The sequence below is a fragment of the Vibrio sp. 10N.261.51.F11 genome (assembly GCF_041471665.1).
GTDB classification, from domain to species: Bacteria; Pseudomonadota; Gammaproteobacteria; order Enterobacterales; family Vibrionaceae; genus Vibrio; species Vibrio crassostreae_C.
Genome location: NZ_JBFROW010000022.1, coordinates 1 through 82,802, shown reverse-complemented (window position 1 = coordinate 82,802; position 82,802 = coordinate 1). Strand labels below are relative to the sequence as shown.

68 protein-coding genes, 4 tRNA genes, 1 pseudogene and 1 other annotated feature are annotated in these 82,802 nt (G+C 44.7%); of the genes and pseudogenes, 29 read left to right on the top strand and 44 right to left on the bottom strand.

The annotated features are described in order from the left end of the window. The first annotated feature begins 326 nt into the window (after positions 1 to 326). A complete protein-coding gene (locus AB4351_RS08100) occupies positions 327 to 1,010 on the top strand; it encodes a hypothetical protein (RefSeq protein ID WP_372125610.1) in 684 nt (227 codons plus the stop codon). A 123-nt stretch (positions 1,011 to 1,133) separates the two neighbouring features. Continuing rightward, positions 1,134 to 1,727 carry a hypothetical protein gene (locus tag AB4351_RS08095; protein WP_372125607.1) on the top strand — a complete coding sequence of 198 codons (594 nt, stop codon included), beginning with the start codon at positions 1,134 to 1,136 and terminating at the stop codon, positions 1,725 to 1,727. Positions 1,728 to 1,938: 211 nt separating this feature from the next. On the opposite strand, the pseudogene AB4351_RS08090 reads toward AB4351_RS08095, so the two are convergent. Next, positions 1,939 to 2,013 (bottom strand): annotated as a pseudogene (locus tag AB4351_RS08090) (regulator); the annotation flags it as partial. A gap of 278 nt (positions 2,014 to 2,291) precedes the next feature. Here AB4351_RS08090 and trxB point away from each other — a divergent pair. The 3 genes from trxB to cydC all read left to right on the top strand — a co-directional run bounded on the left by trxB (position 2,292) and on the right by cydC (position 6,911). After that, complete coding sequence (gene trxB, locus AB4351_RS08085) at positions 2,292 to 3,251, top strand: thioredoxin-disulfide reductase (protein WP_050052961.1); 960 nt, start codon at positions 2,292 to 2,294, stop codon at positions 3,249 to 3,251. 161 nt (positions 3,252 to 3,412) lie between these two features. Next, on the top strand, positions 3,413 to 5,197 hold the full coding sequence (cydD, locus tag AB4351_RS08080) for a heme ABC transporter permease/ATP-binding protein CydD (protein WP_372125605.1): 1,785 nt from the start codon (positions 3,413 to 3,415) through the stop codon (positions 5,195 to 5,197). Next, positions 5,190 to 6,911: a heme ABC transporter ATP-binding protein/permease CydC gene (cydC, locus tag AB4351_RS08075; protein WP_372125603.1), complete on the top strand. Its 1,722-nt coding sequence runs from the start codon at positions 5,190 to 5,192 to the stop codon at positions 6,909 to 6,911. Before cydD ends, cydC begins: the two co-directional genes overlap by 8 nt. Before the next feature lie 342 nt (positions 6,912 to 7,253). Here the strand turns inward: cydC and AB4351_RS08070 are convergent, their stop codons facing one another. The 9 genes from AB4351_RS08070 to AB4351_RS08030 all read right to left on the bottom strand — a co-directional run bounded on the left by AB4351_RS08070 (position 7,254) and on the right by AB4351_RS08030 (position 19,217). Further along, positions 7,254 to 9,137, bottom strand: coding sequence for a methyl-accepting chemotaxis protein (locus tag AB4351_RS08070; RefSeq protein ID WP_017070254.1), 1,884 nt, complete (start codon positions 9,135 to 9,137; stop codon positions 7,254 to 7,256). 322 nt (positions 9,138 to 9,459) lie between these two features. Next, complete coding sequence (locus AB4351_RS08065; RefSeq protein WP_017060963.1) at positions 9,460 to 11,031, bottom strand: BCCT family transporter; 1,572 nt, start codon at positions 11,029 to 11,031, stop codon at positions 9,460 to 9,462. Between the two features lie 271 nt (positions 11,032 to 11,302). After that, positions 11,303 to 12,901, bottom strand: a complete 1,599-nt coding sequence (locus AB4351_RS08060; RefSeq protein ID WP_372125602.1) for a BCCT family transporter — start codon at positions 12,899 to 12,901, stop codon at positions 11,303 to 11,305. Between the two features lie 148 nt (positions 12,902 to 13,049). Continuing rightward, positions 13,050 to 13,688: a response regulator transcription factor gene (locus AB4351_RS08055; RefSeq protein ID WP_017060961.1), complete on the bottom strand. Its 639-nt coding sequence runs from the start codon at positions 13,686 to 13,688 to the stop codon at positions 13,050 to 13,052. Beyond that, complete coding sequence (locus AB4351_RS08050) at positions 13,681 to 15,036, bottom strand: cache domain-containing protein (protein WP_019821218.1); 1,356 nt, start codon at positions 15,034 to 15,036, stop codon at positions 13,681 to 13,683. Before AB4351_RS08050 ends, AB4351_RS08055 begins: the two co-directional genes overlap by 8 nt. Before the next feature lie 104 nt (positions 15,037 to 15,140). Then, positions 15,141 to 16,424 carry a TRAP transporter large permease subunit gene (locus tag AB4351_RS08045; protein ID WP_372125600.1) on the bottom strand — a complete coding sequence of 428 codons (1,284 nt, stop codon included), beginning with the start codon at positions 16,422 to 16,424 and terminating at the stop codon, positions 15,141 to 15,143. A 9-nt stretch (positions 16,425 to 16,433) separates the two neighbouring features. Further along, positions 16,434 to 16,979, bottom strand: coding sequence for a TRAP transporter small permease subunit (locus tag AB4351_RS08040; protein WP_017060958.1), 546 nt, complete (start codon positions 16,977 to 16,979; stop codon positions 16,434 to 16,436). Positions 16,980 to 17,176: 197 nt separating this feature from the next. Continuing rightward, entirely contained in the window at positions 17,177 to 18,271 is a 1,095-nt protein-coding gene (locus tag AB4351_RS08035; RefSeq protein ID WP_017060957.1) for a TRAP transporter substrate-binding protein, read from the bottom strand. Positions 18,272 to 18,824: 553 nt separating this feature from the next. Next, positions 18,825 to 19,217 (bottom strand): hypothetical protein, encoded by a 393-nt coding sequence (locus AB4351_RS08030; protein WP_017060956.1) that lies wholly within the window; start codon positions 19,215 to 19,217, stop codon positions 18,825 to 18,827. A gap of 220 nt (positions 19,218 to 19,437) precedes the next feature. Here AB4351_RS08030 and AB4351_RS08025 point away from each other — a divergent pair, with 220 nt between their 5' ends. Then, the gene (locus tag AB4351_RS08025; protein ID WP_372125598.1) at positions 19,438 to 20,238 is read left to right on the top strand and encodes a DUF2982 domain-containing protein; all 801 of its coding nucleotides are present in this window, start codon (positions 19,438 to 19,440) and stop codon (positions 20,236 to 20,238) included. Positions 20,239 to 20,349: 111 nt separating this feature from the next. Here the strand turns inward: AB4351_RS08025 and AB4351_RS08020 are convergent, their stop codons facing one another. The 15 genes from AB4351_RS08020 to nrfB all read right to left on the bottom strand — a co-directional run bounded on the left by AB4351_RS08020 (position 20,350) and on the right by nrfB (position 35,226). Further along, on the bottom strand, positions 20,350 to 21,003 hold the full coding sequence (locus AB4351_RS08020) for an MBL fold metallo-hydrolase (RefSeq protein WP_017060954.1): 654 nt from the start codon (positions 21,001 to 21,003) through the stop codon (positions 20,350 to 20,352). Between the two features lie 205 nt (positions 21,004 to 21,208). Beyond that, positions 21,209 to 21,757, bottom strand: coding sequence for a YcbK family protein (locus AB4351_RS08015; protein ID WP_017060953.1), 549 nt, complete (start codon positions 21,755 to 21,757; stop codon positions 21,209 to 21,211). Between the two features lie 197 nt (positions 21,758 to 21,954). Next, the gene (locus tag AB4351_RS08010) at positions 21,955 to 23,493 is read right to left on the bottom strand and encodes a murein L,D-transpeptidase (RefSeq protein ID WP_372125596.1); all 1,539 of its coding nucleotides are present in this window, start codon (positions 23,491 to 23,493) and stop codon (positions 21,955 to 21,957) included. Between the two features lie 80 nt (positions 23,494 to 23,573). Next, positions 23,574 to 24,662 carry a DUF1513 domain-containing protein gene (locus AB4351_RS08005; protein WP_372125595.1) on the bottom strand — a complete coding sequence of 363 codons (1,089 nt, stop codon included), beginning with the start codon at positions 24,660 to 24,662 and terminating at the stop codon, positions 23,574 to 23,576. Further along, on the bottom strand, positions 24,652 to 25,713 hold the full coding sequence (locus AB4351_RS08000; protein WP_372125593.1) for an imelysin family protein: 1,062 nt from the start codon (positions 25,711 to 25,713) through the stop codon (positions 24,652 to 24,654). The genes AB4351_RS08005 and AB4351_RS08000 overlap by 11 nt, the downstream gene beginning before the upstream one ends. Before the next feature lie 158 nt (positions 25,714 to 25,871). Further along, positions 25,872 to 27,260, bottom strand: a complete 1,389-nt coding sequence (locus tag AB4351_RS07995) for a di-heme oxidoredictase family protein (RefSeq protein ID WP_372125592.1) — start codon at positions 27,258 to 27,260, stop codon at positions 25,872 to 25,874. A gap of 110 nt (positions 27,261 to 27,370) precedes the next feature. After that, positions 27,371 to 28,630: an imelysin family protein gene (locus AB4351_RS07990; RefSeq protein WP_017063566.1), complete on the bottom strand. Its 1,260-nt coding sequence runs from the start codon at positions 28,628 to 28,630 to the stop codon at positions 27,371 to 27,373. A gap of 176 nt (positions 28,631 to 28,806) precedes the next feature. Then, positions 28,807 to 29,403, bottom strand: coding sequence for a GTP cyclohydrolase II (ribA, locus tag AB4351_RS07985; protein ID WP_009848836.1), 597 nt, complete (start codon positions 29,401 to 29,403; stop codon positions 28,807 to 28,809). A 249-nt stretch (positions 29,404 to 29,652) separates the two neighbouring features. After that, positions 29,653 to 29,829, bottom strand: coding sequence for a hypothetical protein (locus AB4351_RS07980; protein ID WP_017063565.1), 177 nt, complete (start codon positions 29,827 to 29,829; stop codon positions 29,653 to 29,655). A gap of 89 nt (positions 29,830 to 29,918) precedes the next feature. Then, positions 29,919 to 30,359 carry a heme lyase NrfEFG subunit NrfF gene (gene nrfF, locus AB4351_RS07975; protein WP_017066836.1) on the bottom strand — a complete coding sequence of 147 codons (441 nt, stop codon included), beginning with the start codon at positions 30,357 to 30,359 and terminating at the stop codon, positions 29,919 to 29,921. Next, positions 30,356 to 30,910: a DsbE family thiol:disulfide interchange protein gene (locus AB4351_RS07970; RefSeq protein WP_017063563.1), complete on the bottom strand. Its 555-nt coding sequence runs from the start codon at positions 30,908 to 30,910 to the stop codon at positions 30,356 to 30,358. The genes nrfF and AB4351_RS07970 overlap by 4 nt, the downstream gene beginning before the upstream one ends. Further along, positions 30,891 to 32,807, bottom strand: coding sequence for a heme lyase CcmF/NrfE family subunit (locus AB4351_RS07965; RefSeq protein WP_017066838.1), 1,917 nt, complete (start codon positions 32,805 to 32,807; stop codon positions 30,891 to 30,893). The genes AB4351_RS07970 and AB4351_RS07965 overlap by 20 nt, the downstream gene beginning before the upstream one ends. A gap of 167 nt (positions 32,808 to 32,974) precedes the next feature. After that, entirely contained in the window at positions 32,975 to 33,949 is a 975-nt protein-coding gene (gene nrfD / locus AB4351_RS07960; RefSeq protein ID WP_017063561.1) for a cytochrome c nitrite reductase subunit NrfD, read from the bottom strand. A 2-nt stretch (positions 33,950 to 33,951) separates the two neighbouring features. After that, a complete protein-coding gene (gene nrfC, locus AB4351_RS07955; RefSeq protein WP_017060985.1) occupies positions 33,952 to 34,638 on the bottom strand; it encodes a cytochrome c nitrite reductase Fe-S protein in 687 nt (228 codons plus the stop codon). A 3-nt stretch (positions 34,639 to 34,641) separates the two neighbouring features. Next, positions 34,642 to 35,226 (bottom strand): cytochrome c nitrite reductase pentaheme subunit, encoded by a 585-nt coding sequence (nrfB, locus tag AB4351_RS07950; protein WP_008222036.1) that lies wholly within the window; start codon positions 35,224 to 35,226, stop codon positions 34,642 to 34,644. 482 nt (positions 35,227 to 35,708) lie between these two features. Between nrfB and nrfA the strand changes: the two genes are divergently transcribed. After that, positions 35,709 to 37,139, top strand: coding sequence for an ammonia-forming nitrite reductase cytochrome c552 subunit (gene nrfA / locus AB4351_RS07945; RefSeq protein ID WP_372125590.1), 1,431 nt, complete (start codon positions 35,709 to 35,711; stop codon positions 37,137 to 37,139). A 125-nt stretch (positions 37,140 to 37,264) separates the two neighbouring features. Further along, positions 37,265 to 37,609 carry a rhodanese-like domain-containing protein gene (locus AB4351_RS07940; RefSeq protein WP_017063559.1) on the top strand — a complete coding sequence of 115 codons (345 nt, stop codon included), beginning with the start codon at positions 37,265 to 37,267 and terminating at the stop codon, positions 37,607 to 37,609. 25 nt (positions 37,610 to 37,634) lie between these two features. Here the strand turns inward: AB4351_RS07940 and AB4351_RS07935 are convergent, their stop codons facing one another. Together AB4351_RS07935 and gyrA are read right to left on the bottom strand one after the other, a co-directional pair. Then, positions 37,635 to 38,264 carry a tetratricopeptide repeat protein gene (locus AB4351_RS07935; protein ID WP_017066842.1) on the bottom strand — a complete coding sequence of 210 codons (630 nt, stop codon included), beginning with the start codon at positions 38,262 to 38,264 and terminating at the stop codon, positions 37,635 to 37,637. Positions 38,265 to 38,433: 169 nt separating this feature from the next. Next, positions 38,434 to 41,076 (bottom strand): DNA topoisomerase (ATP-hydrolyzing) subunit A, encoded by a 2,643-nt coding sequence (gene gyrA / locus AB4351_RS07930; protein ID WP_017072500.1) that lies wholly within the window; start codon positions 41,074 to 41,076, stop codon positions 38,434 to 38,436. 258 nt (positions 41,077 to 41,334) lie between these two features. Between gyrA and ubiG the strand changes: the two genes are divergently transcribed. The 4 genes from ubiG to yfaE all read left to right on the top strand — a co-directional run bounded on the left by ubiG (position 41,335) and on the right by yfaE (position 46,384). Continuing rightward, on the top strand, positions 41,335 to 42,078 hold the full coding sequence (gene ubiG, locus AB4351_RS07925; RefSeq protein WP_372125588.1) for a bifunctional 2-polyprenyl-6-hydroxyphenol methylase/3-demethylubiquinol 3-O-methyltransferase UbiG: 744 nt from the start codon (positions 41,335 to 41,337) through the stop codon (positions 42,076 to 42,078). 508 nt (positions 42,079 to 42,586) lie between these two features. Further along, positions 42,587 to 44,869, top strand: coding sequence for a class 1a ribonucleoside-diphosphate reductase subunit alpha (gene nrdA, locus AB4351_RS07920; protein WP_017060992.1), 2,283 nt, complete (start codon positions 42,587 to 42,589; stop codon positions 44,867 to 44,869). Between the two features lie 103 nt (positions 44,870 to 44,972). Further along, positions 44,973 to 46,106: a class Ia ribonucleoside-diphosphate reductase subunit beta gene (gene nrdB, locus AB4351_RS07915; RefSeq protein WP_372104694.1), complete on the top strand. Its 1,134-nt coding sequence runs from the start codon at positions 44,973 to 44,975 to the stop codon at positions 46,104 to 46,106. Next, the gene (gene yfaE / locus AB4351_RS07910) at positions 46,106 to 46,384 is read left to right on the top strand and encodes a class I ribonucleotide reductase maintenance protein YfaE (RefSeq protein ID WP_010438115.1); all 279 of its coding nucleotides are present in this window, start codon (positions 46,106 to 46,108) and stop codon (positions 46,382 to 46,384) included. Before nrdB ends, yfaE begins: the two co-directional genes overlap by 1 nt. Positions 46,385 to 46,556: 172 nt before the next feature. Here yfaE and napF read toward each other — a convergent pair whose 3' ends face one another. Beyond that, entirely contained in the window at positions 46,557 to 47,072 is a 516-nt protein-coding gene (napF, locus tag AB4351_RS07905; RefSeq protein ID WP_017060994.1) for a ferredoxin-type protein NapF, read from the bottom strand. Beyond that, positions 47,072 to 47,638 (bottom strand): molecular chaperone TorD family protein, encoded by a 567-nt coding sequence (locus AB4351_RS07900; RefSeq protein ID WP_372125586.1) that lies wholly within the window; start codon positions 47,636 to 47,638, stop codon positions 47,072 to 47,074. Before AB4351_RS07900 ends, napF begins: the two co-directional genes overlap by 1 nt. Positions 47,639 to 47,836: 198 nt before the next feature. On the opposite strand from AB4351_RS07900, the gene AB4351_RS07895 reads away from it, so the two are divergent. Genes AB4351_RS07895 through AB4351_RS07885 form a run of 3 tightly spaced genes read left to right on the top strand, consistent with a single transcriptional unit; the run spans position 47,837 to position 51,754 of the window. Continuing rightward, a complete protein-coding gene (locus AB4351_RS07895) occupies positions 47,837 to 50,275 on the top strand; it encodes a DmsA/YnfE/YnfF family dimethyl sulfoxide reductase (protein WP_017060996.1) in 2,439 nt (812 codons plus the stop codon). Between the two features lie 11 nt (positions 50,276 to 50,286). Beyond that, on the top strand, positions 50,287 to 50,907 hold the full coding sequence (locus AB4351_RS07890; protein ID WP_004733360.1) for a DMSO/selenate family reductase complex B subunit: 621 nt from the start codon (positions 50,287 to 50,289) through the stop codon (positions 50,905 to 50,907). 1 nt (position 50,908) lies between these two features. Further along, positions 50,909 to 51,754, top strand: coding sequence for a DmsC/YnfH family molybdoenzyme membrane anchor subunit (locus AB4351_RS07885; protein WP_017060997.1), 846 nt, complete (start codon positions 50,909 to 50,911; stop codon positions 51,752 to 51,754). Between the two features lie 174 nt (positions 51,755 to 51,928). Here AB4351_RS07885 and AB4351_RS07880 read toward each other — a convergent pair whose 3' ends face one another. After that, positions 51,929 to 53,167, bottom strand: a complete 1,239-nt coding sequence (locus AB4351_RS07880; RefSeq protein WP_017069172.1) for a CinA family nicotinamide mononucleotide deamidase-related protein — start codon at positions 53,165 to 53,167, stop codon at positions 51,929 to 51,931. A 210-nt stretch (positions 53,168 to 53,377) separates the two neighbouring features. On the opposite strand from AB4351_RS07880, the gene AB4351_RS07875 reads away from it, so the two are divergent. Together AB4351_RS07875 and AB4351_RS07870 are read left to right on the top strand one after the other, a co-directional pair. Then, on the top strand, positions 53,378 to 54,286 hold the full coding sequence (locus AB4351_RS07875) for a DUF3943 domain-containing protein (RefSeq protein ID WP_017069173.1): 909 nt from the start codon (positions 53,378 to 53,380) through the stop codon (positions 54,284 to 54,286). Positions 54,287 to 54,553: 267 nt separating this feature from the next. After that, positions 54,554 to 55,066, top strand: a complete 513-nt coding sequence (locus tag AB4351_RS07870; RefSeq protein WP_017061000.1) for a glycine cleavage system protein R — start codon at positions 54,554 to 54,556, stop codon at positions 55,064 to 55,066. Between the two features lie 73 nt (positions 55,067 to 55,139). On the opposite strand, the gene nspC is transcribed toward AB4351_RS07870, so the two are convergent. The 10 genes from nspC to uvrY form a co-directional block, all read right to left on the bottom strand. After that, positions 55,140 to 56,279 (bottom strand): carboxynorspermidine decarboxylase, encoded by a 1,140-nt coding sequence (nspC, locus tag AB4351_RS07865; protein ID WP_372125584.1) that lies wholly within the window; start codon positions 56,277 to 56,279, stop codon positions 55,140 to 55,142. Between the two features lie 199 nt (positions 56,280 to 56,478). Then, positions 56,479 to 57,732 carry a carboxynorspermidine synthase gene (locus AB4351_RS07860; protein WP_017069176.1) on the bottom strand — a complete coding sequence of 418 codons (1,254 nt, stop codon included), beginning with the start codon at positions 57,730 to 57,732 and terminating at the stop codon, positions 56,479 to 56,481. An 8-nt stretch (positions 57,733 to 57,740) separates the two neighbouring features. Beyond that, positions 57,741 to 60,680, bottom strand: a complete 2,940-nt coding sequence (locus AB4351_RS07855) for a pyridoxal phosphate-dependent class III aminotransferase (protein WP_372125582.1) — start codon at positions 60,678 to 60,680, stop codon at positions 57,741 to 57,743. Between the two features lie 1,081 nt (positions 60,681 to 61,761). After that, positions 61,762 to 61,837, bottom strand: a tRNA-Gly gene (locus tag AB4351_RS07850). A 32-nt stretch (positions 61,838 to 61,869) separates the two neighbouring features. Then, a tRNA-Leu gene (locus AB4351_RS07845) sits at positions 61,870 to 61,956 on the bottom strand. 80 nt (positions 61,957 to 62,036) lie between these two features. Then, a tRNA-Gly gene (locus AB4351_RS07840) sits at positions 62,037 to 62,112 on the bottom strand. Positions 62,113 to 62,148: 36 nt separating this feature from the next. Next, positions 62,149 to 62,222: transfer RNA gene (locus AB4351_RS07835), tRNA-Cys, on the bottom strand. Between the two features lie 266 nt (positions 62,223 to 62,488). Next, complete coding sequence (pgsA, locus tag AB4351_RS07830) at positions 62,489 to 63,046, bottom strand: CDP-diacylglycerol--glycerol-3-phosphate 3-phosphatidyltransferase (RefSeq protein WP_017061490.1); 558 nt, start codon at positions 63,044 to 63,046, stop codon at positions 62,489 to 62,491. A 46-nt stretch (positions 63,047 to 63,092) separates the two neighbouring features. After that, the gene (gene uvrC, locus AB4351_RS07825; protein WP_029235668.1) at positions 63,093 to 64,925 is read right to left on the bottom strand and encodes an excinuclease ABC subunit UvrC; all 1,833 of its coding nucleotides are present in this window, start codon (positions 64,923 to 64,925) and stop codon (positions 63,093 to 63,095) included. A gap of 15 nt (positions 64,926 to 64,940) precedes the next feature. Further along, positions 64,941 to 65,585, bottom strand: a complete 645-nt coding sequence (gene uvrY / locus AB4351_RS07820) for a UvrY/SirA/GacA family response regulator transcription factor (protein WP_004729778.1) — start codon at positions 65,583 to 65,585, stop codon at positions 64,941 to 64,943. Between the two features lie 426 nt (positions 65,586 to 66,011). On the opposite strand from uvrY, the gene AB4351_RS07815 reads away from it, so the two are divergent. Beyond that, positions 66,012 to 68,375, top strand: a complete 2,364-nt coding sequence (locus tag AB4351_RS07815; RefSeq protein WP_372125580.1) for a DNA polymerase II — start codon at positions 66,012 to 66,014, stop codon at positions 68,373 to 68,375. Between the two features lie 93 nt (positions 68,376 to 68,468). Here the strand turns inward: AB4351_RS07815 and AB4351_RS07810 are convergent, their stop codons facing one another. After that, positions 68,469 to 69,236, bottom strand: a complete 768-nt coding sequence (locus AB4351_RS07810; RefSeq protein WP_017061494.1) for a hypothetical protein — start codon at positions 69,234 to 69,236, stop codon at positions 68,469 to 68,471. A 137-nt stretch (positions 69,237 to 69,373) separates the two neighbouring features. Here AB4351_RS07810 and yeiP point away from each other — a divergent pair, with 137 nt between their 5' ends. From yeiP to AB4351_RS07795, 3 genes are all read left to right on the top strand, one after another. Then, a complete protein-coding gene (gene yeiP, locus AB4351_RS07805; RefSeq protein ID WP_017055115.1) occupies positions 69,374 to 69,943 on the top strand; it encodes an elongation factor P-like protein YeiP in 570 nt (189 codons plus the stop codon). Between the two features lie 10 nt (positions 69,944 to 69,953). Next, entirely contained in the window at positions 69,954 to 70,283 is a 330-nt protein-coding gene (locus tag AB4351_RS07800) for an HI1450 family dsDNA-mimic protein (RefSeq protein WP_004741258.1), read from the top strand. A gap of 147 nt (positions 70,284 to 70,430) precedes the next feature. Next, complete coding sequence (locus AB4351_RS07795; protein WP_137001116.1) at positions 70,431 to 70,913, top strand: RNA methyltransferase; 483 nt, start codon at positions 70,431 to 70,433, stop codon at positions 70,911 to 70,913. Between the two features lie 232 nt (positions 70,914 to 71,145). Here the strand turns inward: AB4351_RS07795 and rluB are convergent, their stop codons facing one another. From rluB to rnm, 3 genes are all read right to left on the bottom strand, one after another. After that, a complete protein-coding gene (rluB, locus tag AB4351_RS07790; RefSeq protein WP_017055112.1) occupies positions 71,146 to 72,180 on the bottom strand; it encodes a 23S rRNA pseudouridine(2605) synthase RluB in 1,035 nt (344 codons plus the stop codon). A gap of 159 nt (positions 72,181 to 72,339) precedes the next feature. Then, positions 72,340 to 72,960, bottom strand: a complete 621-nt coding sequence (locus AB4351_RS07785) for an L-threonylcarbamoyladenylate synthase (RefSeq protein WP_009848751.1) — start codon at positions 72,958 to 72,960, stop codon at positions 72,340 to 72,342. Positions 72,961 to 73,022: 62 nt separating this feature from the next. Continuing rightward, on the bottom strand, positions 73,023 to 73,877 hold the full coding sequence (gene rnm, locus AB4351_RS07780; RefSeq protein ID WP_017061496.1) for an RNase RNM: 855 nt from the start codon (positions 73,875 to 73,877) through the stop codon (positions 73,023 to 73,025). A 120-nt stretch (positions 73,878 to 73,997) separates the two neighbouring features. Here rnm and AB4351_RS07775 point away from each other — a divergent pair, with 120 nt between their 5' ends. The 8 genes from AB4351_RS07775 to AB4351_RS07740 all read left to right on the top strand — a co-directional run bounded on the left by AB4351_RS07775 (position 73,998) and on the right by AB4351_RS07740 (position 82,738). Continuing rightward, positions 73,998 to 74,123, top strand: coding sequence for a trp operon leader peptide (locus AB4351_RS07775; RefSeq protein WP_009848753.1), 126 nt, complete (start codon positions 73,998 to 74,000; stop codon positions 74,121 to 74,123). Then, positions 74,070 to 74,184, top strand: a sequence feature (Trp leader region). Its footprint overlaps the gene before it by 54 nt. Before the next feature lie 125 nt (positions 74,185 to 74,309). Further along, positions 74,310 to 75,899 (top strand): anthranilate synthase component 1, encoded by a 1,590-nt coding sequence (locus AB4351_RS07770; RefSeq protein ID WP_017063545.1) that lies wholly within the window; start codon positions 74,310 to 74,312, stop codon positions 75,897 to 75,899. Positions 75,900 to 75,901: 2 nt separating this feature from the next. Next, complete coding sequence (locus AB4351_RS07765) at positions 75,902 to 76,510, top strand: aminodeoxychorismate/anthranilate synthase component II (protein ID WP_372125578.1); 609 nt, start codon at positions 75,902 to 75,904, stop codon at positions 76,508 to 76,510. Positions 76,511 to 76,519: 9 nt separating this feature from the next. Further along, the gene (trpD, locus tag AB4351_RS07760) at positions 76,520 to 77,515 is read left to right on the top strand and encodes an anthranilate phosphoribosyltransferase (protein WP_017069985.1); all 996 of its coding nucleotides are present in this window, start codon (positions 76,520 to 76,522) and stop codon (positions 77,513 to 77,515) included. Positions 77,516 to 77,540: 25 nt separating this feature from the next. After that, positions 77,541 to 78,980, top strand: a complete 1,440-nt coding sequence (gene trpCF / locus AB4351_RS07755; RefSeq protein WP_372125576.1) for a bifunctional indole-3-glycerol-phosphate synthase TrpC/phosphoribosylanthranilate isomerase TrpF — start codon at positions 77,541 to 77,543, stop codon at positions 78,978 to 78,980. Between the two features lie 131 nt (positions 78,981 to 79,111). Beyond that, positions 79,112 to 80,302 (top strand): tryptophan synthase subunit beta, encoded by a 1,191-nt coding sequence (gene trpB / locus AB4351_RS07750; RefSeq protein ID WP_017063541.1) that lies wholly within the window; start codon positions 79,112 to 79,114, stop codon positions 80,300 to 80,302. Continuing rightward, the gene (trpA, locus tag AB4351_RS07745) at positions 80,302 to 81,108 is read left to right on the top strand and encodes a tryptophan synthase subunit alpha (RefSeq protein ID WP_017070760.1); all 807 of its coding nucleotides are present in this window, start codon (positions 80,302 to 80,304) and stop codon (positions 81,106 to 81,108) included. The genes trpB and trpA overlap by 1 nt, the downstream gene beginning before the upstream one ends. A gap of 310 nt (positions 81,109 to 81,418) precedes the next feature. Next, a complete protein-coding gene (locus tag AB4351_RS07740) occupies positions 81,419 to 82,738 on the top strand; it encodes a dicarboxylate/amino acid:cation symporter (protein ID WP_321163247.1) in 1,320 nt (439 codons plus the stop codon). Positions 82,739 to 82,802: the final 64 nt, after the last annotated feature.

The window sequence follows — 82,802 nt, the reverse complement described above, 5'->3', positions numbered from 1 at the left end:
GAATCGTTTGGTGATCACAAATGTTAGAGACTCTTCACTAACACGTTTATGCCCCACTTTCACTTAGTGCTTATACTCATTCACACCCTGTTCATAGGCTTTTCCCCTACTAAAAGTTGTCCATTCTTCTAATGCTGTTCGTTGTGAGCCTTCGTTTTGTATCAAGGGGGTAAATTCGACAGAACTATCAGTGACGAGTTAACCTCACTATATGTGACATATCAACTTATATTGTGAGCTAAATCGATAAAATCCTTTATGCCACCTGTTGCTAATAGATCACCTAAACATCATACTGTTTAGGTGTGAATTTAGAAAGGAATACGATGAAAGTTACACCTATTTGTTACGCTGTTCGTTGCTATTTAACTCTCTACGAAGTAACCAAGAGACGCCCGCCTCCCGGTTGTCTATGTGATGTCTTGACCCACTATTTAAACAAGGTCGAAGTTATCCACTTTGTTGAGTCACTATTAAGAAGAACGCAATCAAAAGGCATAGTTTCAAGAAGCAGTACTATTAGTATCAAAGATTGCCAAATAACAAACTGTGGTACAGCAGTAGATATGGACTCTGCTTCCTCTATTGATATCGATCATCTTGCTGTCACGAATTGTAATATGGGAATTAACGTAAAAAGTAATGCTAACGAGGAAATAGAAATGCCGCTAAACATAAAAAATAGCAATTTTAAACGAGTTGATACTGCCGTTAGAGCACCCGAAAAAATGATGGTTGATGTAGATAATTGTGATTTTGAGGATATAAAAATTGGTTTCGATTTTTACATTTCTGAGTCGGACTTATCAAAGCTTGGATTACCAAAAGACACACCTCAAGAGTTGCTTCTTGAAGTTGCTAAAATCGTTCGCGATGACAGCACTAAAGATAGCCAAACTGTAATCGACCAAATATCCCAATCAGCTTTAGTAAAATGGCTCAATGTTACTTCTGGCATTGTTACTGTAGGAACTCCGATCATTAGCAATTTGGCGACCTATTTTTCATAATTTGGATAGGTAATTCGAAGAGAAAAACAGGCTCTACTCGGAGTCTATCTAAGGCTTTACTTGCATATGTATAATGATAATAAATTTGTTTTTTATGAGAAGCAGTACTATCACGAATTGGACATGAAACAAAAAATAGACCTTAAACTACAAGCATTAATTGTCTTTGCGTTTGCTTGGTTAAACTTAACCTCATACATGGTTCAAGTAGTCGATGATAGTGGTGATCTTCTCGTTTCATACTCTTATTATTTTTTTGTTGCTATTTACCTTTTTCTTCTTGGTATGAGCCTCAGGTATTCAGTTTTTAGCTTTTATGGGAACGTATATCAATACATAGAAACCCCAAAGGTTTTTGATGATTACTATCAGGAAATGCATACCTACTATGAGAAGTATCATGACGGTGATAATCCAGCTGAACTTGAACTTAATAAATTCATTAAAGAAAACCTGATAAATTCTACGCACCATAATGCATTGTTAAATGATGCTCGCTCACAGAAGTCTTTCGAATCAACGAAATGGATGGTTATTTCATTCGTTCCATTCGTTATAGCTTTTATCATTTTTGTGTATTTCAAGCTGGATCTAACACACCCTACAAAACCTATTTTAATCGAAGAGAAAAATCTCACTGGAGCCTATAATTATGTCGAGCGACTCAACGCCACAAACACAGAAACCATCTCCGCCCCCAAAACCGTCAGGTATTAGGAGTGTAAAAAGTAATGTAGAAAAGCCGTTTTCTGCAAAGAATCCGCCACAATCCCCTAAAGGAAAGTAAAGGAATGACTGAAAAAAAACCCGCTTCTCCACCTCCTCCACCGAAGCCACCTTCGGGAGTTAGATTCGTGAAAGATGGAATACCATCAGCGCCGAAAAAGACCAAATAAAATTAGAAAGGCTCCTTCACGGAGCTTTTTTGTTACTTGATTTTTGCTATTGCCCTAGCGAGACCAAGTAAATGTGTGGAAGTCTTAATCTCTAACTCAAGCTGAATAGGATTTTCCTCACCCCAACTCATTTCGTTGGCTTGCTAGCATAAAAATTACAATTATTAATTTCTCGTTTAGCTTACTAAACACGCCACAACCCCTTCCCGCAAAGCCTTTAGGTGCTTTCACCGATCTTCCAGCCACGGAAACGTTTGTCTCCATTAAGTTCTAACGTATAACGATTAATTACACTTCTGCCCTTGTTTAACCTTTTATTGCCTCCATATTTTCCATACAATCCTAAGCGATTATAAATTAAAACAAATTCAATTTCGGAGTCCTCATGAGCGACGTAAAGCACTGTAATTTATTGATTCTTGGTTCTGGCCCTGCTGGCTATACAGCTGCAGTTTACGCTGCTCGTGCAAACCTAAACCCAGTACTTGTTACGGGTATGCAGCAAGGTGGTCAGCTTACAACCACAACAGAAGTGGAAAACTGGCCGGGAGATGCTGAAGGTTTAACGGGTCCAGCACTGATGGATCGCATGAAAGAGCACGCAGAGCGCTTTGAAACAGAGATCCTGTTCGACCACATTAACGAAGTAGACCTTTCAAACCGCCCTTTCCGTCTTAAAGGCGATTCTGGCGAGTACACGTGTGATGCGTTGATCATCTCAACGGGCGCATCGGCTAAGTACTTAGGTTTAGAGTCTGAAGAAGCATTCAAAGGCCGTGGCGTTTCTGCTTGTGCTACATGTGATGGTTTCTTCTATCGCAACCAGAAAGTCGCGGTTGTGGGTGGTGGTAACACGGCTGTTGAAGAAGCACTTTACCTGTCTAACATCGCGTCTGAAGTTCACCTAGTTCACCGCCGTGACACGTTCCGCGCTGAAAAGATTCTAGTGAAGCGTTTAATGGACAAAGTAGAGAACGGCAACATTGTTCTTCACACTGATCGCACGCTAGACGAGGTTCTGGGCGACGACATGGGCGTAACTGGCGTTCGTATTAAAGATACTCAGTCTGATAAGACAGAAGACATCGAAGTAATGGGCGCATTCATTGCTATCGGTCACCAACCAAACACTGAAATCTTCAAGGGCCAAGTGGATATGAAAGATGACTACATCATCGTTCAGTCAGGTCTTGAAGGTAACGCGACACAAACCAGCATCCCAGGCGTGTTCGCTGCAGGTGATGTAATGGACCACAACTACCGCCAAGCAATTACTTCTGCAGGCACAGGTTGTATGGCTGCATTGGATGCTGAACGCTTCCTAGATGGTCTTAACGATAAGTAAATCTGAGATTGCAGATTTGATTATCTGAACTCTCGCCTCAGTAGATGCAGGGCATCATCACAATTTGTTGTAAATCCCTAGAGCCCAGCGGTATATCCACTGGGCTTTCTTTTGTATACTACCCGCCCTCAACAAATAATAATTATCATTAAGCCTTCATAATGGATAAGAAAAAACAACGCAGCTTGAATAAGTGGCTTAAGCAACAGAGTAAGTTAGCGAAACGCTGGCTTATGATTGCGATTAGCCTTGGCGTACTTTCAAGCGTGTTTTTAATTGCTCAAGCAGCTCTTCTCGCCTCTATTCTTCACCAGCTGATCATCGAGAATGTCGATAAATCTGAACTGGTTGGTCATTTCGCAGGCTTGGCATTATCGGTCGTTGGCCGTGCTGGCTGTACATGGGGACGTGAGATCGCAGGTTATCGCTGTGGTGAACAGATCCGTGTTTACATCAGGCAACTCATCCTTGATAAGTTACGTGAGTTAGGCCCTGCTTATATCAAAGGCAAACCTGCCGGTACGTGGGCAACCCTGTTGCTAGAACAAGTAGAAGACATGCAGGACTTCTTCTCTCGTTACTTACCTCAAATGTCTTTATCGGTAATGATTCCATTCATTATTTTGGTCGTGGTATTCCCTGTAAACTGGGCAGCTGGCCTTATCTTCTTGCTGACTGCGCCACTGGTGCCGATGTTCATGGCATTGGTTGGCATGAAAGCAGCCGATGCAAACCGTAAAAACTTCAAAGCACTGCAACGTCTTTCTGGTCACTTTTACGACCGTTTGCAGTCAATGACAACCATCCGTCTATTTGACCGCACAAACGCTGAAACAGAAGTATTGAAAGGTGCATCTGAGGTGTTCAGAACGCGCACCATGGATGTATTGAAGATCGCTTTCTTGTCGTCTGCAGTACTTGAGTTCTTCACGTCTATCTCGATTGCGATGACGGCGGTTTACTTTGGTTTCACTTACATCGGCGAGCTTAACTTCGGCCACTACGGCGTTGGCATTACGCTATTCGCAGGTTTGTTTATCCTTATCTTGGCGCCAGAGTTTTACCAACCTCTGCGTGATTTAGGTACTTTCTACCACGCGAAGCAACAAGCGGTTGGCGCAGCTGAAAGTATTGTCGAGTTCCTAGAAACCGACATCACTAAGGTTAAATCAGGCGACACTCAGCTTGATCCGGCTCAAGGCATCAATATTGAAGCTCAAGATCTCAAAGTGTTAAGCCCTGAAGGTGTTCAACTGGTTGGCCCTATCTCGTTTGCACTGAATACTCGCCAATCGACTGCGTTAGTTGGTCCAAGTGGTGCGGGTAAAACAAGTTTGATCAACGCCATTCTTGGTTTCATGCCTTATGAAGGAAGCTTGAAAATCAATGGCATTGAACTGCGTGACCTAGACTTAGCCTCTTGGCGTAAAACGATTAGTTGGGTTGGTCAAAACCCGTTGCTACTGCACGGCACAATTCGTGACAACGTCACTCTAGGTAAGCACGATATCAATGACCAAGTTGTCGAGAATGCACTTGAGCAATCTTTTGCTAACGAATTCGTAAATGAGCACGGCTTGGATTACATGATTTCTGATCGCTCTGGCGGTCTGTCTGTGGGTCAATCTCAGCGTTTGGCTCTAGCTCGCGCAATGATTCAAGACGGTCAGTTCTGGTTGCTCGATGAACCCACTGCCAGCCTAGATACTCGTAGCGAACAGTTGGTAATGAAAGGCATCAATAGCAACATCGAAAGCCGCACTGCCTTACTTGTGACGCACCAACTTGCCCCGCTTCAATCGGTCGATAACATTCTGGTTATGCGCGATGGTGGTCTTGTTGAACAAGGTCATTACTCTCAGCTTTCGACTGCGGGTGGTTTATTCGAAGAGATGCTTAACGCGAACTTAGCTCAACAAGATAATAAGGGTAATTTAGATGCGTGATTTACTGCCTTACCTGAAACTCTATAAAAAGCATTGGTTTGGCCTATCGCTAGGCATGCTATTGGCTTTTGCTACTCTATCGGCTTCTATCGGCTTGTTAACGCTATCAGGCTGGTTTATTTCAGCTTCTGCGGTTGCTGGCCTTACGATTGCACGTGAAACCTTCAACTACATGCTACCAGGTGGTGGTGTACGTGGTTTAGCAATGAGCCGAACAGCGGGTCGTTGGGGTGAGCGTGTTGTGAGCCACAATGCGACATTCAAACTACTGACTGATCTGCGTATCTTCTTCTTTAAGAAGCTGGCTCCGCTGATCCCAGGTCGTATTTCAAACCTTCGTGATGCTGACCTACTGAACCGTTTGGTTGCTGATGTCGATGCAATGGACCACGTTTACTTGCGCTTAGTAAGCCCAGTGACGGTGGGTGTATTTGGGATCTTCTTCCTGACTCTGTTCTTGATGTGGTTTGATAGCTCACTAGGTTTAATCCTAGGTTCTATCCTTCTTATCATGCTGTTGGTTTGGCCAATCTTGTTCTACAAATTGGGTAAACGTAACGGTGGTGAACTGACACAGAACAAAGCTGATCTTCGTGTGACTACGTTAGATTGGATTGAAGGCTACAGCGAACTGACTCTGTTTGGTGCGGAAGAACGTTACCGTAATGCGATTCTAGAGACACAACAGAAGCTGATGGCGAATCAGTTTGTGAATGCCAACCTAACCGGTATGGCGTCAGCAGCACTGATGCTGTTCAACGGTTTGACACTTGTTCTTATGCTTTGGCTTGCGGCTGACGGTGTGGGTGGTAATGCACCAGACCCGTTCATCGCGCTAATGGCATTCGCAACCATGGCAAGCTTCGAGCTATTAATGCCAATTGCAGGTGCGTTCCAGCATTTAGGTCAAACTCTGTCTTCAGCACGTCGCTTGAACGAAGTTATTTTGTCGGAGCCTGAAGTTCAGTTTGCTGAAGAGAAACTCGACATCAACAAGCCGCTTGATATTACGTTCTCAAACGTGACGTTCAACTACCCTGACTCTGAGCGCAGTGTTCTGAACGCTGTTGACCTAACGATCCCTGCCACGCACAAGGTTGCGATTGTTGGTCAAACGGGTTCTGGTAAATCGACACTGATTCAGCTTCTAACTCGCTACTGGGACCCGAAAAAGGGTTATATCTCTATCGCGGGGATTGAGCTGACACAATGGAACGAGTCACAGCTTCGTGAATCAATCAGTGTGGTAAGCCAACGTGTCGACATTCTAAATGGTACTTTGCGTGACAACTTGTTGATTGCAAGACCAGAAGCGACCGATGATCACTTAGCGAATATCCTAAAAGACGTTGGTCTAGAAAAGCTGCTTGAGAATAACGCACTTGATAGCTGGTTAGGTGACGGTGGTCGTCAACTATCTGGTGGTGAGAAGCGCCGTATTGGCATCGCACGTGCGATTCTTCATGATGCCCCTATCCTGCTTCTCGATGAGCCAACAGAAGGCTTAGATAAGCAAACAGAACACAGCATCATGACGCTGTTCGAGAAGCACTTTGAAGGCAAGACGGTTATCTTCATTACGCACCGTTTGATTGGTCTAGAGTCGATGGATTCTATCGTTCTGATTGAACAAGGCGAGATTGTTGAAAACGGCTCTCACGAGAAGCTGTTAAACGAAGAAGGACGTTATTTCCAACTTCGTCAGGCAATCTAGCTTCCCCTTAAGCTATAAAGAAAACTATTCAAGGCCCGAGTTTATGCTCGGGCTTTTTGTTGTCTGTAATTCTCCTGAACTACACCCTTCTCCAATCAAACTTGGCCAGTCACTTACAATAAGTACTGACCTTGATGCCAATACCCAAACAGCTTAAAAACGACAAGCGAACGACCCTGCGATGGTTAAATTTATGGAGCAGTACTTCCCTACTCGTGCCAACCTTAAAGCGAAATTCCCTGGCTATCCGAATAACTAGTTAGGGATTCATAACTCTAACTAGCACGCACAAAAAAGCCGAATGTGATAATCACATTCGGCTTTTAAATTACGAGTTAGTGCTTAAAGCTTGAAGCGGCTGATTTCGCTTTCTAGCTCGTGAGACAGCTCAGAAAGTTGAGCGGCTTGCTCTGCAGCTTGGTGCGCTTCGTCTGCTAGCTCGTTAGATACGTCACGGATTCCTTCAGTATTACGAGTAATCTCAGACGTTACTGACGCTTGCTCTTCTGCAGCAGAAGCAATCTGTGTTGCCATGTCGCTGATGCGTTCAACAGCAGCATGGATTTGCGTTAGGCTTGCAGCCGCTGAGTTCGCGTCATCAACACTGGTTTCAGCAAGTGTACGGCTATCGTTCATGATGTTAACCGCTTTGCCTGTTGTACCTTGCAGCAACTCAATCGTTTGTTGAATTTCTTGCGTTGAACCGTGTGTACGTTGGCTCAGAACTCGAACTTCATCCGCTACTACTGCGAAACCACGACCTTGCTCACCGGCACGTGCTGCTTCAATAGCGGCGTTAAGTGCAAGTAGGTTCGTTTGTTCTGCAATACCTTGAATGTTAGACAAGATAGCGTTGATGCTGTTGCCGTGCTCTTCAAGCTCGAGAATCACGTTAGTTGCGATTTGAACTTCTTGAGCAAGGTTTTGGATAGAGCTTTGAGTCTGTGTTACTTGACCAGTACCGTGCTCACACGCGCCAACCGCTTCAGATGAGTTCTGTGCAGTATGGTCTGCGTTACCTGCGATCTCTTGTGTTGCTGCAGCCATTTCGTTAACGGCTGTTGCTACCATGTTGATCTCGTCTTGTTGCATTTGGATACGAGCACTACGTTCTTCAGCTTGAGAAGCCGTTTGACGTGCTTGGTTGCCTAGCGCAGCAGATACTTCGCTTAGCTTGATCACCATGGTGTGCATGTTACCCACAAAGCGGTTGAAGTTTGCTGCAAGCTGACCAATTTCGTCGTCGCTCTTAGGCTCAAGGCGTTGAGTAAGATCGCCCTCACCTGAAGCAATTTCTTCAAGTGCTGCTGAAACGCGGTTTAGGTCGCGGAATAGGAAGCTTACTAACCAAGACACGAGTACGATTACGATGAGCGTAATAACGACAGCAGTGATGATCAGCTGAGTAAGTAGCGTTGAGTGGTTCGCTTCTTCTGTTGCTTTGTCCATCTGAACCGCGAAGATCCAGTTAGTGTTAGGCACCTTCGTGAAGTAAAGCAGCTTGTCTGCGCCGCGCTCTTTGATGATCTCGATGCTACCCGTACGCACTGCGTTTTCGATGATAGGCATAGAGATATCGTTTGAAAGCTGGCTTACCGGCTTCAAGCTTAGTGCTGAATCTGGGTGTGCTAGGAATGTGCCGTCAGAGGCATCAATTAGCATTGCGTAAGCGTTGTCACCAACATCAAGGCTGATTACATCGTTAACCAACTGGTCGATCAGTACGTCTGCACCAACAACACCAACAAGTTGGCCGTTGTGGCGAACAGGTTCTGCGATCGTTACTAGAAGTGCTTTGGTGATTGCATCTTGGTAAGCCGTAGTAATGATTTGCTTACCTGCAGCGTTTGCTTCTTGGTACCAAGGACGTTGACGAGGATCGTAATCTGCACGATTACGTTCAGGATGTGAACGGTACATTCCACCTTCTGGAGTACCTAAAAAGATATCGTCAAAGCCACCCGCTACACGAGCTTGTCTAAGGAAAGGAACAACATCATCCTCTCGTGAAAAGTCATTAAATGCTGATGCGATATCAGTACGGATATCAATCCAGTTTTTAATACCTTCAGATGCTGCTTCAGATACGCTTTCAGCTCGTAGGTATACGCCATTACGAGTCTGTTCAAATAATTGGTTTGCTGACAACCAAGTCAACGCTGTAGCCATAACGACAACAGCAGATAGGCTAGCGCCTATCAACTTCTGCTTTAGTGTTAGTTTCATGTCAAAGTTTCACGAGTGGTGGGAAATCTCGCGCATACTACCCAATATTAGTATTAAATTCGAGCGATTTCACAATTTAATATTGGAATATAATTTTAAGCAAACCATAAGCTTACCTAATGTCAATTCCTTGGCTTGTCGCCAAATTTAAGGCGGCATTATCTCTACGGTTATTAGTATTTTTATCGCACTTCACATGTTAAAAAGAGACAAGAAAACACGGTAAAGAAGAAACAAAAAAGGCAGAAGAGTTTCCTCTTCTGCCTTCATATTATTTACCACTCTACTGTGTATAAATTGCAGTAGATTTCAGCTTAAAAGCCTAGCGCTTTTCTGTACGCATACCCATTAGCAAGCTCACACACATCAGTAATAGAATGATGGTGAATGGCAATGCTGTAGAGATTGCACCCGCTTGTAGAGCTTGTACTGCTTCAGTACCACCAACCCACAATAGAGCAACAGCAATAGCACCTTCTAGGAACGCCCAGAACACACGTTGAGGCACAGGCGTATCAACTTTACCACCCGCGGTGATGCTGTCGATTACTAGAGAGCCTGAGTCAGACGATGTAATGAAGAAGACTAGAACCAATACAACCGCAATGATTGAAAGCAGAGTCCCGAACGGCAGTGCATCAAACATTTGGAACATTGCTAGTGATACATCTGTTAGGCCGTCTTGACCAAGAATACCAACGTTATTCACGATTTGGTCAATCGCCATGCCACCGAATACTGACATCCAAATGATAGTCACTGTAGTCGGTACAATCAGTACTGCTGTGATGAACTCACGAACGGTACGACCTTTAGAAACACGTGCGATAAACATACCTACGAATGGAGACCATGAGATCCACCAAGCCCAGTAGAATACAGTCCAACCGTGCATCCACGTTTCATCTTCACGACCGTGAGGGTTACTCAACGGAATGATGTTTTCAATGTATGCCATCAATGTCGTTGGGATAGAACCTAAAGTCACCGCGTAGCCGATTAGAGCCACTAAGATAAGCAGTAGGAAAGCCACCAACATGTTGATGTTACTGATAACTTTAACGCCACCATCAATACCACGAAGTACTGATACTACCGCCAATAAAGTCACCGCTGTAATCACAATAACTTGCAGACCTAAGCCCGCTTCAATGCCGAATACATGCTGAATACCACTTGCCGCTTGTTGTGCACCAAGACCTAACGATGTCGCCAGACCAAATAGCGTTGCAAGTACAGCAAGAATATCAACAATGTGACCTGCCCAGCCCCAAGCTCTATCACCTAAAATTGGGTAAAAGATAGAACGGATAGAAAGAGGCAATCCCTTGTTGTAAGAGAAAAACGCAAGTGACAGTGCTACTACGCCATAAATCGCCCAAGGGTGTAGACCCCAGTGATACATGGTTGCGCCCAATGCCAGTTTTGCAGCTTCTGGTGTGTTTGGTTCAACACCTAACGGAGTTTCAAACCAACCCGTGAAGTAAGCCGCTGGCTCTGCCACACTCCAGAACATCAAGCCGATACCCATACCTGCGGCAAACAGCATCGATAGCCAAGAGAAGAATGAGTAATCTGCCGTCGCATCAACACCACCAAGGCGGATTTTGCCGTACGGAGAAACAATCAAACCTAAGCAGAAAATTACGAAAATATTACCCGACCAGATGAAAAGCCAATCAAACGAATTGATAATCTGGCCTTTAACGCCATCTAGCGCAGCCTTTGCTGAAGCGGTATCTGTAATAAGAACACCGATCAGGAACAAAGCGATAAGTCCCGCACTAATACCAAATACTGGGTTATGAACATCAAAACCCCATTTTTGGACGTTATCTTGACCGACAGTGTAATCCGTACTGTCGATACTGTATTTATCTATACCTTTAGTCATTATCCCTCTCTACGGAATTCTATTAGGGTCTATTGACCTCGTATTCCTTACTTACCTGCGACTTAATTACAAACTCGAACCTACGATCCAAGTAGTACAAGCTGTTGTCACAATAATTCAAATACTTGGATGTCTGAAGTTTAGCAGGTTAACTTGTTGTTTTCAGTAAACTAGAATCGGCTCGATGGAATTTCAAACAATATTCACGTAATTACTCAAGTTTATGACGAAAAAAAGGTCGACCCTGTCGACCTTTTTATCAAAAATACTTTTAACTCAAAGCATTTTGGTGCTTAACCAATTGATTTTCAGTTCGTAAACCTAGCAATAAGCTTAGGCACATAAGCAATAATATGAAGGCAAATGGTAGCGCCATCGATACCGTTCCAGCTTGCAGTGCTTGAATAGATTCCGTACCACCAATCCATAGTAGAACCGCTGCAATCGCGCCGCCCATCAACGCCCAAAATACACGTTGTGGAACCGGTGCATCCACTTTACCGCCAGAGGTAATGCTATCGATAACCAATGAGCCTGAATCAGAAGAGGTGATAAAGAACACCATAATCAAACCAATCGATACCACTGAAAGCACAGAGCTCATTGGCAGAGCATCGTAAGTATGGAAAAGAGAAAGTGTAATATCTTGCAGACCATTCACACCAATCTCGCCCACCTTGTTCGCCACTTGATCAATCGCGATGCCACCGAAAATAGCCATCCAGATGATGATTACTGTCGTTGGGATGAACAATACAGCAACGATGAATTCACGAATCGTTCGACCTTTAGAGATACGAGCGATGAACATGCCTACGAATGGTGACCAAGACATCCACCATGCCCAGTAGAATACCGTCCAACCTTGCATCCACGTTTCGTCATCACGACCGTGAGGATTGCTTAAGGGAATGAAGTTTTCAATGTAGCCCATTAGCGCGGTTGGGATTGCTTTAATACCCGCCATGCCACCAGCGATGGTAACGAAGATAAGTAAGCCCAAAGCAACCAGCATGTTCACATTACTCAGAAGCTTTACACCACCGTTGATGCCACGAACCACGGACATTGTCGCTAAGAAAGTAACCACAGCGATAACAATCAGCTGCATGCCAATACCGCCATCGGTACCAAATACATGGTTAATACCACTTGTTGCTTGTTGAGCACCTAAGCCCAATGAAGTTGCAAGGCCAAATAGCGTTGCAAGCACAGCGACGATATCAACAATATGACCAAACCAACCCCAAGTTCTATCACCCAAGATAGGGTAGAAAATAGAGCGGATTGATAGAGGTAAACCTTTATTGAAGGTGAAGAAGGCAAGCGCTAGAGCAACAACCGCGTAAATCGCCCAACCGTGCAGACCCCAGTTGTAGATGGTTGCACCAAGAGCCAACTTCGCCGCTTCAGGAGAGTAAGCTTCAACACCTAGTGGTGTTTCATACCAGCCAGTGAAGTAAGCTACTGGCTCAGCAACACCCCAGAACATTAAGCCAATACCCATTCCTGCGGCGAATAACATCGACATCCAAGATAGGTTTGAGTGCTCTGCTTTGGCATCATTGCCACCAATACGTATCTTGCCATACGGGGAGACAATGAGGGCAAAACAGAAAATTACGAAGATGTTTGCTGCCCACATGAAGAAACCATCGAAGTTACCAATGACTTTCCATTTGATTCCATCAAGCGCCGCTTTTGCGGTTTCAGGGTCTGCGACTAGAAGTGCCAACAGGAAGATAATGATCGCCCCTGCACTGATTCCAAATACTGGGTTATGAACATCAAAACCCCATTTCTGAACGTTATCTTGTCCTACTGTATAATCGGTATTTTCAATACTATACCTATCTTTTACAGGCTCCATGCTTCCTCTCTAATTTGCAGCGCACAGTTTGCAACATTGCATTCGGCGCTTAAATTTCGAAAAGAAGAATATCAACCTGTCGCAAAAATACTAAAAAACCTCCATAAAGGAGGCGTAAATTACACATTTAACGTTATTTAGCGTAAGATCAGTCCACAAGCCCGGAGCTGACCGCATATTTAGCAAGCTCTGCCGTAGAGTGAATATCGAGCTTATGCTTAATATTTTGCCTATGGGTTTCTACCGTTCGATAGCTGATATTCAGCGCCTTTGCGACCTCTTTACTGCTCTCCCCTTTTGCGACTAATTTCAGCACAGCCTCTTCACGTCTGCTCAATGGATTCTTGACAGATGGCGTGGGAGTAATCGGCTGAGTAAACAAATTCTGCGTGACTTTTTCACAGAAATAGGTCGATCCTTGATTGACCGTTTTGATTGCCTGTACCATTTTTTCAGCCGAAATCTCTTTCAACATGTAACCGACAGCACCCGACTGCATCACCTTCATGATGTATTCACGGTTGTTATGCATGGTCAGCATCAGGACCTTGGCTTCTGGGTCTTCTTCTTTAATCAGATGGGTGGCATCAATGCCATTCATGATAGGCATGCTGATATCCATCAACACCACATCAGGGCGCAGAGACTTAACGACCTCTACCGCTTCTAGTCCATTGCTGGCCGTACCTATCACGCTAATATCTGGCTCGAGTTCCAATCTCGCCATAAAGCCATCCAGTACCACTTGGTGATCATCAGCAATCACAACTCGAATAACTTCACTCATTCATTAATCCCTCTAGTGTCAGTAACACTGTAATTTCCGTTCCGAGGCCAATCTCACTCATCAATTCAAAGTCACCACCGATGAACTCCACTCGCTCTCTCATGTTACGCAGCCCGATCCCTCGTTTTTCCATCGCTTTATAGGTGTTGAAACCGACACCGTTATCTTGAATCAGTAGTTGCAACACATTACCAATTTGCTGAGCGATAACCGTTACTTTGGTCGCTTGCGCGTGTTTCTCGATATTATTCAGCGACTCTTGCACCACTCGATACAAGGTTGTCGCAGCCTCAGATTTCAACTTACCCTGTTGAGTGCTAAACAAGGTTTCTACTTCAATACCCGAATGCGCCTGAAAATCTAACAGTAATGAAGACAATGCCGCTTCTAAGCCTATGTCATCCAATGAACTTGGACGAAGTTGATGCGAGATGTGCCTCACTTCTTCGATCGCTCGCATCAGTGAATGCTGCGACTTATTCAAATGTGCTTTAAGGTCTTCATTTTGTAGCTTATTACCGAGCAGTTCCAAATGGCAACGACTCGACACTAATAATTGGTTAATACCATCATGCAACTCACGCGCTAGATGCTTCTTCTCGTCTTCTTGGAACATCACCGTCTTATGCGCCAGCTCCTTTAAGTTGTTATCAGCAATCCGATGTTCATGCATGTTAATAGCCAAGGTCAGCACGATGATGACCGCGACCGTTACGCTCAAAATCACCACAATCGAAAAGAACGTGGTTTCAATATTCTTATTTATCGCAGCCTGCATCGAAGCCACTTCTTGGTGTACGTCTTCAATATACAAGCCGGTGCCAATCATCCAGTCCCAACGCTCTAACCAAGCGGCGTAGCTCAGCTTAGACACCACCTCACCCGTCGAAGGCTTTTGCCACAAATACTGGTGAAACCCGCCTCCGGTTTGCGCTTCTCTTAACAGAGCCTCTATCAGAAAATCGCCATCTTCATCTTGCAGTTGGAGTAGGTTTTGGCCTATCAATTCTGGCTGAATTGGATGAACCAAGTTGGTCCCGTGGCGATCGTATGCGAAGAAGTACCCATCAGAGCCATATCTAAGTTTAGACAATATGGTTCGAACTTTTTTTTTGGCTTGGGCTTCTTGGATATTTGGATCGTTATAGACGTGTTCTATGGCGTCGAACGCGAGATCAACCGTGTCTTTGAGGGCGTTTTCACGCGACTTGATTAGGCTGTCTCTAAAGATCTCGACTTCTTTAGCGCCTAACGTCTTAGTCTGGTGCAGCGAGATCCAACTAATACTCGCCGTTACCAGCAGCAACGGGAGCAACGTCAGCAAAATCAGCTTGGCTTTTAGAGGCATTCCTTTCCCTCACAAAAAACGGCTTACTGAACATCAATAAGCCGTTTTACTTTAGCAATTTATAGATAGCCGTTGAAACATATCATTCACATTCTTGGCTTCACTCACATTCCATAGAAAGATGGGAAAGCGAGAAGTGATCCAAGTACGAGGATTTGAATCAGAATGAACGGCATCACACCTCGGTAGATGTCCTTAGTCGTCACGCCTTTAGGTGCTACGCCTTTTAAATAGAACAAACTAAAACCAAATGGCGGCGTTAAGAAGGAAGTTTGTAGGTTCATCGCAATAAGGATAGCGAACCATGTCATGTTGATGCCCATCAGTTCAGCAACTGGCGCAATGATCGGCACGATGATGAAACAGATCTCTACGAAGTCGATGAAGAAACCCAGAATCAGAATCACCAGCATGGTAATGATCAGGAAGCCCCATTTTTCACCTGGCAGTTGTAGCATCCACTCTTCAACCAGATAGTCGCCACCAGTGTAGGTAAACGCCATTGAGAATGCCGTTGCACCCAACAAGATAGCAAATACCATCGCCGTTACTTTCACCGTCTCTTTCGACGCCTCGTACACCATCGACCAACTAAATTGACCGTAAAGCAGTGCAAGTATCATCGCACCCGCGCCACCTAATGCGGCTGACTCTGTTGGCGTAGCAACACCTGCGAAGATAGAGCCCAGTACAACAATGATTAACGCTAGAGGCGGAAGAATCGCTTTCAGTGCATTAAACACTTCCTGCTTACGGCTGATGGAGTCATCACGTTCAATAGGTTGAGCCGCTTCAGGGTGTAGCTTTGCGTATATCAAGATATAAACGATGTACGCGCCGACCAGCATCACGCCCGGCCAAATCGCCGCTTGGAACAAGTCGCCTACAGGAACACCTAGAACATCACCCAATAGAATCAATACGATGGAGGGTGGAATGATCTGCCCTAGCGTACCAGACGCACAAATAGTGCCGCAGGCTAAGCCTTTGTCGTAATCGTACTTGAGCATTACAGGTAGGGAGATAAGTCCCATAGCAACAACAGAAGCACCAACCACGCCAGTAGAAGCCGCAAGTAGTGAACCTACTAATACGGTTGAAATCGCGATACCACCACGAACGCCGCCAAACAGTCGCCCCATAGACTCAAGCAACTGCTCAGCAAGCTTGGTCTTTTGTAGAACGAGCCCCATAAAAACAAACAATGGAACGGCCATCAGAACCGTGTTTTCCATAATGGATTGAATTCGATATGGCATGAAGGCAAACATTTCAATGCCCTCAGCCCAAACACCAAAGATTAACGCGATACCACCAAAGGTAAACGCCACTGGGAAGCCAAGTAAAAGCGCAAACAAGGCTACGAAAAACATTACTATTCCAATCATGTTCAGCCTCTACTTGTTTTTTGTATGAATATTGTTTGCATGGATAAGATGCGGATTAAAAATCTTATTCAGTGAATGCAGGATCAAACCTACGCCACTGAGTGCCATCAAAAAGAATGACAGCGGGATCATAGCTTTGATGATCCAGCGATACGGCAGGCCACCGGGATCGCCTGAGGTTTCACCCAGTTCATAACTCTCTTTGGCAACATCGATACCAAACCAAGCCACCAGCAGGCAAAACGGAAGTAGAAAGATAAGCGTGCCAAGCAGGTCAATAATCGCTTGTGCTTTAAAGCTCAGTTGCTCATAGAACACGTCAACTCGAACATGGCCACCAGCCTTGATGGCATAAGGAACACCGAGTAGGAAAACGGCTGAGAAGAGGTGCCATTCCATCTCTTGGAAGGCGATAGAGACATCGTTGAAGGCATATCTCATGACAACGTCATACACGACGTTGGCGATAAGTAAAATAAACAACATACTGGAAAGCCATCCCAGTGCGTCACCGATACGATTAAACAGGCGTTCAATATAAATTAGACTTCGCATTCCCGACTCCATGGAATTTGAAAAGACATCGCGCAGCTGAGGTAACGAGCTGTAGGACGTAGAAAAGGTTCTTGAGCGTAATACAGGATTTATCCTGCTTAGTTATTATGTTTTAAATGAACCCTCGGCTTATTCACTCTTAAATACTCAATAAGAAAAGCTTCGGGTTCATTTAGATTCAGTTCAACAACTGTCGATTATTTCGCTTGGCTATTTAGATAAGCTCTATGTGAAATATCCGTCCATGAACGTACTTGCTCTAGGTAGCTTGCTTGTGAAGCTTGAATCTCTTTTGCTAGCTCATCTTTCTCAGCATGTGCAGCCAGTAGGCGATCGTTCGCTTCTTTCAGAGCAGACATAACCTCTGGTGGGAAATCTTTCACTTGTACATCTGGGTATTCTGTCTTCATTGAAACCCAGTTCTTACCACTTTCGTGCGTTGCTTGTGTGTACATGTCGTAAGCCGCAGTACGCATTGCAACACGTAAGATTTCTTGTAGGTCTTCAGGCAGCTTGTTCCATGTACGCTTGTTCACTAGGAATTGAAGCTCTGAACCCGGCTCGTGCCAACCTGTGTAGTAGTAAGGCGCGATTTTGTGGAAGCCCATTCGTAAATCCAGCGATGGACCTACCCACTCTAGTGCATCAATCGTGCGACGCTCTAGAGACGTGTAAAGTTCACCTGGGGCAATGTTCGTCGGTTTAGCACCTAGCTCAGCAAGAATCTCGCCTGCAAAGCCCGGGATTCGCATTTTCAGACCTTGTAGATCTTCAACGCTGTTGATCTCTTTTTGAAACCAACCCCCCATCTGGATATCCGTGTTACCACCAGGGAAAGACATCAAGTTATGTGGAGAGTAAACCTGCTCCATTAACTCCATACCACCACCGTGATAGAACCACGCGTATTGTTCTGCTGGCGTCATACCGAAAGGCATAGAAGTGAAGTAAAGAGTGTTTGGAACTTTACCTTTCCAGTAGTAAGAGCCTGAGTGACCCATGTCGTATTGACCAGACTTAACCATGTCAAAAACGCCAAGAGGTGCTTTGTGTTTGTTTGCTGAATCGATTCTGATTTGCAGTCGACCATTCGACATCTTCTCAGCCATCGCCGCCATGTTTTTGGTTGCATCACCGAAAACTGGGAAGTTTGGTCCCCAAGTTTCCGCAAGTTTTAAACGGTAAACCTTATCAGCGGCTGTAGCACCAGTAGCGACCAAAGCTAAACAAGCCGCAGCAGTTACTGCAACGTTTTTAAAAACTCGTGTGAGGGAGTTAGAAATGAGACTCATGTTCACGTCCTTTGTTGGGTTAACACTCTTTCTATGAGCATTTTTTATGATTCAACATAAGAGTGCACCGTGATGAGGCAACAAGATATCAGGGAGAGCACGCACGCATGGCGTTAACAAAGTTACGTATTAGACCAAAGGATTAAGTAGAACTACGTAGGAGATGATTGAATAGTGTCGATTTCAAAGGAGTTTGGATATTCACCAAGGCAATGCGTATTGATAAATACCTAAGTATTAATAATTAAATACTCTTAACAATTGATTGCCATTTCGTGATGAAGCTCTATTCATTGCTGTATTTTAGGGGAAAAAATCAAGGCTTTGCTCTCTTGATCTACCTAGCTAACGCCCTAATTTAGTGCTTGCTGATTCGAAGCTCTGACACGAGACAACACTAATCAGTTAAGCCGTATATCGAATTGGAATTGAGATTATAGAGCCTAGGTTTAGGCTTGGATTTGGGCTCGGACTTGGCATAATGTGCCAGATACAAAAAAGCCTCGAAAATCGAGGCTTAAAAACTTAACGAAGCGAATGTAATCCCACAGGATTAGATAGCTTTGTAGATAACCTTGTTACCTGCTAGCTGCTCTTTCGCTACTAGGTTTTCTTCAAGAAGTTTTTTCAATGCGCCTGTTGCCCATGAAGCTGCTTTCGCGTCTTCTTGACCAGCTTCTAGGCCGATACCTTTAGGGTTAATGCCTTCAGCATTGCTAACAACGATGTCTAGAACTTGTTGTTGCTTAGGAGTCAGTGCTACTGCAACTTCTTTAGTTGCTGCTACTGCTTTCTCTACCGCTGGTTTTGCTGCTACAGTTTTTTCTGCTACAACTTTCTCTGCGACAGGCTTCGCTTTTTTCGGCGTTGCCACTGCTTTAACTACAGCCGCTTTAGTGCGTTTCTGCAGTTTAGCCTGCACCTTACGCTTATGAGCAAGTCTCATTGAATATTTCTCCAGTTCACTGCTCTTTTCGCAGTGGTGAAAATTTGAAGCGCGATTTATACCAAAAAACAGGAGCTATTTGTAGAGTGAAGCGTCGAAAGTCGACGAAAAATACCGATATTGTCTACTAGCGTCTATTATTTAAACATCGACTTATCAATTCAGGGTCATATACACTGGTTATCCATCCAGACAAAAATATGAAAACTTGGTGTTACCTATGGACACTCGTCACCTTAGTAATTTCTCTTTGCCTTCATTCACTCGCTCGTACCGTATCCTCGCCATTATTTTAGGCTTCATTTGCTTGATCGTTTCGCTCTACAGTGACAATCCAAAGTTACTGATCGTGGGTGCTTTTTGCAGTATTGCGCTTCTGGGAACTGGCTACTATTTGATGCTGCGCAGCCGAGTGATGTTCACACTTACCCCGACTCATTTTCAGCAGCACTTTTACAAAGGGGGTTGGGTTTTAAAATGGAGTAACATCCAAAAAATTGGTCTTTGCACTTATGAACAAGATGGTTGGCATCAACCTCTGCCCTGGGTCGGAATTAAAGTAAAAGATTACTCGCCCTACCTCGATTCGACTTGCCCTAAAATAACTTGTGAATTATTGCTCAGCCAACGAGCACTTTTGTACTTAGGAGCCAAACAAGCAGGCAAAGAGTCCAACTTTGAGGATATGGTTCTCGACTCATCGCATTACCATGCGCGTTGTACTGAAAGTGGCTGTGTCGAACTAAGCCAATACAAAGAGTCGCAGAATACCGACAACGTGAATTTCAACGATAACCAATCACAGGACAACCTTGATTCACCGAATGAGACAAACAGTCCAAACGCGGTGATTAAAAACTATTCTGGATTGCAGGCGATGCTTGCCAACAGAATGAAATATCAAAGGGGCTTCCACGGTTATGACATTTTCATATCAACCCATGATTTGAATATGAGTGGAGAAGAGTTTGTGGGGCTGGCTCGACGCTACTTGGCTGCCGCTGAACGTCTTTCTGATTAAGGTTTACCAGTAAGTTCACACACAATAAAAAAGCTTAGCTTTCAGGACAAAAGCTAAGCTTCATTTTCAATCAATCGACACAAATAATCGGTTGGAAAATCAAAGATTTAATTAGTACAGAGGCATTTCATCTGCGACGAACGGGTTTGATGCACGCTCGCGACCGAATGTCGATTCAGGACCATGGCCCGGAACGAATGTTACGTCACTGCCTAGTGGCCAAAGCTTAGTCTTGATTGAAGCGATAAGCGTATTGAAGTCACCTTGTGGGAAGTCAGTACGGCCAATTGCGCCGTTAAACAACACATCACCCACAAACGCTAAACGAGCTTGCTCACTGAACAGTACAACGTGACCTGGCGTGTGGCCCGGCGTGTGAATCACATCAATCACTTGATTACCAAAAGTGACTTTGTCGCCCTCTTCTAACCAAGTGTTTGGTTCAAAAGCTTTACACAGTGGGAAACCAAACATCTGACTTTGATTCTCTAGACCTTGTAGCCAGAAGTTGTCTGCCTTATGCGGGCCCACAATTTCAACCTTCAAGATCTCAGCAAGTGGTACCGTACCGCCAACATGATCTAAGTGACCGTGCGTCAGTACCAAGTTCACAACCTTAACACCGAGTTCTTCAATGATAGCCGCGAGTTGTTGAACATCACCGCCCGGATCGACAACGATGCCTTCCATGGTTTCATCACACCACACAATCGAGCAGTTCTGAGAAAAAGAGGTAACAGGTACAACTTGATACTTAAGAGACATATACAAACCTTAAAGAGCGAATCTGGTGAACAACTCGAATATCGCTATGTTATTGGCAACAAACCCAACAATAACAAACTAAACAGCAACAAACTGAGCAGCAATAAACCGAATTATTAGAACAAACTGAAATTTGGGCAAACTATGACATTGGATGTCTACTTTGACAAGTGCCTACCGTATCACTCAATAACTCAGCTTAGCTCTACCAGCTGCGAACTGGACCAGTATCAATGTGGATGAAGTTACTACGAGCGTAATAACCAACACCACCTGCTTGCAGACTTTTAGCTACGTCTCTCAGTTCCTTTAAATCAACACCATCGATACGAAAATCGATCGCTTTACCAAGCATGTGATAGCTCTTTTTAGCGACACCACTCGACTTAGAGCGCAACGCTTCGTTGGTTGCTGGAGAGCGGTAGCCAGAGATGATTTGAACTTCTTTTTGAATACCCAGTACATTTTGAATCTGAGTGATCTGATCAAACAGGTTCTTATCCATTGGATGAATCTCATTGCGGCGGAAGTCACGACATAGTTTGCTAAGGCGTGCCATTTCGTCACCGACATAGTTAGTGCCATCGAAATAACAAGTCTCTAAACGTTCACCAGTGTGAAGATTGTTCATGCTAATCGTTCTTGGTTGATCAGGGTATGAAGCAAAAGCGATAGAAGGAGTAAGAGAGGCGACAACGGCAGTACCACCAGCGTAAGTCAGAAACTGACGGCGTGAAAATAAACTTTGAGACATACAGCAAAAAACCAATTAGATCGAACGAAAAATGCACGATACATAATGGCATTTGCTGCGTCAACGTACAAAAACCGCGCAAAACGTTAGTATTTGTAACCTTTGCACGGTTAGTTATTGATACTCATTATAATTTTATCAATAGAAGCTTGGTTGTCATTTTTCAGTCAAGATCACCTTTCTTGACCATATTTCAATCAACCGCCCTCTTTATCATATTGGTAGATATCACCGCGGTATTGTATGCCGCCCTCTTCAAACAACACGGTTTGATAGATGATATGCACTGGAATCCGCTTCTTGAGGCGAACCTTAGTATTCGGAGCGAGGTCAGCATTTTGGTTCGGGACTTTCCTTACCTTAGTGGCAAACAATAACTCAGCCAGTTCTTCTGCGTGTTCAACACGTATGCAACCTGAGCTATAAGCACGGAAGTCGTCATTAAACAGGCCTTTACTTGGTGTATCGTGCAGGTAAATGGCTCGCTTATTAGGTGTGTTGAACTTATACAAACCTAATGCATTTCGCGAGCCAGCCTGCTGACGCATCCGATATGGAAACGAATTGAAGTTGATTGTCTGCCAATCGATCTCTGTGGTGTCGACCGTTTCCATTGAACGCCAACCGTCAATCACTTGGAAGTTGTTCGTTTCAAGGTAGCTTTCGTCCGCTTTTACTTTAGGCAGTATGTCTTTGACCATGATTTTCCATGGCACATTCCAAGTCGGGTTTAGAATGACAGAATCTAGGTTTATCTCTAAAAGCGGTGTTTTTCGCGATTTTCTTCCCACGACGACTTTAGACTCAAACACCTCTTCGCCATCTTCCCAGTACTTCATGTCAAAACTCGGCACGTTAACGACGATGAGAGAATCTCGGTCTCTTGGCCACAAACGAACACGTTCAGCATTCAGAGCCAATGAGGTTAATCGATCATCAAAGCCCATATTGATCCATTTGATCGTGTCTGGCCCGATGATCCCATCATCCGTAAGACCGTGCATGCGTTGGAAAGATTTAATCGCCTTTTGCAGATCTCGATCGAACTTGGGAAAATCGACCGCGATCATCGAGGTATCAACACCAACCAAAGCAATGCGCTCAACAAGAACCGTCTTGTCTGAAAGCTCGTCACCCAAGCGCTTCAAACCTTTCTGTCTATATCGTTCAATATTGAGTTCAGAGGCGGTTTCTAACACCGAATAGGTTGCTTTGAATTGGTCAAAATCCCCAACAGGCGGCGCGTAAGACAACACCATCTCCAATAAGTAATCATTGGCAACGCTGCTTTTTAAGCTCATCAGAATATGCGGAGAAGGCGCAGGTAATTTGGAATGCAACTTGCCCGAGAAGTACCAATCTTTACCGGCAAGCGGCGCATTTTCAACGTAGCTCAGGTAGTAGATAAAAGTATCGGTAAGTAATATGTCCAACTCTTGCCATTGAGCATGGGATTGATAGTGACGGATTTGCTTGAGTTGTCGCTCGAAGAGTGGTGCCATTTGCGCTTGTTCAAGAAGCGACAATTGGAACTCAAACGCTTTAACCAGCTCAGGAGAATCCCAAAGGATAGGCAGAGAAGTGTCTTGATAGATACTCTGTGTGAGCTCTGGATATATAAGCATGAAAGAGAGTTCTGATTCCGCCGGAATGAAACGGCTCTCGTCAGAACTCGCATAGCTCCATGCATGCACGGAAACTAACACCAATAATCCACAGAAGTATTTTGCTAACATGCTTAACTCCGTCACCAGCAATTCCATAAGTATGGCAAAGAAACGGGAGTAAGCATGTTATTTTTTAAGGGATTTATGAATCAGATTGCACTCCAGTGATTATCCCACTGGACCGATGATTGCTGAGTTGATTTCTCATAAGGCTTGCGCTGGCTAACCACACTGCCCGCCCCAGAGCTTAATCGAAACTCACCATCAAACAGCACAGCACCAGAAGCGTCAGATAATGCAGACAGTTCTACTAATTCTTTGGTCTCTTTCGACCAAATACCGTAGCAATTGCCTCTTGGCGAAGTCGCAATAATCCAATCGTCTGACGCCGCAATACTGGCGATATAGTGATTGAACCTTGCCCATTGCTCAGGCTCTGCGTTCAGTGATTCAAACTGGCCGCCTTTAGCATGCATCGCCAATAGCGAAGGATACTCATCTGGTTCACCACGATATTGCTGGCCACAAAGTACCGTTTCAGCACCATCATGGGCTAAATGTCGAATGCTCAGCTTCTTATCCAACAATTCAACCTGATCAAGTAACACACCTTCAGGAGAAACATAACTCAAGCTCGGCAGCATCGAATCGAGGTTTTTCGGTGTTCTACCATCAGTATGAACGCCACCAACGCCGATCGCGAGATTACCATCCGGCATGATGATCACTTCATGTGGGCCGATACCGAAACCAGTGAACTCTTCGACCTTACGATAGCCTTGCGCGACATCGTAAACGCCAATCACACCTTGGCTGCTGTCCGTTTTCCCTTCAGTGGCATACAGTAACTTGCCATCTAATGAGTAAACGCCATGACCATAGAAGTGACGGTTGTTACCTTTCACGACCATTTTGATCTGCTGACCGTTTTTATAGTCAAACACCATAAAATAGTCACCAGGACGACGAGCAAACACCACCGCATGTGATGAGGTTGGGCAAATCGCGACGCCATGACCACGATTAGGGATGGGAAGTTGGCTCAGTGGCATGCCAAATTCGTCAGCCACAACTGCAGAATATTGACCACGACCATTAAGCGCACAGCCAATCAGTTGGGGATCGTTCGACGCACTCACCCCATCCTTTCGAGTCGCACACCCAAACGGAAGCAATGGAACAGCTGCACAACCCAGTGCAGCCTTGAGTAACGATCTTCTCGTATTATCAGTCACCATCGGTAGCATTAAATCCTATTACCACGCCAAGCTCTATCGCTACTTCTTCATGAATCAGGTACTTCAAACGTTCTAGTTTGTTGTATTGAGTCAGCACCTCTCGGTAGCCCTCTTTGCTCTGTAATAGAGTAAACAAGCTAGAGTCTGTAGGCCAAGTATCTAAGGTTAGCGTGAACTGGGCAGCTACACGATCGGCAAGGTCATTTAAGCCCTTTTCTCTCAATAAACCATCAAGACCATTACCATCTGCTAAGTACAATTTCTCTAGCGCCGCTACGTTCGATTTCAGCTGAGTCATTGAGGTTTGAGCGCGCCATGATTCCGAGAAGTAAGGGCGTGGATGACCAATTTTAGCCATCGGACGACTCAGTTTTTTCATGCTGTAATCAAGTTGATTGGTCAACAAAGCGATGTACTCCGATTCCCAACGCATCTCGTCCAGTGCTAACCACGGGTTAACCTGCCAAGCTTCAGCAATAGAGGCCGATTTCATCGCCAGGTTTTGTGCGATAGCTTGTGAAGATAGACAACCTGAAGCTTTGTCTTGAAGCAATGGAGATTGCTCGTCGTACAGAGACCACTCCAAGGCGCCAAGCCCTTGAACAGTCACACTCTGCTGTGCGATTTCATCTTGTGACCAAGCTTTATCTTGCTGAGTCAGTTGACGCATTTTTAGACCTGTGGTGTTCTTTTTGTCTGGCCAAAACTGAACATTCCAGCTCTGTTCCAATGCCGCTGTTGGGCCTCTTTCTTGTCCTTGCAGTGCCATCCAGCTGTTCATGGTGAGCTGCCACTGATTTTCCAACGCATCCAGCTCAATATTGTTGGTTTCACAGTAACCCTGCATCAAGACTTCCAGCTCACCGGCTTGCTTAGCGAATAGCACGGCTGAATCAAACTCTTGTTGATACACGCTACGGCTGATATGAGCAGTCGTGTCTGCTTGATAAGAGACACCGTTAACCTCAGATGAAACGGCTTGCTCACCCGATGATTGGCAGCCTGCCATGATTAATACCGACAAAGGCATTAACAAAAATTTATGTGTCATGCTGTTACCTTACTTCCTAATTTTTCTTTTAATTATATGAGTTCATTAAATACGAAACGACCGCTGGCCTCGTATTCCTACAAGTTCAGCGGTGCTAAGTGGTTTGATAGCGGCTTTCTTAAGCCATTAGCCGTTAACTAAACTGAATTCAACTCAGCCTATAACGAGTTTAAGAACGCCAATAACGCTTCACGCTCGCTGCTACTCAAAGCTAAAACGTTTTGTTTCGCCATTTCTGCTTCACCGCCATGCCAAAGCACAGCTTCCATAACATTTCTCGCACGACCATCATGAAGTAAGAACGTGTGACCATTCACTTCTTTGGTATAGCCTAATCCCCATAAAGGTGTTGTGCGCCATTCTTGGCCATTCGCAAGATACTCAGGACGGTTATCCGCTAAGCCTTCACCCATATCGTGCAGCAACATATCGGTATATGGGCTAATTAACTGCTTAGAGAGTGCCGGTAAGCCTTCACGCTCTGCCGTGCGGAATTCAGCTTGGTGACAACTTTGACAACCCGCGTCTTTAAACAGCTTTTTACCCTGAACAACGACTGGATTGTCGACATTACGACGAATAGGTACCGCTAGATGCTGCGAATAGAACTCAACAAAATCTAAGATGTTGTCGCTGACTTCTGGTTTGCCACCATTTGGAAAGTCACCACAAGTTGATTGCGCTGATGTGCAGTTTTCATTCGGGAATAAGCGACTCGTTAAGCCTAAATCACCGTTAAACGCCGCCGCATTTTGCTGCATTAGGTTTGGCTGTCCAGCTTTCCAACCAAAACGACCTAGAGCCATTTCGTTGGTTTGAACATCGAGAACATAGTTAGCTTTACCTGAAATACCTTGTTTGTCGGCCAATTGCTGATCAGCAAATCCAAGAATCGTTTCTTTTGAAATACTCTCCAGCAGACCAAGGCCAATCATTGGCGGCGCAACGCGCGCAGAAAACTCTGTTTTAGGGTGCATCTCGCCAAAAGCAAGATCAGTAATCTTTAGGGTTGGTTTACGCAGAGTCACGACTGTGCCGTCTTTGAATTCAACCGGAACATCTGTGTAGCTGATGTTCACTTTACCCTCTGGTTTCACACCTTGAAGCGCGAAATCTTGTAACTGGCCGCCGTAAGTCGGTTCTGGAATACCACCATCACGAATGAAGGCTTGTCTCTGCTCTGGCGTTTCGGCTGGAATACTTAAGCGAACCAACATTGAAACCGCGTTCTCATCGCCTTTTTCAGGCGCATGACCACGACCATCTTTAATATGGCAGTTTTGACAACCGTTGGTATTGAATAGTGGGCCTAACCCATCACGCGCATCGGTTGATGAGGGTGCAGGTACCCAAGGGTTTCTGAAGAAACTGTTACCGACACTGAAATCCAAGCGTTTGCTCATTGGTAGATTGGCTGCAGGAAGAGAAAAAGCATTCGCTCCCTCTTTCTTCACAGTCGTTTTACCACCAGAGTAAGTTTCATGGGCATGTAATGGCGATAAGAAAAACAGTGCGGTTAATAGTGAGGCTGATAGATACGACTTCATACATTGCCTTGCTGTGTTTTTGATTTTAGTTTTTATTTGGGAGTAACTTTTTTGAATAACAAACAATTAAGGGCTCAATGAGAGCCCTTAATTGTTTTCGTCTCGGGTTCTTAGAACTCGTGATCAGCCGTGTCTGGGTTAAGGCTATCAATACCAATAACACCAGCGGCACGCTCAATCGCAGCGGTTTGAGACACTAGCGCAACAATTGTTTTGTTTACTAGTGCATTACCCGCAGCGTTGTCAGCAGCGATTAGCTGATCGAAGTGCTGGTTGTTTTTCTCTGCAGACGTTACTAATTCGCCTACTTGTGCACGTGCTAGGTCAAACTGCTTTTGAATCTCTTTCGCAGCTTGCTCATCTTTTTGCTCTACTAGGTCGAACAAGCTTGGGCCGGAAAGCAGAGTACCGTCTTCACGCTTGTATAGACCCGTGTAAACGTTGTAGATGCCTTGCTCGTTGTAGTAGTGAGAGTTGTGCGTGTTATCAGAGAAACAATCGTGCTCGTCTTCAGTAGAGTTTGCTTCTAGTGCAACCTTCATACGCTCACCCGCTAGCTCACCTAGAGACAGTGAACCCATGCCAAACAGCATTTTACGAAGACCATTCTCGCTAGATTCTGAAAGAAGCTCTTGACGGTAGTTGCCTTTCTCGCCTTCAGCCCACTGCTTTTCCATCCATTCTAGGTCTTGGATAAGTAGCTCAGCAGATGCTTTTAGGTATGCGCCACGACGGTCACAGTTGCCGTTAGTACACTCAGCGCCAACAACGAAATCAGTGTAAGCACGCTCACCTGCACCGCTGTTTGTACCGTTTAAATCTTGGCCCCAAAGTAGGAATTCAATTGCGTGGTAGCCAGACGCTACGTTCGCTTCAGAACCACCGATCTCGTTCAAGTCTGCGATTAGCTCAGGGGTGATGTTGGTTGCATCAACGGTAGTCTGACCAATTTGGAAAGTCTTGTTAGCCACGATGTTTGCGCTAGCGCCTTCGTTACCAAGTTCATATTGGTAATCAGTCGAAACATAATCAATCAGGCCTTCATCAAGTGGCCATGCGTTCAGTTGGCCTTCCCAATCATCAACAACAGCGTTGCCGAAGCGGAAAACTTCTGACTGTTGGTATGGTACGCGAGACTCAAGCCAAGCTTGTTTTACTTGTTCGAAGTTGCCAGCAGAAGGAGAAGCTAAGAAGGTATCAATAGAAGAGTTCAACGCTTTTGCTGTAATTACTGAATCTGCAAACACTGCATGCGCAATATCTGCGTAATGTTCTACAACTTGATCTTGAGTTACTGCTGCGAAAGAAGAAGCAGAGGCAAAAATGAGTGACGAAGTTACGGCTTTTGTCACTAAAGATTTAATGGTCATGAAGCATCCTTGTTGAGCTTTAAATTATTATTCGTAGTAATAGTGCAAACCATTATCATTTGCACTACGGATTAAAATAATACAAACTTACAATTTTATTGCAAGATAAATACAAAAAAACCTCACATATGTGAGGTCTTTAAACATTTTTATGTTAAGCGTAACAAAGAGGCTAATCAGATATCCAGATTATGCTTACCGTGTGAGACTTTTGCCTTCAGGTAGCTTTCATTACCCGATTTGATATGAGCAGAGGTATTCACCACTTCTTCAATCTCAATACCAAAAGATTTTAGCTCATTGATCTTCTTAGGGTTGTTGGTGACTAAGCGGATTTTTGTAGTACCTAAGGCGCGTAGCATTTCAGCAGCTTCAGTAAAATCGCGTAGGTCATCGCCAAAACCTAGGTGGTTGTTGGCTTCATAGGTGTTCATGCCTTCGCTTTGCAGGCGGTATGCATCGATTTTATTGTATAAACCAATACCACGACCTTCTTGGCGTAAGTAAAGAATCACTCCACCCGTCTCACCCATAATTCTAATGGTTTCGTCTAGCTGCTCGCCACAGTCACAGCGAGAGGAATGGAAAACATCACCAGTCAGGCACTCAGAGTGCATACGAACAAGAGGTATGTCTTGTGTCTTGTCTGCTGATTTAAATATCACAGCAACATGCTCTTTATCTGTTTTCAATCCATGAAAAGACAGAAGTTCAGCATCTATACTGCTTGTTACCCCTACTTTGAAATCTATTCTGGCACGCACTTCCGCCATAGCTATACTCACTTGAAAATTCGATGTATTTAACAACACTACATTATATGTCTAGGCAATATTTTGTAGCTAACTATCTAATGATAGACACTATGAGGCTGTTAACAATTTTTTTCAAGGTCGACCTCGTACAAATTGTTATAATATAACAATTATTTTTCACATAAGAAAAAACCCCACATTGGGATGACCAACATGGGGTTATAAATTAATCAGTTGCGGCTAAGACTACGATTTTTTACAGAACGATCAACTTACTTGAGTTTGCTTCCAGATGACAAGCTGAACCCAAGCGTTCTCTAATTCGGTTAACTCTTCTTGAGTAAGCGTAGAAATGCTCGACTTTGCACTGTATTTTTCTGCCCATTTATCAGATCGGACATGAGTATGGAACTCTTTCTTTAAATTTGAGATTACGTTATCCACAGATACATCCTTATATAGCAGTGCTTAGCCTTTATAATCGGTCAATGTTACAAAATACAGGTCAATTGGTAAACAGTAATACACAATTTTTATGAGCTCTTCCTAACACTTTTTACTGATAAATATATAAATAAGAGAAATAATAGGCTCGGTAGCAACCAAAGTAATAGATTTGAAACCTTCATCGCCGGCTTATAAAGTACAAATTCACCAAATCTTTCCGTCATATATCGAGTAATCTCATTATTACTCTTCCCTGCTTTCACCATATTGAACACAACAAGGCGTAAGTCTTTTGCTATTGGTGAGTTGGATTCAATCAGATTTTGGTTTTGACATTGTGGGCAGCGTAACGTTTTCGCCAAGCTAATAGCACGTTGCTGTTGTTCTGGGTTTTCAAACTCAAACAGTTCAACTTGAATACTCGTCTCTTTATTACTGGCAGTAAACAGATCTTCAGCCATGGTTGAAAGGCTAATCACTAAAAGAGCTGACAGCATAAACAAGGTTTGTACTAGAGACTTCATCATCCATTCACACCATCAAAATACATCGCAAGCTCATCTTTCCATACCATTTCATTAATCACGCCCAATAGCTTTTTAATGATCTGGCCATTGGCATCAACCAAATACGTTTCAGGTGTGCCGATTACGCCCAACTCTAATGCTAACTTGCCTTGAGGGTCACTGATCACGGTTGAGTACGGGTTGCCATCGTTCGATAACACGTTAATCGCAGCCCCAGAGTTATCTCGATAATTAAGCCCAACGATGGGAATGCCTTTATCGTGAAGTTGAAGCAAAAATGAATGTTCGGTTTTACATATCCCGCACCAAGATGCCCATACATTAACCAGTTGATAAGGGTGCTGCGTGACATCAGTAAGCGTAATTTTCTGCTGACCATTGACGCCTTCACTATTCACTAACGCAGTCGATGTAAATTCTGGAAATGCCCTTTGTTGTTCAGACACAATGGTCGACTGCTGCTTATTATCAAGCGCAAAGACAAATCCCAGCACCACAATCAATGCTAAGGCAATTAGAGTAATTAGCTTGTTACGAACGCTGGTATGCATACTGTGACGCCTTAACGGTTTTCTTTTTACGATGAGTCAATGAGAGCAAAGCGCCGATAATGGAGAACAGCCCACCAAACCAGATCCAGCGCGCATACGCCTTATACTGAACACGAAATGCGTAAGCGGTGGAATCGACTTTCTCGCCCATGGTGATATAAACATCGCCATGCCAGAACCACTTCATTGCAGGCTCACTCATGTTCATAACACGAACTTGGTAGTGTCTTCTTTCTGGCGCGATGGAAAAGCTTTGCTCGCTAGCATCTAATTCGAGTATCGCTTTTTCTGCAGTAAAGTTGGAGGCGACATAGAGCTCGGTATCACGATGAGAGAGCGTCCAGCCCATAAACTCAACCTCTTCACCTGGGCTCAATTTGTAACTTCGCTCAAATGAATGGTAACTGTTCATCGCGGCACCTATCGCTAATACTGCGACACCCACATGCGCCAACGTCATCACCCATACTTTGCGTTGAAACTTAGAGTTGCGCGTTACCGCTAAGCCGTAAACATGAGTCAGGGCTACCCAAAACGCAAGTGACCATGTCATTAGCACCATCACTTGGATCGCTTCAACTTGCAAAACATAAGTTACAAAGCCAAGACAGAGAGACAATAAGGCAATAATTCCAATCACACCTTTCGACGCTTGAGGTTTGATACTGAGCAATGGCGCTAACCCTATCACTCCCATCGCAAGCAGAGCCAATGGCGCAATAAGAAGATTAAAGTAAGGTGCGCCCACAGAGATATTTCCAAGGCCAAGTAATTCAAAAACCATTGGGTAGAAGGTACCAAACACCACCACCGCCGTACCCAGTACAAATATAAGTACCGCCACTAAACTCAAAAAACTTTTACTCGCAAAGCTAGTGATTGGATTCGACTCGAAAGATTCACCACGAACAATAAGAAGAGAAAACGAACTCACTAACACCAAAACCAGTATCAGCAACAGCGCGATACCTTTGGTTGGGTCAACAGCAAAAGCATGAACGGAAGTGAGGACGCCAGATCGAACAATAAAAGTACCGAGGATACTTAAACAAAACGTAATGAAAGCAAGGCTAAGTGACCACTTCAGCAACTGTTGCTTGCCTTTAGCAACACCCAAACTGTGCAATAGAGCGGTTGATGTTAGCCAAGGTAATAGGCTGGCATTTTCTACCGGGTCCCAGAACCACCAACCACCCCACCCTAACTCGTAGTATGCCCACCAAGAACCAAGAATGATCCCTGCGGTTAAAAAGATCCAAGCGACCAAACAACAACTGCGACAATGAGCGACCCAATCGAACTCAATCGGATCCACCAGCAAAGCGGCCACAGCAAATGCCAAGACCACAGAGAAACCAACATAACCCAAATACAACAGAGGCGGATGGAATATCAAACCAACGTCTTGCAGCATTGGGTTAAGGTCACGCCCTTCAAGTGGCAAGGTCGAATTCAGTTCAAATGGGTTCGAAGCAAATAAGGTAAACCATGCAAATATCGCGAGTAACACATTCATCACCCACAATACGCGGCTCTGATACTCAGAAGAATATTGCTTTTGTAGGGCAATCACACCCGACCAACAGCTAATGGTTAAGACCCAAAATAGCAATGAGCCTTCATGTCCAGCCCACACAGCGGCCATTTTGAAGAAGGTGGGTAATTGAGTATTGGAGTGTTCTGCAACATAGAGGATGGAAAAGTCGTCACCTACAAAGGCATAGCCAAGTAAAACGATAGCGCCAATGGAAAACAAAGCGCTAGAGAGGGAGAAACTGCGAATTAAAGCCACATTTTGTGCTTGTTTAGTTAGCATTTGATACATCGAATACACAGCGATAATGCTGCTGAGAACAGCGACCAAAATTAAACTAAACAGCCCCAAAGAACCGACCATATCACCTCAATCAGGCTCTACCTAAGCAGAACCAAGTTAAACCATTATTGGCATTGATTGCTCAACTAGCTGATGTAACTCAACTAGCTATTGCTACTCAGCGAAAAGAAATTTAGTGAGCAGATGTTTAGTATCCAACATCCACTCACTTATAACCTTGAGCGAAATTAAGCTAACGTTAATTGTCCTGCATAAAGGACAAACGTTCTTAGCATTAATACGCCCATCAGACTCAATGAAGTAACAGAGAAAATATACACAGTACTATGGCGAACCGATGCTGGTGTCACGGCGTTAAGCAACAAGGGTAAAACCATACCCACACCAATTACGCCATACCAGAACCAACTTGCCCAGAAACCACCGCCAATCGCGTTCCATACTGCCTGCTCACTTTGACCACCAGCAAATATCAACCCAGTGAAGAAAGTAACAAGGACAAACAGTTCAAACATAACAACAGGACGTTCGAAGCCGTGGATCCAAGAAATACTCGCACTATGCGGAGACTCCTTAAAGACCAACACACCAAATAAAATACATGCCGCCGCTCCCGAGGATAAACTCGAGAATAAGAACAATATCGGCAACACTGGGTTATTCAGCATTGGGAAGGTATTTAGCGCAGAGAGTAAGAAGCCAGTGTAAGCCGCAAGTAATAGCGCAAGCACAGCTAAGAATATTTCAAAAACATTCTCAAAAGATTCTAATTTGCCAATCCAGTTACTGACAAAATCGAGTCGCCCTTTTAACCATGCTTGATCACTCAAGAATACGGCAATCTGATTTCGGAATATAATGCCGATCCAAACAAATAGGATCACCATATACACTTGGAATAAGATCACACCCATCGACATCACTGACGTCGGATTATAAAAGATCATGATCTTCCAAAATGATAGTGGTTTCGTCAGGTGGAAAACCAAGATCAATAAACCTGAGATGATCCCGAATGGTGCTAGAAAAGCCGTTGCCTTTAATACACCATTATTCGCTGGATCGTCCTCAATCACCTTTCTCTTAAGGTAAATCGAGATCATCACTGCACCCGCTGACATACCCGCCAAAAACAGATAGATAGCAATGATCCAGTCCCAAACCACGGTACCTGATTGAAACGCTGTATCCCATGCACTCATAATCAAATCTCCCCTTTTTGGTGTGGCACTTTATAGAGTTTTGGCTGAGTACCTAGATAAGCCTTATCTCTGTAAACCACTTCAGATTTAAGTACCTGGTTTATCTCGCTCTTAGGGTCATTTAAGTCGCCAAATATCAGCGCATTGGTAGGGCAAGATTCAACACAAGCAGGTAATTTACCTTGCGCAAGATTGGTATCGCGGCAGAAGTTACATTTGTCGGCCGACTTATTCTTAGGATGGAAGAAGCGCACTTGATATGGACAAGCTAGCAGGCAATAACCACAGCCGACACACTTCTCTTTATGTACATCAACAATTCCTGTCTTCTCATCTTTATAGGCGGCGCCTGTTGGGCAAACCATCACACAAGGTGCATTATCACAATGTTGACAAGAGTTACGAGTGAAACGGTAATCAACATTTGGATATTCACCTTGAGGTTCGCTCTTTATGATTTCTAAGCGCGATACGCCTTCAGGCACTTTGTTTACTTCACGACACGCCTCAGTACAAGCAGTACAGCCAATACAAGCGGTTTCGTCATGAACCATTCCGTAACGCTTGGTGCCATCTTCCTGAACATTAGCCAGCGTTTTGCGGCTTGTAACCGCTGCAGTACCTGCAACACCAGTTGTGAAAATAACGGCACCCGCGCCAGCTAAAAAGTTTCTTCTTGAGCAGCTCATAGATTACTCCCCTTCTTTCTTCTGGTTGAAGTCTGAATGGCAATCCACACACAGCTTGATGGTTTGCTTTTTATCTAAGCCAAGCACCTTCGCTTCACTCGCATGCACATCGTGACAGTTTGAACACGTTAAGTTTTGTGCGTGTACGTCATGAGTCCAACTCGCTTCGCGCAGATCATCAGGCTTATGACAATCTATACATTGGCTGTTGGCATCTAGGATTAAGCTAGGATCGAGGAAAACCTTTTCAGTTCCGGGTTGTGATTGAGCCGCGCGATACTTCACCACCTCAGGTGCACCATCACGGTGATCGGGGCCAATAGAACTATGACAATCTGTGCAATTCACTTCACGGCCAAGCAAAGCGTGCGCACTCTCACCATGTGAACCAAATACCGTTTCTTTAGAATCTTTATGGCATTGGACACACTTGTAATCTTTGTCACGTATTAATTCGACTTCATGTCTTGTTGACTCTCCTACTGGCGTAACAGCAGGCTCTGCAACAGCATGAATGGAATAACCATAGAGGCAGAATGCTAGAAGGGATTTAAGCATTATGACTATGGCCAATTTAATATTGCCCATTTTATCCTTTCCTTATACCGGCATTATTTAACTCTCAACTAAATAATATTCCGGTTAAACAAAAGTACCCTTAAACGATATTATTACCGCTTAAATGATATCAATTCTTATTTTGGATAAGCCACAACGCTTTCTATATTTAGAATATGCCCCTAATTAGGTAAAGCGAAATATACAAAGGGTAATATGTGAACACAATCACCCTATTTATAGTGAGGGCATGTCGGGTAATTGTTTGTTATATATGATAATAATTCTCAATAAGACCAGTCTAACTTGATGTCCACATACCCCTTTAGGGCTATATAAACTTCAACGTGATTGAAGTCACTGTCATTAATTGATCTAAAACAAGCAAACATCCGACACGTAACAAAATGTGTTTATTTATGAATTAATATAAACAGCAATTCTCCAGTTCTTAATTTGAATAGCAAACTCACAACGCTTGGTATAAAAATCAGTATATTGGAGATATCACTGTGAAAAAGCATTGGATACGTAATTCCGTCACAGCATTATTAATGGTTAGCGCATCACTAGTAAGCGCGACCAGTTTTGCTGCGTCTGAACAAAAAGAAATTGGTGATCCTCGTAACGACCAGTTCGAGCAAAACCACCCAGATCAATACCATTCATGGAGACAAACGTCAGAGAGCGAAGCCATTGAAGACGCACTAAAAGAAGATCCAAACATGGTTATTCTATGGGCGGGCTACGGTTTCGCGAAAGACTACAACAAAGCCCGCGGCCACTTTTATGCGGTTGATGATGTAAGACAAACCCTGCGTACTGGCGGACCAACCGACGAAAATTCAGGCCCAATGCCAATGGCGTGCTGGAGCTGTAAAAGCCCAGACGTAGCACGCATTATTGAAGAGCGTGGTGAAGACGGCTACTTTGAAGGTAAATGGGCTCGTCTTGGCAGCGAGATAGTCAATCCAATTGGTTGTGCCGACTGTCACGATACTCAAAGTGAAGGCTTTAAAATTGGCGAACCTGCACTAAAGATCACTCGTCCTTATGTTGAACGTGCGTTCGATGCGATTGGGAAGAACTTCGAAGAGCAAGGTCGCTTTGATCAGCAAGCCTCTGTGTGTGCTCAGTGTCACGTGGAATACTACTTCACGGGTCCAACAAAAGGTGTGAAATTCCCTTGGGATAAAGGGACGCGTGTTGAACAGATGGAAGAGTACTACGATCAGATTGGTTTTAAAGATTGGACACATAAAGTCTCTAAAGCACCAATGCTAAAGGCTCAGCACCCAGGTTACGAAACTTGGCGTGAAGGTATTCACGGTAAGAACAACGTCGCTTGTGTTGACTGCCACATGCCTAAAGTGACGAAAGAAGACGGTACCGTTTACACCGACCATAAAGTAGGTAACCCGTTTGACCGCTTCGAAGACACTTGTGCTAACTGCCATACTCAATCTAAAGAGACCATGCGTAACATCGTTTCAAGCCGCAAAGCTCAAGTACTAAACATGAAGCTGACCGCTGAGAAACAAATCGTAGCCGCTCACTTTGAAGCAGGCGCAGCATGGGAAGCAGGCGCAACAGAACAAGAGATGGCACCTATCTTACAAGATATTCGTCATGCGCAATGGCGTTGGGACTACGCTATCGCATCTCATGGTGTTCACATGCACGCGCCTGAAGTAGCCCTAGAGGTTCTTGGAACGGCGGTTGACCGCGCAGCAGACGCGCGAACTAAGATTGTTCGTCTACTTGCGAAGAAAGGCATTACCGATCCAATCGAGATTCCAGATATCTCAACCAAAGAAGCCGCTCAGAAAGCGCTAGGAATGGACATGGATAAGATGAATGCTGAGAAGCAACACTTCTTAGACACCGTGGTTCCTAAGTGGGAAGAGCAAGCTGAAAAGCGTGAAGCTAACTACGAATACTAGTTCCTTCAAATAGACCAATAAGATAAAACCAGTCACACTGTAAAGGTGTGGCTGGTTTTTTAGATTTGGGCGCACTCAACCGTCCCAATTTCACATTACCTTTTAGCTAATTCAAGGAACAAAGAATGAAGCACTTACTTTCGCTTTCGGCATTATGCATCGCATTAACAAGTTCAGGACTTCACGCCTCAGAACGAGCAGAAACAGGGTGGGAAATGATTGAGGAAGGTGCGCTGGTCGTTGATGTCAGGACACCAGGAGAGTTCAAGCAAGGTCATCTGGACAATGCGATTAACTACCCTCTTTCTGAAGTCGCTACGCACTTTGCCAGCATAGACAAAGCTCAACCTATCGTTTTGTATTGCCGCAGTGGTAACCGCTCAGGACAAGCTTACCAGTATTTGAAAGCTCAAGGGTTTACACAGATCCACAACGCTGGCGGTTTAATTGAGATGCAAGAAAGCAAATAATCTCGAAATTACAGATAGTGCCCGTTTAACGGATCATTTGCTTAGCTTGGTTGATCGAATGGATGATAGAGACACGATCAATGCCTTTCTGGTTAGAATCGAGAATTTGAGTCCAAGCATCGATCGCTTGTTGGTAGCGCATACTGATGAAGTGATCGGTCGCTATCAACATCAATGCCGTACGATCGTTGGGATCAAGCTCCATGGATTGATTTAAGAGCACTTTCACATCATCACTCATCGCCTGTGAACTTAGGTAATACAAGGCGCTCGCTTTAGCTGCATAAAGCCCTGAAGGCGCCTGTGGGTCTAAACGAATCGCATAGTCGTAACAGGTAAATGCAGCATCAAACTCCCCTTTCTGCATATAAACACCACCAAGCTTAAACCAAAGGTCTGATTGATTAGGGTCTTGCTCCAGGCTCTGCTGAAGTTCATTTTGGAAATCTGTTGCTGTATAGCTGCTGTCGTCACTTGAAGTAAGTTGAGGGGCTTCTTGTTTCATCTGAGACCAAACCAGAATGCTGGCTAATATCGCCACACATGAAATAAGGAGGTTGCCTTTAAGATGACTGGTTTTTCTGTTTGATGCGATCACGATTGCCACTAGAAATAGGCTCATTAGCAGCAAAGCAATCAGTAACCAGATATCCATTCCATTCTCCTTTCATTGACGCTTTACTGTACCTTTTTCTCACTAAAACAATATTGATCGAGGTTTAGCTATTGGCTTTTAAACAAGTCACAGCCAAATTCTAGGTAATAAAAAACCGAGCACAATGGCTCGGCTTTTTGTCTCAACTTCTATTTATAGAAGTGAAAGATTACTCAGTGTCTTGCTCGCTATCAGAAGCGTCTGATGCTTGCTCTTCACTTGATTCAGAAACGACTGCTGCTTCAGCGTTTGCTACTTCAGCTTCGCCTTCAACAACCTCAGCTTCTTCTACTTCGTCGATACGTTGTAGACCTACAACGTTCTCGTCGTCAGAAGTACGAATCAGTGTTACACCTTGAGTGTTACGACCAACTTGGCTCACTTCCGCAACGCGAGTACGTACTAGCGTACCTGCGTCGGTGATCATCATCATTTCGTCGCCTTCTTCAACTTGAACAGCGCCAACAACTGGGCCATTACGTTCAGAGACTTTGATAGATACTACACCTTGCGTTGCACGGCCTTTTGTTGGGTATTCAGCTAGTTCAGTACGCTTACCGTAACCGTTTTGAGTCACAGTTAGGATATCGCCTTCGTTAGAAGGAACAATCAACGATACTACTTGATCGTCTTCTGGAAGCTTCATACCACGAACACCAGAGGCAGTACGGCCCATTGCACGTACTTTGTCCTCGTTAAAGCGAACAACTTTGCCCGATTTAGAGAACAGCATGATGTCGCTATCACCGTTAGTGATGTCAACGCCAATCAGTGAATCATCGTCACGTAGGTTAACTGCAATTAGGCCGTTAGCACGTACGTTTGCGAACTGATCCAGTGATGTCTTCTTAACAGTACCGTCACCCGTTGCCATGAAGATGAATTTCTCGTTAGAGAACTCAGAAACAGGCAGGATAGCCGTGATACGCTCACCTTCTTCTAGAGGAAGAATGTTAACGATAGGCTTACCACGAGCAGTACGACTTGCTAATGGCAGTTGGTAAACTTTCAGACGGTATGTCTTACCACGAGTAGAGAAACATAGGATGTTATCGTGAGTATTAGCAACAAGCAGACGCTCAATGTAATCCTCATCTTTCATCTTAGTTGCACTCTTACCTTTACCACCACGACGCTGAGCTTCGTAGTCGCTTAGGATTTGGTACTTAACGTAACCTGCGTTAGAAAGCGTTACTACAACGTCTTCTTGAGCAATCAGCTCTTCCATGTCGATGTCATGAACTGCCGCTGTGATTTCTGTACGACGCTCGTCGCCATAGATTTCACGTACTGCTTCAAGTTCTTCACGGATAACTTCCATCAAACGCTCAGTGCTTGCAAGAATGTGCATTAGCTCAGCGATTTCTTCTAGAAGGGCTTTGTACTCGTCTAGAATCTTCTCGTGCTCAAGGCCTGTTAGGCGGTGAAGACGAAGTTCTAGAATTGCTTGTGCTTGTGTTTCCGTTAGGAAGTATTGACCATCGCGGATGCCGTATTGGTCTTCTAACCAATCAGGACGAGCTGCGTCAGTACCTGCACGCTCAAGCATTGAAGCAACGTTACCAAGATCCCAACCACGAGACACTAAACCAACTTTAGCTTCTGCTGGTGTTGGCGCGCTCTTGATCAGTTCAATGATTTCATCAATGTTAGCAAGTGCTAGAGACAATGCTTCAAGGATGTGTGCACGGTCGCGTGCTTTCTTCAATTCGAAGATAGTACGACGAGTCACAACTTCGCGACGGTGGTCTACGAAGCACTTAAGCATGTCTTTGATGTTGAACAACTGTGGTTGACCGTTATTCAACGCAACCATGTTGATACCGAAAGTCGTTTGCAGTTGAGTTTGAGCGTATAGGTTGTTAAGAACCACTTCGCCTACTGCATCACGCTTACATTCAATAACAATACGCATACCGTCTTTATCAGACTCGTCACGCAGTGCACTGATGCCTTCTACTTTCTTATCTTTAACCAGTTCAGCAATCTTCTCGATCAAACGAGCTTTGTTTACTTGGTAAGGGATCTCAGTAACGATAATGGTTTCTTTACCATTCTTCTCTACTTCGATATCCGCTTTTGAACGCATGTAAACCTTACCGCGGCCAGTCTTGTAAGCATCTACGATGCCTTTACGACCACTGATAAGTGCTGCTGTTGGGAAGTCAGGACCAGGGATATAGTCCATTAGCTCATCAATAGTGATATCTTCATTATTGATAAATGCTAAACAGCCATCAACAACTTCACCAAGGTTATGTGGTGGGATGTTGGTAGCCATACCTACTGCGATACCAGAAGCACCGTTTACCAATAGGTTAGGAATTTTTGTAGGAAGTACTGCTGGAATTTGTTCTGTACCATCGTAGTTCGGTACGTAATCCACAGTTTCCTTATCAAGGTCAGCCAGGAGCTCGTGAGCAATTTTCGCCATACGAACTTCGGTATAACGCATTGCAGCCGCGGAGTCGCCATCGATAGAACCAAAGTTACCTTGGCCATCAACTAGCATGTAACGCAGTGAGAACGGTTGCGCCATACGAACAATAGTATCGTATACAGCACTATCACCATGTGGGTGGTATTTACCGATTACATCACCTACTACACGAGCAGACTTTTTATATGGTTTGTTCCAATCATTACCTAGTACATTCATCGCGAACAAAACGCGGCGGTGTACAGGTTTTAGGCCATCACGCACATCTGGAAGGGCACGACCAACGATGACGGACATCGCGTAGTCTAGGTATGAACCTCTAAGCTCATCTTCAATATTTACGGGCGTGATCTCTTTCGCTAGATCGCTCATAGAGCCATTTTCCCTCTATAGTCAGATCGTATTTTTGAATACGTATAAGACCGAAAAATATAACACAAATTTACCTACGGAGGCATCACTTTCCCTCTCCTTTTACCATCTTGTGACCCTTGTAGCCAATCAATTGATGAGAAATTGCACCTCCGCATCATATCTTGCTGAAACATGGTCACTTTACATCCAATAAACTAGCAAAATTGTAGATCTTCTGGTCAGCGCGAAAAGGCAAGTTATAATGCCTGCAATTTCATGGATGCATTATTTAACTTGGAAATGCCGATTATGACTAAATCACAGAACGTAGACCCAGCAGAAATCAAGAAATTCGAAGACATGGCGTCACGCTGGTGGGATCTAGAAGGCGAGTTTAAGCCTCTACATCAAATCAACCCACTGCGCCTAAATTACGTGCTAGAAAAGACCGAAGGTTTATTTGGTAAGAAAGTCCTCGATGTTGGCTGCGGTGGCGGCATTTTGGCTGAAAGCATGGCGGTTGAGGGCGCAGTAGTCACTGGCCTAGATATGGGTAAAGAACCGCTAGAAGTGGCACGTCTTCACGCATTGGAAACTGGCACCAAGCTCGATTACATCCAGAGCACCATCGAAGACCATGCAGAACAGAATCCACAAACTTACGATGTGGTGACATGTATGGAAATGCTAGAGCACGTTCCTGATCCACAATCTGTGATTAGTGCATGTTCAAAATTAGTGAAACCGGGTGGTCACGTGTTCTTCTCTACCTTGAACCGTAACTTCAAATCTTACCTGTTCGCTATTGTTGGTGCAGAAAAGCTACTTAAGATTGTTCCTGAGGGCACTCATGAGCACGAGAAGTTCATTCGCCCTGCAGAACTTATCAAGATGGTCGATAACACTCCGCTGCAAGAACTAGGGATTACAGGGCTGTACTACAATCCTCTTACGGACACTTATCGTTTAGGCACAAATGTAGACGTAAACTACATCGTCCACACGCAAAACTTTGGCTAAAAAATATCGGTAGCCCTACCGTAAAACCTTTTGTAAAAAAGACGAATGAAAAGAGTTGCAATTACCATAACTTTGCGACTTTTTTCAGTCTAAATTTCGTGCGCTAGCTTCCATTTTGACCACCTCGATTTAAATTTAATCGCCTAAAATCAATCGCCCATTTTGGCCAAAGATCAAGGAATTTTTTTTTATGGGCGTGCAAAAATAAAGCATCATTAAAAGCCGACTTTTATACAATCAAGTCACATATAACCTCATCAGTTAGTGGTCACTTACAGTTTTTTTTCAATCCACCACTTATCCACAAGCAACCCCATTTCTTTACCTTGAAAAATATCAGTTGTAGCACTATCTTGTAACCCAACAAACAAATGACCCCTATATGTTGTGTTTGAACTACAATGTATGGGTAGACCAAGATCACAAAGCCGAAACGTAATTTACAAAAATTACACAGAAATACACAAAAACACGGCCTTGTTCAGTTTTGTTAGGGAAATTAAGCAGAATGAACCAACAACTTACTGTTACCAAGCGTAACGGGCGCAAAGAAACGATCGATCTAGAGAAGATCCATCGCGTGATTACATGGGCAGCTGAAGGCTTGCACAATGTTTCTGTATCACAAGTAGAATTGAAAGCTCACATTCAGTTTTACGATGGCATCACCACTACTGACATTCATGAAACTATCATCAAGTCAGCAGCGGATTTAATCTCTGAAGAGACTCCTGATTACCAATATCTAGCAGCACGTCTGTCTGTATTCCACCTACGTAAAAAAGCGTACGGCGAATACGAGCCGCCTGCACTGTATGACCACGTTGCAAAACTGGTTGATATGGGTAAATACGATAGCCACCTTATGGAAGATTACACGAAAGCTGAATTCGAAGAGCTTGACGAGTACATCGACCACAAACGTGACTTAGACTTCTCTTACGCAGCGGTTAAGCAGCTCGAAGGTAAATACTTCGTGCAAAACCGTGTAACGAAAGAAATCTACGAGAGTGCTCAGTTCCTTTACATTTTAGTTGCTGCGTGTCTATTCGCTAAATACCCGAAATCGACTCGTCTTGACTACATCAAACGTTTTTACGACGCATCGTCTACGTTTAAGATTTCTCTACCTACACCGATCATGTCTGGTGTACGTACGCCTACTCGTCAATTCAGTTCTTGTGTACTGATCGAGTGTGGTGACAGCCTTGATTCAATCAACGCGACAGCAAGCTCAATTGTTCGTTACGTATCTCAACGTGCTGGTATTGGTATCAACGCAGGTCGTATCCGTGCGCTTGGTTCTGAAATCCGTAATGGTGAAGCGTTCCACACAGGCTGTATCCCTTTCTACAAATACTTCCAAACAGCAGTAAAATGTTGTTCTCAAGGTGGTGTTCGTGGCGGTGCAGCAACGGTATTCTACCCACTATGGCACGGTGAAGTTCAGTCTCTATTAGTACTGAAAAACAACCGCGGCGTTGAAGAGAACCGAGTTCGTCACATGGATTACGGCGTACAGCTGAACAAGCTTATGTACTCTCGCCTAGTTCAGGGTGGCAACATCAGCCTGTTCTCACCTTCAGACGTACCTGGCCTTTACGATGCGTTCTTCGAAAACCAAGACCGTTTTGAAGAGCTATACGTTAAGTACGAAAACGATCCTTCAGTGAAGCGTGAAACGGTTAAAGCCGTTGAGCTTTTCTCTCTGCTAATGCAAGAGCGTGCTTCTACTGGTCGTATCTACATTCAGAACGTTGACCACTGTAATACACACAGCCCGTTTGATTCTGAAGTAGCACCTGTTCGTCAATCGAACCTATGTCTAGAAATCGCGCTTCCTACTAAGCCACTTTCTAACGTAGAAGATGACGAAGGCGAAATTGCACTATGTACGCTTTCAGCATTCAACCTTGGCGCAATCAATGAACTGGACGACCTAGCAGAGCTTTCTGAGCTGGTTGTTCGTGCTCTAGATGCACTGCTTGATTACCAAGACTACCCGCTTCCAGCTGCATACAAGTCGACAATGAACCGTCGTACTTTAGGTGTAGGTGTAATCAACTACGCATACTACCTAGCGAAGAATGGTGTTAAGTACTCTGATGGCAGCGCGAATGGCCTGACTCACCGTACTTTTGAAGCAATTCAATACCACTTGCTAAAAGCATCTGTTGAACTAGCGAAAGAGCAAGGCCGTTGCCCATCTTTCCACGAGACCAACTACGCGAAAGGCCTACTGCCAATCGATACTTACAAAAAAGATATCGACTTAGTATGTGAAGAGCCACTGCACTACGATTGGGATTCTCTACGTGAAGAGATCATGGAGCACGGTCTGCGTAACTCTACGCTAACAGCGCTTATGCCTTCTGAGACATCGTCTCAAATCTCGAACGCGACTAACGGTATCGAGCCACCACGTGGTTACGTATCAGTGAAAGCATCGAAAGACGGCATCCTTAAGCAAGTGGTTCCAGATTTCCTAAATCTTAAAGAGAACTACGAGCTACTTTGGAACATTGGTTCTAACGATGGTTACCTACACCTAGTGGGTATCATGCAAAAATTCGTTGACCAAGCTATCTCTGCAAACACTAACTATGACCCAAGTGTTTACGACAGCGGTAAAGTACCAATGAAGAAGCTGCTTCAAGACCTACTAACAGCGTACAAGTACGGTGTTAAGACGCTTTACTACCATAACACTCGTGATGGTGCTAAAGACGACCAAGGCGATGCAGTTCAAGTGCCGGAAGAAGATTGTGAAGGCGGCGGTTGTAAGATCTAAACCGCAATAAACATTAAGACCCCAGAGAAGAGTTATCTTCTCTGGGTTTAAAGCATTAACAGGGTCCGTTTTATTACGGGTCTTTAAAGGATTTGAGGCATTTATGGCTTACAGTACTTTTTCTCAGCAAAAAAATGACCAACTAAAAGAACCAATGTTCTTGGGTCAGTCGGTAAACGTTGCACGTTACGACCAACAAAAATTCGAAATCTTCGAAAAGCTTATCGAGAAGCAGCTTTCTTTCTTCTGGCGTCCAGAAGAAGTAGACGTGTCTAGCGACCGTATCGACTACAACAAGCTTCCAGAGCATGAAAAGCACATCTTCATCTCTAACCTGAAGTACCAAACGCTTCTAGATTCAATCCAAGGCCGCAGCCCTAACGTTGCCCTACTTCCTTTGGTATCACTGCCAGAAGTTGAAACTTGGATTGAGACTTGGTCATTCTCTGAAACGATTCACTCTCGTTCATACACGCACATCATCCGTAACATTGTGAATGATCCAGGCGTAGTATTCGACGATATCGTTGAGAACGAAGAGATCCTGAAACGTGCGAAAGACATCGCGTTTTACTACGATGATTTGATCAAGCTGACGGCTGACTACCACCGCTACGGTGAAGGCAACCACAACATCAACGGCGAAGACGTTAAGATTTCACTTCATGACCTGAAGAAGAAGCTTTACGTATGCCTAATGTCTGTAAATGCACTGGAAGCGATTCGTTTCTACGTAAGCTTTGCATGTTCATTTGCATTCGCAGAGCGTGAGCTAATGGAAGGTAACGCGAAGATCATCAAGCTAATCGCTCGTGATGAAGCCCTTCACCTTACTGGTACACAGCACATGATCAACTTGCTACGCAATGGTCAAGATGATTTTGAATTCATGCAGATCGCTGAAGAGTGTAAGCAAGAGTGTTTCGACCTATTCAAAGAAGCGGCTGAGCAAGAGAAAGAGTGGGCAGAATACCTATTCAAAGATGGCTCTATGATTGGTCTGAACAAAGACATTCTTTGCCAATACGTTGAGTACATTACCAACATCCGTATGCAGGCTGTTGGCCTAGGTACGGCTTACCCAGCAGCAACGTCGAACCCAATTCCATGGATCAACGCTTGGTTGTCTTCAGATAACGTTCAAGTTGCTCCACAAGAAGCAGAAATCAGTTCTTACCTAGTTGGCCAAATCGACAACGAAGTAAAAGCTGACGACTTTGAAGGATTTGAGCTGTAATGCCAACAATCAAAATCAACAAACTGACTTCAATTGAATCTAACCCTTCAAACACTCTGTTGGAAACAATGGAACAAGCTGGGTTAGAGCCAGAATACAACTGCCGAGATGGTCACTGTGGCGCTTGCCGCTGCACGTTGGATTCTGGTGAGGTCGAGTACGTTGGTTTTGCTATGGCTTACACGCAAGGTAATGAGATATTGCCTTGTATCTGTAAAGCAAAGACTGAGCTATCGCTGAGTAACGTTATTCATAGAAACAAGCAAAAACGCGCATAAGCCAGCTGGCTTTAGGTCACTTTGTTCGAATATCGTCAATAAGAATCAAAAAAGGGTCCGCTTCCTTTAGGAATGCGGACCCTTTTCTATTTATGTCTTTAGGTATCTAAAGCGACTCGTCTATCACTCAACCAAATCTTCCTGTTGGCTTGTGTCATACAAAGCCAAACGTTTATTGCTGAGTCAGGTTAAGAGTCACAGAGCCAATATAACAAGCGCTTCGGCACTCTCCACAGCCGTTACACTTATCTTTGTCCACTGTAGGCAACTCTCCTACTTCGATGTGTATTGCACCAGCTGAACACGCCGTTTGGCATGCTGAACAGTCCATTTGCATGTAATTATTGCAGCTATCCGCAAAGCTCGGCTTGAGGTCGATATAAGGCGTGACCGTTGGATGAAGTGCGCCGGTCGGACACACTTCAGTGCATTTGTTACACATAGAACAACTGTTGTAATCCAAATTCAGCAGCGCACTGCCCTCTAGCATCTCAATAACGCTATTTGGACACGATTGTTCACACAATCCACAACCGTCGCAAAGACGCTCAAACAGCACCTCATCGACCGCTCTTGGCGGTCTTGCATGCAAGCGCTGTGATATCTCTTCATAATTCGCGGCTGCTTTAACCGGTTTAGAAAGTCGAGTTAAGAAACCGCGTCTATTTGAATTTATTTGTTCAGACATTAGTCGATATATAACTTTTTAGTAGCAACGTTTAAATTATATTCAGATATTAAGTACTTAAACCAATCTATTACATCAACCGATAGCTTTTTATAAAAAGATAACTCTGATGCTTTATTTAGTTTTTCTAAATAAACAGAAGACCAAGTTAATAAGTGACCCTCAAGTAATTCACCGGCTGAATTAATATTATTATTTTCTAACAAATACGCATGAGCGAATAACATTAAACCAAATTGATCTTCCGGCTCTCTTAACCCAGTGTCTAATTCAATCTGATTCAATTCTAAAAACTGGCGATACTCAACCGTAGAAGCACCAAACACAACGCGGTCTTTATCTAGGTACACAGAACCCCAAGGCGGAGCTGGCATGTCTCCAACGCCTTCAAACAGGCAGCTGAACTCTGCTGCGAGCGCATCTTCGTCTTCGCTTCTTAATGCCTGCAAGCATTCTTCAGAGAGTACTTCGCTCTCAACCAAAGCTTCGACAATGGTGATTAACTGTTCTTTACTTGTCGCTTGATAAAATAGCGAACCCAACAATTTATGCGTATCGATAATCATTATTATTTATACCGTTATAGGTTTAAAGATAATTATATTAATTAACTCATTTCATTCTTTGATCTATTTTATACATTCAATTCATAAACTTTAAATTCCACACTTATTTGATGCCAATCAATCAATAATTCGAAATAAATACATAAAGAACAAACTACCTATAAAGTGCTCGCTATCAATAGCAAAAGGCATCTTAGAATGACGAATAAGAAAGAATCTGGGGTAATGAATCTTACTCGAAGAGGCTTCATGAAAGCTTCCTCTGCAGTAGGTAGTGCAGCTGCACTTGCGGGCGGTATTGCATTACCTTTCAAATCCAAACCAGTAGCGGCTGCAGTTGCTGAAAATGTGGATGAGAAAATCGTATGGAGTGCATGTACAGTAAACTGTGGCTCTCGCTGCCCACTGCGTATGCATGTACAAAACGGTGAAATCAAATACGTAGAAACAGACAACACAGGCACTGACGAATACGGTCATCACCAAGTTCGTGCGTGTCTACGTGGTCGCTCGATGCGCCGCCGTGTTTATAACCCAGATCGCCTAAAGTACCCAATGAAACGTGTGGGTAAACGTGGTGAAGGTAAGTTTAAGCGTATTAGCTGGGAAGAGGCTTATGATGAAGTCGCTGGCACCATGCAACGCCTTATCAAAGACTACGGTAACGACACTATCTACCTAAACTACGGTACAGGTACGCTGGGCGGCACGGTTACTAAATCTTGGCCACCAGCTCAAACGCTGATTGCTCGTCTAATGAACCTAAGTGGTGGTTACTTAAACCATTACGGTGACTACTCAACAGCGCAAATCACGAAAGGCTTGAGCTACACCTACGGCGGTTGGGCAAACAACAACTCTTTCTCTGATTTAGAGAACACTAAACTTAACATTCAGTTTGGTAACAACCCTGCTGAGACGCGTATGTCTGGTGGCGGCCAGATCCACCACTACGTTGAAAGCAAAAACAAATCAAACGCAAGAACGATCATCATCGACCCGCGCTACACCGATACTGCCGGTGGCCGTGAAGATCAATGGATCCCAATTCGTCCTTCTACAGATGCGGCATTGGTAGCGGGTCTTGCACACGTGATGATCACTGAAGACCTTGTCGACCAACCGTTCCTAGACAAATACTGTGTCGGTTACGATGAGAAGACCCTTCCTGCATCAGCGCCTAAAAACAGCGACTACAAATCTTACATCCTAGGTTTAGGTGAAGATGGCGTAGAGAAGACACCAGAATGGGCTTCTAAGATCACGGGTATTCCAGTTGACACCATCGTTAAGCTTGGCCGTGAAATGGGCACAGCGAAACCATGTGCGATTCACCAAGGTTGGGGCTTACAACGCACTGCGAACGGTGAACTAGCGTGTCGTGCAATCGCGATGCTGTCACTGCTCACTGGCTCTGTGGGCGTATCAGGCGGTTCAACCGGCGCTCGTGAAAGCGACATCAACATTCCATTTGTCCGCTTCCCTACTGTGCCAAACCCAGTTGAAACGTCTATTTCAATGTTCATGTGGACAGACGCGATTTACCGTCACCATGAAATGACCGACATCACTGATGGTGTTCGCGGTGCAGAGCGCCTTAAGAACCCAATCAAGATGATCTGGAACTACGCAGGTAACTGCATCATTAACCAACACTCAGACATCAACAAGACTCACGCGATTCTTCAAGATGAAAGTGCGTGTGAAATGATTGTCGTGGTTGATAACCATATGACGTCTTCAGCGAAGTACGCCGATATCATCCTGCCAGACTTAACAACGTCTGAGCAAGACGACTGGTGTATGGACGGTAAAGCGGCGAACATGCCTTACTTCATCTACGCGCAGAAAGCGATTGAGCCTCAGTTTGAAGCGAAATCTATCTACGAGATGTGTACTCAGCTTGCGAAACGAATGGGCGTAGAAAAAGAGTTCACCGAAGGCCGTACTCAAGAGCAATGGATTGAGCACCTTTACGCAGAAACTCGTAAGAACGATCCAACACTGCCAACCTTCGAAGAGATGAAAGAGCTGGGTATCTACAAACGTAGCTACGACCACCACTACATCGCTTATGAAGATTTCCGTAAAGATCCTGAAGCGAACCCACTGACCACACCAAGTGGCAAGATCGAGATCTACTCAGAGCAACTGGCTGATATCGCGAAGACTTGGAAGCTGAAAGAAGACGAAGTGATTCACCCACTTCCGATTTACGCGGACTCTTTCGAAGGTCATAACGACCCACTAGCAGAGAAGTACCCACTTCAGCTAACCGGTTTCCACTACAAGGCTCGTACTCACTCGACTTACGGCAACGTTGCAGAAATCAAAGCAGCAGCACCGCAAGAGTTGTGGATCAACCCAATCGATGCAAAAGAACGTGGTATTGAAAGCGGCGACATGGTGAGTATTTTCAACGACCGTGGCGAAGTACATATTCCAGCGAAAGTGACACCTAGGATTCTTCCTCGAGTTGTGGCACTAGGCGAAGGTGCATGGTACGCACCAGATGGTCAGAAGATCGACCATGCAGGCTCTATCAACGTGCTGACGACTCAGCGCCCGAGCCCACTTGCTAAGGGTAACCCTCAGCATACAAACCTAGTTCAAATCAAAGCGCTAAAGAAAGCATAAGGTAGGTTGGAATGAAACAATACGGCTTTTACATTGATTCAAGTAAATGCACGGGTTGTAAAACCTGTCAGCTTGCTTGTAAAGATTATAACGATCTAGACATCAAAACGAACTACCGTCGCGTATACGAATATGCCGGTGGTGGCTTCACTCAAGATGGTGATACCTGGGTTCAGAAAGATGTCTTTTCTTACTACCTATCTATCGCTTGTAACCACTGTACTAACCCAGCGTGTGTGAAAGTGTGTCCTTCGGGCGCAATGCACAAACGTGATGAAGACGGTTTGGTTGTGGTTGATGAGAGCGTATGTATTGGTTGTCAGCACTGTAGCAATGCGTGTCCTTACGGCGCACCACAATACAATGCTAAGAAAGGTCATATGACGAAATGCGATGGTTGTTACCAACGTGTTTCTGAAGGCAAACAGCCTATCTGTGTTGAGTCTTGCCCACTTCGTGCATTGGAGTTTGGTGAAATCAATACACTTCGCGAGAAGTACGGCTCTGGTGCGGATGTGGCTCCACTGCCATCTTCAACAGAAACGCTACCAAACATCGTGATTAAGCTGAACAAAAACGCGAAGCCGACTGGCGATACCAGCGGTCACCTAGCAAACCCGAAGGAGGTGTAAGATGATTTTTCATGAGTGGTCTTTAATCTTCTTTACGGTGCTGGCGCAAACTGCGGTTGGTGGTTACTTACTGATTGGCGCACGTGCACTGGTACTTGGTCATGACGAAGAGAAGCTGAACAGCTACAAGGTTCCAATGTTTATCCTATGGGTACTGATGGGTCTTGGCTTCATGTTCTCGACAACGCACCTTGGCTCTCCACTGCGCGCGTTTAACGCTTTTAATCAGCTAGGTTCGGCTTGGTTGTCTAACGAAGTGTTCTTCGGTGCGGCATTCTTCGCTGTCGGTGGCCTGCAATGGTTACTGTCGGTAGTCAAGAAAGGTGGCGTTGCTATCCAGAAAGCACTGATGGTTGGCGCGATGGTACTGGGTGTTATCTTCATGTACGCGATGATCAACGTATACATGATCAACACAGTACCGACGTGGGACAACATCTACACACCACTGAGCTTCATCATGACGATGGTTGTGGGTGGCTTGCTGTTATCTCAGTTCGTGATTGTATTCGCAAACGACAGCCGCTTTACGGTTGACCGTAACATCACCATGTTGGCTGTTATCGCTGTTGCTATCAGCTTGCTTGTGACAGTAGGAAAACTGAACCTAATCGGAGACATCCAAACTTCAGCGGCAAAAGCGTCTGAGTTAGTCGATGGTTTAGGTAGCTATGTGATTCTTCAAGTGGCACTGCTAATGGCAAGCTTGTTGATTTGGATTCTACCTATGCTGAACAAAGCAAAAGTGAACCCAGTTAACCTTGGCTTAGCACTAGTATTGTTCTTGGCTTCAGAGTTAATCGGCCGTGGTTTGTTCTACAGCCTACATATGACAAGCGGTTTGTAATCGAGTTCTTACAGACATGAGTTGCGTGTAAACATCGCTGCTTGTTTGGTTATCTAGAAGGCTAGATAAACAAAAGGCCCAACACCTATTTAGATGTTGGGCCTTTTTATTTCGTTTTTTCTAGCGTTTTTAATACAGACTTAGCGAGTTCGCTTACATCGTTAGCTTACATAGCTACTTAATGATAGCCGCTGGAATAAACATGTCTTTTAATCGCTTAACCGAAGAATAAGTACCAAACATCGGTTTGTTATCTAAATGCCTTCTCAGCATATCGGCGGCAACGGTCTTAATCACGTTGCGTTGGTCTTCACGCGAGTACTGACGATAAAACTCAAGTACCTGCCCCCACTCGCCTGCTTCAGTCGACAATGCAACGCTGAATGTGTTGCCTTCCAGCTTACCAGTCACCAAAGCCAATTCAGTTCCGCACTTATCTCTTGTTGCTCCAGCCAGCGCAAAGGTCGCGGCTAATGGATCGCTCTTTTCAAGTTCGCTCTCTTTTGGCTCAGCCATCACCCATGAGTGTCCGAAGCAATCTTCTATCTGCTCATTCAATTGCAGCCACGCTGACAGTGAACCTTTGGTCGACACTTCAGACACAGATAACGTCTTCTTTTTTTCCGCCATGATGTGTCCAATATGGTCAATCATCGGCTCATCAACACTAACGACATTACTCTCTAGCAGCTTGTAAACCATCTGCAGAAGCTTAACGCGAGTTTCTAAGTCTGCCTTAGGACCAAACAGTTTGACCTCAATGAACGGCAGATAAGAGCGATAACCAAGTTCATAACCTTCTGGCAGCTTTAGTTGATCCAAAACATCAGAGATACCGGACTCAGACAAACCAAACGTAAACAGTCGACTGCATTCAGAGGCAACCACTTGAGGGTAGGTACACGACAAGTCAGGAAGAATCTCAAACGTCACCATGCGCTTGAATTCACTTGGTACACCCGGCGTGAAATAGAAAGTCGCATCGTTAATTTTCAGTTTGAAGCCACAAGCCGTCCCCACAGGGTTATCGACAATCTCTGAACTCGCAGGTAACAAAGCTTGTTTAAGGTTGCTGTCTGGCATTGGCATGCCACGTCCAGAGAACATCTCTTCCATACGAGCAAGCCATTCAGGGAACATGACGAGTTTCTGCTCGGAAGCAGCTGCAGCGGCGGCAGCACTCATATCATCGGTTGTCGGGCCTAAACCACCATTAACGATAACCACATCATAGTTAAAGCTCAGCATCAGCAGTTCTTCAACAAGAGCATTCATTTGATCACCCACAGTTGAGCGCTTAGCAAGCGCAAAACCATGCTGATAAAACTCAGCAGACATCCAAGCTGCGTTTGTATCTACAATGTCTCCATGAAGAACTTCTTCACCTGTGCTTAACATTGCGATTTTCGTCATATTTCTATCCCTTGTTGTCATAAAAAGACACTGCATTATTTACAAACTGGTCTATGGTTGAATTTGGAGCAATTCGCCTTTTCACTAATATTAATAATGTTAAACCTAAGGTTTTCTTAGGAAAAGCGATAAATTATTAGTTCCCTAAATCAGGCATTTAATAGATAATTGTGACCCTGATCAATTCCAAACTTTCTCATGGAGACCCTTGTGGCCAAATCACCGTTACTAGCAAAGGTTACTGCCGCATTTTCAATGCTAATGTCAGTTAACTCGGTTGCAAGCCAATACGACTTCGACCAGCCAATCAACCTTTCTTACTCGGATGAATGTGCTCAAGATTACTGTTTTAATGACAACTTGTACACCTACAAGCCTAGTACCAATTACGCACTGAGCGAGTCGAGTGATGAGTACGACTTCTCAATCCAACAACCAAAACACATGTTGGTGAGTCAGGAGAAAGATTGGGATTACCTAATGGGTCAAACCTACACCATTCTTGGCTTGAGTGTCGCGACAGTGGGTCTAATGACTCTGCTCCCTGAAAGTATTACTAAGTGGGATGATGACCAACGTGATATCAGCTCATTAGGTAAAAAGTGGAAAGATAACGTTTCTGCTGGTCCAACATGGGACCGTGACGAACACTTCCTAAACTACGTAATGCACCCATATTTCGGTGGTGTTTACTACACCGCAGCTCGACACGCAGGTTACGACGAGTTTGAGTCATTCTTATACTCTTGGACTATGTCGACGTTCTTCTGGGAATACGGCGTAGAAGCGTTTGCAGAAGTACCTTCATGGCAAGATCTCTTCATCACACCTTTCTTCGGTGCGGTTGTCGGTGAAATGATGCTAGAAGCAGAGCAGGATATCATTGCTTCAGGTGGCGAAGTGATGGGCTCTCAAACCATGGGTGATGTGTCGCTATTCTTCCTTAACCCTGTTGGACACATTCACTACTGGGTAAGTGACGCATGGGGCGGTGATGCAGAAGTTAACCTGAATACTAACCCTTGGTGGGATAACCAAGACGCTGCACGTTTTGCTTACGATGCTGGCGCACCATACGACTCTCAGTTTGTTGGTATGAACTTCAAAGTAACGTTCTAATTCGTCTCTAGTACTACTCAATATAAGTTATTGAATATAAGTTGCTGAATCATCAATCACAGTGACAACTCTTCTAAAAAGCGGCTCTCTAGCCGCTTTTTTTGTGCCCTACTCTTCATTCTCTTTTTTTGCATCGAAGCTTAGTTTCAAAAATTGACCTAGGTCAAACATTGTTCGATGTAACCTTCTACACTGAAATTAAAGAACTTTATCGCGTGATATCAAACATTTAATTAGCAAAGAATAATTGAAACCTTGGGGGCTGATATGAACAGTACATTTATCGTAAACTTTATCGGAAAAGCATCACCAGCAACAATCAAACAGCTTGCTGCGGTTACTCACGAAAACGACGGCAAATGGCTCATCAGTAAAGTGAACTTTATTGAAGACCAAGTCGCAGGCGTACTAAAGGTTCAACTTCCAGCCATCAACGAATCGATTGTAAAAGAAGCGTTCAGCGCCAATCCAGATCTCATCGTGCAGTTTGTCGATTCCGATCATACACACAATGTTCAAGACACGGTCCATCACTTGAGACTCGACTCTAACGACCGAGCAGGTATCGTCAACGAAGTGACTCATGTATTGGATAGACAAGGAATCAGTATTCTCGATATGGATTGTCACCGCGTCTTTATCGCTGGTGGTGGCGGTGTTAGCTCAAGTCTATTCACATCAAAAATCGCCGTTAAGCTGCCAATCGAAGTACAGATCGACGACGTAGTTAATGAACTCGAAACGCTCAGTGAAGATACTCGTGTGATGATTGAAAGCTAAATAAACAAAATTAAAGAACAAAAAAGAGCAGCTCATTAGCTGCTCTTTGTATTGCTCTGAGCTTGTAATTCAGTTACTTAACTGACCATTGTGATAATGAGCGTTTGAAGTCTTCATAGCCGAATTCATTTAGCTTCTGAACTTCACCACTGCTACGTTCACAGTAGATTGAAGGCATTTTAAGGCCATTGAACCAGTTCAATTTCACCATTGTGTAACCCGCGCTGTCTAACAGATGCAGCTTTTGACCAATCTTAAGTGGCTCATCAAAGCTCGCTTCGCAGAACTGATCGCCCGCAAGACATGAACACGAACCAATCACGTAGTCATGGCTGCCTGTTTCTGATGCTTCCAATACTGATGCGGGCTCATTGTAGATAAGCGTGTCAAGGCGGTGCGCCTCAGTCGCTGAATCCACAATCGCTGTTTTCTTCACGTTCTCAACAATATCGACCACTGTCACAACTAGGTCGGTTGTTTTAGTGATGATCGCTTCACCCGGCTCAAGGTACATCTGCACGCCGTGTTTCTCAGAGAAGGCTTTCAGCGCAAGACCAAGCTTTTCGATGTCATAGCCAGGCCATGTAAAGAACACACCACCGCCCATGCTCACCCAATCCAAATTATCTAAGTGCTCGCCAAACTGTTCTGAGATTGAATCAAGTAGGCCGATAAAGGCATCAACGTCTTTGTTCTCACAGTTCATGTGGAACATCACACCATTAATCTCATCGAAGATCTCTGGTTTGATGTGGTCAGCTTGCACGCCCAAACGCGAGAATTGACGTGCTGGATTCGCCAAGTCTTGCCCTGCGTAGCTCACGCCCGGATTTAAACGTAAACCCAGTGAAGCTTTACCTTCAACAATATGACGGTAAGCAGCAAGTTGGCTTTGAGAGTTGAAGATCATCTTGTCGCAGATGTCAGCAACCTCTCTCACGTCATCTTCACTGTAGCCCACACTGTAAGCATGAGTTTCACCGCCAAAAGTTTCGTGACCTAATTTCACTTCATAAGGGCCAGAACTAGTAGTACCGTCTAGGTACGGTTTGATGATGTCAAACACGCCCCAAGTCGAGAAGCACTTAAGCGCAAGTACCAATTTCACACCTGAAATCTCTTTCAGTTGCTTGGCTTTTTCTAAGTTCGCAATCAACTTGTCTTCGTTGATCATGAAATATGGGGTTTTTAGTTCTTCTTTCTTAAACGTCATTTTTGTAAACACTCAAGCAGCATCTATAGATGGAAAGGTAAATTAACAATTTTGGTGTGATTTATTTTGATTTTGTCCTGTCCGAGCGCAGTGAGTTACAAAATCAAAATAAATGATACCAAAGCTTCAAGGCTATCATCATCGAAAAGGGAACAATCCATGTCCCCTTTAATTAGCAATCAAAACAAGAAATCAGTTCTTATTTTTTCAGCTCATGAATCACTGGAAGACCTTGGCCTGCTTCAAGCTCTTGAACATGCCAATCTAGACCAATTTCCGGCATAGTTGCTAGGAACGGATCTGGATTTAGCTGTTCCATGTTGAACACGCCTTTATCAGCCCATTCGCCACGGAAGAACTGTAGTGCAGCGGTAATTGCTGGAACACCAGTTGTGTAAGAGATCGCTTGGTGCTCTACGTCTTCGTAAGCCACTTCGTGGTCTGCGTTATTGTAGATGAATACGCTACGCTCTTTACCATCTTTCTTACCTTGAACCCAAGTACCGATACACGTTAAACCAGTGTAACCCGGAGCTAGAGATGTTGGATCCGGTAGTAGTGCTTTAAGAACATGCAGAGGCTGAACCACAGTACCATCGTGCAGTGTTAGCGGATCTGGGCTAAGAAGACCGATATCACGCATGCAGTTGAAGTAGTTCAAGTATGCATCACCAAAGCCCATCCAAAATTCGATACGCTTAGCTGGGATGAACTCTTTCATTGAACGAACTTCATCGTGCGCCATTGAGTAAACTTTGTGAGAACCACAGTTCGGGAATTCAAACTCAAGCATACGAGAGTGACAAGGTACTTGTTTCCACTCTTCATTTTCCCAGTAGAAAGAGTCACCTTGGATCTCAAGCATGTTGGTTTCTGGGTCAAAGTTTGTCGCAAACTTCTTGCCGTGGTCACCAGCATTCACATCCATTACATCAATTGAGTCAATCTCATCGAACAAGTGCTTAACCGCGTATGCAGCAAAGATTGATACCACACCTGGATCGAAACCAGCACCAAGAATACCTGTGATGCCTGCTTCAGCGAACTTCTCACGGTAGCCCCACTGCCAGTCGTAAGCTTGTGGTACTTGTTGACCTTCAGAACATAGGTCAACCGCAACCGATGTATCTAGGTAAGAGACTTTAGTTTGGTAACACGCTTCCATGATCGCCATGTTTACCCAAGGAGGACCAGCGTTGATCACTAGATCCGGCTGAACTTCTTTAATCAAAGCAACAAGCGCATCAACATCATCAGCGTCTACTGAACGTGCTTCTAGTTTCTTAGTTGAATCTTTAAGGTTGTTTTTGCCCTTGATAGATTCGATGATTTTTTCACACTTCGCGATTGTGCGAGAAGCGATTGTGATATCACCCAGTACTTCGTTATTTTGTGCTGCTTTGTGTGCAACAACCCAACCAACGCCGCCTGCACCAATTTGTAGAATAGCCATAGTATTAATTACCCTTGTTGTTCTGCTAGCTCAGTGGCTAGAGTTTGAATTTTGTTAATTAGAGATTTGAAATCTGATGTCTTTAGGCACGGATTCAAGATAGTGAATTTAAGCGCACTCTTATCATCCACGACCGTTTCACCGAGTACTGCAACACCACGAGTCAGCGCTTCCAGTCTTAGCGTTTGATTCAATTTGTCTAAATCTAGCTCGCCGTTTGCTGACGGCTTAGATCGGAACAGCACTGTTGATAGTGACGGCTCTGCGAGTAGCTCTAAGTCAGCTTGGTTTTGAATCAGGTCTGCCACTTCTAGCGTTTGCTCAAGAAGATGGTCGTACATATCACCCAACTGCTTTGGTCCAACGCTTTGCATCGTCATGAAGACTTTCAATGCATCGAAACGCTTGGTGGTCGCAATAGACTTATCGACTAGATTTGGCAGTTCATCGTGTTCGCGGTTTAGGTAATCTGCGTGATGTAGAAGGTACTTAAAGTTCGCTTTGTCTTTCAACAATACCGCGCCGCAGCTGATTGTTTGATAGAACAATTTGTGGAAATCGACACTCACAGAGTCCGCTTTTTCGATGCCTTGTAAGCGAGCCTTGTGGCTACTCAAGATAAGCGCGCCACCGTAAGCACTGTCGACATGGAACCAAAGGCCTTGTTGGCTTGCGAGGTCTGCAATCGCATCAAGGTCGTCGATAGCACCGTGATCGGTTGTACCCGCCGTACCGACAACAGCAAAAGGAATCAACCCTTGTGCTTTAAGCGCTTTCACTTCTGCATCTAACAAATCAGGCTTGATAGTGCCGTTTGCATTGGTGTCAACACAGCACACTGCCGCTTCGCCTAGCCCTAGTAGAGAGGCTGACTTTTGAACCGTGAAGTGAGATTTCTTTGAACATAAGATACGCAGCTTGCTCGCGTATTCTGGTAAGCCAAGCTTTTGGATTGAGTGACCATTGTGCTTATCCGCAACCCAGTCTCTCGCAAGCAATAAACCCATTAGGTTACTTTGCGTGCCACCGCTAGTGAAAACACCGTCAGCTTGTGCGCCAAGTTGGTATTTGTCACACATCCAATCCACGACGCGCTGCTCAACATAAGTCGCAGCCGATGCTTGGTCCCATGAATCCATTGATTGATTCAATGCCGCGATAATCGATTCCGCTGCTACCGAAGCCATAAGAGGAGGAGTGTGAAGGTGTGCAATGCAATCTGGGTGTTGCACGAAGATGGAGTTTGCAGCGACAAGGTCTGCAGTACTATCTACAACATCAACCAAAGCGTGTTGATTGTTATCAAGGTCGACAGCATTGATAGCTGCTTCTAGCACTTTTGGATCTAAACCCGAATAAGGGGTTTCAACCTGTTCAAAAACCGCTTTCATCGCTTGAGTGGTTTGGTTCATCACGTTAGCAAATTCGTCGCTACCGCCTAAACCTGTATGGATGAAATGCTTGTTCCATTCTTGGTTTGCTTGTTCGCTTGAAGCTGGGTCTTGTTGTAAGCCACCACCAGCTGCGATGATCGCTTCTTCCATTACGCGGAGTGCAAAGTCAATCTGCTCAAAAGAGATAATCATTGGCGGAAGGAAACGAATTACCGAGCCATCACGACCACCCTTTTCAACCATCAAGCCACGCTCTAACGCTGCTCGTTGAATCGCTAGGGTTAGTTCGCCGTCTGATTGTGGTTCGCCAAACTTGTTAAGCTCACCATTTGGTTGTTTGATCTCAGCACCGAGCATCAGGCCTTTACCACGAACTTCAGCAATACAGCTAACGCGTGATTGAATCTTCTCAAGCCCGTGACGTAAATATTGGCCTGCGATGTTCGCGTGCTCAACTAAGCCATCTCGTTCGATGATCTCCAACGCCTTAGCGCCAGAGACCATTGCTAATTGGTTACCACGGAATGTACCGGTGTGCTCACCCGCTTTCCATGTATCAATGCTCTTATCGAACACAAGCAGCGACATAGGCAGTCCGCCACCAATCGCTTTAGATAAACATAAGATATCTGGATTAACACCAGACTCTTCAAACGCAAATCGATGGCCAGTTTTGCCCACACCACACTGAATCTCATCAAAAATCAGTAGGATGCCGTGCTCATCACAGATGCGACGTAGGCCTTGTAACCAAGATGCTGGAGCAGGAATCACACCGCCCTCACCTTGCACAGGCTCAACGATCATCGCCGCCGGTTTCATGATGCCAGACTCGTCATCATTCAACATACGTTCGATGTAACGAATGCTCGCGTTAGCACCCGCTTCACCACCAATACCAAACGGGCAGCGTAGGTTGTATGGGAAAGGCATGAAGTGCACATCAGACATCAAGCCGCTACGACGCTCTTTAGTGCCGAGGTTACCCATCATACCCATGGTGCCGTTCGTCATACCATGGTAAGCACCACGGAAAGCAAACATGGTGTTGCGACCTGTGGTTTGCTTGGCGAGCTTGATCGCCGCTTCCACAGCGTCAGCGCCAGATGGGCCACAGAATTGAAGAACCGAGTTATTTGAAAAGTCTTGAGGAAGAAAAGCTTTAACTCGTTTGATAAACGTCTCTTTTGCTTGAGTCGTGATATCAAGTGTTTGGTATGGCAAACCAGAATCGAGTTGGTCTTTAAGTGCTTGGTTAATCTCAGGGTGGTTGTAACCCAGAGAAAGTGTACCTGCACCGGCTAAGCAATCGAGAAAGAGTTGGCCACGAGTATCTTCAACTAAAGCGCCACATGCTCGTTTAATAGCAATAGGCAGGCGTCTTGGGTAAGAGCGAACATCCGACTCATGCTGTTCTTGCTCTAGCAAAATAGCGTCAGGTGTTAGGTCGTACGTTCCCTCTAAGATAGGAACCATAGTTGAAAATGAATTTGCGATAGTATTGATATCGACTTCAAAGGCGGTAGTCATAAAAGTCCCCTTGAATGTGTTCATACTCACCTCCATCAGACGCAATTACCCACCAACTCTCGTTAAATTTGGAGAGAGTTCATAGTGAAGTACACGTATTGTCTAGAAATGAGATATAGCTGTACGCTCGCATAAGTCAAATGACGAATACGAAATTAAGCCGTCTTAAGACAGCGATAAATTGTTAGCGTGAGCTCAAGGTTCAGTAATGCTACTGTTTTGAAGAATTGGACATTTTTGCAGGATCGGGCAGCTATGAGGAGCTGGTCCCTTTGGAAATGCAGAGCTGATTAGCAATGTTGTAATTAGTGTGTTCAATGTTGGGTTTCCCATTAACATGACGAACTGCGCCATAAGTATCCCGTCTATCAGCTAAAGGACTAGCCAATACCTACCCTACGTAATGTCCCAATCAGCAAGAATGGTCACTACGCGTATCCCCCAGAAGCAATCGTTGCTCTTCTTGAACATTTTCATTCCGAGATTGCGCGGGAAAGTAACATAAAGTGAAATGAACGATCAATAGTTTTTAGTAATAGCTTGATAAATAGCAGCGGTGGCTAAGCAATTGCTGTAAATATCGTCACACTATCGTTTGGAAAAGAGATCCCCGGTTCATTCGTTCCTCATACCCGAGGATGACGACGTGGGGTTATAAACGTTGCTAGAGAAGCTTTTAGGTCATGGCGTCACTCCCTAGAGCGAGGTATGAATTCATAGAGAACCCCTTACAACATGTCATTGTATTGCTTTATTCAAGAAACTATCTGATGCAATAGATTAAACTGAAGTTAATCAGCAAGCGGCAAGAGATCCCCGGTTCGCTCGTTCCTCACGCCCGAGGATGACGACGTGGATTTATAAACGTTACTAGAGAGACTTTGAGGTCATACCGTCTTTCCGTCATTCCGTCATTCCGTCATTCCCTAGCACGAGGAACGAGTTCATAGGGAATCTCGCTTTTAAAAACTAACTTGATTGCAAAATTTGAAACAGAGATAGAAATGAATGTTGAGTGCGGATTCGAACAAGAAGAGTTCTTAAACGTAAAAGCTAAACGTCAGAAACCAAAAAGCCCGAACATTTCTGTTCGGGCTTCTTAATTTGGAGCGATACATCGGGTTCGAACCGATGACCTCAACCTTGGCAAGGTTGCGCTCTACCAACTGAGCTAGTATCGCATTTGCTTTATCGAGATAAAGACTTTAATAGATGGTGCCCCGGGCCGGACTTGAACCGGCACAGCGCGAACGCCGAGGGATTTTAAATCCCTTGTGTCTACCAATTCCACCACCAGGGCACGCAATTCTTTATTGCGATGCCGATTACTGAAAAGTAAAACACCATCTTAATGCTGACGCCAATCAACATTACAAAATTTGGAGCGATACATCGGGTTCGAACCGATGACCTCAACCTTGGCAAGGTTGCGCTCTACCAACTGAGCTAGTATCGCATTTTCATTCAAATTCTTTCTAGAAGAAAGAGATAATGGAGGCGCCTCCCGGAGTCGAACCGAGGTCCACGGATTTGCAATCCGCTGCATAGCCACTCTGCCAAGGCGCCTTAGTAACTCCAATCGAATCGCTCATTGCCATCCTCTTGGGTACGGGATGCATTCTACGGATTCAGACGATTGAGTCAATATTATTTTTGTATTTTTAATTCGTTTGAATAGATTTCATACGAAACAGGCCAAATAGCTGACTTTATGTTCAAAACACACTGTGAGCGGGTTATTCAAAGGAGATCTATATCACATTAGATATCCACTATTGATAACTTAACCTTAGGTTAAAGATCAAAAAAGCGAGCCTCAGCTCGCTTCTTCATCAATGATGTTTTTCGTCTAACAAATCGTCTTTGGCAGCCATCAAGTATTGTGCCATTGACCAGTAAGTAAGTACGGTTGCGACATAGAGCGCAATGTATCCGACCCATACCATCCAATCGTCATAGCGCCAGATAAGTACCCAAAGGGCGAACATCTGAGAAACCGTTTTGACTTTACCAACCCAAGATACCGCAACACTTGCGCGTTTACCGATTTCAGCCATCCATTCACGAAGCGCTGAAATGATGATCTCACGAGCAATCATGGTCACGGCTGGAATAGTTATCCAAATAGAGTGGTAATGCTCTGTAATCAGGATAAGAGCCGTAGCGACCAACACTTTGTCAGCCACAGGGTCAATGAAGGCACCGAAGCGAGACGTTTGCCCTAACTTACGAGCTAGCATGCCATCTAGCCAATCAGTGAAACCGGCTACCCAAAACACCATCGCAGCAGCGAAAGGAGCCCATTGATAAGGTAGATAGAAAACGACAACGAATACTGGGATCAAAAATAGTCTCAGTAAGGACAAAATGTTAGGTATATTCAAACGCATATTATTGGGCTCTTATTAATTGCGCTTTAATGGTGCGGGATTTTTACTATTGTTTCAATGCTTGATAAATGTTTTCTGCCAAAGAATGACTAATGCCCGGCACTTTGGCTATTTCTTCGACAGTTGCACGCTTAAGTTCTTGTAAGCCACCCATATATTTCAGCAAAGCTTGACGACGTTTAGGTCCTACCCCTTCAATTCCTTCCAAAGCACTGGTTCTGCGCGTTTTACCACGTTTCGCCCTGTGCCCTGCAATCGCATGATTATGGCTCTCATCACGAATGTGCTGGATAAGATGCAGCGCTGGTGCATCGCTAGGTAAATTAAACTCTTCACCTTCAAGGGTTACCAAAGTTTCTAAACCCGGTTTACGCGTCACACCTTTCGCAATACCCATCATTCTTGGTCTAAACGGCCAATCACCCCAATATTGAGAAATGATCTCATGAGCGCGGTTTAGCTGACCTTTACCACCATCGATAAAGATGATGTCTGGGATCTTGTCGACATCGAGTTGCTTCGAATAACGTCTCTCAAGCGCCTGAGCCATCGCTGCATAATCATCGCCACCTGTAATGCCGGTGATGTTGTAACGACGGTACTCTGGTTTAACCGGGCCTTCTTGATTGAACACCACACACGACGCAATCGTGCTTTCACCCATGGTATGACTGATATCAAAACATTCCATGCGCTTGATAGCATCCATCGACAGCACTTCTTGGAGCTCTTTGAAGCGCTGATTAATCGTCATCTTGTGATTAATCTTGGTGGTAATAGCCGTCAATGCATTGGTATTAGACAATTTAAGGTAACGACCTCGAGTACCTGAAGGGTTGGTATTGAAGTGAATCTTACGACCCGCTACTTCACACAAGGCTTCTTGAATCGGTGTGACATCTTCCATCAAATCGGCATTGAGAATCAAACGGGTTGGGATGGTTCTCGCTTCACTATGCGCAAGATAGTATTGGCTTAAAAAGCTCGAAAAGACCTCTTCTCGCACCGTATTGTTGGGAATTTTAGGGAAATGGCTTCTACTACCTAAAACCTTGCCTTGGCGAATCATCAAGATATGAATACACGCTACGCCATTCTCTTGAGCAAATCCCAACACGTCCATATCTTCCATTGAATCGTCAGATACGTATTGTTGTTCTTGCACACGTCGAATCGCTTGGATTTGATCACGGAAAGCGGCAGCTTGTTCAAAACGAAGCTCACGGCTTGCCTTGTCCATTTTGTCGATGAGCGTCTCAAGGACTAATTTGTCTTTCCCTTGCAGGAACAGACGAACGTAGTCGATAAGTTCACTGTACTCTTCATCAGAGATGATTGAGCTAACACATGGCGCAGCACAACGACCAATCTGATACATCAAACACGGGCGCGTTCTATTGGCATAAACCGTATCTTCACACTGGCGGGCAGGGAAAATCTTTTGGATTAGGTGTAGCGTCTCACGCACAGCGCCGGAATCAGGGTAAGGACCAAAGTATTCGCCCTTTTTCTTCTTAGCACCACGGTGCATCGACAAACGAGGATGCTTGTGACCGCTAATAAAAATATAAGGGTACGACTTATCATCACGCAAAAGTACGTTGTATTTAGGCAAGTACTGCTTGATGTAGTTGTGCTCAAGAATGAGCGCTTCTGTTTCCGTGTGCGTTACAGTGACATCGATCTTGTCAATATTACTAACTAGAGCGCGTGTTTTTTCACTGTCGACTTTTTTACGGAAATAACTGGAAAGGCGTTTTTTGAGGTTCTTAGCTTTACCGACGTAAATAACGGCAGCCTCGGCGTTATACATTCGATAAACGCCGGGCTGCTCTGTTACTGTCTTGAGGAATGAGACTGAGTCAAACAAGTTGGTCACTATACGATCTCAGTGTTAAAGGGTCTCAGTGTCTAACATTCCATGTCTAATCGCTAAATGCGTCAGCTCTACATCGCCACTGATATCCAGCTTACTGAACAAGCGGTAGCGGTAACTGTTGACTGTTTTAGGACTTAGATTGAGTTGTTCTGAAATATCCGTCACTTTCTGACCTTTGGTAATCATCATCATGATTTGAAGTTCACGTTCAGATAAGTCTGCGAATGGATTTTCAGACGCAGGCGAGAATTGGCTCAAAGCCATCTGCTGCGCAATTTCTGGTGAAATGTATCGTTGGCCACTATTAACCACTCGAATTGCATTTACCATTTCATCCGGACCTGCCCCTTTAGTAAGGTAACCAGCAGCTCCAGCTTGCATCACTTTAGTTGGAAACGGATTTTCCGTATGAACAGTTAAAACGATGATTTTAACATCAGGGTTGAAACGCAAGATCTTCTTGGTTGCTTCTAAGCCACCAATACCAGGCATATTCATATCCATCAAAATAACGTCAGTATTGTTAGTACGACACCATTTTGCAGCATCTTCACCGCTTTCAGCTTCCCCTGCTACGTTCATTCCACGGACGTCTTCAATAATACGTCGTATCCCTGTGCGAACCAGCTCGTGATCATCTACAAGGAAAACATTTATCAAACTTGTATCTCCACACTATTAATTGGCTCTGCAACCACTGTGTCATTTCATCTGTTTGAAACAATTGAACAAAGGAACAGTGGATCGCAGCATTGAGTACATCTTAACTTAATTACTAAAAGAAAGCTCTGTTGAATATGTGCTGAAACACGAACTTTAGCAAGTACTTATTAACAAATAAGCTAACTAAAACAACAAGCTTTTTCTAAAAATCAACCAGTTAAAACAACACCCAATAAAATTACATAAGATAAAGATATTTTCAATACCATTGAATAACCATTCGCGACAATTTCACTTATTTGCTTATAGAGTCCCGTTATTTGCCTCTACTAACTAGAATTTAGTTAGTATTTTTACTGCCTTTTGTGCGCAGAGGGTCGCTAGATGGTAGTATTCGATTCCCCATTTCAATAGGTTACTACATTGGATATTCAGCAAGGCTTTGTACTCACAAGACAAGCAAGAGATTTTTCAGGGCGCACACAAATCGACTTGTGGTTAAGCACCCCTCAAGGCCCTACTCTGCTGACGATTCAAAATGAAAAACCGGTATTTTTTGTCGCTCAATCTGACGTTGAGGCATGTCAGGCAATCGCAGCGAAAGAGTCGATCGATTGCCAATTTAAGCCTCTAGAATTAGCCACATTCGAGCAAACACCTCTCGCCGCGTGTTACACCTCACTGTCGAGAAGCAGCTTTGGTTTAGCGCAAGCCTTTCACAACGAAGAAATCCAAACCTTTGAAAGCGATATTCGACTCGCCGATCGATTCTTGATGGAACGTTTTATCAAGGGAAGTATTGAGTTCACCGGATCTGCTGTGCAAAAAAATCAGCATCGTCGAGTCTCAAACGCAAAATGCCGAGCAGGTGATTACTTACCCAGTCTATCTGTGGTCTCGCTTGATATTGAATGTTCGGAAAAAGGCGTGCTTTATTCAATTGGCCTAGACAGCCCGATGGACAGCCAAGTAATCATGGTCGGCGAAGCACAACAAGCTGAAACCAATATCCAATGGGTTGCCAACGAGAAAGCGCTACTTGAAGCCATGATAGCTTGGTTCTCTGAATTTGATCCTGACATCATCATTGGCTGGAATGTTATCGACTTCGATTTTAGGCTGCTGCACAAACGTTCAGAATGGAACGAAGTGAAGCTCAACATCGGCAGAGACAACCAACCGAGCTTTTTCCGCAGTTCTGCTCAAAATCAGCAAGGTTTTATCACGATTCCGGGGCGCGTTGTCTTGGATGGTATTGATATGCTCAAGACAGCGACCTACCACTTCCGTTCTTGGTCTCTTGAGTCGGTATCGCAAGAGCTGCTTGGGGAAGGCAAAGACATCCATAACGTTCATGACCGTATGGATGAGATAAACCGAATGTTTAAGTTCGATAAACCCTCACTCGCTAAGTACAACCTTCAAGACTGCGTACTGGTAAACAGCATCTTCGAGCACACTCACCTACTCGACTTCGCGATTGAGCGCTCTCGATTAACCGGTGTTGAGCTGGATCGCGTTGGTGGCTCTGTTGCGGCCTTTACTAACTTATATCTGCCTCAAATCCACAGAGCGGGTTATGTCGCACCGAACTTAGAGCCAGAGAATTGGATTGCGAGCCCCGGCGGTTATGTGATGGATTCAATTCCCAATCTGTACGACTCGGTTTTGGTACTCGATTTTAAGAGCCTGTATCCATCGATCATTCGCTCATTTCTGATTGACCCTATGGGACTAATTGAAGGGTTGAAGCTTGAACTAGGCCCAGCAGAAAACCAAGCCGTTGATGGCTTTCGAGGTGGGCAATTCCACCGCTCTAAACACTTCTTGCCCGAGATGATCGAAAACCTTTGGGCTGCACGTGATGTGGCGAAGAAGAAGAACGAGAAAGCGTTCTCTCAGGCGATTAAGATCATCATGAACTCATTCTATGGTGTGTTAGGTTCGTCTGGTTGTCGTTTCTTCGATACCCGGTTAGCGTCTTCAATTACCATGCGTGGACATGAGATCATGAAGCAAACCAAGGTTCTGATCGAAGACAAAGGCTATCAAGTGATTTACGGCGATACCGATTCAACCTTCGTGTCTCTGAACGGCAGTTATGATCAGCAAAAAGCAGACGAGATCGGGAACACACTGGTCGCTTACATCAACGATTGGTGGACGAATCACTTAAAAGAGACCCACAACCTAACCTCAATACTCGAATTGGAATACGAGACTCACTATCGCAAGTTTCTAATGCCGACCATTAGAGGTTCAGAAACCGGCTCGAAGAAACGTTATGCCGGATTAATCACTCAAGGCGATAAAGAAAAGATCATATTTAAAGGGCTTGAGAGTGCACGCACCGATTGGACACCTCTCGCACAGCAATTCCAACAAACCTTGTATGAGATGGTGTTTCACGATCAAGATCCAACCGACTACGTCAGACAGTTTGTTGATGAAACCTCTGCTGGCAAACATGATGATTTATTGGTGTATCAAAAGCGCTTACGCCGCAAATTACATGAATACCAAAAGAACATTCCGCCGCAGGTTCGCGCAGCTCGTATGGCCGATGAGATCAATGCTCAGTTAGGGCGCCCTCTTCAATACCAAAATAAAGGACGCATTGAGTATTTGATTACTCTGAGTGGCCCTGAGCCCAAGGAGTATTTAAAGAGTGGTATCGATTATCAGCACTATATCGACAAGCAGATTAAACCGGTCGCAGAGGCAATACTGCCCTTCATCGGTTTAGACTTTGAAAGAGTTAGTGGGCAGCAGTTGGGTTTGTTCTAGCACTATATTCAATATGCTCTTAAAACGAAAAAAGCAGAGATATGTTCTTCAGCACACTCTGCTTTTTAGTATCAATGGATCGGTTATAAATCTCTATCCGATTCTGAACTCGGTTTTCTGATACTGCTTAATCAACCACTCACCAAAGCCATCAAGAATACCGATCACCGAACGTTTAGGGATTGGTCGACCAGAAAGTAAAATGCCCAACCTTTGGATTTCGACTTCTCGATCTGGGTGATACTTCAAGAACTGTTGGCCACATTCAACAGGATCATCGTACCAATATTTATCGCGGTACATCACCAGTGAGTAACTCGCCCGTAGAAGCTTCTTGGCAATAATCACCTGCGCAGCGACTTGTTGTTCTGGCGTTGTCGCTCGTGCGATCTTGTTGCGATACACCGCCAACCAGTTTTCCGCATCCATATTCCAGTGCTTAGCGATTTCCCAACTTGTTTCAAAATCACCATAGCAGTCTGATAAGTCTTCACCATGCACACACACGGCTAAATGCTTGAGCATAAAACCCCAAGTGAAGATATTGTCGAAATCGACTATCTCACTCACTAAGGTAGTTTTTATCGCCACTTGAGTTACCTGCGGGAAGCTCTTTTGGAAACGCCATTTGATGGTGTTCAACAAAGTGGTTCGTTGGTCAGGAAACGGTCGATGGGTCACCACAACCACATCTAGATTGGAGCGACCGAAGACGGCTTGCTTACGAGCCACACTGCCATAAATATAAATACTGTGCAGATTAGATCCTAACCCACCTTTTAGAAAGGTAATCAGATCGTTAACCACAGGTTGAAATTCAGGTTGAAAAGGCTGTGTTGGGTCAATAACGGGTAGCTGCATAGGTCGTTTCGGTAAATAAAATAATGATTTAACTATAACTCTATGATCGCCTAGGTGACTTTATGATTCAAGCTATTCCTATTTATAGTATCTCCGAGATATAATCAGCGGATAGACCCACTAAGGACAAACACAAAATGCCTAGAGCAAGTGAAATTAAAAAAGGTTTTGCTATCACAGTAGAAAGCAAAACAGTGATCGTTAAAGATATCGAAGTAACAACACCAGGCGGCCGTGGCGGCCAAAAGATTTACCGCTTCCGTGGTAACGATGTAGCAACTGGCGTTAAAACTGAAGTTCGCCACAAGGCTGACGAAATTGTTGAAACTATTGACGTAACTAAGCGTGCAGTAATGTTCTCTTACGTTGATGGCAACGAGTACATCTTCATGGACAACGAAGATTACACACAATTCATCTTCAACGGTGAGACTATCGAAGACGAACTACTGTTCATCAACGAAGAAACTCAAGGCATGTACGCGATCCTTATCGACGGCAACGCTGCAACGCTTGAGCTACCAACATCTGTTGAACTAGTTATCGAAGAGACTGATCCTTCAATCAAAGGTGCATCAGCGTCTGCTCGTACTAAGCCTGCTCGTCTTTCTACAGGTCTTACTATTCAAGTACCTGAATACATCGCGACTGGCGACAAAGTAGTAGTAAACACTGCTGAACGTAAATACATGAACCGCGCAAGCTAAGATACTTATTATGACCGAAGCTAACGACCTAATGTCTTATGACGACGCAATTGACACTGCATACGACATCTTCCTAGAGATGGCACCTGACAACCTAGAGCCTGCAGACGTGATTCTTTTCACTGCTCAGTTTGAAGATCGTGGCGCAGCAGAGCTTGTTGAAACTGGCGATGATTGGGTTGAACATGTTGGCTTTGAAGTCGACAAAGAGATCTACGCTGAAGTGCGCATTGGTCTTGTGAATGAAGCTGATGACGTTCTAGACGACGTATTTGCTCGCATGTTAATCAGCCGTGATCCAGAACATAAGTTCTGTCACATGCTGTGGAAACGCGACTAATACCGCTGTTGACGCTCATCTGCATGAGTAAACAAGTATTCATGTAAGCGAGTTAAAAGTTAGCCGAGCCCATTGCTCGGCTATTTTTATCACGCTATTTTCCATCGTGATTCATCACTTTCATCATCAACGTTAGATTCACTGATTATGACCAAAGCAAAAACAGACACACAATCAAAAGGCTATGCCTGCATTGGCCTAGTTAACCCAAAGACGCCAGAAAACGTAGGCTCAGTGATGCGAGCAGCTGGCTGCTACGGCGCCAACTCTGTGTTTTACACTGGCACACGCTACGACCATGCGCGAAAATTCCATACCGATACCAAAGAAAATCACTTAGCCCTGCCTTTGATTGGTGTTGAAGAGCTGAAAGATATTATTCCAGTAGGCTGCGTGCCGGTTGCTGTTGATCTGATTGAAGGTGCTAAGCCTCTACCTGATTACAAGCACCCACCACGTGCGTTTTACATTTTTGGCCCAGAAGATGGCACGCTAAAGAAAGAAATCACAGATTTCTGTCGTGAGACGATTTACGTTCCGACCAACGGCTGTATGAATCTAGCGGCATCAGTGAATGTTGTGCTTTACGACCGACTGGCGAAAGGCGATAACTTTTCGAATCATAAGTAAAAGAAACGAGATACGAGATACGAGATACGAGCAGATTATAGATGCGCCTACACGAGATAAGAGATGCGAAAAGCTCGCTTACTGTCACTTATGGCAGCATGTTTTCGATACTCGGTTACTCGCATCCCGCATCTGCTATTTCTCCAGACGTAAAAAAACCTGCTCAATGAGCAGGTTTTTTAGTATTCAGTGCTTTCAGCTAATGAAGCTTTACGCGTAAGAAATTACGTAATTACTGACGTGTTCTTGGCTTAGCTGGTTTAGCCGGACGACCATTGTTCAGTTTAGGCTTACTTTTGTTAGCCTGAGGTTTGCCTTTGTTTGCAGCTGGAGCGCTACGACCTGAATCAGGTGTTGTAGTACCGCGAGTTGCAGGCTTCTTACGCTTAGTTTGGTTGCTACGGCCTTTTGGTGCGTTTGCACGCTCTTCGTGACGTTTAACAGCACGACGAATTTTTTGGCTACGAGAACGCTCACGCTTACGAGAAGTGTTTGAAGGATCAAGATCCAACAGTGTCTCTTTCTCAGGCTTAAGCTCAACAAGCTCACGCAGGTAGTTAACTTCTTGAAGATCTAGCTCTTTCCAACCGCCACGAGGCAGTTTCTTATCAAGGTAGATATCACCGTAACGTACACGTTTCAGGCGGCTTACTGTCGTTTCTTGAGATTCCCAAAGACGACGAACTTCACGGTTACGACCTTCGTTAATCGCTACGTAGAAAGTATGGTTCATACCTTCACCACCAGCGTAAACAACATCTTCAAAACGAGCCATGCCGTCTTCTAGTTGTACACCACGAGTAACGTTTTTAACTTTTTGCTCAGTCACTTCACCGAATACACGTACTAGGTACTCACGCTCAACCTGACGGCTTGGGTGCATTAGACGGTTTGCAAGCTCACCATCAGTAGTGAAAAGCAAAAGGCCTGATGTGTTTGCATCAAGACGACCAACTGAAATCCAACGAGAACCACGGATCTTAGGTAGACGATCGAAAACAGTACGGCGGCCTTCAGGATCGTGACGAGTACAAAGCTCACCTTCAGGTTTGTAGTAAGCAAGTACACGACAAACCACTTCTTCAGAAGCCTTGCCTGAAACAGTATGGCCATCGATACGGATCACTGAGTTCTCGTCTTCAAGACGCTCGCCCAGTTTCGCAACTTGACCGTTAACACTTACACGACCAGATTTGATTAAACCTTCTAGTTCACGACGAGAACCGTGACCAGCTCGCGCTAAAACCTTCTGTAATTTTTCGCTCATTTACTCTTTTCTACCTAATTGTCGTCTTCACAGACGTCGAATGAATTTTTCGCGACCAAATCGCGGTCGCGTATTATCGCAAATAACCTGCCAAAAAGCACTTGTTATTTACTGTGGCAGGTTTGCTGTATCGTTACAGACTGTTAATCAGTAAAGCGATTATTCAAACGGCGCAGGATCGCCAGCACCACGACGTAGAACCACGGCATCATCGTCACTGAAGTCAATAACCGTCGTCGGTTGCTCACCTAAGTAACCGCCATTCAAAATGACATCAACCGCATGTTCTAGGCTGTCACGAATTTCTTCTGGATCCGACTCCGTAGTCTCGTTACCCGGCAGAATCAGAGACGTCGACATTAATGGTTCACCCATCGCTTCCAAAAGGTCGAGTGCAATCTTGTTGTCTGGGACACGAATACCAATCGTTTTACGCTTGGCGTTCATCAAACGCTTTGGCACTTCTTTGGTTGCTTTAAAGATAAACGTGTAAGCACCTGGTGTATGTGCTTTCAGTAGACGGAAAGCCACGTTATCGACGCGTGCATACAGTGATAATTCAGAAAGATCACGACATAACAAGGTGAAATTGTGCTTGTCATCGATGCGACGAATTTTACAGATACGTTCAAGTGCTTGTTTGTTTTCAAGCTGACAGCCCAGCGCATAACCGGAATCTGTTGGATAAACCACAACGCCGCCATTGCGAATAATCGCAACCGCTTGAGTAATTAAGCGTGCTTGTGGGTTATCTGGGTGTACATAAAAAAACTGGCTCATTGTTGATCCTCGTTATCGAATCTCTCGACTCTATCATCAGAAGGAGCTGGCTCACCTAAAGACTATTCAGATGGTGAAACCGTTTGAAACTCCCAATCTTTCCATACTTCTTCGACCCCAGAAGGTAGCCAGAGATTGCGTCCAAGTTCCATCCACGGAGATGGGTAATGGAAATCACTGCCTTGGGAGGCTAATAGTTTGTATTGTATAGCATAATCCGCGAGTGTGCGTCTTTCTTGTTGCGCTTGCTGAGGTTGAGCTACTTCCATCGCATCCCCTTTCGCTTCAACAAATGCCGCTAGCAGGCGCTTAACCCACTTGGCTGTAAGTCCATATCGCCCAGGGTGAGCGAGTACGGCTTGTCCACCAGCAGCATGAATAGCCGTGACAGCATCACTCATTGAACACCAAGTTGGCGGCACATAACCTGGGTTATTACGAGTAAGAAACTTTTTAAACACCTGCTGCATAGTTTTCGCATAGCCATTGTCGACTAGCCACTTAGCAAAGTGAGCGCGAGTGATTGGTGCATCACCCGCAATCAATTTAACTTCTTCTAACACCCCTTCACGAGTCGCTTTCTCAAGACGGTGAGCGATCATCTCAGCACGCCCAATACGGTGTTGCTTCTGTTGTTCAATGAGCGCTTTGAGTTCTGGTGACTCAGGATCAACGTTTAACCCAACAATATGGATATCTTTGTTTTGCCAAACAGTCGAAATCTCAATGCCGTTTATCAACTGAATAGGAAGGTTGTTATCCGCAATGTAGCTGCGTGCTTCAGCAAGCCCATCAGTCGTGTCATGATCTGTAATCGCTAGCGCTTCGATGTTAAAGCCAAGCGCTCGGTCAATTAGCTCAGGTGGAGTAAGTCGGCCATCTGAGGCTGTTGTATGACTATGTAGATCAATTCTCATATATTCTTTTTCATTGTTTTCAATTTTTATCGTTATATTTGTGTCAACACACTTGACCCGCAAGCAGAAAACTAGTTAACTAGTACACAAATACGAAGTATCACATTTGATAGGTTCACCATGTTACAAGAATTTAACCAAAACCATAAAGATAAAGTTTTAGAACTTTCTTCAGTAGAAGCAAGTTCAGAGCTTAATTGGTGGCGCACTTGGACAAGTTCTTGGTGGGCTAACGTGTACTTCTAGTTAAACAGTTTGTTTATAAAAAAGTTATCACTAAGCCCGCTTTAATAGCGGGCTTTTTAATTTGTCGAACATCTCACATTCAACTGACTAACAAATCATCGAATTGACCATATTCTAGATTGGGTGAAAGGTATCTTTATGCGACTATGTACGGCAGGAAATTTAAAGAATCATAAAGGAGGTCTTGTGAACAAGGCCATTGAAATCAAAAAGCTGGGAACCATTGAGGTCATCAATTCCTCAGTTCCTTACTCGCAAGATCCAACCAGCGTTTTTCATACTTTGTGTGAAAACAAAACTGATAGTCTTTTGTTGGAATCTGCCGAGATTGAATCTAAACAGAACCTGACAAGCCTACTCCTTATCGACTCTGCTGTTCGCATCGTATGTCGCGGACATGAAGTAACCTTTCAAGCATTGACTGAAAACGGTCAAGCGCTTATCGAACATCTCACTCAAAACGTGAAAGCAGAAATTAAATCTGACCTTACTGATAACGTTTTGACGCTGACTTTTATCGAACCAAGCAACGAATTAGACGAAGACTCACGTTTAAGAGAAGCCTCTTCATTCGATGCACTGCGTTTGGTTCAGCACAGCTTTGAGCAAGACGCGGATAACAAACACGCATTATTCATGGCGGGCTTATTCGCTTACGACATCGTGGCAAACTTTGAGCCACTAGGTGATGCTGAAGCAACCAACAATTGTCCTGACTTTGTATTCTACGTAGCTGAAACACTATTGCGTTTCGATCACCAAGAGAACGAAGGCCTACTTCACGCGAGCTTATTTGCTCAAGATGACAACATCAAAGCGCAATTAACTGACCGTCTAGCCGACATTCAAACTCAGTGTCAGTCCCTGAAAGCCATCACTGAAGTAACGCCGTTAGACAACGTTGAAGCTGTACCTAGCGTTTCAGATGAAGACTTCTGCCAAACGGTTCGTGATTTAAAAGAGTACGTAGTTAAAGGCGATGTATTCCAAGTGGTACCTTCACGCCGCTTCACTCTACCTTGCCCTGCTCCACTGGCGGCTTATAAAGAACTCAAACAAAGTAACCCAAGCCCTTACATGTTCTACATGCAAGACGAGTTGTTTACTCTGTTCGGTGCTTCTCCAGAAAGCGCTCTGAAATACGAAACAGAAACCAACCAAATTGAGATCTACCCTATTGCTGGTACTCGTCGTCGTGGTAAGCGCCCTGACGGTCAAATCGATTTCGACCTAGACAGCCGTATCGAGCTTGAACTGCGTACCGACAAGAAAGAAAACGCCGAGCACATGATGCTAGTCGACCTAGCACGTAACGATGTTGCGCGTATTGCCGAAGCTGGCACTCGCCACGTAGCAGACTTGCTAAAAGTTGACCGCTACAGCCATGTAATGCACTTAGTTTCTCGTGTGGTTGGTCAGCTCCGTGAAGACTTAGATGCTCTACACGCTTACCAAGCTTGTATGAACATGGGTACGCTAACGGGCGCACCAAAAATCCGCGCAATGCAGCTTATTCGTGACGTAGAAAAAACGCGTCGTGGTAGCTACGGTGGTGCAGTCGGTTATCTAACCGGTGAAGGGACTCTAGATACTTGTATCGTAATTCGCTCTGCTTACGTTGAAGATGGCGTAGCACAAGTACAAGCTGGCGCTGGTGTGGTATTCGATTCAGACCCACAAGCAGAAGCCGATGAAACTCGCGGCAAAGCACAAGCGGTTATCTCAGCGATTCAAGCAGCTCATACTAAGAACCTAACAAATAAGAAGGAGTCGTAATCATGGCTGATATTGTATTCATCGATAACTTCGACTCGTTCACTTACAACCTTGTAGACCAATTTCGTTCATTAGGTCACAGCGTAAAAATTTACCGTAACAACATTCCTGCAAAAGTAGTTGAAGTGGCGATCAACGAACTAGACAACCCTGTTGCACTGCTTTCACCAGGCCCTGGCGCTCCAGCAGATGCGGGCTGTATGCCAGAGCTGATTCAGCTTCTAAAAGGTAAAGTGCCAATGATTGGTATTTGCTTAGGCCACCAAGCGATTGTTGAAGCCTATGGCGGCACCGTTGCAGGCGCTGGCGAAATCATTCATGGTAAGGTGTCGATGATGGAACACCAAAACCATGCGACTTACCAAGGCTTACCTTCGCCATTGGCTATCGCTCGCTATCACTCTTTAGTGGCAACGCATGTATCTGATAGCCTAACGGTGACAGCTGAAGTCGATGATTTGGTGATGTCTGTGGTTCAAGAACAAGACAAGGTGTGTGGATTCCAATTCCACCCTGAATCAATTATGACGACCTACGGTGCAACGCTTCTAGCAAACGCTATCGAATGGGCTCTTGAGAAACCTCTTCGCCTTGAAAAGACTGGAAAATAGGAAACGATCATGGAACAGATTAATAAACTTTACGAACAGCAGTCTCTTACTCAAGAAGAAAGCCAACAATTGTTTGATGTGATCATCAAGGGGGAACTTGACCCAATCTTGATGGCTTCTGCGCTGACTGCACTAAAAATCAAAGGCGAAACGCCCGATGAGATCGCTGGTGCGGCGAAAGCACTGCTTGCGAATGCAAACCCGTTCCCTCGCCCTGATTACGATTTCGCAGACATCGTTGGTACAGGTGGCGACGGTCACAACACCATTAATATTTCGACGACTTCTGCATTTGTTGCCGCAGCGTGTGGCTTAAAAGTCGCGAAGCACGGTAACCGCAGCGTATCGAGCAAATCAGGTTCTTCTGACCTATTGGATTCGTTCGGTATCAACCTAGCGATGACAGCAGAAGACACGCGTACGGCTGTTGATGAACTTGGCGTAGCGTTCCTATTTGCTCCGCAGTATCACGTTGGTGTACGTCACGCGATGCCTGTTCGTCAAACCATGAAAACGCGCACTATCTTCAATATCCTTGGCCCACTGATTAACCCAGCTCGCCCTAACATCGAGCTAATGGGTGTTTACAGCAAAGAGCTTGTACGCCCTATCGCGGAAACCATGCTGCAAATGGGCATGAAGCGCGCGGCGGTTGTTCACGGTAGCGGCCTTGATGAAGTAGCGATTCACGGCGAAACCATGGTTGCTGAAATCAAAGATGGCACAATTCACGAATACACAGTGACACCAGCAGACTTTGGTTTGAACACTCACCCTCTTGAAGCAATCAAGGGCGGCGAGCCAGAAGAGAACAAAGCCATCACAACCGATATCCTGACGGGTAAAGGCACTGATGCTCAAGTTGGCGCAGTGGCAGTCAACGTTGCTCTACTGATGCGTCTGTTTGGTCACGAAGACCTAAAAGCTAACGCTCAGCAAGCGATTGACGCGATGAACTCTGGCAAAGCGTACGAGCTTGTACATAAGCTTGCTGCACACGCCTAACGAACGACGAATTGAGACAAAGAACATGACACAGACTACCGATAAACTGTCGACCCACGTTTCAGTCAAAGAAGCTGAAATGGCGGAAGTATTAGCAAAAATCGTTCGTGATAAATACCAATGGGTTGAAGCACGTAAGCAGACTCAACCATTAGACGAGTTTAAAGCGTCACTAACTGCAACAGACCGCAGCTTTTATGACGCTCTGAGCGGAGAACAAACGGTTTTCATCACTGAATGTAAAAAGGCCTCTCCGTCAAAAGGTTTAATCCGTGACGAGTTTGACCTCGACTACATTGCTTCTGTTTACAACAACCACGCAAACGCGATTTCTGTGCTGACAGACGAGAAGTACTTCCAAGGTGACTTTGAGTTTTTACCTAAAGTTCGCAGCATTGCTAAGCAGCCTACCCTGTGTAAAGACTTCATGGTTGATACCTACCAAGTGTATCTAGCTCGTCATTACTCAGCTGATGCTATCTTGCTAATGCTATCGGTATTAGATGACGAAGAGTACAAAGCGCTGGCGGAAGTCGCTCACTCACTCAACATGGGTGTATTGACCGAAGTCAGCAACGAAGAAGAGCTTCACCGTGCAGTCGCTCTAAACGCTAAGGTGATCGGCATTAACAACCGTAATCTTCGTGACCTTTCGACTGATTTGAACCGTACTAAAGAGTTGGCGCCGCTGATTCGCGAACTGGCTCCAAACGCAGTTGTGATTTCAGAGTCTGGCATCTACACACATCAACAAGTTCGTGACCTTTCAACGTTTGCAGATGGCTTCCTAATCGGTAGCTCTCTAATGGCAGAGAAGAACCTCGAGCTTGCGGTACGCAAAGTAACACTGGGTGAAAACAAGGTGTGTGGTTTAACTCACTCTGACGATGCAGCAAAGGCTTATCAAGCTGGTGCGGTATTCGGTGGTCTGATATTCGTTGAAGCATCTAAGCGTCATGTGGATATCGAAGCGGCTCGTTTGACTATGAGCGGCGCACCTTTGAACTACGTGGGTGTGTTCCAAAACCACAGCGTTACTGACGTTGCGAAAACGGTTTCTGAGCTAGGCCTGTTCGCTGTGCAATTGCACGGTGATGAGTCTCAAGCGTTTGTCGATGAGCTAAAACAGTCACTACCTGAAAGCGTTGAGATTTGGAAAGCTTACGGTGTTTCTCCCGATGCTGAGAGCTCGCTACCAGAATTACTGGAAAGCAACGTGACTCGTCACCTGCTAGATACTAAAGTGGGTTCTCAAACTGGTGGCACAGGCCAAGTGTTCGATTGGAACCTAATCAACAACCAAAGCGCAATCATGTTGGCGGGTGGTCTAACCCCAGAAAATGCTAACCAAGCGGCTAAGTTGGGTTGCTTAGGATTAGACCTAAACTCTGGTGTTGAATCTGCTCCAGGCAAAAAAGACGCAGACAAACTGCAACGTGCTTTTGCTGCGATTCGTAATTACTAGTCCAAGCTCGGCGCTAGAAATTAGAAAGCAGAAACTAAAAACATATTTGTGAGCTTTGCCTTTTGCGAAGCTCAAACAAGATTAAATGACTTGGTGTGAATACACATCAGTAGAATTGAAGGAATAACACAATGGCTAAACTCGATGCCTACTTTGGTGAATACGGTGGTCAATACGTACCGCAGATCCTAGTGCCAGCACTAGACCAACTTGAACAAGCATTTATCGATGCACAAGCCGATCCTGAGTTCCGCAGCGAATTCATGACGCTTCTTCAAGAGTACGCTGGTCGTCCAACGGCACTAACGCTAGCACGCAACCTAACAAAAGGTACAAAAACAAAACTGTACCTAAAGCGTGAAGATCTACTTCACGGCGGTGCTCACAAGACAAACCAAGTTCTTGGTCAAGCATTGCTAGCAAAACGTATGGGTAAGCAGGAAATCATCGCTGAAACTGGCGCAGGCCAACACGGTGTGGCAACGGCTCTAGCGTGTGCTCTACTAGGTCTTAAGTGTCGTGTTTACATGGGTGCAAAAGACGTTGAACGTCAAAGCCCGAACGTGTTCCGTATGAAGCTAATGGGCGCAGAGGTTATCCCTGTTCATTCTGGCTCTTCAACGCTAAAAGATGCGTGTAACGAAGCACTACGTGACTGGTCTGCAACTTATGAAGACGCGCATTACCTATTGGGTACTGCAGCGGGCCCTCACCCATTCCCAACGATTGTTCGTGATTTCCAACGCATGATTGGTGAAGAAACGAAGAACCAAATTCTAGCTCGTGAAGGTCGCCTTCCTGATGCGGTTATCGCTTGTGTCGGCGGTGGTTCGAACGCTATCGGTATGTTTGCGGATTTCATTGAAGAAGAAACTGTTCGCCTAATCGGTGTAGAGCCGGCTGGTAAAGGTATTGATACCGACCAACACGGCGCGCCGCTTAAGCACGGTAAAACCGGTATCTTCTTCGGCATGAAAGCGCCACTGATGCAAGATGAGAACGGCCAAGTAGAAGAGTCTTACTCTGTATCTGCGGGTCTAGACTTCCCATCAGTTGGTCCTCAACACGCGCACCTAAATGCTATTGGCCGTGCTGAATACGACAACGTGACCGACGACGAAGCGCTAGAAGCGTTCCAATTGATTGCACGTAAAGAAGGTATTATCGCAGCGCTAGAGTCATCTCATGCTTTGGCTCATGCTGTTAAAATGGCTCACGATGACCCAGAGAAAGAACAGCTATTAGTGGTTAATCTATCTGGTCGTGGTGATAAAGACATCTTCTCTGTACACGACATTCTTAAAGAGAAAGGAGCATTATAATGGATCGCTATCAATCACTCTTCACTCGCTTAGCTGAAAAGAATCAGGGCGCATTTGTACCATTCGTAACGGTTGGCGATCCTAACCCTCAGCAGTCTCTTAAGATCATGGAAACACTCGTTGAAGCGGGTGCTGATGCACTTGAACTTGGTATTCCATTCTCAGATCCGCTTGCAGATGGCCCGACAATCCAAGGTGCAAACATTCGTGCGTTAGATTCAAAAGTAACGCCAGATGTGTGTTTTGATCTTATTGGTCAAATTCGTGCTAAATACCCAGATCTGCCAATCGGCCTACTGATGTACGCAAACTTGGTGTACGCACGTGGTATCGAGAACTTCTACGAGCGTTGTGCGAATGCAGGTATCGATTCAGTATTGATTGCTGATGTACCAACCAACGAGAGTGGCGAGTTTGTTGCTGCAGCTAAGAAGTTTGGTATTCACCCAATATTTATTGCTCCACCAACAGCAAGTGATGAGACGCTTCAATCGGTTTCTGAGCTAGGTGGTGGTTACACTTACCTACTTTCTCGTGCTGGCGTAACGGGTGCAGAAACCAAAGCAAACATGCCTGTGACAGCCCTACTTGACCGTTTGAACAAGTTTGATGCGCCACCAGCACTGCTTGGTTTCGGTATCTCTGCTCCTGAGCAAGTAAAAGAAGCCATCGAAGCTGGCGCTGCTGGTGCTATCTCTGGCTCTGCGGTTGTGAAAATCATTGAAAACAACGTTGAACAACCAGAAGCAATGCTTAAAGCACTTGCTGAGTTTGTTACGCCAATGAAAGCGGCAACGCAAAAATAATAAATAGGCTCCCACTAGTGCGATAATTAGCGCTGTGGGAGTTTTTCTCCGAGAACACGTCCAAACCCTCTCAATTGTTAAATTTCTGATAAAAACAACACCTCATACAAACCTGTAGCACACCTATAATACCCCACAAAAACATCACCACCATTTATAAAAATAATGACAAATCAAAAAGCAAACGTTTGCTTTAGTGTGAAAAATCATCAAATGACATTTGATTACTGCTTTTTGGTGTTCTTTCATCTCTGCTCATATTGATAAATGTAAAAGATACGTGTAAAACTTCTCGCGAAATATTAATCCAATGGTACATCGTACATTGGTGAGTAGTTCTGGGATTTTTATATTTAGTAGCACAGAGGTTATGGAAGTGTTAAAAGAAAAGAGTTTACTAAGCAACATCGGCGTTCAAGTCGTTATTGCAATGATCATCGGTACCCTAGTCGGTGCGATGATGGGTGACAGCGCAACTATGTTCGCTCCACTGGGTGCTATCTTCATCAATTTGATCAAGATGCTGGTTATCCCTCTAGTCGCGGTTGCCCTAATTTCAGGTGCTGCTGGTCTAGGCAACAGCTCATCAGCAGGTAAAGTGGGCGTGACCACTCTAGGTTACTTTGCACTAACGTCTGCACTTGCTGTAGCACTAGCGCTAGTAATGGGTGAAATATTCGAACCAGGTCGTGGTATCGATGTTTCTGGCGTTGAAGGCATGTTCTCTTCTGAATACGCTGCGAAAGGTGAACTTCCAACGTTCTGGGCAACCATCACAGGCATGATCCCGACCAACGTTTTCCAATCACTGAATGAAGCAAACATTCTGCAAATTCTAGTTTTCTGCTTATTCTTCGGTATTGCGATTTCTAAACAAGCGAAAGAGAAACGTGACCCTATCATCAATGGCGTAAACGCGATTGTTGACGCTATGGTTTGGATGATCAACAAGGTTATGATCATTGCACCACTTGGCGTATTCGGCCTAATGGCAGAAGCTGTGGGTACATTCGGCTTTGGCGCACTTATGGTTGTGTTCAAACTGTTCGTTGTCTACATCGCTGCGATTCTGATCTTCGGCTTTGTTGCTTACCCGCTAATGATTCAAATCTTCACTAAGACTTCTGCTAAGAAGTTCCTAGTGGCAATGAAGAAGCCTCAAGCGGTTGCACTATCAACAGCCTCTTCAATGGCGACACTTCCAGTAACAATGGAAACGGTAGAGAAAGAACTTGGCGTTCGTAACTCGACGGCTTCATTCGTTCTGCCACTTGGTGCGACGATCAACATGTCTGGTAACGCAATTTACTATGGCCTAGTTGCTATCTTCTTCGCACAGCTGTTCAACATCGACCTGTCTATGGGTGCTTACGTTGCTATCATCGTAACGTCTACGCTTGGCGCAGTTGGTCAAGCGGGTGTGCCTGGTCCTTCTTTCCTAGTGGTTGCGGTTCTTCTAGCAGCTGGTATCCCTATCGAAGGTCTACCTCTGTTGTTCGCTTTAGACCGTATCTTCGACATGATTCGTACTGCTCTAAACATCACTGGTGATGCTGCATGTGCAGTCATCGTTGATTCTCTAATCGAAGACGAAGCGAAAGAAGCTGAGCTACAAAAACAGCAAGCGTAATATTAAGCTTCAGTTTGATTGATAAATAAAACCGCCTTCATGAGGCTAATGCCGTTCACTTAAG

Bases quoted from the DNA above. Each gene is read 5' to 3' on its own strand.
- AB4351_RS08100 (WP_372125610.1), top strand. From the start codon at position 327: ATGAAAGTTACACCTATTTGTTACGCTGTTCGTTGCTATTTAACTCTC.
- AB4351_RS08095 (WP_372125607.1), top strand. From the start codon at position 1,134: ATGAAACAAAAAATAGACCTTAAACTACAAGCATTAATTGTCTTTGCG.
- trxB (WP_050052961.1), top strand. From the start codon at position 2,292: ATGAGCGACGTAAAGCACTGTAATTTATTGATTCTTGGTTCTGGCCCT.
- cydD (WP_372125605.1), top strand. From the start codon at position 3,413: ATGGATAAGAAAAAACAACGCAGCTTGAATAAGTGGCTTAAGCAACAG.
- cydC (WP_372125603.1), top strand. From the start codon at position 5,190: ATGCGTGATTTACTGCCTTACCTGAAACTCTATAAAAAGCATTGGTTT.
- AB4351_RS08070 (WP_017070254.1), bottom strand. From the start codon at position 9,137: ATGAAACTAACACTAAAGCAGAAGTTGATAGGCGCTAGCCTATCTGCT.
- AB4351_RS08065 (WP_017060963.1), bottom strand. From the start codon at position 11,031: ATGACTAAAGGTATAGATAAATACAGTATCGACAGTACGGATTACACT.
- AB4351_RS08060 (WP_372125602.1), bottom strand. From the start codon at position 12,901: ATGGAGCCTGTAAAAGATAGGTATAGTATTGAAAATACCGATTATACA.
- AB4351_RS08055 (WP_017060961.1), bottom strand. From the start codon at position 13,688: ATGAGTGAAGTTATTCGAGTTGTGATTGCTGATGATCACCAAGTGGTA.
- AB4351_RS08050 (WP_019821218.1), bottom strand. From the start codon at position 15,036: ATGCCTCTAAAAGCCAAGCTGATTTTGCTGACGTTGCTCCCGTTGCTG.
- AB4351_RS08045 (WP_372125600.1), bottom strand. From the start codon at position 16,424: ATGATTGGAATAGTAATGTTTTTCGTAGCCTTGTTTGCGCTTTTACTT.
- AB4351_RS08040 (WP_017060958.1), bottom strand. From the start codon at position 16,979: ATGCGAAGTCTAATTTATATTGAACGCCTGTTTAATCGTATCGGTGAC.
- AB4351_RS08035 (WP_017060957.1), bottom strand. From the start codon at position 18,271: ATGAGTCTCATTTCTAACTCCCTCACACGAGTTTTTAAAAACGTTGCA.
- AB4351_RS08030 (WP_017060956.1), bottom strand. From the start codon at position 19,217: ATGAGACTTGCTCATAAGCGTAAGGTGCAGGCTAAACTGCAGAAACGC.
- AB4351_RS08025 (WP_372125598.1), top strand. From the start codon at position 19,438: ATGGACACTCGTCACCTTAGTAATTTCTCTTTGCCTTCATTCACTCGC.
- AB4351_RS08020 (WP_017060954.1), bottom strand. From the start codon at position 21,003: ATGTCTCTTAAGTATCAAGTTGTACCTGTTACCTCTTTTTCTCAGAAC.
- AB4351_RS08015 (WP_017060953.1), bottom strand. From the start codon at position 21,757: ATGTCTCAAAGTTTATTTTCACGCCGTCAGTTTCTGACTTACGCTGGT.
- AB4351_RS08010 (WP_372125596.1), bottom strand. From the start codon at position 23,493: ATGTTAGCAAAATACTTCTGTGGATTATTGGTGTTAGTTTCCGTGCAT.
- AB4351_RS08005 (WP_372125595.1), bottom strand. From the start codon at position 24,662: ATGGTGACTGATAATACGAGAAGATCGTTACTCAAGGCTGCACTGGGT.
- AB4351_RS08000 (WP_372125593.1), bottom strand. From the start codon at position 25,713: ATGACACATAAATTTTTGTTAATGCCTTTGTCGGTATTAATCATGGCA.
- AB4351_RS07995 (WP_372125592.1), bottom strand. From the start codon at position 27,260: ATGAAGTCGTATCTATCAGCCTCACTATTAACCGCACTGTTTTTCTTA.
- AB4351_RS07990 (WP_017063566.1), bottom strand. From the start codon at position 28,630: ATGACCATTAAATCTTTAGTGACAAAAGCCGTAACTTCGTCACTCATT.
- ribA (WP_009848836.1), bottom strand. From the start codon at position 29,403: ATGGCGGAAGTGCGTGCCAGAATAGATTTCAAAGTAGGGGTAACAAGC.
- nrfF (WP_017066836.1), bottom strand. From the start codon at position 30,359: ATGATGAAGTCTCTAGTACAAACCTTGTTTATGCTGTCAGCTCTTTTA.
- AB4351_RS07970 (WP_017063563.1), bottom strand. From the start codon at position 30,910: ATGCATACCAGCGTTCGTAACAAGCTAATTACTCTAATTGCCTTAGCA.
- AB4351_RS07965 (WP_017066838.1), bottom strand. From the start codon at position 32,807: ATGGTCGGTTCTTTGGGGCTGTTTAGTTTAATTTTGGTCGCTGTTCTC.
- nrfD (WP_017063561.1), bottom strand. From the start codon at position 33,949: ATGAGTGCATGGGATACAGCGTTTCAATCAGGTACCGTGGTTTGGGAC.
- nrfC (WP_017060985.1), bottom strand. From the start codon at position 34,638: ATGAGCTGCTCAAGAAGAAACTTTTTAGCTGGCGCGGGTGCCGTTATT.
- nrfB (WP_008222036.1), bottom strand. From the start codon at position 35,226: ATGGGCAATATTAAATTGGCCATAGTCATAATGCTTAAATCCCTTCTA.
- AB4351_RS07940 (WP_017063559.1), top strand. From the start codon at position 37,265: ATGAAGCACTTACTTTCGCTTTCGGCATTATGCATCGCATTAACAAGT.
- AB4351_RS07935 (WP_017066842.1), bottom strand. From the start codon at position 38,264: ATGGATATCTGGTTACTGATTGCTTTGCTGCTAATGAGCCTATTTCTA.
- gyrA (WP_017072500.1), bottom strand. From the start codon at position 41,076: ATGAGCGATCTAGCGAAAGAGATCACGCCCGTAAATATTGAAGATGAG.
- ubiG (WP_372125588.1), top strand. From the start codon at position 41,335: ATGGATGCATTATTTAACTTGGAAATGCCGATTATGACTAAATCACAG.
- nrdA (WP_017060992.1), top strand. From the start codon at position 42,587: ATGAACCAACAACTTACTGTTACCAAGCGTAACGGGCGCAAAGAAACG.
- nrdB (WP_372104694.1), top strand. From the start codon at position 44,973: ATGGCTTACAGTACTTTTTCTCAGCAAAAAAATGACCAACTAAAAGAA.
- yfaE (WP_010438115.1), top strand. From the start codon at position 46,106: ATGCCAACAATCAAAATCAACAAACTGACTTCAATTGAATCTAACCCT.
- napF (WP_017060994.1), bottom strand. From the start codon at position 47,072: ATGTCTGAACAAATAAATTCAAATAGACGCGGTTTCTTAACTCGACTT.
- AB4351_RS07900 (WP_372125586.1), bottom strand. From the start codon at position 47,638: ATGATTATCGATACGCATAAATTGTTGGGTTCGCTATTTTATCAAGCG.
- AB4351_RS07895 (WP_017060996.1), top strand. From the start codon at position 47,837: ATGACGAATAAGAAAGAATCTGGGGTAATGAATCTTACTCGAAGAGGC.
- AB4351_RS07890 (WP_004733360.1), top strand. From the start codon at position 50,287: ATGAAACAATACGGCTTTTACATTGATTCAAGTAAATGCACGGGTTGT.
- AB4351_RS07885 (WP_017060997.1), top strand. From the start codon at position 50,909: ATGATTTTTCATGAGTGGTCTTTAATCTTCTTTACGGTGCTGGCGCAA.
- AB4351_RS07880 (WP_017069172.1), bottom strand. From the start codon at position 53,167: ATGACGAAAATCGCAATGTTAAGCACAGGTGAAGAAGTTCTTCATGGA.
- AB4351_RS07870 (WP_017061000.1), top strand. From the start codon at position 54,554: ATGAACAGTACATTTATCGTAAACTTTATCGGAAAAGCATCACCAGCA.
- nspC (WP_372125584.1), bottom strand. From the start codon at position 56,279: ATGACGTTTAAGAAAGAAGAACTAAAAACCCCATATTTCATGATCAAC.
- AB4351_RS07860 (WP_017069176.1), bottom strand. From the start codon at position 57,732: ATGGCTATTCTACAAATTGGTGCAGGCGGCGTTGGTTGGGTTGTTGCA.
- AB4351_RS07855 (WP_372125582.1), bottom strand. From the start codon at position 60,680: ATGAACACATTCAAGGGGACTTTTATGACTACCGCCTTTGAAGTCGAT.
- pgsA (WP_017061490.1), bottom strand. From the start codon at position 63,046: ATGCGTTTGAATATACCTAACATTTTGTCCTTACTGAGACTATTTTTG.
- AB4351_RS07810 (WP_017061494.1), bottom strand. From the start codon at position 69,236: ATGCAGCTACCCGTTATTGACCCAACACAGCCTTTTCAACCTGAATTT.
- yeiP (WP_017055115.1), top strand. From the start codon at position 69,374: ATGCCTAGAGCAAGTGAAATTAAAAAAGGTTTTGCTATCACAGTAGAA.
- AB4351_RS07800 (WP_004741258.1), top strand. From the start codon at position 69,954: ATGACCGAAGCTAACGACCTAATGTCTTATGACGACGCAATTGACACT.
- AB4351_RS07795 (WP_137001116.1), top strand. From the start codon at position 70,431: ATGACCAAAGCAAAAACAGACACACAATCAAAAGGCTATGCCTGCATT.
- rluB (WP_017055112.1), bottom strand. From the start codon at position 72,180: ATGAGCGAAAAATTACAGAAGGTTTTAGCGCGAGCTGGTCACGGTTCT.
- AB4351_RS07785 (WP_009848751.1), bottom strand. From the start codon at position 72,960: ATGAGCCAGTTTTTTTATGTACACCCAGATAACCCACAAGCACGCTTA.
- rnm (WP_017061496.1), bottom strand. From the start codon at position 73,877: ATGAGAATTGATCTACATAGTCATACAACAGCCTCAGATGGCCGACTT.
- AB4351_RS07775 (WP_009848753.1), top strand. From the start codon at position 73,998: ATGTTACAAGAATTTAACCAAAACCATAAAGATAAAGTTTTAGAACTT.
- AB4351_RS07765 (WP_372125578.1), top strand. From the start codon at position 75,902: ATGGCTGATATTGTATTCATCGATAACTTCGACTCGTTCACTTACAAC.
- trpD (WP_017069985.1), top strand. From the start codon at position 76,520: ATGGAACAGATTAATAAACTTTACGAACAGCAGTCTCTTACTCAAGAA.
- trpCF (WP_372125576.1), top strand. From the start codon at position 77,541: ATGACACAGACTACCGATAAACTGTCGACCCACGTTTCAGTCAAAGAA.
- trpB (WP_017063541.1), top strand. From the start codon at position 79,112: ATGGCTAAACTCGATGCCTACTTTGGTGAATACGGTGGTCAATACGTA.
- trpA (WP_017070760.1), top strand. From the start codon at position 80,302: ATGGATCGCTATCAATCACTCTTCACTCGCTTAGCTGAAAAGAATCAG.
- AB4351_RS07740 (WP_321163247.1), top strand. From the start codon at position 81,419: ATGGTACATCGTACATTGGTGAGTAGTTCTGGGATTTTTATATTTAGT.